At 64.9% G+C, this 112862-nt stretch carries 106 protein-coding genes and 1 pseudogene (2 of these 107 cut by a window edge); 34 read left to right on the top strand and 73 right to left on the bottom strand.

What is annotated here, in order from left to right:
• Nucleotides 1-833: the beginning of a phosphoethanolamine transferase CptA gene (locus PST29_RS15940; RefSeq protein WP_060843655.1), read on the bottom strand. Its footprint begins 910 nt before the window's first position; the window shows 833 of its 1743 coding nt (coding positions 1-833); it begins with the start codon at nucleotides 831-833; its stop codon lies beyond the left edge, outside the window.
• Nucleotides 834-1062: 229 nt separating this feature from the next.
• Nucleotides 1063-1245 carry a DUF6026 family protein gene (locus tag PST29_RS31045; protein ID WP_082729251.1) on the bottom strand — a complete coding sequence of 61 codons (183 nt, stop codon included), beginning with the start codon at nucleotides 1243-1245 and terminating at the stop codon, nucleotides 1063-1065.
• 409 nt (nucleotides 1246-1654) lie between these two features.
• On the opposite strand from PST29_RS31045, the gene gnd reads away from it, so the two are divergent.
• Genes gnd through PST29_RS15925 form a run of 3 tightly spaced genes read left to right on the top strand, consistent with a single transcriptional unit; the run spans nucleotide 1655 to nucleotide 4967 of the window.
• Nucleotides 1655-2635 carry a phosphogluconate dehydrogenase (NAD(+)-dependent, decarboxylating) gene (gnd, locus tag PST29_RS15935; RefSeq protein ID WP_060839398.1) on the top strand — a complete coding sequence of 327 codons (981 nt, stop codon included), beginning with the start codon at nucleotides 1655-1657 and terminating at the stop codon, nucleotides 2633-2635.
• A complete protein-coding gene (zwf, locus tag PST29_RS15930; RefSeq protein WP_060843654.1) occupies nucleotides 2632-4149 on the top strand; it encodes a glucose-6-phosphate dehydrogenase in 1518 nt (505 codons plus the stop codon). The genes gnd and zwf overlap by 4 nt, the downstream gene beginning before the upstream one ends.
• Complete coding sequence (locus PST29_RS15925) at nucleotides 4146-4967, top strand: Cof-type HAD-IIB family hydrolase (RefSeq protein ID WP_060843653.1); 822 nt, start codon at nucleotides 4146-4148, stop codon at nucleotides 4965-4967. Before zwf ends, PST29_RS15925 begins: the two co-directional genes overlap by 4 nt.
• Nucleotides 4968-5059: 92 nt before the next feature.
• Here the strand turns inward: PST29_RS15925 and nhaB are convergent, their stop codons facing one another.
• The 15 genes from nhaB to paaF all read right to left on the bottom strand — a co-directional run bounded on the left by nhaB (nucleotide 5060) and on the right by paaF (nucleotide 21049).
• Nucleotides 5060-6562 (bottom strand): sodium/proton antiporter NhaB, encoded by a 1503-nt coding sequence (gene nhaB, locus PST29_RS15920; protein WP_060843652.1) that lies wholly within the window; start codon nucleotides 6560-6562, stop codon nucleotides 5060-5062.
• A gap of 320 nt (nucleotides 6563-6882) precedes the next feature.
• The gene (paaZ, locus tag PST29_RS15915) at nucleotides 6883-8937 is read right to left on the bottom strand and encodes a phenylacetic acid degradation bifunctional protein PaaZ (protein ID WP_060843651.1); all 2055 of its coding nucleotides are present in this window, start codon (nucleotides 8935-8937) and stop codon (nucleotides 6883-6885) included.
• A 63-nt stretch (nucleotides 8938-9000) separates the two neighbouring features.
• Nucleotides 9001-10647, bottom strand: coding sequence for a cation acetate symporter (locus tag PST29_RS15910; protein WP_060843650.1), 1647 nt, complete (start codon nucleotides 10645-10647; stop codon nucleotides 9001-9003).
• Nucleotides 10644-10952: a DUF485 domain-containing protein gene (locus PST29_RS15905; protein ID WP_060839392.1), complete on the bottom strand. Its 309-nt coding sequence runs from the start codon at nucleotides 10950-10952 to the stop codon at nucleotides 10644-10646. Before PST29_RS15905 ends, PST29_RS15910 begins: the two co-directional genes overlap by 4 nt.
• A gap of 50 nt (nucleotides 10953-11002) precedes the next feature.
• Nucleotides 11003-12079, bottom strand: coding sequence for a 1,2-phenylacetyl-CoA epoxidase subunit PaaE (gene paaE / locus PST29_RS15900; RefSeq protein WP_060843649.1), 1077 nt, complete (start codon nucleotides 12077-12079; stop codon nucleotides 11003-11005).
• A gap of 28 nt (nucleotides 12080-12107) precedes the next feature.
• Nucleotides 12108-12638 (bottom strand): 1,2-phenylacetyl-CoA epoxidase subunit PaaD, encoded by a 531-nt coding sequence (gene paaD, locus PST29_RS15895; RefSeq protein WP_060843648.1) that lies wholly within the window; start codon nucleotides 12636-12638, stop codon nucleotides 12108-12110.
• The gene (paaC, locus tag PST29_RS15890; protein ID WP_060843647.1) at nucleotides 12625-13386 is read right to left on the bottom strand and encodes a 1,2-phenylacetyl-CoA epoxidase subunit PaaC; all 762 of its coding nucleotides are present in this window, start codon (nucleotides 13384-13386) and stop codon (nucleotides 12625-12627) included. The genes paaD and paaC overlap by 14 nt, the downstream gene beginning before the upstream one ends.
• Nucleotides 13387-13394: 8 nt before the next feature.
• Nucleotides 13395-13676, bottom strand: coding sequence for a 1,2-phenylacetyl-CoA epoxidase subunit PaaB (gene paaB / locus PST29_RS15885; RefSeq protein WP_060843646.1), 282 nt, complete (start codon nucleotides 13674-13676; stop codon nucleotides 13395-13397).
• A 29-nt stretch (nucleotides 13677-13705) separates the two neighbouring features.
• Nucleotides 13706-14695 carry a 1,2-phenylacetyl-CoA epoxidase subunit PaaA gene (gene paaA, locus PST29_RS15880; RefSeq protein WP_060839387.1) on the bottom strand — a complete coding sequence of 330 codons (990 nt, stop codon included), beginning with the start codon at nucleotides 14693-14695 and terminating at the stop codon, nucleotides 13706-13708.
• A 178-nt stretch (nucleotides 14696-14873) separates the two neighbouring features.
• The gene (paaK, locus tag PST29_RS15875; protein WP_060843645.1) at nucleotides 14874-16193 is read right to left on the bottom strand and encodes a phenylacetate--CoA ligase PaaK; all 1320 of its coding nucleotides are present in this window, start codon (nucleotides 16191-16193) and stop codon (nucleotides 14874-14876) included.
• Between the two features lie 81 nt (nucleotides 16194-16274).
• Nucleotides 16275-17480, bottom strand: coding sequence for a 3-oxoadipyl-CoA thiolase (gene pcaF / locus PST29_RS15870; RefSeq protein WP_060843644.1), 1206 nt, complete (start codon nucleotides 17478-17480; stop codon nucleotides 16275-16277).
• A complete protein-coding gene (paaI, locus tag PST29_RS15865) occupies nucleotides 17473-17922 on the bottom strand; it encodes a hydroxyphenylacetyl-CoA thioesterase PaaI (protein WP_060843643.1) in 450 nt (149 codons plus the stop codon). Before paaI ends, pcaF begins: the two co-directional genes overlap by 8 nt.
• On the bottom strand, nucleotides 17915-19435 hold the full coding sequence (gene paaH / locus PST29_RS15860; RefSeq protein WP_060843642.1) for a 3-hydroxyacyl-CoA dehydrogenase PaaH: 1521 nt from the start codon (nucleotides 19433-19435) through the stop codon (nucleotides 17915-17917). The genes paaI and paaH overlap by 8 nt, the downstream gene beginning before the upstream one ends.
• Nucleotides 19436-19437: 2 nt before the next feature.
• Nucleotides 19438-20229, bottom strand: coding sequence for a 2-(1,2-epoxy-1,2-dihydrophenyl)acetyl-CoA isomerase PaaG (gene paaG / locus PST29_RS15855; protein WP_060843641.1), 792 nt, complete (start codon nucleotides 20227-20229; stop codon nucleotides 19438-19440).
• A 46-nt stretch (nucleotides 20230-20275) separates the two neighbouring features.
• Entirely contained in the window at nucleotides 20276-21049 is a 774-nt protein-coding gene (paaF, locus tag PST29_RS15850) for a 2,3-dehydroadipyl-CoA hydratase PaaF (RefSeq protein WP_060843640.1), read from the bottom strand.
• A 375-nt stretch (nucleotides 21050-21424) separates the two neighbouring features.
• Between paaF and paaY the strand changes: the two genes are divergently transcribed.
• The gene (gene paaY, locus PST29_RS15845) at nucleotides 21425-22018 is read left to right on the top strand and encodes a phenylacetic acid degradation protein PaaY (protein ID WP_060839380.1); all 594 of its coding nucleotides are present in this window, start codon (nucleotides 21425-21427) and stop codon (nucleotides 22016-22018) included.
• Nucleotides 22019-22101: 83 nt separating this feature from the next.
• Nucleotides 22102-23025, top strand: a complete 924-nt coding sequence (paaX, locus tag PST29_RS15840; protein ID WP_060839379.1) for a phenylacetic acid degradation operon negative regulatory protein PaaX — start codon at nucleotides 22102-22104, stop codon at nucleotides 23023-23025.
• Between the two features lie 253 nt (nucleotides 23026-23278).
• On the opposite strand, the gene PST29_RS15835 is transcribed toward paaX, so the two are convergent.
• Entirely contained in the window at nucleotides 23279-23545 is a 267-nt protein-coding gene (locus tag PST29_RS15835; RefSeq protein ID WP_042941674.1) for a hypothetical protein, read from the bottom strand.
• Nucleotides 23546-23899: 354 nt separating this feature from the next.
• Between PST29_RS15835 and PST29_RS15830 the strand changes: the two genes are divergently transcribed.
• Nucleotides 23900-25225, top strand: a complete 1326-nt coding sequence (locus PST29_RS15830; protein WP_060843639.1) for a sigma-54 dependent transcriptional regulator — start codon at nucleotides 23900-23902, stop codon at nucleotides 25223-25225.
• A gap of 67 nt (nucleotides 25226-25292) precedes the next feature.
• On the opposite strand, the gene PST29_RS15825 is transcribed toward PST29_RS15830, so the two are convergent.
• From PST29_RS15825 to PST29_RS15785, 9 genes are all read right to left on the bottom strand, one after another.
• On the bottom strand, nucleotides 25293-26594 hold the full coding sequence (locus PST29_RS15825) for a hypothetical protein (RefSeq protein WP_060843638.1): 1302 nt from the start codon (nucleotides 26592-26594) through the stop codon (nucleotides 25293-25295).
• A 47-nt stretch (nucleotides 26595-26641) separates the two neighbouring features.
• Nucleotides 26642-27382: a hypothetical protein gene (locus PST29_RS15820; protein ID WP_060839376.1), complete on the bottom strand. Its 741-nt coding sequence runs from the start codon at nucleotides 27380-27382 to the stop codon at nucleotides 26642-26644.
• 51 nt (nucleotides 27383-27433) lie between these two features.
• Entirely contained in the window at nucleotides 27434-28114 is a 681-nt protein-coding gene (locus PST29_RS15815) for a C39 family peptidase (protein WP_060839375.1), read from the bottom strand.
• 63 nt (nucleotides 28115-28177) lie between these two features.
• Nucleotides 28178-29167 (bottom strand): hypothetical protein, encoded by a 990-nt coding sequence (locus PST29_RS15810; RefSeq protein ID WP_060839374.1) that lies wholly within the window; start codon nucleotides 29165-29167, stop codon nucleotides 28178-28180.
• A 63-nt stretch (nucleotides 29168-29230) separates the two neighbouring features.
• A complete protein-coding gene (locus PST29_RS15805) occupies nucleotides 29231-29809 on the bottom strand; it encodes a hypothetical protein (RefSeq protein WP_060843637.1) in 579 nt (192 codons plus the stop codon).
• Between the two features lies 1 nt (nucleotide 29810).
• Nucleotides 29811-30254, bottom strand: coding sequence for a hypothetical protein (locus PST29_RS15800; protein WP_060843636.1), 444 nt, complete (start codon nucleotides 30252-30254; stop codon nucleotides 29811-29813).
• A gap of 328 nt (nucleotides 30255-30582) precedes the next feature.
• The gene (locus PST29_RS15795) at nucleotides 30583-31107 is read right to left on the bottom strand and encodes an AAA family ATPase (protein WP_060839371.1); all 525 of its coding nucleotides are present in this window, start codon (nucleotides 31105-31107) and stop codon (nucleotides 30583-30585) included.
• Nucleotides 31104-31667, bottom strand: coding sequence for a nicotinamide riboside transporter PnuC (gene pnuC / locus PST29_RS15790; RefSeq protein ID WP_060839370.1), 564 nt, complete (start codon nucleotides 31665-31667; stop codon nucleotides 31104-31106). Before pnuC ends, PST29_RS15795 begins: the two co-directional genes overlap by 4 nt.
• 87 nt (nucleotides 31668-31754) lie before the next feature.
• A complete protein-coding gene (locus tag PST29_RS15785; RefSeq protein ID WP_060841948.1) occupies nucleotides 31755-33389 on the bottom strand; it encodes a methyl-accepting chemotaxis protein in 1635 nt (544 codons plus the stop codon).
• A 293-nt stretch (nucleotides 33390-33682) separates the two neighbouring features.
• On the opposite strand from PST29_RS15785, the gene PST29_RS15780 reads away from it, so the two are divergent.
• Both PST29_RS15780 and PST29_RS15775 read left to right on the top strand, forming a co-directional pair.
• The gene (locus PST29_RS15780; protein WP_060843635.1) at nucleotides 33683-34513 is read left to right on the top strand and encodes an undecaprenyl-diphosphate phosphatase; all 831 of its coding nucleotides are present in this window, start codon (nucleotides 33683-33685) and stop codon (nucleotides 34511-34513) included.
• A complete protein-coding gene (locus PST29_RS15775; protein WP_060843634.1) occupies nucleotides 34510-34932 on the top strand; it encodes a DUF1294 domain-containing protein in 423 nt (140 codons plus the stop codon). The genes PST29_RS15780 and PST29_RS15775 overlap by 4 nt, the downstream gene beginning before the upstream one ends.
• Here PST29_RS15775 and PST29_RS15770 read toward each other — a convergent pair.
• Both PST29_RS15770 and PST29_RS15765 read right to left on the bottom strand, forming a co-directional pair.
• On the bottom strand, nucleotides 34929-35288 hold the full coding sequence (locus PST29_RS15770) for an MmcQ/YjbR family DNA-binding protein (RefSeq protein WP_016968591.1): 360 nt from the start codon (nucleotides 35286-35288) through the stop codon (nucleotides 34929-34931). The two genes, PST29_RS15775 and PST29_RS15770, sit on opposite strands and share 4 nt — an antisense overlap.
• Nucleotides 35285-36193, bottom strand: a complete 909-nt coding sequence (locus PST29_RS15765) for a LysR substrate-binding domain-containing protein (RefSeq protein WP_060839367.1) — start codon at nucleotides 36191-36193, stop codon at nucleotides 35285-35287. Before PST29_RS15765 ends, PST29_RS15770 begins: the two co-directional genes overlap by 4 nt.
• 131 nt (nucleotides 36194-36324) lie before the next feature.
• Between PST29_RS15765 and PST29_RS15760 the strand changes: the two genes are divergently transcribed.
• Nucleotides 36325-36936: an FMN-dependent NADH-azoreductase gene (locus PST29_RS15760; RefSeq protein WP_060843633.1), complete on the top strand. Its 612-nt coding sequence runs from the start codon at nucleotides 36325-36327 to the stop codon at nucleotides 36934-36936.
• A 264-nt stretch (nucleotides 36937-37200) separates the two neighbouring features.
• On the top strand, nucleotides 37201-38238 hold the full coding sequence (locus PST29_RS15755) for an alpha/beta hydrolase family protein (RefSeq protein WP_060843632.1): 1038 nt from the start codon (nucleotides 37201-37203) through the stop codon (nucleotides 38236-38238).
• A 1-nt stretch (nucleotide 38239) separates the two neighbouring features.
• On the opposite strand, the gene PST29_RS15750 is transcribed toward PST29_RS15755, so the two are convergent.
• The 3 genes from PST29_RS15750 to PST29_RS15740 form a co-directional block, all read right to left on the bottom strand.
• The gene (locus PST29_RS15750) at nucleotides 38240-39427 is read right to left on the bottom strand and encodes an MFS transporter (protein ID WP_060843631.1); all 1188 of its coding nucleotides are present in this window, start codon (nucleotides 39425-39427) and stop codon (nucleotides 38240-38242) included.
• Between the two features lie 258 nt (nucleotides 39428-39685).
• A complete protein-coding gene (locus PST29_RS15745) occupies nucleotides 39686-41272 on the bottom strand; it encodes an ABC-F family ATPase (RefSeq protein WP_016965368.1) in 1587 nt (528 codons plus the stop codon).
• Nucleotides 41273-41521: 249 nt separating this feature from the next.
• A complete protein-coding gene (locus tag PST29_RS15740) occupies nucleotides 41522-42256 on the bottom strand; it encodes an alpha/beta fold hydrolase (protein WP_060843630.1) in 735 nt (244 codons plus the stop codon).
• Nucleotides 42257-42616: 360 nt separating this feature from the next.
• Between PST29_RS15740 and lpxO the strand changes: the two genes are divergently transcribed.
• The 3 genes from lpxO (at nucleotide 42617) to PST29_RS15725 (ending at nucleotide 45354) form a co-directional block, all read left to right on the top strand.
• Nucleotides 42617-43516 (top strand): lipid A hydroxylase LpxO, encoded by a 900-nt coding sequence (gene lpxO, locus PST29_RS15735; RefSeq protein ID WP_060839362.1) that lies wholly within the window; start codon nucleotides 42617-42619, stop codon nucleotides 43514-43516.
• Between the two features lie 231 nt (nucleotides 43517-43747).
• Nucleotides 43748-44128, top strand: coding sequence for a hypothetical protein (locus PST29_RS15730; protein WP_060839361.1), 381 nt, complete (start codon nucleotides 43748-43750; stop codon nucleotides 44126-44128).
• A gap of 74 nt (nucleotides 44129-44202) precedes the next feature.
• Entirely contained in the window at nucleotides 44203-45354 is a 1152-nt protein-coding gene (locus PST29_RS15725; RefSeq protein ID WP_060843629.1) for a PQQ-dependent sugar dehydrogenase, read from the top strand.
• 69 nt (nucleotides 45355-45423) lie between these two features.
• Here PST29_RS15725 and rimI read toward each other — a convergent pair whose 3' ends face one another.
• Complete coding sequence (gene rimI, locus PST29_RS15720; protein WP_060843628.1) at nucleotides 45424-46557, bottom strand: ribosomal protein S18-alanine N-acetyltransferase; 1134 nt, start codon at nucleotides 46555-46557, stop codon at nucleotides 45424-45426.
• Nucleotides 46558-46650: 93 nt separating this feature from the next.
• Between rimI and PST29_RS15715 the strand changes: the two genes are divergently transcribed.
• Together PST29_RS15715 and PST29_RS15710 are read left to right on the top strand one after the other, a co-directional pair.
• Nucleotides 46651-48237: a RimK family protein gene (locus PST29_RS15715; RefSeq protein ID WP_060843627.1), complete on the top strand. Its 1587-nt coding sequence runs from the start codon at nucleotides 46651-46653 to the stop codon at nucleotides 48235-48237.
• 7 nt (nucleotides 48238-48244) lie between these two features.
• The gene (locus PST29_RS15710; RefSeq protein ID WP_060839357.1) at nucleotides 48245-49186 is read left to right on the top strand and encodes a magnesium transporter CorA family protein; all 942 of its coding nucleotides are present in this window, start codon (nucleotides 48245-48247) and stop codon (nucleotides 49184-49186) included.
• 3 nt (nucleotides 49187-49189) lie between these two features.
• On the opposite strand, the gene map is transcribed toward PST29_RS15710, so the two are convergent.
• Together map and PST29_RS15700 are read right to left on the bottom strand one after the other, a co-directional pair.
• Nucleotides 49190-49954, bottom strand: coding sequence for a type I methionyl aminopeptidase (gene map / locus PST29_RS15705; protein WP_060843626.1), 765 nt, complete (start codon nucleotides 49952-49954; stop codon nucleotides 49190-49192).
• A complete protein-coding gene (locus PST29_RS15700; protein WP_047304509.1) occupies nucleotides 49951-50151 on the bottom strand; it encodes a ParD-like family protein in 201 nt (66 codons plus the stop codon). The genes map and PST29_RS15700 overlap by 4 nt, the downstream gene beginning before the upstream one ends.
• Nucleotides 50152-50502: 351 nt before the next feature.
• On the opposite strand from PST29_RS15700, the gene ilvA reads away from it, so the two are divergent.
• Nucleotides 50503-51543 (top strand): threonine ammonia-lyase, biosynthetic, encoded by a 1041-nt coding sequence (ilvA, locus tag PST29_RS15695; RefSeq protein ID WP_082729250.1) that lies wholly within the window; start codon nucleotides 50503-50505, stop codon nucleotides 51541-51543.
• Between the two features lie 89 nt (nucleotides 51544-51632).
• Here the strand turns inward: ilvA and PST29_RS15690 are convergent, their stop codons facing one another.
• Entirely contained in the window at nucleotides 51633-51938 is a 306-nt protein-coding gene (locus PST29_RS15690; protein WP_060839355.1) for an NIPSNAP family protein, read from the bottom strand.
• Between the two features lie 326 nt (nucleotides 51939-52264).
• Here PST29_RS15690 and PST29_RS15685 point away from each other — a divergent pair, with 326 nt between their 5' ends.
• Nucleotides 52265-52531 carry a DUF1652 domain-containing protein gene (locus PST29_RS15685; RefSeq protein WP_060839354.1) on the top strand — a complete coding sequence of 89 codons (267 nt, stop codon included), beginning with the start codon at nucleotides 52265-52267 and terminating at the stop codon, nucleotides 52529-52531.
• A gap of 54 nt (nucleotides 52532-52585) precedes the next feature.
• Here the strand turns inward: PST29_RS15685 and PST29_RS15680 are convergent, their stop codons facing one another.
• The 17 genes from PST29_RS15680 to PST29_RS15600 all read right to left on the bottom strand — a co-directional run bounded on the left by PST29_RS15680 (nucleotide 52586) and on the right by PST29_RS15600 (nucleotide 70978).
• Entirely contained in the window at nucleotides 52586-52849 is a 264-nt protein-coding gene (locus tag PST29_RS15680) for a DUF2790 domain-containing protein (protein ID WP_047304506.1), read from the bottom strand.
• Nucleotides 52850-53064: 215 nt separating this feature from the next.
• On the bottom strand, nucleotides 53065-53844 hold the full coding sequence (locus PST29_RS15675; RefSeq protein ID WP_060843625.1) for a ChbG/HpnK family deacetylase: 780 nt from the start codon (nucleotides 53842-53844) through the stop codon (nucleotides 53065-53067).
• The gene (locus tag PST29_RS15670; RefSeq protein WP_060843624.1) at nucleotides 53841-54965 is read right to left on the bottom strand and encodes a GNAT family N-acetyltransferase; all 1125 of its coding nucleotides are present in this window, start codon (nucleotides 54963-54965) and stop codon (nucleotides 53841-53843) included. Before PST29_RS15670 ends, PST29_RS15675 begins: the two co-directional genes overlap by 4 nt.
• Complete coding sequence (locus tag PST29_RS15665; protein ID WP_060843623.1) at nucleotides 54962-55663, bottom strand: GNAT family N-acetyltransferase; 702 nt, start codon at nucleotides 55661-55663, stop codon at nucleotides 54962-54964. Before PST29_RS15665 ends, PST29_RS15670 begins: the two co-directional genes overlap by 4 nt.
• A complete protein-coding gene (locus PST29_RS15660) occupies nucleotides 55660-57585 on the bottom strand; it encodes a hypothetical protein (RefSeq protein ID WP_060843622.1) in 1926 nt (641 codons plus the stop codon). Before PST29_RS15660 ends, PST29_RS15665 begins: the two co-directional genes overlap by 4 nt.
• Nucleotides 57582-58892, bottom strand: a complete 1311-nt coding sequence (locus tag PST29_RS15655; RefSeq protein ID WP_060843621.1) for a lipopolysaccharide biosynthesis protein — start codon at nucleotides 58890-58892, stop codon at nucleotides 57582-57584. Before PST29_RS15655 ends, PST29_RS15660 begins: the two co-directional genes overlap by 4 nt.
• Nucleotides 58889-59887 carry a polysaccharide deacetylase family protein gene (locus PST29_RS15650; RefSeq protein ID WP_060843620.1) on the bottom strand — a complete coding sequence of 333 codons (999 nt, stop codon included), beginning with the start codon at nucleotides 59885-59887 and terminating at the stop codon, nucleotides 58889-58891. The genes PST29_RS15655 and PST29_RS15650 overlap by 4 nt, the downstream gene beginning before the upstream one ends.
• A 1-nt stretch (nucleotide 59888) precedes the next feature.
• Nucleotides 59889-61025: a glycosyltransferase family 2 protein gene (locus tag PST29_RS15645; RefSeq protein WP_060843619.1), complete on the bottom strand. Its 1137-nt coding sequence runs from the start codon at nucleotides 61023-61025 to the stop codon at nucleotides 59889-59891.
• Complete coding sequence (locus PST29_RS15640; RefSeq protein WP_060843618.1) at nucleotides 61018-61983, bottom strand: glycosyltransferase; 966 nt, start codon at nucleotides 61981-61983, stop codon at nucleotides 61018-61020. The genes PST29_RS15645 and PST29_RS15640 overlap by 8 nt, the downstream gene beginning before the upstream one ends.
• A gap of 58 nt (nucleotides 61984-62041) precedes the next feature.
• Nucleotides 62042-63400, bottom strand: a complete 1359-nt coding sequence (locus PST29_RS15635; protein ID WP_060839346.1) for an O-antigen ligase family protein — start codon at nucleotides 63398-63400, stop codon at nucleotides 62042-62044.
• Complete coding sequence (locus PST29_RS15630) at nucleotides 63397-64512, bottom strand: glycosyltransferase family 4 protein (RefSeq protein ID WP_060843617.1); 1116 nt, start codon at nucleotides 64510-64512, stop codon at nucleotides 63397-63399. The genes PST29_RS15635 and PST29_RS15630 overlap by 4 nt, the downstream gene beginning before the upstream one ends.
• Complete coding sequence (locus tag PST29_RS15625; RefSeq protein WP_060843616.1) at nucleotides 64509-66101, bottom strand: GumC family protein; 1593 nt, start codon at nucleotides 66099-66101, stop codon at nucleotides 64509-64511. The genes PST29_RS15630 and PST29_RS15625 overlap by 4 nt, the downstream gene beginning before the upstream one ends.
• A gap of 11 nt (nucleotides 66102-66112) precedes the next feature.
• Nucleotides 66113-67132, bottom strand: coding sequence for a polysaccharide biosynthesis/export family protein (locus PST29_RS15620; protein WP_060839343.1), 1020 nt, complete (start codon nucleotides 67130-67132; stop codon nucleotides 66113-66115).
• A gap of 22 nt (nucleotides 67133-67154) precedes the next feature.
• Nucleotides 67155-67799, bottom strand: coding sequence for a CpsD/CapB family tyrosine-protein kinase (locus PST29_RS15615; RefSeq protein ID WP_060843615.1), 645 nt, complete (start codon nucleotides 67797-67799; stop codon nucleotides 67155-67157).
• A gap of 1 nt (nucleotide 67800) precedes the next feature.
• Nucleotides 67801-68553 (bottom strand): sugar transferase, encoded by a 753-nt coding sequence (locus tag PST29_RS15610; protein WP_060839341.1) that lies wholly within the window; start codon nucleotides 68551-68553, stop codon nucleotides 67801-67803.
• 56 nt (nucleotides 68554-68609) lie between these two features.
• Complete coding sequence (locus PST29_RS15605; protein WP_060839340.1) at nucleotides 68610-69629, bottom strand: NAD-dependent epimerase; 1020 nt, start codon at nucleotides 69627-69629, stop codon at nucleotides 68610-68612.
• Entirely contained in the window at nucleotides 69626-70978 is a 1353-nt protein-coding gene (locus tag PST29_RS15600) for a UDP-glucose dehydrogenase family protein (protein WP_060841947.1), read from the bottom strand. The genes PST29_RS15605 and PST29_RS15600 overlap by 4 nt, the downstream gene beginning before the upstream one ends.
• A gap of 647 nt (nucleotides 70979-71625) precedes the next feature.
• Here PST29_RS15600 and PST29_RS15595 point away from each other — a divergent pair.
• Complete coding sequence (locus tag PST29_RS15595; protein ID WP_060843614.1) at nucleotides 71626-72927, top strand: OprD family porin; 1302 nt, start codon at nucleotides 71626-71628, stop codon at nucleotides 72925-72927.
• A gap of 117 nt (nucleotides 72928-73044) precedes the next feature.
• On the opposite strand, the gene PST29_RS15590 is transcribed toward PST29_RS15595, so the two are convergent.
• The 7 genes from PST29_RS15590 to PST29_RS15560 form a co-directional block, all read right to left on the bottom strand.
• Nucleotides 73045-73989 (bottom strand): carbohydrate kinase family protein, encoded by a 945-nt coding sequence (locus tag PST29_RS15590; RefSeq protein WP_060839338.1) that lies wholly within the window; start codon nucleotides 73987-73989, stop codon nucleotides 73045-73047.
• Nucleotides 73990-74002: 13 nt separating this feature from the next.
• The gene (gene xylB, locus PST29_RS15585; protein WP_060843613.1) at nucleotides 74003-75499 is read right to left on the bottom strand and encodes a xylulokinase; all 1497 of its coding nucleotides are present in this window, start codon (nucleotides 75497-75499) and stop codon (nucleotides 74003-74005) included.
• Between the two features lie 151 nt (nucleotides 75500-75650).
• Nucleotides 75651-77126 (bottom strand): mannitol dehydrogenase family protein, encoded by a 1476-nt coding sequence (locus PST29_RS15580; protein WP_060845133.1) that lies wholly within the window; start codon nucleotides 77124-77126, stop codon nucleotides 75651-75653.
• 25 nt (nucleotides 77127-77151) lie between these two features.
• Entirely contained in the window at nucleotides 77152-78255 is a 1104-nt protein-coding gene (locus PST29_RS15575; protein WP_060839335.1) for an ABC transporter ATP-binding protein, read from the bottom strand.
• Between the two features lie 24 nt (nucleotides 78256-78279).
• Complete coding sequence (locus PST29_RS15570) at nucleotides 78280-79110, bottom strand: carbohydrate ABC transporter permease (protein ID WP_060843612.1); 831 nt, start codon at nucleotides 79108-79110, stop codon at nucleotides 78280-78282.
• A gap of 10 nt (nucleotides 79111-79120) precedes the next feature.
• Nucleotides 79121-80047, bottom strand: coding sequence for a carbohydrate ABC transporter permease (locus PST29_RS15565; protein WP_060843611.1), 927 nt, complete (start codon nucleotides 80045-80047; stop codon nucleotides 79121-79123).
• Nucleotides 80048-80204: 157 nt separating this feature from the next.
• Nucleotides 80205-81515 (bottom strand): ABC transporter substrate-binding protein, encoded by a 1311-nt coding sequence (locus PST29_RS15560; RefSeq protein ID WP_060843610.1) that lies wholly within the window; start codon nucleotides 81513-81515, stop codon nucleotides 80205-80207.
• Between the two features lie 348 nt (nucleotides 81516-81863).
• On the opposite strand from PST29_RS15560, the gene PST29_RS15555 reads away from it, so the two are divergent.
• From PST29_RS15555 to PST29_RS15525, 7 genes and pseudogenes are all read left to right on the top strand, one after another.
• A complete protein-coding gene (locus PST29_RS15555; protein WP_060839331.1) occupies nucleotides 81864-82886 on the top strand; it encodes an AraC family transcriptional regulator in 1023 nt (340 codons plus the stop codon).
• Between the two features lie 351 nt (nucleotides 82887-83237).
• Nucleotides 83238-84902 carry an AMP-binding protein gene (locus PST29_RS15550; RefSeq protein ID WP_060843609.1) on the top strand — a complete coding sequence of 555 codons (1665 nt, stop codon included), beginning with the start codon at nucleotides 83238-83240 and terminating at the stop codon, nucleotides 84900-84902.
• 14 nt (nucleotides 84903-84916) lie between these two features.
• Nucleotides 84917-85678, top strand: coding sequence for an SDR family NAD(P)-dependent oxidoreductase (locus PST29_RS15545; protein ID WP_060843608.1), 762 nt, complete (start codon nucleotides 84917-84919; stop codon nucleotides 85676-85678).
• 12 nt (nucleotides 85679-85690) lie between these two features.
• Nucleotides 85691-86881 (top strand): acetyl-CoA C-acyltransferase, encoded by a 1191-nt coding sequence (locus tag PST29_RS15540; protein ID WP_060843607.1) that lies wholly within the window; start codon nucleotides 85691-85693, stop codon nucleotides 86879-86881.
• 12 nt (nucleotides 86882-86893) lie between these two features.
• Nucleotides 86894-88021 carry an acyl-CoA dehydrogenase gene (locus PST29_RS15535; RefSeq protein ID WP_060839327.1) on the top strand — a complete coding sequence of 376 codons (1128 nt, stop codon included), beginning with the start codon at nucleotides 86894-86896 and terminating at the stop codon, nucleotides 88019-88021.
• A 21-nt stretch (nucleotides 88022-88042) separates the two neighbouring features.
• On the top strand, nucleotides 88043-88816 hold the full coding sequence (locus tag PST29_RS15530; RefSeq protein WP_060839326.1) for an enoyl-CoA hydratase: 774 nt from the start codon (nucleotides 88043-88045) through the stop codon (nucleotides 88814-88816).
• 262 nt (nucleotides 88817-89078) lie between these two features.
• Nucleotides 89079-90512 (top strand): annotated as a pseudogene (locus tag PST29_RS15525) (type VI lipase adapter Tla3 domain-containing protein); the annotation flags it as partial.
• A gap of 98 nt (nucleotides 90513-90610) precedes the next feature.
• Here PST29_RS15525 and PST29_RS15520 read toward each other — a convergent pair.
• Entirely contained in the window at nucleotides 90611-91762 is a 1152-nt protein-coding gene (locus tag PST29_RS15520; RefSeq protein WP_060839324.1) for an acyl-CoA dehydrogenase family protein, read from the bottom strand.
• 4 nt (nucleotides 91763-91766) lie between these two features.
• The gene (locus tag PST29_RS15515; protein WP_060843606.1) at nucleotides 91767-92873 is read right to left on the bottom strand and encodes an enoyl-CoA hydratase/isomerase family protein; all 1107 of its coding nucleotides are present in this window, start codon (nucleotides 92871-92873) and stop codon (nucleotides 91767-91769) included.
• A gap of 460 nt (nucleotides 92874-93333) precedes the next feature.
• On the opposite strand from PST29_RS15515, the gene PST29_RS15510 reads away from it, so the two are divergent.
• The 8 genes from PST29_RS15510 (at nucleotide 93334) to PST29_RS15475 (ending at nucleotide 100131) form a co-directional block, all read left to right on the top strand.
• On the top strand, nucleotides 93334-94113 hold the full coding sequence (locus PST29_RS15510; protein WP_060843605.1) for a transporter substrate-binding domain-containing protein: 780 nt from the start codon (nucleotides 93334-93336) through the stop codon (nucleotides 94111-94113).
• A 72-nt stretch (nucleotides 94114-94185) separates the two neighbouring features.
• A complete protein-coding gene (locus PST29_RS15505; RefSeq protein WP_060843604.1) occupies nucleotides 94186-94911 on the top strand; it encodes an ABC transporter permease in 726 nt (241 codons plus the stop codon).
• Nucleotides 94908-95618, top strand: coding sequence for an ABC transporter permease (locus PST29_RS15500; protein WP_060839320.1), 711 nt, complete (start codon nucleotides 94908-94910; stop codon nucleotides 95616-95618). Before PST29_RS15505 ends, PST29_RS15500 begins: the two co-directional genes overlap by 4 nt.
• Nucleotides 95619-95683: 65 nt before the next feature.
• The gene (locus PST29_RS15495; protein WP_060843603.1) at nucleotides 95684-96445 is read left to right on the top strand and encodes an ABC transporter ATP-binding protein; all 762 of its coding nucleotides are present in this window, start codon (nucleotides 95684-95686) and stop codon (nucleotides 96443-96445) included.
• A 12-nt stretch (nucleotides 96446-96457) separates the two neighbouring features.
• Complete coding sequence (locus PST29_RS15490; protein WP_011061344.1) at nucleotides 96458-96937, top strand: Lrp/AsnC family transcriptional regulator; 480 nt, start codon at nucleotides 96458-96460, stop codon at nucleotides 96935-96937.
• 301 nt (nucleotides 96938-97238) lie between these two features.
• Complete coding sequence (gene ctlX / locus PST29_RS15485; RefSeq protein ID WP_060839318.1) at nucleotides 97239-98177, top strand: citrulline utilization hydrolase CtlX; 939 nt, start codon at nucleotides 97239-97241, stop codon at nucleotides 98175-98177.
• Nucleotides 98174-99208, top strand: coding sequence for an arginine N-succinyltransferase (gene astA / locus PST29_RS15480; RefSeq protein WP_060843602.1), 1035 nt, complete (start codon nucleotides 98174-98176; stop codon nucleotides 99206-99208). Before ctlX ends, astA begins: the two co-directional genes overlap by 4 nt.
• Nucleotides 99209-99267: 59 nt before the next feature.
• A complete protein-coding gene (locus PST29_RS15475) occupies nucleotides 99268-100131 on the top strand; it encodes a LysR family transcriptional regulator (protein WP_060839316.1) in 864 nt (287 codons plus the stop codon).
• Between the two features lie 45 nt (nucleotides 100132-100176).
• Here the strand turns inward: PST29_RS15475 and PST29_RS15470 are convergent, their stop codons facing one another.
• The 11 genes from PST29_RS15470 to arnB form a co-directional block, all read right to left on the bottom strand.
• Nucleotides 100177-100881 (bottom strand): HPP family protein, encoded by a 705-nt coding sequence (locus PST29_RS15470; protein WP_060843601.1) that lies wholly within the window; start codon nucleotides 100879-100881, stop codon nucleotides 100177-100179.
• Nucleotides 100882-101113: 232 nt separating this feature from the next.
• A complete protein-coding gene (locus PST29_RS15465; RefSeq protein WP_060843600.1) occupies nucleotides 101114-101629 on the bottom strand; it encodes a GNAT family N-acetyltransferase in 516 nt (171 codons plus the stop codon).
• 41 nt (nucleotides 101630-101670) lie between these two features.
• Nucleotides 101671-103296: an ArnT family glycosyltransferase gene (locus PST29_RS15460; RefSeq protein ID WP_060843599.1), complete on the bottom strand. Its 1626-nt coding sequence runs from the start codon at nucleotides 103294-103296 to the stop codon at nucleotides 101671-101673.
• Complete coding sequence (locus PST29_RS15455; protein ID WP_060839312.1) at nucleotides 103297-104661, bottom strand: UDP-glucose dehydrogenase family protein; 1365 nt, start codon at nucleotides 104659-104661, stop codon at nucleotides 103297-103299.
• A complete protein-coding gene (arnF, locus tag PST29_RS15450; RefSeq protein WP_060839311.1) occupies nucleotides 104658-105071 on the bottom strand; it encodes a 4-amino-4-deoxy-L-arabinose-phosphoundecaprenol flippase subunit ArnF in 414 nt (137 codons plus the stop codon). The genes PST29_RS15455 and arnF overlap by 4 nt, the downstream gene beginning before the upstream one ends.
• Entirely contained in the window at nucleotides 105068-105412 is a 345-nt protein-coding gene (arnE, locus tag PST29_RS15445; RefSeq protein WP_060839310.1) for a 4-amino-4-deoxy-L-arabinose-phosphoundecaprenol flippase subunit ArnE, read from the bottom strand. Before arnE ends, arnF begins: the two co-directional genes overlap by 4 nt.
• The gene (gene arnT / locus PST29_RS15440; protein ID WP_060843598.1) at nucleotides 105409-107058 is read right to left on the bottom strand and encodes a lipid IV(A) 4-amino-4-deoxy-L-arabinosyltransferase; all 1650 of its coding nucleotides are present in this window, start codon (nucleotides 107056-107058) and stop codon (nucleotides 105409-105411) included. The genes arnE and arnT overlap by 4 nt, the downstream gene beginning before the upstream one ends.
• Nucleotides 107055-107939 carry a 4-deoxy-4-formamido-L-arabinose-phosphoundecaprenol deformylase gene (gene arnD / locus PST29_RS15435; RefSeq protein WP_060839308.1) on the bottom strand — a complete coding sequence of 295 codons (885 nt, stop codon included), beginning with the start codon at nucleotides 107937-107939 and terminating at the stop codon, nucleotides 107055-107057. Before arnD ends, arnT begins: the two co-directional genes overlap by 4 nt.
• Nucleotides 107939-109945, bottom strand: a complete 2007-nt coding sequence (gene arnA, locus PST29_RS15430; protein WP_060843597.1) for a bifunctional UDP-4-amino-4-deoxy-L-arabinose formyltransferase/UDP-glucuronic acid oxidase ArnA — start codon at nucleotides 109943-109945, stop codon at nucleotides 107939-107941. Before arnA ends, arnD begins: the two co-directional genes overlap by 1 nt.
• Nucleotides 109942-110961 carry an undecaprenyl-phosphate 4-deoxy-4-formamido-L-arabinose transferase gene (gene arnC / locus PST29_RS15425; RefSeq protein WP_060839306.1) on the bottom strand — a complete coding sequence of 340 codons (1020 nt, stop codon included), beginning with the start codon at nucleotides 110959-110961 and terminating at the stop codon, nucleotides 109942-109944. The genes arnA and arnC overlap by 4 nt, the downstream gene beginning before the upstream one ends.
• 5 nt (nucleotides 110962-110966) lie before the next feature.
• On the bottom strand, nucleotides 110967-112106 hold the full coding sequence (arnB, locus tag PST29_RS15420) for a UDP-4-amino-4-deoxy-L-arabinose aminotransferase (RefSeq protein ID WP_060843596.1): 1140 nt from the start codon (nucleotides 112104-112106) through the stop codon (nucleotides 110967-110969).
• 459 nt (nucleotides 112107-112565) lie between these two features.
• Between arnB and PST29_RS15415 the strand changes: the two genes are divergently transcribed.
• Nucleotides 112566-112862, top strand: partial view of a site-specific integrase gene (locus tag PST29_RS15415; RefSeq protein WP_060839304.1) — the 5' portion only. The gene runs 630 nt beyond the window's last position; only the first 297 of its 927 coding nucleotides appear in the window; it begins with the start codon at nucleotides 112566-112568; the stop codon falls past the right edge of the window.

The following is a 112862-nucleotide window of genomic DNA, read 5'->3' as shown; positions in this document are numbered from 1 at the left end:
TTGTTGAACACCGCCAGCTGGTCCTTGAGCTTGTCCAGCTCCGGAGTGGTCTGGCGCGGGTAGCCGTACAGGCTCATGCGCTGGCGGTTGGTGGATTCACCGATCACCAGCACCAGGGTGGCCGGCTGGTTGGCCATGCTGTCCTTGAGGTTGGTCAGGGGCGGGATCTTGCTGACGCTGTCGAGCATGCCTTGCATGCCGTCCAGTTGCTGACGGTAGCGGCGATAGGCGACCACCATCTGCCATGGCACTGCCGGCTCGATGCGGGTTTCGAACTTTTCCAGGCCGTCGGCCAGGGTGTCCGCGCGCGAGATCTGCTTGACCAGGGGGTAGCCGACAATCGCCACCAGGATCGCCGCGGCGGCGACCAGTGCCTGGCCCCGGGGCAGGTAGACCGGGCGCAGGCGGGTCCAGAGGAAGATGGCAAAGGCCGTGTGGGCCAGGAAGGCCGCAACCATCCACCAGGCAAAGTACTGGGTCAGGTATTCACCGGCTTCCGAGGGGTTGGACTCGAACATGATGAAAATGACGCTTTGCGAGAACTCCTGCTGGTAGATGAAGAAGTAGCCCAGGCTGGCCATGGAACAGGCCCAGAGCACCACGCCGATCACCGCGGCCATGATTTTGGTGCGTGCCGGGAACAGCAGCATCGGCGCCAGCCAGATGGCACTCATGAAGAACGCCTGGCGGAAACCGGCGAAGCCGGAGGTGTCGGTCAGCTGGATCAGCAGTTGAGTGATGCCGGAGAAATACCAGAAGAACAGGAACAGCCAGAGCAGGCCCATCCAGTCGAAACCTGCCGCAGACGTCGTACTGCGTTTGAACAAAGCCATTCAGTGCTCCCCACAATTCCAAGATCATTGGGCGCAGGTGTCGCGCCGCAAATGAAGCCCGCCGTCGGTAACAAGACGGCCATAATGGCCTGGAGTATCGAATGGCAAGTGTGAAAAGTTCGTGAGGCCGACGTGGGATTTTTGTCCGGGAAGCCGTGGCAGTCACGGCTGTTCGGCGGATGCGCCGTTGGACAGATAACGCAGGCCGGGCCTGCGTCGAGGGGCGAATTCAGCTCGCGGAGGGAAGGTGCAGCTCGGCGACAGGGCCTTGAGCCTGGGCCTGCAACATCCGGCGCAGTTGTGCGACCTCTTGTTGCAACTGGTCGCGTTGCTCCTTGAGCTGACGCAATTCGTCGCGACGAATGGTCACATAAAGGGTTTGTGCAGGTCGTGCCGGTTGTACTGTGCCCATTGCTTCACCTCGCAAATGGTGTGCCTCAACTATGCTGTGCTCTGCCCATGCCGGGCATGGAGCGCTGTCGCAGGCGGCGATTTTATTTCTTTTTCGGATAATGGGAACTTTTTTATTTTTCGGGGTCGCTGTGTCTTGCCGTGGTTTTGTGTCGTTATTCCCCCGGGCTCTGCGAAACTTCGCCCCGGGTGCCTGGACTAATCTTCACTCGTTGCCCGCCCGCCGGGGCGGGAACCGGGCCCGGGCACGTCGCGTTGAGCGCAGGTGGCCGCAAAAACTGCGCTTTTGTCTGAAGATTGCGCTGTCTTGGAGCGTCTTGCCTTGTATAGTTGCGCCCCTTGAAGTGGGTACCGGCCCATTGGGCTATACATTTTTTGATCTGAATTTTTTGCAGTAGGAGCATCAGCACATGCAACTGGGGATTATTGGACTGGGCCGCATGGGCGGTAACATTGCACGGCGCCTGATGCTCAATGGGCACGAAACCGTAGTCTTTGACCGCAACACCGAGTTCGTCAGCACCCTGGCCGCCGAAGGCGCCAAGGGCGTCGCCGATCTGCCGGCCCTGGTGGCCGGCCTGGAAAAACCCCGCGCCGTCTGGGTCATGCTGCCCGCCGGCGAACCCACCGAAGACACCATCGATACCCTCAGCCAGTTGCTGGAACCGGGTGACGTCATCATTGACGGCGGCAACACCTACTATAAGGACGACATCCGTCGCGCCCGCGATCTGGCGCAAAAGGGCCTGAAGTACATCGACGTCGGCACCTCCGGCGGCGTCTGGGGCCTGGAGCGCGGCTACTGCATGATGATCGGCGGCGACGCCGATGAGGTGCTGCGCCTGGATCCGCTGTTCGCGGCCCTGGCCCCGGGCCTGGGTTCGATCCCACGGACCAAGGATCGGGTCGCCGCTGACGACCGTGCCGAGCGCGGCTACATCCACGCCGGTCCCGCCGGTGCCGGACACTTCGTCAAGATGATCCACAACGGCATCGAGTACGGGATGATGCAGGCCTTCGCCGAGGGCTTCGACATTCTCAAGACCAAGTCGTCGGACATCCTGCCGCAGGATCAGCGTTTTGACCTGAACGTGGCGGACATCGCCGAAGTCTGGCGTCGTGGCAGCGTGGTGTCGTCCTGGCTCCTGGACCTGACCGCCGATGCCCTGGCCGGCGATCCGAAACTCGAAGGCTTTTCCGGCTCCGTGGCCGACAGCGGCGAAGGGCGCTGGACCATCGAAGCGGCCATGGAGCAGGCGGTGCCGGTGCCGGTGCTGTCCAACTCGCTGTTCTCCCGTTACCGCTCCCGCGGCCAGGGCACCTACGGCGACAAACTGCTCTCGGCCATGCGCTTCGGCTTTGGCGGCCATGTGGAGAGCGGGAAGAAATGACCGCCACGCGAAAGAAGTCCAAGGCGTTGCCGGCGCCGCCGACCACGCTGTTCCTGTTCGGTGCCCGGGGCGATCTGGTCAAGCGCCTGTTGACCCCGGCGCTGTACAACCTGAGCCGCGACGGCTTGCTGGATGAGGGACTGCGGATTGTCGGCGTCGACCACAATGCGGTGAGCGACGCCGAGTTCGCCACGCTGCTGGAAGACTTCCTTCGCGATGAAGTGCTGAACAAACAAGGCCAGGGGGCGTCGGTGGACGCCGCCGTTTGGGCCCGCCTGACCCGAGGCATCCGCTACGTCCAGGGCGATTTCCTCGACGATTCCACCTATGTCGAGCTGGCAGCACGGATTGCCGCCAGTGGCACCGGCAATGCGGTGTTCTACCTGGCCACCGCGCCGCGCTTCTTTGGTGAAGTGGTGCAGCGGCTGGGGGCGGCGGGGCTGCTGGAGGAGCGGGAGGATGGCTTTCGCCGGGTGGTGATCGAGAAGCCCTTCGGCTCCGACCTGCAGACCGCCGAAGCCCTCAACGCCTGCCTGCTCAAGGTCATGAGCGAAAAGCAGATCTATCGCATCGACCATTACCTGGGCAAGGAAACCGTGCAGAATATTCTGGTCAGCCGGTTCTCCAACAGCCTGTTCGAAGCGTTCTGGAACAATCATTACATCGACCACGTGCAGATCACCGCGGCGGAAACCGTCGGGGTCGAAACCCGTGGCAGCTTTTATGAACACACCGGCGCTCTGCGGGACATGGTGCCCAATCACCTGTTCCAGCTGTTGGCGATGGTGGCGATGGAGCCCCCGGCGGCCTTTGGCGCCGACGCGGTGCGCGGCGAGAAGGCCAAGGTCGTGGGGGCGATCCGCCCCTGGTCCCTGGAAGAGGCCCGGGCCAATTCGGTGCGCGGTCAGTACAGTGCCGCCGTGGCGGACGGCAAGCCGGTGCCGGGTTATCGCGACGAGGCCAATGTGGCGCCGGACAGCAATACCGAAACCTATGTCGCGCTGAAGGTGATGATCGACAACTGGCGCTGGGTCGGGGTGCCGTTCTACCTGCGTACCGGCAAGCGCATGAGCGTGCGCGACACCGAGATCGTCATCTGCTTCAAGCCGGCGCCTTATGCGCAATTCCGTGACACCGAGGTCGAGCGCCTGTCGCCGACCTACCTGCTGATCCAGATCCAGCCCAATGAGGGTGTATGGTTCGATCTGCTGGCCAAGCGGCCCGGGCCGAGCCTGGACATGGCCAATATCGAGTTGGGCTTTGCCTACCGCGATTTCTTCGAAATGCAACCGTCCACCGGCTACGAGACGCTGATCTATGACTGCCTGATCGGCGACCAGACCCTGTTTCAGCGCGCCGACAACATCGAGAACGGCTGGCGTGCGGTACAGCCCTTTCTCGATGCCTGGAAGCAGGACTCCAGTGTGCAGCCTTATCCCGCCGGCACCGATGGCCCGGCGGCCGGCGACGAGCTGCTGGCGCGGGACGGCCGGGTCTGGCGCCCCCTCGGATGAGTGTCTCCAAGGCGCCGCCGATCCAGTTCCTGCTCAGTGACATGGACGGCACCCTGTTGCGTCCCGACCACAGCATCAGCCCCCGCACCCTCGATGCCGTTCGCGCCTTGCGCGAGGCCGGGGTGGCGTTCAGCCTGGCCACCGGCCGACCGCCGCGGGCCATGCAGCAGCAGATCGAGGCCCTGGGCGTGGACCTGCCGACAGCGGGGTTCAATGGCGGCAGCATCGTCAGGCCCGATGGCCGCTTTCTGGTTCGCCATCATGTGCCGGTGCCAGCGGCGGTGAGCGCCTTGCTGCTGTTCGAAGCGTTCCCGCAGATCGAGACTTGGGTGTTCGCCGACAACCAATGGCTGCTGCGCCACCTCGATGGCGCCCTCATGCCCCTGGAGCGCCAGGCGCTGGGCTTTGGGCCGAAAGTGGTGGACAGTTTCGAGGAGTACCTGCCGCGCATCGACAAGATCGTGGCCGCCAGCAGCGACCATCGGTTGCTGGTGGAGCTGGAGGCTCGCTTGCATGCAAGCACCGCCGGGCAGGCCCAGGCGTCCCGTTCCCAACCCAGGTTCCTTGATGTCACCGCCCTGCAGGCGGACAAGGGGCAGGCCCTGGCCACCCTGGCCGAGTACCTGGGCGTGCCGTTGCAGCGCACCGCGGCGCTGGGGGATGGCGGCAACGACCCGGCGATGTTCCAGCGTGCCGGCCTGTCGATTGCCATGGGCCAGGCGCAGGAGCAGGTCAAGCGCCAGGCGGATGTGATCACCGGCAGCAACCTGGAAGACGGCGCCGCCGAGGCCATCGAGCGCTACATCCTCCTGCGCTGAGGAGCATGGACGGGCGTTGCGCCGGGCCACGGGCTTGCTGCTATCGATTCAAGCGCGCCGCAACGTCCAGCCCCGAGGCGGCGCGGCAGTGCCTACAGCCAGTAGCTCACCGCGTACCAGCCCAGCAGGCCCATGACCACGGTGTAGGGCAGGGCCATCCACACCATGCGGCCGTAGGACAGGCGAACCAGCGGCGCAATCGCCGACGTCAGCAGGAACAGGAACGCCGCCTGGCCGTTGGGCGTGGCCACGCTGGGCAGGTTGGTGCCGGTGTTGATGGCGATCGCCAGGGTCTCGAAGTGTTCGCGGCTCATCTGTCCGGCGACGAAGGCCCGTTTCACTTCGGTGATGTAGATGGTGGCGACGAACACGTTGTCACTGATCGCCGACAGCAGGCCATTGGCGATGAACAGCATGCCCGGTTGCTGCTCCTGCGGCAGCGCCAGCACCCACTGGATCAGCGGCACGAACAGTTGCTGCTGGTGAATCACTGCGACCACGGCAAAGAACACCACCAGCAGGGCGGTGAAGGGCATGGCGTCCTTGAAGGCGTTGCCCAGCCGGTGCTCATCGGTAATCCCGGTGAAGGCGGTGATCAGCACGATCACCAACAGCCCGATCAGCCCGACTTCGGCCACATGCAGGGCCAGGCCGACAATCAGGATCAAGGCCGCCAGCCCCTGCACCAGCAGGGCCGCCCGTTGCCGCGCGCTGCGCTGGGCATCGTCTTCGGCGGCGTAGTTGGCCAGCACCCGGCGCACGTTGTCCGGCAGCAGGGTGCCGTAACCGAACCAGCGCAGTTTTTCCAGCAGCACGCAGGTCGCCAGCCCCGCCGCCAGCACCGGCAGGGACACCGGCGCCACCTTGCTGAAGAACTCGGCGAAGTGCCAGCCCATCTCGTGGCCGATCAACAGGTTCTGCGGTTCACCCACCAGGGTGCACACGCCGCCCAGGGCCGTGCCCACGGCGCCGTGCATCAACAGGCTGCGCAGAAAGGCACGGAACTGCTGCAGGTCGTCGTGATGCAGGGTCGGCAGGTGCTGGTCGTCGCCAAAGGCGCTGTCCTGGCGCGGGTCATTGCCGGAGGCCACCCGGTGGTACACCGAGTAGAAGCCCACGGCGGCGCTGATGATCACTGCGGTGACGGTCAGGGCGTCGAGAAAGGCCGAGAGAAAGGCCGACAGAAAGCAGAACAGCAAGCCCAGCAGCGCCTTGGAACGCACCCCCAGCAGTAGCCGGGAGAACAGGAACAGCAGCAGTTCCTTCATGAAATAGATGCCGGCCACCATGAACATCAGCAGCAGGATCACCGGGAAGTTGTGCACCAGTTCGTCATACAGGGCCTGGGGCGTGGCCATGCCCAGCAGCAGCGCCTCCACCAGCAGCAGGCCGCCGGGCATCAAGGGGTAGCACTTGAGGGCCATGGCCAGGGTGAAGATGAACTCGATCACCAGGCACCATCCGGCCGCCGCCGGGCTGACCCAGTAGTACAGCAGGGGATTGAGCAGCAGGAAGGCGAGGATGCTGGCCTTGTACCAACGTGGGGACTGGCCGAGAAAATTGTGCGCAAACGCCTGGGCCATTGAGCCGGACATGGGCTGCTCCTTGTGTTGAGAAGCGCGCAACTTGCCGCATGGCGAATTGAGAATCAAGAATTGATGAAATCTTTTGCGACAATCGCCTCCACCCAAGCGATCCGGCCCCCACCCTCGTAGGCGCCGGCTTGCCGGCGAGCAGGCCCTTGGGTCCTGCACAGTGCCGCTGGGCGCCTTCGCCGGCAAGCCAGCGCCTACGCTCGGCACACCATCGGGGGTGCTCTTGCAGGCGCCGGCTTGCCGACGAATGGGCCTGTGAGTCTTGCGCAGCGTTCAAGGACGCCTTCGCTGGCCCGCCAGCGCCTGCCTGGGGGTGGGGTTTAGTCGGGGCGCTTGGCGACCAGGGTCAGGATGTCGTAGCTGGCCACCAGCTCACCCAGCTGGTTGGTCACTTCCACGTCCCAGGCCACCACCCCTTGCGGCGTGCCCTGGGGGCTCTGCTTGCCCTGATCGATCTTGCGCTTGCAGGTCAGGCGCGCCTGCAGGGTGTCGCCAATGCCCACCGGGCTGATGAAGCGCAGTGTGTCCAGGCCATAGTTGGCCAGGACCGGGCCCGGCCCCGGGGAGACGAACAGACCGGCCGCCGCCGAGAGCACGAAATAGCCGTGGGCAATGCGCTTGCCGAACTGCGACTGCTTGGCGGCAATCTCGTCGAAGTGCATATAGAAGTGGTCCCCCGACAGGCAGCCGAAATTCACCAGGTCGGCCTCGGTCACGGTGCGCCGGTGGGTCAGCAGGGATTCACCGACCTGCAGGTCCTGGAAGTGTCGGCGGAACGGGTGGACCTCGGTTTCGATGACCTTGGCGCCGCGCACGTATTCACCGGTCACTGCCGCCAGCATGCTCGGGGACCCCTGCACCGCGGCCCGCTGCAGGTAGTGCTTGACCGCCCGCAGGCCGCCCAGCTCTTCACCGCCACCGGCGCGACCCGGGCCGCCGTGCTTGAGTTGCGGCAGTGGCGAGCCGTGGCCGGTGGATTCGCCGGCGCACTCGCGGTCCAGGACCAGCAGCCGGCCGTGCCAGGCCGCGGCCCGGGGGATGACCTGGGCGGCGATGCCCGGGTCCTTGGTCACCAGGCTGGCCACCAGGCTGCCCTTGCCACGGGCGGCCAGTTCCAGGGCCTGGTCCAGGTCGTCGTAGGCCATCAGGCTGCTGACCGGACCAAAGGCCTCGATATCGTGGGCGCCGCCCTGGGCCAGGGGGTCGCGGGCCAGCAGCAGGGTCGGGGCAAAGAATGCGCCCTGGCTGACGTTTTCGCCCCGGGGCTCGAAGCCGTCCCGGGCGCCGAACAACAGGTCGCTGCTGTGCAGCAGGCTTTCCAGGCGCTCGGCCACGTCCCGCTGTTGCGCGTGGGAGGCCAGGGCGCCCATGCGCACGCCTTCCAGCGACGGATCGCCGACCACCACCTTCGCCAGGCGTTCGCGCAAGCCCGTGGCCACGGCGTCCAACTGCCTGGCCGGAACGATGGCGCGCCGGATAGCGGTGCATTTCTGCCCGGCCTTGACCGTCATTTCCCGCACCACTTCCTTGATGAACAGCTCGAACTCCGGGTCGTCCGGGGTCACGTCCGGCGCCAGGATCGCGCAGTTCAGCGAATCGGCCTCGGCGTTGAAGGGCACCGAGTGGCGGATCAGGTTGGGGTTGGCCCGCAGCGTGGCGGCGGTGACCGCCGAACCGGTGAAGGTCACCAGGTCCTGGCCTTGCAGGCGATCGAGCAGATCGCCGGTGCCGCCGATCACCAGTTGCAGGCTGCCTTCGGGCAACAGGCCGGACTCATGCATCAGGCGCACCGCCGCCTCGGTCAGGTAGCTGGTGGCACTGGCCGGTTTGACGATGCAGGGCATGCCGGCGAGAAAGCAGGGGGCGAACTTTTCCAGCATGCCCCAGATGGGAAAGTTGAAGGCGTTGATGTGCACCGCCACGCCGCCACGGGGCACCAGGATATGGGTGCCGGCAAAACTGCCGAGCTTGCTCAGGGTCTGTGCCGGGCCTTCGTGCAGCAGGTTGCCCGAGGGCAGCTCGCGGGCGCCGAGCCCGGCATAGCTGAACAGGGTGCTGTTGCCGCCCTCGATGTCGATCCAGCTGTCGGCCCGGGTCGCGCCACTGTGGTGGGACAGGGCGTACAGCTGTTCCTTGCGCTCGCCAAGGTACAGCGCCAGGGCCTTGAGGCGCCGGGCGCGCTCCTGGAAATCCAGGGCCAGCAGGGCTCGGGCGCCGTTCACGCGGCCATGTTGCAGCGCTTCGGCGAAGTCCAGGGGCTCTTCATGGGTGCGCGCCACTTCATGGCCGTCGATGGCGCTGCGCAAGGCCTGGGCCGGGTGCTGGCCGATCCAGCGGCCGCCGATAAAGCTTTGCAGGGTAGGAGACTGTGGCATGGGAGAAAGGCTCCGAAGGGTCAAGTGAGGGCCGGCGCACCGTACCGGGCGCCGGGAGACAACTCAGTGATGGCTGGCGCCGCCAGCGCCGATGCCGGTCATGGACCGGATGAACTGCGCCAGGTAGCGGCCGCGCTCCAGCTCGGCCCGGGGCGAGCGGTCGCTGACGGACAAGGCCCAGGCCGTAAGGAACGCCAGGCTCATGGAGAACAGCGCCGGGTTGGCGTAGGGAAACAGCGCCTGGGGGTGGTGCAGCACATTGACCCAGACCGCCGGGCTGAGGATCAGCAGGACGATTGCCGAGATCAGCCCGGCCAGGCTGCCGCCCACCGCGCCCCGGGTGGTCAGGCCTTTCCAGAACATGGAAAGAAACAGCACGGGGAAATTCACCGACGCGGCAATCGCCAGCACCAGCCCCGAGAGAAAGGCGATGTTCTGCGATTCGAACAGCAGGCCCAGCAGCACCGCCAGGACGCCGATGCACAGGGTGGCGATCTTCGAGACGCGCATTTCCTGCTGGGTGCTGGCCTGGCCTTGGCGCATCACGCAGGCATACAGGTCGTGGGACACCGCCGAGGCGCCGGACAGCGCCAGCCCGGCCACCACCGCAAGGATGGTGGCGAAGGCCACGGCCGAGATGAAACCCAGGAACAGGTTGCCGCCCACCGCCTGGGCCAGGTGCACCGCGATCATGTTGGCGCCGCCGATGATCGCGCCGCTGGCGTCGCGATACTCGGGCTCGGTGCCGACCATGACGATCGCGCCGAAGCCGACCACGATCAGCAACAGATAGAAATAGCCGATGAAGCCTGTGGCATAGAGCACGCTCTTGCGCGCTTCCCGGGCGTCGCTGACGGTGAAGAAACGCATGAGGATATGGGGCAGCCCGGCGGTGCCGAACATCATCCCCAGCCCCAGGGAAATGGCGTCGATGGGGTTCGACAGCAGCCCGCCGGGGGCCATGATCGCGCTGCCCTTGGCGTGCACCTCGCTGGCGCGGGCGAACAGCGCCTCGCTGCTGAAACCGAAGTGCTTGAGCACCATGAAGGCCATGAAGCTGGTGCCCGAGAGCAGCATCACCGCCTTGATGATCTGCACCCAGGTGGTGGCCAGCATGCCGCCGAAGGTCACGTAGCAGACCATCAGCAGGCCCACCAGCATCACCGCGTGGAGGTAGCTGAGGCCGAACAGCAGTTCGATCAGCTTGCCGGCGCCGACCATCTGCGCCACCAGGTACATCAGGGCCACGGTCAGGGTGCCGAACGCCGAGGTCAGGCGCACCGGCGTCTGGGCCAGGCGATAGGACACCACGTCGGCGAAGGTGTAGGTGCCCAGGTTGCGCAGGCGTTCGGCGATCAGGAACAGGATGATCGGCCAGCCGGCCAGCACCCCGAGGGCGTACAGCAGGCCGTCGTAGCCGTTGAGAAACATCATGGCCGAGATGCCCAGGAAGGACGCAGCGGAGATCATGTCTCCGGCAATCGCCAGGCCGTTCTGCAGGCCGCTCATGCCGCCGCCGGCGGTGTAGAAGTCCTTGGCCGAGCGGGTGCGCAGGGCGGCCCAGCGGGTGATGCCCAGGGTCAGCAGGACGAACACCAGGAACATGCCGATGGCGTTCTCGTTCAGCGGGCGGGCGCTGTCGTCGGCGGCCAGGGCCAGGTCCCAGGCCAGCAGGCAGGGCAGCAGGAAGGCTCCTGCAAGGCGCTTCATGACCGGCACTCGCGCTTGAGTTTGTCGTTCAGCGGGTCCAGCAGCCGGTTGCTGCGATACACATAAAGACCGGTGAGGGCAAAGGCCAGGAGAATCATCGCCACGCCCACCGGCATGCCGACGCTGGTGGCCCCGCCGGACAGCGAGCGGCCCAGCAGGCCGGGATTGAAGGCCACCAGCAAAACGAAGCCGTAGTAGGCCAGGAGCATGACCAGGGTCAGGGACCAGTAGAGTCGCTGCTTGCGCCGGACCAGCTGGATAAAGTCCGGGTGGCGGGTGATGCGGTCTATTTCTTGCGGGCTCATGGGCGGTTCTCTCTTATTGTTGTTCTGGGGCACGCGTACCGACGCTGGGTTCAGGGCTGGTCGAAGTCCAGGACCACCTTGTCGCTGAGGGGATAGGACTGGCAGGACAGCACATAACCGGCCGCCACTTCGTAGTCTTCCAGGGCGTGGTTGCTGTCCATTTCCACCTCGCCTTCGATGACCTTGCACTTGCAGGTGGAGCAGACCCCGGCCTTGCACGAATAGGGCAGTTCGGCGCCCTGGGCGTTGCCGGCATCCAGCAGGCTCTGGCTGTTGCGCGGCAGATCAAAGGCCAGGGCCCGACCGTCGCTGATCACCGTGATCCGGCTGACCTGCGGGTCCTGGGCGCGGGCGGCTTCCCGGGCCTGGCGCTTCTGGCCGTCGCCGGCGGCATGGAACAGCTCGAAGTGGATGCGCTCGGCCTTCATGCCGGCGGCCTTGAGGCTGTCGCGCACGGTTTCGGTCATGGCCTGGGGGCCGCAGATGAAGGCCGCGTCCAGTTGCCTGACATCGAGCCAGCGGGAAAACAGTTGCCGGCATTTTTCCTGGTTGATGCGGCCGTTGTAGAGGTCGATGTCCTGCTGTTCGCGACTGAACACGAACACCAGGTTCAGGCGCTGCAGATAACGGTTCTTCAGGTCTTCCAGCTGTTCGCGAAACAGCGCCGAGGCGCTGGAGCGGTTGCCGTAGAGCAGGGTGATGCGACTCAGCGGCTCGCCTTCCAGGGTGCTCTTGATGATCGACAGGATCGGCGTGATGCCGCTGCCCGCGGCCACCGCCAGGTAGTGGCCGCGACGGGTCGGCTCCAGCTCGACATGGAAGCGGCCGGCCGGAGGCATGACCTCCAGCGACTGCCCGGGCTTGAGCCGTTCGTTGGCGAAGGCCGAAAAGCGCCCGCCGCTGACGCGTTTCACCGCGATGCGCAGCTCGTCGTCATTCACCCCGCTGCAGATGGAGTAGGAGCGCCGGACTTCCTCGCCCTCCAGTTCGGTGCGCAGCACCAGATGCTGGCCCTGGGTGAAGTGGAACTGCGCTTGCAGGTGCCGGGGAATCTCGAAGGCGATGGACACCGCGTCGCGGGTTTCGCTGCGTACATCCTTGATGGTCAAGCGGTGGAACTGGCTCATGGTGATTCTCCTCTGAGGCGCGGGCGGCTCAGATGCACTTGAAATAGTCGAAGGGTTCCAGGCAGTCGCGGCAGCGGTACAGGGCCTTGCAGGCGGTGGAGCCGAACTCGCTGAGGCGCTCGCTGTGGGCACTGCCGCATTGCGGGCAGAGCACCTGGGGCGCGTCCCCCAGCAGGCTGCGCTTGCTGCTGCCCGAGGGCGGCGCGATGCCGTAGGCCCGCAGGCGCTGGCGACCGCGCTCGGTGATCCAGTCGGTGGTCCAGGCCGGGGTCAGTTGGCGCACCAGGCGCGGAGCCTTGAAGCCGGCCTGTTCCAGGGCCTGGCGAATGTCGTTCTCGATCACCTCGGTGGCCGGGCAGCCGGAGTAGGTGGGGGTCAGCGCCACCTGCAGATGGCCGGCCTGCCAGTCCAGGTCGCGGACGATGCCCAGGTCGAGCACGCTGACCACCGGCACTTCCGGGTCCATGACCTGATCCAGGGTGCTCCAGGCCAAGTCCAGGTCGCCCTGTTGCAGGCTCCGCGCGCCCTGGTCGCTGCCGATCAGTTCACCAGACCGCATCGGGGTAGGCCCTCGGCAGGAATTGCATCTCGGCCAGCAGTGGGCCCAGGTGCTCGGTGTGCAGGCCCCGGCGTGCATCCAGGTAGAAATGGCTCGGCGCCTCGGGCACGGGCAGGGTGGCCCGGGCGAAGTGGGTTTCGACGGTGGCGCGCCAGGCCTCGGCCACCTGGCCCGGATCGGCCCACAGGCCGGCCCGGTGCAGCTCGATTTCCGTGGCGTGGTGCTCGACCAGCTCGCCAGTGAAGCGCCACAGCCGGGGGATCGCCTGCAGCATGCGCTGGTGGCTTTCCTCGGTGCCGTCTCCCAGGCGCTCGACCCATTCGCTGGAGCGCCGCAGGTGATAGGTGACTTCCTTGAGGGCCTTGGCGGCGATGCCGGCCATCCGCTCATCCGCCGACTGGCTCAGGCCCTTGAGGGTTTCCAGGTGCCAGGCGTCGTAGAAGAACTGCTTGAGCAGGGTCACCGCGAAATCGCCATTGGGCTGTTCCACCAGCAACAGGTTGCGGTAGGCCCGCTCGTCACGACGGAAGGCCAGGTGATCGGCGTCGCGGCCATCGGCCAGCCGTTCGGCGGCGTAGTCCAGCCAGTTGCGGGCCTGGCCCACCAGGTCGAGGCCGACGTTCATCAGCGCCAGTTCTTCTTCCAGGGCCGGGGCCCGGCCGCACCATTCGCACAGGCGCTGGCCCTGGATCAGGGCGCTGTCGCCCAGGCGCAGCAGGTGGTTGATCAGATCGTTTGCAGGGTTCATGGCCGGCCTCACATGTGTCCGACTTCAGGGGGCAGCTGGTAGAAGCTGGCGTGGCGGTAGACCTTGTCGTCGGCCGGATCGAACAGCGGGTCCTTGTCATCCGGGGAGGAGGCGACGATCTGCGCCGAGGGCACTACCCACAGGCTCACGCCTTCGCTGCGCCGGGTGTACAGGTCCCGGGCGTTGGTCATGGCCATGGCGGCGTCGGCGGCGTGCACGCTGCCCACATGCTTGTGATTGAGGCCGTGCTTGCTGCGCACGAAGACTTCGTAAAGGGTCCATTCAGACATGGGATTGACTCCGGATCAGGCAGGCGCGCTCAGGCGGCGTTCTTGTTGGCTTGTTTCTGGGCGTGGGCCACGGCGGCGGCCCGCACCCAGGCGCCGTCGTCGATGGCCCGGCGGCGGGTTTCCAGGCGCTCCTGGTTGCATGGGCCATTGCCCTTGAGCACCTCGTAGAATTCCTGCCACTGGATCTCGCCGAAGTCGTAGTGGCCGCGTTCGGCGTTCCACTTCAGGTCCGGGTCGGGGCAGGTGCAGCCCAACAGCTCCAGCTGCGGGATGGTCTGGTCGATGAAGCGCTGACGCAGTTCGTCGTTGCTCTGGCGCTTGATTTTCCAGGCCATGGACTGGGCGCTGTTGGGGGAGTGTTCGTCGCTGGGGCCGAACATCATCAGTGCCGGCCACCACAGGCGGTTGATGGCGTCCTGGACCATGTCCCTCTGCGCCTGGTTGCCCTCGCGCATCATGGTCAGGAGGATTTCGTAGCCCTGGCGCTGGTGGAAGCTCTCTTCCTTGCAGATGCGCACCATGGCCCGGGCGTAGGGGCCGTAGGAGGTGCGCTGCAGCACCACCTGGTTGACGATGGCGGCACCGTCCACCAGCCAGCCCACCGCGCCCATGTCGGCCCAGTTCAGGGTCGGGTAGTTGAAGATGCTCGAGTACTTGGCGCGGCCGCTGTGGAGCTTGGCGATTTCCTCGTCGCGGTCGGCGCCCAGGGTTTCCATGGCGCTGTACAGGTACAGGCCGTGACCGGCTTCGTCCTGGATCTTGGCCATCAGTTGCAGCTTGCGCTTGAGGGTCGGGGCGCGGGTGACCCAGTTGCCTTCCGGCAGCATGCCGACGATTTCCGAGTGGGCGTGCTGGGAGATCTGCCGGATCAGCGTCTGGCGGTAGGCATCGGGCATCCAGTTCTTGGCCTCGATCTTGATCTCGCCGTCGATTTTTTCCTGGAAGGTGCGTTCCTGCTCGGACATTTCTGCCAGCGGCGTGATGCGCTTGACCCCCGTGTCTACCAGCTGTGCGTACATGCAGTGTCTCCCGGGTTGAAGGTGTGGATGAGGCTGTGATGTTTATATGTGATACACAAATAAATATCAAACATAAAATAGCGTGTCATGTTTTGTTTCTGTATCGCTTTGTCGGCAAGCTGTTTGTCCAGGCCAAAAAAAGCCCCGTCATCGCGGGGCTGTTGGTTTTTGTTGAGGACTACTTGCGCTTGTCGAGCACTCGACAAGCCTTGCCTTCGGAGCGTTTCAGGCTGAATGGCGGCTGCAAAACGATACGCGAGCTGATGCCAATATGGTTCTTTATGTGGCGACTCAACTCGCTGCAGATGGCCCGTTGTTGCGGGTCCCCCAGGTGCTGGTGCTCGCTCTTGAGCTCGACATGGATGTCGACACTGTCGAGATTGCCGTGGCGGTACAGGTGGATCTCGTAGCAGGGCGCCAGGTGCTCGGCCTTGAGCACCAGTTCCTCGACCTGGGTGGGGAACACGTTGACCCCGCGAATGATCAGCATGTCGTCGCTGCGTCCGGTGATCTTGTCGATGCGCCGCATGGGGCGTGCCGTTCCCGGTAGCAGGCGGGTCAGGTCGCGGGTGCGGTAGCGGATCATCGGCAGCGCCTCTTTGGTCAGGGAGGTGAGCACCAGTTCGCCCATTTCCCCGTCGGGCAGGACCTGGCCGGTCTGCGGATCGATGATCTCGGGATAGAAGTGGTCTTCCCACAGGGTCGGTCCGTCGCGGGTTTCGGCGCACTCCATGGCCACCCCGGGGCCAATGATCTCCGACAGTCCGTAGATGTCCAGGGCGCTGATGCCCAGGCGCCGCTCGATGGCGCCGCGCAGTTCATCGGTCCAGGGTTCGGCGCCGAAGATGCCCAGGCGCAGTGCCAGTTGCTGCGGGTCCAGGCCCTGGCGTTCGATCTCGTCGGCGATGTTGAGCATGTAGGAGGGCGTGACCATGATGATGTCCGGCTGGAAATCCTTGATCAGTTGCACCTGCTTTTCGGTCTGGCCGCCGGACATGGGGATCACCGTGCAGCCCAGGCGCTCGGCGCCGTAGTGCGCTCCCAGGCCGCCGGTGAACAGGCCGTAGCCGTAGGAGATGTGCACCTTGTCTCCCGGTCGGCCGCCGGCGGCGCGGATCGAGCGCGCCACCACCTGGGCCCAGGTGTCGATGTCGTTGCGGGTGTAGCCGACCACCGTGGGCTTGCCGGTGGTGCCGCTGGAAGCGTGCAGGCGCGCCACCTCCTGCATCGGCACCGCGAACATGCCGTAGGGATAGTGGTCCCGCAGGTCGGACTTGGTGGTGAAGGGCAGTTGCGCCAGGTCTTCCAGGTGGTGGATGTCCTGGGGGTGCACGCCCAGGGCGTCGAAGCGCTGGCGATACAGGGGCACCCGCTCGTAGGCGTGGTTGAGGCTCCAGCGCAGGCGCTCCAGTTGATGCTGGCGCAACTGGTCGATGCTGGCGGTTTCCATCGGGTCCAGCGGGGTATCGGGCACGGTTCGGGCAATCGGCATGTTCATGGTTTCACTCGAATTGTTGTTGTCTTGTCTCTCGCCGGCAGGCGGGGTCTGAGTGCATGCAGGGATGGAATCCTGAGGTTGTTACAGCCTCTCGATGATCAGGGCAATGCCTTGGCCGACCCCGATGCACATGGTGCACAGGGCATAACGTCCCTGACGCTGCTCCAGTTCGTGCAGGGCGGTGGTCACCAGTCGCGCGCCGCTCATGCCCAGGGGATGCCCCAGGGCAATGGCGCCGCCGTTGGGGTTGACCCGCGGGTCGTCGTCCGCCAGCCCCAGTTCGCGCAGCACCGCCAGGGCCTGGGCGGCAAAGGCCTCGTTGAGCTCGATCACGTCCAGGTCCGCCAGGCTGAGCTGGGCCAGGTCCAGCACCTTGTGGCAGGCCGGCACCGGGCCGATACCCATGATCCTGGGCTCGACCCCGGCGGTGGCCATGGCCACCACCCGGCCCCGGGGCCGCAGGTCATGACGCTGGGCCAAGGCCGGGCTGGCCAGCAGCAGGGCGCAGGCGCCGTCGTTGAGTCCCGAGGCGTTGCCAGCGGTGACGCTGCCATCAGGGCGGAAGGGCGTCGGCAGTTTCTGCAGCTGTTCCAGGGTGGTTGCGGCCCGGGGGTGTTCATCGATGCTCACCTCCAGCGGCGGGCCTTTGCGCTGGGCAATGCTTACCGGGACGATCTCCCGGGCCAGGCGGCCGCTGGCCTGGGCCGCGCTGGCGCGCAGCTGGCTGCGCAGGGCGAAGGCGTCCTGATCGGCGCGGGAGATGCTGAACTGTTCGGCGACGTTCTCCGCAGTCTCGGCCATCGAATCGATGCCGTACTGCTGCTGCATCAAGGGGTTGACGAAACGCCAGCCCAGGGTGGTGTCGTACAGCTCGGCCTGGCGCGAGAAGGCGCTTTCGGCCTTGGCCAGCACCATGGGTGCCCGGGACATGGACTCCACGCCGCCGGCCAGGACCAGCCCGGCCTCGCCACTGCGAATCGCTCGGGCGGCGCTGCCCACGGCATCCAGCCCGGAGCCGCACAGGCGGTTGAGGGTGACCGCCGATACGCGGGTCGGCAGCCCGGCCAGCAGTGCCGACATGCGGGCCACGTTGCGATTGTCCTCGCCGGCCTGGTTGGCGCAGCCGTAGATCAGGTCGTCCACCTCGCTCCAGTCGACCTGCGGATGGCGGCGCAGCAGTTCGCGCAGGGGGATCGCCCCCAGGTCGTCGGCGCGCACGCTGCTCAGCGCCCCGGCATAGCGCCCGATCGGGGTTCGGACGGCATCGATGATCAGTGCGTCATTCATGGTCTGTCTCCTGTGTCAGCACTGGGCCGCGCACTTTGTAGGATTTGCCTTGAAACAGGGCAATCAGCTGTCCCTGCTGGTTTTCGATGCGAACCGCATAGTGCCCTGTGCGCCCCCTGCGGTTCTGTTCATGGCAGTCGGCGGTCAGGGTGTCTCCCTGATGCGCCGGTGCGATGTATTCGATGCTGCAGCCCATGGCCACCGTGGCTTGGTCGTAGCTGTTGCAGGCGATGGCGAACGCCGAGTCGGCGAGGGCGAAGAGCACGCCGCCGTGGCAGGTGCCGTGGCCCTGGAGCATGTCCTGGGTGACAGTCATGCCCAGGCGCGCCGCGCCAGGGGCCACCGAGAGCAGGCGCATGCCCAGCGCCTGGCTGGCCCGGTCGCGCTGGAAAAGGCCCTGGGCGCAGCGTCGGGCCAGCTCCATGGCGGCTTGCTCAGTCATGGAAGGTCCTCCCTTCGGCCACGTGGCGCCGCAGCAGCAGGGAGGGCCGGTAGCGTTCCTCGCCATAGGCGCCCTGGAGGTGTTCCAGCACCTTGAGCAGGGGGTGCAGGCCCAGTTGGTCGGCCCAGGCCAGGGGCCCCAGGGGGTAGTTGACCCCGCTGCGCATGGCCAGATCGATATCCGCCGCCGAGGCCACGCCCTGCAGTACGGCATCGGCGGCTTCGTTGACGAGCATCGCCACGGTGCGCAAGACCGCCAGCGCCGGGGTGTCGCTGAGTCGGCTGACCTGCAGCCCGGCCCGTTGCAGCAAGGCGACGGCTTGGTCCAGGGCCTGGGGCGCGATCGCCTGGGGGCAACTGATGGCCAGGCGGCTGGCTTGGCGATAGTCCAGGGCCAGGTCCAACAGCACCAGGTTGTTGCCCAGGCCTTCGTCCCGGGCCCGCTGGCCGGCCGGGCGGCCGTCGCTCGGGGCCAGGATCGCCTCGCCGACCCGCAGCAGGCCCCGACCGTCGCGGCGGATCACCTGGACGCCCCGGCTCTCCAGGCGCTGGACCAGGGGGGCAGCCCAGCCCAGGTCGCCTTCCACGACGCAGTGGTCGACGGTCGTGTCGCTGCTCAGGCCGACGGCGGGCGGGCGTGTCGCGTCTGCGGCGTAGCGATAGAAGCCCTGGCCGCTCTTGCGCCCCAGGTAGCCGGCATCCACCAGTTCCTTCTGGATCAGTGATGGCTGGTAGCGCGGATCACCGTAATAGGCCGCGTGCACCGAGCAGGTCACCGCGTAGTTGATGTCCTGACCGATCAGGTCGGTGAGTTCGAAGGCGCCCATGGCGAAGCCGCCGGCCTCGCGCAGCAGGGCGTCGAGGGTGGCGCAGTCGCCGGCCCCTTCCTGCAGCAGGCGCAGGCTTTCGCCATAGAAGGGCCGGGCCACGCGATTGACGATAAAACCCGGGGTCGAGCGGCTGTGCACCGGATGCTTGCCCCAGCGGCTCATGGTTCGGTACAGGTCGTCCGCCAGCGCCGGATCGCTGGCCAGCCCGCGCACCACCTCCACCAGGGCCATCACTGGCGCGGGGTTGAAGAAGTGCAGGCCCAGCAGGCGCTGTGGGTGGCGCAGGCCGGCGGCAATGGCGGTGATCGACAGGGAAGAGGTGTTGCTGGCGAGGATGCAGTCGGCGCGACACAGGGCTTCCAGCTCGGCGAACAGTTGCTGCTTGGCCGGCAACTGTTCGGCGATGGCTTCGATGATCAGGTCGCTGTCCGCCAGTTGCTCCAGGCTCTGCGCCGCCTGCAGGCGGCAGCGGACGGCCTCCTGGGCACTCTGCGCAAGCTTGCCCTGGAGCACTCGCTGGCCGAGGCGCTGGTCGATCGCGGCAATGGCCTGGGCCGCGGCGCCCGGCCGCTTGTCCAGCAGCAGCACCGGGTGCCCGGCCTGGGCTGCGACCTGGGCGATACCGGCGCCCATGGCCCCGGCGCCGACCACGGCGATACGTGCGTTATGGCTGAGTGGGTTCATGTTCAGCACCCCTTGAAGACGGGGCTGCGCTTTTCCAGGAAGGCGCTGACGCCCTCGCGGTAGTCTGCGCTGCGGCCCGCCAGGCGCTGCAGGTCGCGCTCCAGATCCAGCTGCTGGTCGAAGCTGTTGTGCAGGCTGGCATTCAGGCTGCGCTTGATCAGGGCCAGGCCATAGGTGGGTTGGCTGGCCAGGTGGCGGGCCAGGCGCAGGGCTTCGTCCCGCAGCGCGTCGTCGTCCACGCATTGATGGATCAGCCCCCATTGTTCGGCCTGCTCGGCGCTCAGGCGGTTGCCGAGCATGGCCAGGGACTTGGCCCGGGCCATGCCCACCAGCCGGGGCAGCAGCCAGGTGCCGCCGGAATCGGGAATCAGCCCGAGCTTGCAGAACGCCTGGATAAAGCTCGCGGAGCGCGCCGCCAGCACCAGATCGCAAGCCAGGGGCAGGTTGGCTCCGGCGCCGGCGGCCACGCCGTTGACCGCGCAGATCACCGGCAATGGCAGGTCGCGCAGCTCGCGCACCAGCGGGTTGTAGAAGGCTTCGATGGATTGCCCCAGATCTGGCGGCGCCTCGCCGGGGGCGACGTTACGCTCGCCCAGGTCCTGCCCGGCGCAGAAGCCGCGGCCTTCGCCGGTCAGCAGCAACACCCGCACCTCGGGGTTGTTGCGCACCTGCTTGAGGGCGCTGCGCAACTCGCCGTGCATCTGCGGGGTGAAGCTGTTGAGCTGTTCGGGGCGGTTGAGGCTGATGAGGGCGACGCCCTGGTCGATGGAGAACAGGAGGGTGGCGAAGTTCATGGTCGGGACACTCTGTGCAGGTCGAAAGGGACGGTGCGGGTTGTTCTCAGTGGCCCGAGAACTGCGCCGGGCGTTTTTCCTGGAATGCGGCGATGCCTTCCTCGCGGTCGCGGGTGCCGGCCAGCACGGTAAAGGCATGGCGCTCCAGGCGCAGGCCGCTGGCCAGGTCGGTGTCCATGGCCTTGAGCAATGCCTCCTTGGCCAGGCGCAGCGCCAGTGGCGCCTTGCCGGCGATCAGGCGGGCCAGTTGCAGGGCGCGCTCGACCACCAGCTCCGGCTGGGTGACTTCGCTCACCAGGCCGGCGCGCAGGGCATGCCGGGCATCTATGGCTTCGCCGGTGAGCACTATCTGCATGGCCAGGGACTTGCCGACGGTGCGCGGCAGGCGCTGGGTGCCGCCGGCGCCGGGCATGATCCCGAGGTTGATTTCCGGTTGGCCGAAGCGTGCGTCCTCGCCAGCGATGATGATGTCGGCGTGCATGGCCAGCTCGCAGCCGCCACCGAGGGCGAAGCCGTTGACCGCGGCAATCAGCGGCTTGCTGAAGCGGCGGATCTGTTCCCAGCTGGACTGGCGCGGATCGTTGAGGATGCCGGTCAGGTCGCGTTCGGCCATTTCCTTGAGGTCGGCGCCGGCGGCGAACGCCTTGCGGTTGCCGGTCAGGACCACGACTTGGGTATGCGGGTCGGCCTCGGCTGCAGCCAGGGCCTGCGCCAGCTCGGCCAACAGGGCCGTGGTCAGGGCGTTGAGGGCTTGCGGACGTTGCAGGGTGATCAGGCGAACGCCACCGCTCGGGGTGTCGACTGCAAGGTGTTGAGGCATGGTGAACCTCCTCGGGAGGTTGCGGCCGGTTGCCGGCTCGATTATTGGATCGGCTGGGGAGCCGGTTTTGGCCGAGTATATCGCCAAAGCGATACATAAAATCAATAGCGATATTGATTAATGTGTCTTATTGTTTGCCGCGTAAGAGGTCTGGCTGGAGAGTTTGATCTGGCTTGATCAAGCTGTTTAAGGGCTTTTTCAGGGCGTGCAGGAGGGGCGGTGTGCTGCTCGACCAGGGTTTCTTGTGTGCCGAGAATAATCTGATACAAAATGCCGGCTTTGTTGGTTTTGTAATAGGCTTAAGTCGCGTCGCGCTGTTGCGGTGCTGCATTCGCCGGCAACGGTGGTCTATTGGTGTTTGGACAGGGGTAGAGCATGACGTGTTACAGCCTCGATGGATTGACTCCCGTGGTCGATCCCAGTGCTTATGTACATCCTTCGGCGGTGCTGATCGGTGATGTGATCGTCGGCCCGCACTGCTACGTCGGGCCGCTGGCCAGCCTGCGAGGGGACTTCGGGCGGATCATCCTCGAAGAGGGCGCCAATCTGCAGGACACCTGCGTCATGCACGGCTTTCCCGACAGCGATACGGTGGTCGAGCGCAACGGTCACATCGGCCATGGCGCGGTGTTGCATGGCTGCCGGATCGGCGCCGATGCGCTGGTGGGCATGAACGCGGTGGTGATGGACAACGCGGTCATCGCGGCGCGCTCCTTCGTTTCGGCGGCGGCGTTCGTCAAGGCCGGCTTCGCGTGTGAGCCGCAGTCGCTGGTGATGGGCGCGCCGGCTCGGGTCACGCGTACCTTGAGTGATCAGGAAGTGGCCTGGAAACAGGCCGGCACCCGCGAATATCAGCACCTGACCCGACGATGCCTGGAACGGATGCAGGTCTGTGAGCCACTGGTGCAGGTGGAGGCCGACCGGCCAAGGTTTGCCGGCAGCCAGGTGCGCCCCAAGCACAGTCTTTGAGGCCAAGCGCGGCAATCAACGGCTCGGGCCGCTGCTTGCCCTTGAAACCCGCTATATTTCTTCCTTTTTTTTCCGGTACGTCCATGTCGTCCCTCGCGCCACTGAATCATCTGATCAAACGCTTTCAGGAACAGACCCCGATCCGCGCCAGCTCGCTGATCATCACCTTGTACGGCGATGCCATCGAGCCCCATGGCGGCACGGTTTGGCTGGGTAGCCTGATTCAATTGCTGGAACCCATGGGGATCAACGAGCGGCTGATCCGCACTTCGATCTTCCGTTTGAGCAAGGAGGGCTGGCTGAGCGCTGAAAAGGTCGGGCGTCGCAGCTACTACAGCCTGACCCTCAGTGGCCGCCGGCGTTTCGACAAGGCCTTCAAGCGGGTGTACAGCGCCGCTGTGCCGGCCTGGGACGGCTCCTGGTGCCTGGTGATGCTCTCGCAGTTGCAACCGGAGCTGCGCAAGCAGGTGCGTGAGGAGCTGGAATGGCAAGGTTTTGCCGCGATGTCGCCGCTGTTGCTGGCCTGTCCGCGCAGTGATCGCGCCGACGTCAATGCCACCTTGCAGGAACTGGGCGCCCAGGAAGACACCATTGTCTTTTGCACCACGGCCGAGGATGTCCTGGGTTCCAGGGCCCTGCGCCTGCAAGTGCGCGAGAGCTGGAACATCGATGAGCTGGCGGCGCATTACAGCGAGTTCATCCAGTTGTTCCGCCCGCTGTGGCAGGCCTTGCGCGAGCAGGAGCAACTGCAGCCGGCCGACTGTTTCCTGGCCCGTCTGCTGCTGATCCATGAGTACCGCAAACTGTTGCTGCGTGATCCGCAGTTGCCGGACGAGCTGCTTCCCGGGGACTGGGAGGGCCGGGCGGCACGCCAGCTGTGCCGCAATATCTATCGCCTGATCCAGGCCAAGGCCGAGCAATGGCTGGCCAGCGCCCTGGAAAACGCCGACGGTCCGCTGCCGGATGTCGGCGAGAGTTACTACCGACGCTTTGGCGGACTGCTCTAGGCGCAAGCTTTGGTGACCGGGCCGGGCAGTTTCAGCGATCCATTGATGGGGCTGGGGTGCGGTCACCTGGCAAAGGCCCACTAAGTGCGCTGGCTAGTTGCCAGAAACATGCTTCGCGGTGACTCGTTCATAACAACAGAAACAACCAGCGGCAGGGCGCGAAAGTTGTTGGAAGAGGGGAGATAGATAGCGTGCTTAGTTGTTTGTCTTGAATAACGGATCACCCCGTGGGGTGATCCGTTAACAGCATCCCTTACTTGGGCATGGCCCAGGACTGCAGGATATAACCTTCCTGGCTCAGTTCAGCCCGGGCCTGCTTGAGCAGGTCTTCGAGCTGGGCCGGATCGGAGTAGGCGCTGGTGGGAATACGGGTCTGGCCGATACGGGTGCTGGTACGGTCGATGACGGTCAGGCTCAGTTCGCCGTTCCCGTCCTGTGGGGCCCAGGCCACGCATTGAAAAGGCTTGAATGCGCGGTCGGCGATCAAAAGTGCTTCGTTTCTACGGAGCGGGGCGTTCATGGGGTCTTCTCTCTGTGTGCCCAATCAGATGATGTGCCGTCGGTTGGGCTTACCGTTCGGCTGGTTATGTGTACTGATGCACTGAGGTGGGGATCGGGTCACACCGAAAAACAAGTTTTTACAACTTTCGTGCTGCACGCTTGTGGGCGGGCCATTAGTTGCGGCGCTTTTTAAAAACTACTGCGACAATCAGTCGCTCGCAGAGCCCGTTCGCCGACCGCTTAGTTCTTTTGGTAATCGACGCTATAAGCAATCGATACATTCGGCCGTCAAGTTCTTGCTAATGTTACAGCCAGGTTTGCCAAACCACTGTTTCTAATAACTTTTTCGAACTTTTGGCGTCAAGGAATACTCATGCTCGAAGCTCCTGTGCAGCGGCGCCTGCTGGTGGTCAATCCCTGTGACGACTGTCACCGCCTGTTACCCGGATTGCGCACCATAGGTTGGGATGTCGACAGCTGTGACCTGGAAGCGGCCCGCGAGCGTTCCTGCGATGTCGGCCTGCTGCGCCTGCAGCCCTTTCACCTGGAGCGCCCGGAGGCGGTCAAGGAGCTGATCAGCCACAGCGGCACTGAGTGGATTGCGGTGTTGAGTCCGGAAGTGCTGCGCCTGCAGAAGGTCGGTGACTTCGTCTGCGAATGGTTTTTCGATTTCCATACGCTGCCGTTCGACGTATCCCGGGTTCAGGTCACCCTTGGCCGGGCCTTTGGCATGGCTCGCCTGCGCGGCCAGGGCTCGATTCATGTGGACCAGCCCGAGCACGAGTTGCTCGGCGACAGCCGGCCGATCCGCGACTTGCGCAAGTTGCTGAGCAAACTGGCGCCCACCGAGTCGCCAGTACTGATCCGCGGTGAGAGCGGCACCGGCAAGGAACTGGTGGCGCGCACCCTGCATCGCCAGTCCCAGCGTCATGACAAGCCCTTTGTGGCGATCAACTGCGGGGCGATTCCCGAGCACCTGATCCAGTCCGAGCTCTTCGGCCATGAAAAGGGCGCCTTTACCGGGGCCCATCAGCGCAAGGTCGGGCGGATCGAGGCCGCCCATGGCGGCACCTTGTTTCTCGATGAGATCGGCGACTTGCCGTTGGAGCTGCAAGCCAATCTGTTGCGCTTTCTGCAGGAAAAACACATCGAGCGGGTTGGCGGCAGCCAGCCGATTCCAGTGGATGTGCGCGTCCTGGCGGCGACCCACGTCGATCTGGAGGCGGCGATCGCCGCTGGCCGTTTCCGTGAGGACCTGTACTACCGGCTGAATGTGTTGCAGGTGATCACCGCACCTTTGCGCGAGCGTCACGGCGACCTGGGCATGCTCGCCAGTCACTTTGCCCATTTCTACAGCCAGGAAACCGGGCGCCGGCCCCGCAGTTTCAGCGAGGATGCCCTGGTGGCCATGGGCAAGCACGATTGGCCGGGCAATGTCCGTGAACTGGCCAACCGGGTGCGCCGGGGCCTGGTGCTGGCCGAGGGGCGGCAGATTCAGGCCAGCGATCTGGGGCTGCAGAGCCTCCAGGCCCAGGATCTGCCCATGGGCACCCTGGAGGACTACAAGCACCGCGCCGAGCGCGAGGCCCTGTGCGATGTGCTCAACCGGCACAGCGACAACCTCAGCGTTGCGGCGCGGGTGCTGGGCATCTCGCGCCCGACCTTCTACCGTTTGCTGCACAAGCATCAGATCCGCTAGGGCGGGGAAAAACGCCAAGGCCCGCGGCGATTGGGGAATCGCCGCGGGCCTTGTTGTTTTGGGTGGATCAGAAGTAGTACGGGAATTTCAGGCTGAAGGTGAAGTCGGGCGCATCCTGGGTCATGCCCAGGGACAGGTTGGGCACGATGGTCAGGTGCTCGGTGGCGGCAATGGTCATGCCGACGTTGAAGTAGGCGGCGTTGGCGTCGCTGGACTCCACCGTTTGCCAGTCCTGGCCGGTGTACTTGATCTTGCTCTTCTTCTGGATCTGATCCGATACCGAGAACGCCATGCTCATTTTTTCGTTGAGGGCGAAGGCTACACCGGCGCCAATCTGGAAGCTGTCGCCCAATTGCACCTTGCCGGGGATCTTCTGCCCGGCATTGGAGCTGATGTCGCCGAACGATTCTTCCAGGTTGTGGGTGTAGGACAGGCTGCCGAACAGCACCGCCGGGTCGAACGTCTTGACCAGCGAGATCCCCGGAGTCACCGACCACACACCATTACCGGTCGGCAGGCTTTCAGGCACGACCAGGTTGTTGTTGCTCGGGTCCGGATTGATGAACTTGATACCGAAAGGGTCCTTGCCGGTGGGCGCCTTGACCCGCAGGCTGACCACGGCGTCAGGCAGGGAGTCGGACTCGTCGAGGAACTTGTAGGCCACCCCGACGTTGACGTCACCCAGAGTCGGGTCGCGAGTGACGGTACTTTCCGAGATGGATTGGCTGCTGCCGCCGTTGGCGCCACCCGACTGGTAAGTCGACTCGCGATAGATAACCGGCGCGTTTATATCGAATTGCCAGCGGTTGTCCAGGTTGTAGCGGGCGGTCAGGTCCAGGGTCCAGGTGTCGGACTTGATCCGATCCAGGTTGACGGTGCCCAGCAGGATCGAGTCCAGGGCCAGAAAGCCGTTGAGGGTCAGTTGACGGGTGTCGTAGCGGGCGTAGCTGATGCCCGTTTCAACGCTGAACTTGCCGCCGCCGAAGAAGCCGCTGGCCTCGTCGTAGAGGTTGGTCACGCTCTGCGCCGGCGTCGAGTCATCCTTGAGTGATTGGCCATAGCTCGCGCCACCCGCAGCGCCCCCTGACGCTGCTGCGGCCCCTCTGCCGGCAACCTGCTGGTTGCCCTTGAGGTCGGCGGGTGATTTTGCCAGGCGCTTGGGAGGAGGCGCCGCAGGCTGGTCTTCGACCTGGCGTACCCGTTGTTCCAGCACTGCCAGCGCCTTCTGCTGCACTTCGTAACGTTGCTTCAGCTCCAGAAGTTCTTGTTTCAGGGTCTCTACGTCCGCATCAGGCGCCGCCTGCAAGGCCGCCGCCGGAAATAGAGTGCTCAAACATACAACCGCGCGCAGTGAAACCGATCGATACATGAAATAAACCGTCCCTTGTGAACCCCAATGGTCGAAAAAAGCGTAGTTCAGAATTTCAAATTGCGTAGTCCATTGAGGGTGGTCAGGTTGCAGTCCAGTGCCCCTTTGCTGGGACCGTTGTTTTGCAGGACTACGTTGAGCTGGGTCAGGTTGCTGACCAGGTTGCTGTTGCCCAGCAGCCGGGTGTTCTGCAGGACGTTGCCCTGGCCCACCTGCTGCAAGGTGCCGCCCTGGTTGGCACTGGCCAGAATGGCCATCTGGATCCCGCCATTGAGCGCCGACACCGAGACACTGCCGGCGGCATTGCTGCCCGTGATGGTCTGGCCACTGAGCAGGGCCTGGCCGGGGTTGCTGCTCAGGCCGGGCGCCTGATTGGCTTCGCTGACATTGATGCTGACGTTGTTGTAGGCGCTGTTGCCGTCGCCGGCGGCGCGCACCACCTGGGTCACGCCCTGGCCGGTGCCCAGGCCGGCGCCACCGATCACGTTGCCGGTGCCTTGAGAAGGCGTGCTGCCGTTGCCGGCCTGGTTGATGGTGGTGACGTAGAATTGCGGGGTGACGGTGGACTGTTGAATCTGCAGGGTGCTGGTGGCGCCGATCAGGTCGCCACTGGCGTTGCGCCAGGTACTGCTCATGACGATGCCGAAACTGATGATCCGTCCCGGCATCACGTAGCGGCCCCGCAATTGCGAGAGTTCCTGGTCCTGGACTTCGATGGGTTTGAAACCAGCATGGGCTGGAAGCGCTGCTGCCAGACAGGCCGCTGCCAGCCAGTATGTAGTCTTCATCTGCTGCTCCCGGAGCGTCCTGCCCCCCTTTTTTATCGTGGCGCGATCCCCTTAGAAGAAGTCGCTCTGGATGAAACCGAAATCCATCAGTTCCGCGTCTTTGACTGGGTAGAAGGTGTCGAGCTTGTTTTTCGCGGTCAGCGGGGCGGGCGGGTCGAGCAGGGCGTTGGCCTTGTCATAGCCCGGGCCGATGATGGCAAAGACGATGCCGTTCCAGCCCTTGACGAAGTCTTCATGGGTGTAGCGTTTGTGACCCAGCACCGGATCACCGATGTAGACCCAGTCTTTCTGGGCCCGCTGCATCACCACGAAGTGTTTGTAGCCGCGAATTTCCATCAGTACGACCACCGGGATGGTCACCGCCTCGAGCTTTTCCGGAGGAATCCGGTAACCCCTGGCGCGCATGCCGATGCTTTCTGCATAGCGTTTCATGTCAAGCATCGAGAAGCCCTGAGTCTGGACCAGCTTCTGGTCCGAATTCATCAGCATGCCCTTGATCACTTGTTCCTCGTTGACGTCCAGCCAGTAGGCCTGACGCAGGATGGTTGCCAGCGCTGCGGCGCCGCAACTGAAGTCGGTCTTCTGTTCGACGATGTCGCTGAATTTGCGCTCACGCACGCTTTGCACTTGCTTGAAGATCAGGCCGCCGCCCGCGAGTCCGGCCACGGCCATCTGTGCCGAGTACACGGGGCCGCATAGGCTCAACAGTAGAATGATGATCGCAGTACGCATGATCGTTACGCCTGGTGAGACTGTGGAAAAGCCCCGTTTCCGGGGCTTTCGTTACGATCGCTACTACATGCAGGCTTTGCAGCCGGCGGCGATGGACAGCGAGTTGCTTTGTTGGTTGCCCACACCGGCCGAGACGTTGGCGCCGCCGTTGCCGGAGAAGCCGTTCATCGAGTTGGTCATGCTGGCGTTGTTGACCACTGGGTTTTTCCAGCCGTCTTTGGTCAGCACTTGCTGGGTCCAGTAGCCGGCCAGTTCGATGGTGCCTTGTTCCTTGAAGGTGAGTTTCTGATCGTCGTTGCCGTGGCCTTTGTTGTCGCCATAGCCATGACCACTGTGATCGTCGCCGCCTTCGATCTTGCCGCTGCCGGTGCCTTTGTAGCTGCCGGAGGCCACGAAGCCGCCAGTGAGGGTGTCTTTTTTGTAGGCCTGGACACCTTTGTTATCCACCACCAGATTGGTGGAGGTTTGGTTGGCCGAGGCGGCGGCGGTGGCTACGCGACCACCGGACACGGCAATGGCCAGGTTGTTTTTCTGTTGGTTGAAGTCGCCGGCGGTGACGTTGACGCCGATGTTGCCGGAGCCGTTGTTGCCGGAGTTGTTCATCGTCGCGTTGTTTTGGGTCGACGAGTTTTTCACGTAGTTGTTGTTGTTGACCTGGGTGGCGCTGGAAGCGGCCACGGCGCTGCCGAAGATGAAGCTTTCGTCAGCGGTTGCCAGGGCAGCGGCGTTGTCTTGTTGGTTGCCGTCGCCGGCGGCGACGTTGGCGCCCATGTTGCCGTTGGAGCTGTTCAGGGAGTTGTCCATCTTGGCGTTGTTGTTGGTGCCCTGATTTTTCACCACGTTGGTGTTGCTGTTCTGCACGTCGATCACTGCAGCACCGGCCCCAGCGGTGATTTGCAGCAGAGTGTTGAGATCCGGACCTTGGTTGTGATCGCCATGGCCATTGCCATGACCGCCGTTGTGACCATGTTCGTTACCACCTGCCTGAGCGGCCATTGCCATGACTGCGGCCAGTGCGAAAACCAGTGGTTTGAGAGCCATTGTAGGTTTCATGGTGTTTCTCCGGTGCTTATTAGTTGGTTAAGTGTTGGTACTTTCTAATTGCACTACGACGGGTCAATCGGCGACCCGGATGCTCAGGGTGTTAGCCATGCGGTTCCCCACCCCGGCACTCTGGTTCACCTGAATCACCCCACGGCTGCCGGTGAAGGCCTGGTCGCTGGTAACGACCTGGCGGCTGCCTTGCTGAGGGTCAGATGCGCCCGAGCTTGGTAACAGCGCGACGTTCTGCTGCGAGAGCGCGCTGTCGTCGATGCTTTGCGGATTGGCGCTGATGCTGATCCGCAAGGCATTGACCATCTGGTTATTGGCCCCGGACGACTGGTTGACACCCAGTGCGCCGTTGCCGTTGCTGAAAGAGTGGCCGCCGATGGTGCTGCTGGCATTGACCGAGCGGTCGGCTGGCGTGGTGATCTTCTGGGTCACGCTGGTGCTGGCCTTGGCATTGGTGCCGATGGCGATGGCCCGCACGTTGGTCTGCTGTTGCTGGTCGCCGGCGGCCTGGTTGATGTTCAGGTTGCCGGTGTAGCCCGAGCCGGAATTGTTCAGGGTCGCGGTGTCCTGGACCTGGGTGGTGCTGTCGGCCATGGCTGAAGTACAGGCCAGCAGGGCGATAAACAGCAGTGAGCGCTTCATCTCAGCGGCCTCCGATGTTGCTCAACGGCGCCATGCCGGAGCTGATGGAGCGGTTGATCGACCCGGAGATCGACGACCCGGAGCCGCCACCGTGGCCAGCGCTCATGCCGGGCAGGCCGTTGGGATTGGTCACCACGTTGAGGCCGGCGACCCCGCTGCCGTTGGGCATCACGGCGCCGCGAACCAGCGAACCGCTGTTGATGCCGGCGAACTCGCTGTCGCTCATTTCGTTGTTGAGTGCGCCGGTGACCGGCCCCGAAGGATTGGCGTTGACCGTGGTCGGGTTGGGATCCAGATTCAGGGGACGACCGGCAGGGGTCGGATGCACCTGGCGTTCCAGAACGATCTGGCCATTGCCTGCTGCCAGGACCGGAAGGCTATGCACCGCGCTGACGGCACAGCCGATCAGCAGTAGGCGGGTGAAACGTTGCTTCAGAGTCCCCACGGCGGCATTCCTTCTTCTCAGTGCTGGCCCTAGTCAGCGTTGACAGGGAGAGAGCAGAAGCCGTGCCGCTTTTGATTTGTCTTGCAGATTCAAGGGCTTGCGAATGCAGTGCGGAAATGGGCCGCCTGACTGTTTCATGCTTGAGACAGTTCGCCATACCGGCCACTAGCCATGGCCTTGCAAATGCTCTGCAACAGGGGTTGCTGCAGGGGTGTATCAGTGACTTAACAGTTTCCCCCGCGCGTGACGCAGGCCCCGGAAATGGCGGCCTGATCGGCTGGGGAGTGTTTCAGAAATGGACACTCTCGTGCCGGGCCACCCTGCAGGATCAGTCCTGCAGCAGTTGCCGGACCTGGGCAAAGGCCTGTTGCCGGCGCGCCTGCCAATCCCCGCGAATGACCCGATAGGCTTGCCCATGGCGCTCCAGCCACTGCCGGGTGGCGGCAAAGAAGGCCAGGCGCTGTTCCAGTTGCGGCTGGCAGCGCTGACCGTCATCGCTCCAGTCCACATCCTCCGGCGATAGCAGCAGGTGCAGGTCGTAGTGGCGGGCCAGCAGTTGCGGCTCCAGCCAGGCCGGGCAATCGCCGAACAGGGCCTGGCTCCACAGCAGGTTGCTCAGCAGGTGGGTATCGAGGATCAGCAGGGCCGGCTGCTGCGAGCGCGCCTGATCCTCCCAGGCCAATTGGCCACGGGCGATCGCGGGGATGTCCGCCAGGCAGGTGTCGCGGCGTTCCTGCTCGATGAAGTGGCGCACGTACTCGCCCACCTGGATGCCGCCGAAGTGCGCTTGCAGCTCGGCCGCCAGCCAGCTCTTGCCGCTGGACTCGGGGCCGGTGAGGACCAGCACCTTCACGATTGCAGGGCCGGGTCGGCGCGCCAGGTGCGCCAGCCCTGGACCGCCAGCAGGGTGAACAGGGCGTAGAGCGCGGCGGTCAGGTACAGCGCCTTGTAGACGAACAGGCCGACGAAGATCACGTCCACGGCGATCCACAAAGGCCAGCATTGCACGCGTTTCTGCGCCATCCACCACTGCGCCACCAGACTGAAGGCGGTCAGGGCGGCATCTAGCCAGGGCTGGGCAGCGTCGGTCCAGTGGGCCATGGCCGCGCCCAGCAACAGACTGCCCAGTGCCCCCAGGGCCAGGCCCTGGAGCAGGCCGACGGTCTGCAACTGGCTGACCGGGCGCCCCTGATGCTGATCGCCACCCCGGGTCCATTGCCACCAGCCATAGAGCTGCAGCACGGCGTAGACCACCTGCAGGAGCATGTCGGAATAGAGTTTGACCTCGTAGAAGATCCAGCTGTAGAGCAGCACCATGACCAGGCCGATGGGCCAGCACCAGGGGTTCTGCCTGACCGTCAGCCAGACGGCGATCACGCCTAGCGCAGCGGCAAACAGTTCAAGCCCGGACATGGCGGTTCCTTGGGGAAGTGGAGGAGGGGGCGGATTGTACCCAGAGTCGGCCCCGGACGTTAGCCCGGAGCCGCGCGCCCGTGGCGCCTAGACGCGGAACTGGCGCAGCAGGCCGTTGAGCTGTTCCGAGAGTTCCTTGAGGTGCCGGCTGGCGGCGCTGGAGTGCTGGGCGGCCAGTGCGGTGCCCTGGGACAGGCCCGCGGCCTGACCGACGTTGTGGTTGATGTCCTCCACCACGTGGGCCTGTTGCAGCGTGGCGCTGGCGATCGAGGCGTTCAGGCCGTTGAGGGTGCGCAAGGCCTGGCCGATGGCGTTGAGGCTGGTGCCGGCCAGCCCGGCCTGTTCGATGGTCGACTGCGAGGCCCGGCTGCTGTCGCCGATGACCTTGACTGCGGCTTCGGAGTGACTCTGCAGGCGTTCGATCATGCCCTGGATTTCCGCGGTGGACTGCTGGGTACGCTGAGCCAGCAGGCGCACTTCATCGGCCACCACGGCAAACCCCCGGCCCTGTTCCCCGGCCCGGGCGGCCTCGATGGCGGCGTTCAGGGCCAGCAGGTTAGTCTGCTCGGCAATGGCACGGATCACCTCCAGCACGCTGCCGATCTGGGTGCTTTCCGTCGCCAGGGTGCGGATCACTTCCACGGCCTGGTCGATGGTCGCGGACAACTGGTCGATCTGCTGCAGACTGCCGTCGATGTTGAGCTGGCCCTGTTGGGCCTGGGCTTCGGCTTCGCGCACTTCGCTGGCCGCGTGTTCGGCATTCCTGGCCACATCCTGCACGCCGCTGGTGACCTGACTGATGGCCGCAGCCACCTGTTCCATCTGCTGGGACTGTTGCTGACTGCGTTCCTGGGCTTCGCTGGCGTTGCTGCCCAGCTCGCTGGATGACTGCTCCAGTGCGGCAGCGCTGGACTGCAACTGGGTGACCACCCCGCGCAACTTGGCGGTGAAGCCATTGAAATGCCGGGCCAGCTCGGTGACTTCGTCCTGGCCATGGGTATCCAGGCGCCGGGTCAGGTCGCTTTCACCGCTGGCGATGTTGGCCATGGCGTGCACCGTCTCGCGCAGCGGGTTGACGATGCTGCGCACGATCAGCACCACCAGCACGGTCATCAGCAGGGCGATCACCAGGCCGATGGAGGAGGCCTGCAGGACCTGGGCATAGAACTCCTGTTGCAGGTCATCGATGTAGACCCCGGAACCGATGATCCAGCCCCAGGGCTGGAACAGCTGTATATAGGAGGTCTTCTGTACCGGCTGCTCGGCCCCGGGCTTGGGCCAGCGGTAATCCACCATGCCGGCGCCCTTGGACTTGGCCAGGGCGACCATTTCATTGAACACCTCGAAGCCGTCCGGATCCTTGACCGCCGCCAGGTTCTGTCCGTCGAGCTTGGGGTTGGCCGGGTGCATGATCATCACCGGCCTCAGATCGTTGATCCAGAAGTAGTCATTCTGGTTGTAGCGCAACCCGCGGATGGCTTGCAGCGCCTGTTGCTGCGCCTGTTCGCGGCTCAGGCTGCCGGCGGCTTCCAGGCCCTGGTAGTAAGTGAGCACACCGGCGGCGGTCTGCACCACATGCTGGGTTTTCTGCGCCTTGGCCTGGTACAGGTCACCGTGAATCTGTCCGAGCATCATCACGCCCAGAGTCACCAGGGTCAGCACTGCCACGATCAGGATCAGCCACAAACGCTGACTGATGGACATCTTGCGCAAGCTATTCATCATCCGGTCACTCCTGGTTTTTGTACTTGTCATAAAAGGCCGTGTGCATCCAAGCACGCCTGCCTTCGAGCGCCTACCCTACGGAAGTCCAATAACATCGCGGTGTATTTTGCGCCTGTCTGTTAGGATTTCGGCGCCTTCGCGCAAAACCTGAACCTTTCTGCCCTTTTCACAGAATTTTCATGGGCTTGTGTTGAACTTACGGCCGGAAAATTTCACCTGCGCCCAGCGCAGTGACTGAGTCGACTACTTAAAAAAGAGGCATGCCACGAGCATCGCCTTATGGGGGATTAATGGATCTTTGGAGCGCCGCACAGGCATTGATACTTGGGATTGTCGAAGGCCTGACCGAGTTTTTGCCCATCAGCAGTACCGGACACCAGATTATCGTCGCTGACCTGCTCGACTTCGGTGGCGAGCGGGCGATGGCCTTCAACATCATCATTCAGCTGGGTGCGATCCTGGCCGTGGTCTGGGAGTTTCGGCGCAAGATCCTGGAGGTGGTGATCGGTCTGCCGAACCAGCCCAAGGCCCAGCGCTTCACGGTCAACCTGCTGATCGCCTTTCTACCGGCGGTGGTGCTGGGGGTGATCTTCGCCGACCTGATCCACGCTTATCTGTTCAACCCCATCACCGTGGCCACGGCCCTGGTGATCGGCGGGGTGATCATGCTCTGGGCCGAGCGGCGCCAGCACCGGGTGCACGCCGAAAGTGTGGACGAGATCACCTGGAAGGACGCACTGAAAGTCGGTTGTGCCCAGTGCCTGGCGATGATCCCCGGGACTTCGCGCTCCGGCTCGACCATCATCGGCGGGCTGCTGTTCGGCCTGTCGCGCAAGACCGCCACCGAGTTTTCGTTCTTCCTGGCCATGCCCACCATGGTCGGGGCCGCGGTGTATTCCGGCTACAAGTACCGGCACCTGTTCCAGCCTGACGATTTTCCGGTGTTCGCCATCGGCTTCGTCACGGCCTTCATCTTCGCCATGATCGCGGTCAAGGGGCTGCTGAAGTTCATTGCCAGCCACAGCTATGCGGCGTTTGCCTGGTACCGCATCGCCTTCGGCCTGCTGATCCTGGCGACCTGGCAGTTCGGTTGGGTCGACTGGACGGCGGTCAAGTCGTGAAGAGCGCCGGCCGCGCACCGCAGCCGGGCAGCGCTGCGCGAATCCGCCACCTGAGGTTCAAGCTGCTGGTGCTGGTCCTGCTGTGCGCCTTGCCGTTGTTCGGTTCGCTGTCCCTGTGGTGGCGCGGCATCTCGATCGTGCCCCTGGTGGCCTACGGCGCGGTCAGCCTGCTGACGTTCCTGTGTTACTGGCACGACAAGCGTCAGGCCCGGGCCGAGGGCCGGCGGATTCCGGAGAATGTGCTGCACGCCCTGGAACTGGCCGGCGGCTGGCCCGGGGCCCTGCTGGCCCAGCAACTGTTGCGGCACAAGACCCGCAAACTGTCCTATCAGACCTTGTTCTGGCTGATCGTGGCCTTGCATCAGGTCTACTGGATTGACCGGCTGTTCCTGGAAAACAGCCTGCTGAGCCTGTTCTAGAGCAGCAGCCCGACCTGCGCCCGCTTGGGCAACTTGCCCACCACCAGTTGATGGGAGCGTTGCAGCAGTGCCCGGAGTTCCTCGGCACCCAGCGGGTAGGGCGTTTGCATGATGATCCAGTGCGCCCGCGCCAGATAAGGCGCCGGGGCAATGCCCGGACGGTCGACATGGCCGAGAAACAGCTCCTGGTCGACCTTGAAGGCCAGGGAGCTGCCCCGCAGGTTCTGCAGGGCGAACATCTTGCTGCCGGCGATCGAGAACACGCGCACACCGCCCCATTTGTAGTCCTCGCGCGCCCCGGGCAGGTCCAGGCAGAACTGCGCCACTTGTTGTTCAGTGAGGATTGCGTCTTTCACAGCAGTCTTTCTCCACAGCCTTCGAAGGATTCGCTCAGGTGCTCGATCCAGGCCCGCACCGCCGGCAACACACCGCGGCGGTGAGGATACACCGCTTGCAGCCAGCCGCCGGGCAATGACCATTGCGGCAGCATCTGCACCAGTTGGCCGCTGGCCAGTTCAGCCTCGCAATACAGCATCGGCAGGACGGTGCAGCCCAGGCCGGCGAGGGCACAGGCGCGCCGCACGATGAAGTCGTCGATGCCCAGGCGCGCTTCCAGGGCCAGGTCGCAGGCCTGGCCTTGCTGGTCCAGCAGGCGCAGGTGCACCAGCCGATCGGCCTCCAGGGCGCCGAGGATGGGCAGCTGCCGCAGGTCTTCCGGATGCAGCACCGGGTGCTCCTTCACAAAGTCGGGACTGGCGACGATTGCGGTTTGCGCCGGGCGCAGGCGGCGGGTCACCAGCAGCGGATCTTCATCGCCGTGTTCACGCACCCGCAGGGCCACGTCGATGCCTTCGGTCACCAGGTCGACGCGGCGGTTGAGCAAGAGCATCTCCAGTTGCACCTGGGGGTATTTCTGCAGGTAGCTGCTGACCAGCGGTGTCAGCAACTCATGGGCCAACCCCACCGGGCTCGACACCCGCAGGCGTCCCCGGGGTTCGCTGGCCATGCTGGCCACGGCTTCATCGGCCATTTCCGCTTCCAGCAACATCGCCTGGCAATGGCGCAAGTAACGCTCGCCCACGGCAGTGAGCTTGAGCTGGCGGGTGGTGCGTTGCAGCAAGCGGGCCTTGAGCCGCTCTTCCAGTTCGGCGATGCGCCGCGACAGCCGCGACTTGGGAATGCCCAGCAAACGCCCGGCGGCGGCGAAGCCACCGGCTTCCACCACCTTGGCGAAGTAATACAGATCGTTGAGGTCTTGCATGAGAGGAGGGCTCGATTGTCCTGCTGATGGGACGAACTATCGCATTTATGCCGTCTAATCAGCTATTGAATTCATCTGTAGGATTGCGCACATCCGATCGCCCAGTGGCGGTCCTCACTTGGAGATCCCAGATGAAACTCTTGCATATCGATTCCAGCATCCTTGGTGACAACTCGGCCTCCCGTCAGCTGAGCCACAGCGTGGTCCAGGCCTGGAAAGCCGCCCAGCCTGAGGTGACCGTGACCTACCGCGACCTGGCCGGGGATGCCATCAGCCACTTCTCCGCAGCCACCCTGGTGGCCGCCGGCACCGTCGCTGAACTGCGTGACGCCGCACAGCAGCATGAGGCCGAGCTCAGCGCCCAGGCCCTGGCCGAATTCCAGGCCGCCGATGCGGTGGTGATTGCCGCGCCGATGTACAACTTCACCATTCCGACCCAGCTCAAGGCCTGGATCGACCGCATTGCCGTGGCCGGCCAGACTTTCCGCTACACCGAAGCCGGCCCGCAAGGCCTGTGCGCAGGCAAGAAAGTGATAGTGGTTTCCACCTCCGGCGGCTTGCATGTGGGCCAGGCCACTGGGGCTGCCCACGAGGATTACCTCAAGGTGCTGTTCGGTTTCCTCGGTATCACCGACATCGAGTTCGTTCGTGCCCACGGCCTGGCCTACGGTGAAGAAGTGCGCAGCAAAGCCCTGAGCGATGCCCAGGCGCAAATCAGCGAGCAACTCTTCGCCGCGGCGTAAGGCTTGTGTAAAGACGCTTTCCTGTACGGCAGGCAGCACTAGACTCTGTATTCTGATCACTGCTCGAAGTGATCAGGATGCGGAGTTTTTTTATTGGCGGTTTTCAGTATTTCTGGCCCATGTTATGCACGTTTACCGATGAGCGCAGTGGTGCTTGCGCGCTGTGCATCCCAGGGGCTGGGCCGATCTCGCTACAAGGCCTTGGCGGCAAGGGATGGCAGGGGCAGGGGGCTTTCTCGATCCAGCGGCAAAGGTGGGCGTGTCATGAAACGTCTTGGTGCAGTGTTACTGATCTGCCTGCTCAGCAGCCTGATGACGGTGCAAGCCGCCCCCGGGCCACATCCACACTGGAGCGTGGGTTTCCATGAGATGAGCTTTCTCGATCCCCTGGACCTGCAGCCGATGCGCGCCATCGCCTTTTATCCGTCCACCGGCATCGAGCATGCCAGTGTGCTCGAGGGCTACACAATCGACGCCTCGCGGGATGCCAAGATCGCCATTGGCCGCTTTCCGATGCTGATGCTGTCCCACGGCAATACCGGTACGCCCCTGGCCCTGCACGACCTGGCCACCTCCCTGGCGCGCAAGGGGTTCGTGGTGGTGGCGGTGATTCATCCCGGTGACAACTCCAAGGACCACAGCCGCCTGGGCACCTTGAGCAATCTCTATGGACGGCCGATCCAGATTTCCGAAGCCATTACCGCGACCCTGGGCGATCCGATGCTGTCGCCCTTCGTCAATGCCGACCAGGTCGGGGTGATTGGCTATTCCGCCGGCGGCGAGACGGCCCTGATTCTCTCCGGTGCCACGCCCGACCTGGATCGCCTGCGGCGCTATTGCCAGGAGCGCCCCGATGACCGGGATGCCTGCAACACCCGGGGCGAGCTGATCGTCGACCGTGACGACCTGCAGCCCGTGGCCGATCCGCGGGTGCATGCGCTGATGCTGATGGCGCCCCTGAGCCTGAAGTTTGGCCGCCATACCCTGGCCGGGGTGCATGTGCCCGTGCTGCTCTACAGCGGCGATGGCGACCAGCTGGTGGCCCTGGACAAGAACGCCGCGGCCCTGGCACGCAAGCTGCCGGTGGCTCCGGACTTCAAGCTGCTGGCCGGCGCCGGGCACTTCGTGTTCATGGCGCCGTGCACCGCCGAGCAGTTGGCGGCCATGCCGGCCCTGTGCACCGACGCCGACGGTGTTGATCGCGAAGACATTCACCGCAACCTGATTGCCGAAGCCGGTCGCTTTTTCGCCCATACCCTGGGTCGCCCAAGCCGGGCCGGGATGCAGACCGCCGACCAGTAACTCAGGCACCGGCCCGGCGCTTGAGCAGCAGCGTCAGTCCCAGGCCGGTGATCGAGAGCAGGGCGGCGCAGAAGAAAATCCACGAATACCCCAGGTTCAGGGCCACCGCGCCCATCAAGGGGCCGGCGATGGCCAGGGCCAGATCGAAAAACACCGCATAGGCACTCAAACCGGCACCACGGCTGCTGTTGGGCACCTGCTTGATGGCTTCCACCCCCAGCGCCGGGTACACCAGCGACAAGCCGAAGCCGGTGAGCCCGGCGCCGATCAGCGCCCAGGCCGTGGACGGCGCCAGCCAGAGCAGGGTCAGCCCCAGGGTCTCGACGCACATGCAGGCAATGGCCGAGCGAAAGCCGCCAAAGCGGCTGATGCTGGAGATGAACAGCAAACGCGAGCAGATGAAGCACACCCCGAACACCGTCAGGCAATAGGCGGCGCCGGTCCAGCCGCGGCTCAGGTAGAACAAGGTAATGAAGGTGGTCAGGGTGCCATAGCCGATGGAGGCCAGGCTGAGGCTGGCGCCGAAGGGGGCAATGCGCCCGAAGACCGCCCAGAACGGCAGGCGCTCGCCGCGAATCACCGGCACCGAGGGTTTGTTGCGAATCAGCAGCAGGGCCAGCACTGCCAGAACCGACAGGGCGATGCCCAGGCTGGTGAAACCGTATTGCTCAACTATCACCACCCCCAGCGGCGCGCCGATGGCAATGGCGCCGTAGGAGGCAATGCCGTTCCAGGAAATCGAGCGTGCCGTGTGTTCCGCACCCACCTGGCCCATGCACCAGCTGATGGTGCCGACCCCGATCAAGCCTTGGGCCACGCCCAGCAGCAGGCGTGCGCCCAACAGCACGGCAAGGCTCAGCAGTGGCCAGTGTTCCAGCCACACTGAAATCAGGGTCAAAAGCCCGCTGAGGAGAATCCCCAGCAAGCCGTAGATGATCGAGCGCTTGGTGCCCACGGTGTCCGACATGCGCCCGGCCATGGGCCGGCTGAGCAGGGTGGCCAGGTATTGCGCGCCGATGGTCAGCCCGGCAATCACCGCGCTGAAGCCCAGCTGTTCGTGGACGTAGCCCGGCAGCACGGCGATTGGCAGGCCGATGCAGAGGAAGGCAATAAAGGTATAGAAGACGATGGAGACGATCTGCAGGGTGATCGCCATGGAGCTTTGAGCGGAGGTCTGTGGCTCGGGCATGAAGGCTCGTTCGCGGGCGGCGGTTAGAGAGCCGCATCATCGCGTGCCGCGATGATAAAAGGAAGCAGGCTAACTATCTTGCCCCTCCGCCCCGTAGGAGCTGGCTTGCCAGCGAAGGCGTTCTCAGGGGCAATGCCGACTCAAGGGCCTTTTCGCCGGCAAGCCGGCTCCTACGAGAGGGGGTGGTGCATACGAAAAAGCCCCGTCACAACGGACGGGGCTTTTCTTGACGCTTGTGGCTTGAAACTGGCTGCTGCTTTAGAACATCACGCCCTGGCTGCGCAGGTAGTCGTCGTAGGTGCCGCTGAAGTCGGTCACGCCGCTTGGGCTCAGCTCGATGATGCGAGTGGCCAGGGACGAGACGAACTCACGGTCGTGGCTGACGAAGATCAGGGTGCCCGGGTAGTTTTCCAGGGCCAGGTTCAACGCCTCGATGGATTCCATGTCCAGGTGGTTGGTCGGTTCGTCCATCACCAGCACGTTGGGCTTTTGCAGGATCAGCTTGCCGAACAGCATGCGACCTTGCTCACCACCGGAAATCACCTTCACCGACTTGAGGATCTCGTCGTTGGAGAACAGCATCCGGCCGAGGGTGCCGCGGATCATCTGCTCGCCCTGGGTCCATTGGCCCATCCAGTCGAACAGGCTGACGTCGTCTTCGAAGTCATGGGCGTGGTCCTGGGCGTAGTAGCCGATTTCCGCGCTTTCGGTCCATTTCACCGAACCGGCGTCCGGGGTCAGCTCGCCCACCAGGGTGCGCAGCAGGGTGGTCTTGCCGATACCGTTGGGGCCGATGATCGCCACGCGCTCGCCGGCTTCGACGGTGAAGCTGAAGTTCTGGAACAGGGTCTTGCCATCGAAGCCCTTGGACATGCGCTCCAGGGTCACCGCCTGGCGGTGCAGCTTCTTGGTCTGTTCGAAGCGGATGAACGGGCTGACCCGGCTCGACGGCTTGACTTCGGCCAGCTGGATCTTGTCGATCTGCTTGGCCCGGGACGTGGCCTGCTTGGCTTTCGAGGCGTTGGCCGAGAAGCGGCTGACGAAGGTCTGCAGTTCGGCGATCTGGGCTTTCTTCTTGGCGTTGTCCGACAGCAACTGCTCGCGGGACTGGGTCGCGGCGATCATGTACTCGTCGTAGTTGCCCGGGAACAGGCGCAGCTCGCCGTAGTCCAGGTCGGCCATGTGGGTGCAGACACTGTTAAGGAAGTGCCGGTCGTGGGAAATGATGATCATGGTGCTGTTACGCGCCGTGAGAATGTTTTCCAGCCAGCGGATGGTGTTGATGTCCAGGTGGTTGGTCGGTTCGTCCAGCAGCAGCACTTCCGGATCGGAGAACAGCGCCTGGGCCAGCAGCACCCGCAGTTTCCAGCCTGGAGCGACTTCGGTCATCGGGCCGAAATGCTGTTCCAGGGGAATGCCCAGGCCCAGCAGCAGTTCACCGGCGCGGGACTCGGCGGTGTAGCCGTCCATCTCGGCGAATTCGGTTTCCAGCTCGGCCACGGCCATGCCGTCTTCTTCGGTCATTTCCGGCAGCGAGTAGATGCGATCGCGCTCGGCCTTTACCTTCCACAGCTCTTCGTGACCCATGATCACGGTGTCGATCACGGTGAATTCTTCGTAGGCGAACTGGTCCTGGCGCAGTTTACCCAGGCGCACGTTGGGCTCCAGCATGACCTGGCCGCCGGACGGCTCGAGGTCGCCACCGAGGATTTTCATGAAGGTCGACTTGCCGCAACCGTTGGCGCCGATCAGACCGTAACGGTTGCCACCGTTGAACTTGACCGAAACGTTCTCGAACAGTGGCTTGGCGCCGAACTGCATGGTGATGTTAGCTGTGGAGATCAATTACTTACCTACCAATGATTTAGCGCCGACCTTGAATCCACAAAGCGCGATCTGGAGCCTTCCAGGTCGGGCCGGTCTGAGTGTGGAGCTGAGCCAGCGGGCGTACGTCGAGCGCAACATTCCGGCGCCAGGGCCGGGTTGCTGAGCAAAAAGTGCGGGGTGCGTGTTGGAATTTGTGCGCATTGTCGCATATGTAAACGAGCAGTTGTATGACGCTCGGGTAGGGAATTTAGCCAGGTGGTGCGAAGTTCAGTGGTCACCGGCTGCGGTGCGGGCAGGAATCAGCGCTTGGATAAAGGCTTGCAACTGCGCGGCGGCCTCTCGCGGCGAGGCCTGGAGCAGGCAGTGTGGGCCGTCGATCTCCACCAGGTGCGCATCCGGGCGCAACTGCCTGACCAGGGCCGCCGCCCAGGCGGGCACCAGCCGATCGCGGGAGGCCCGCAGGTACAACACAGGCACCGAGGTTTCGCTCAGGGCCCGGCTCGCGTCCACCGCGATCACCTCTTGCAGCCGGGCCTGCAATACGGGTGGCGCCACCTGGGCAATGGCGGCCCCCAGCGCCTGGCGCAGCGATGGCGTGGAAAAACCGCCGAGCAACAGGGCGTCCATCGGCCAGAAGGGCAAGCGCCCCATGGGCAACAGCCCGAACAGCGGCGCCAGGGGCGCCAGTGCCGGCCGTGGGTTGCGCACAAAACTGCAGCACAGCACCAGCCCCTGCAATCGCGCCGGACGCCGGGCGGCAATGCTCACCGCCACCGGGCCGGAAAACGACTCGCCCAGCAATACGAACGGGCGGTCCGTCGGCAGCTGTTGCCATACCCGTTGCACCAGGGCGGCGTAGTCCAGCACCTGATCGGCGGGGTAATCCAGCACCTGCACGGGCAGGCTCGGGTCCAGGGCCAGGCGCAGCGGTTCGAACAGGGTGCCGGTGCCATCCATCCCCGGCAGCAGGATCAGGGTTGGCAAAACAGTGGGGGCGATCAATGGCGCTGTCCTTGCGGGGCGGAAGGGAAGTGGGCGGCGCGCAGCATAGCGCAGCCACCTGTTCGACACAGCCCTCAGGGGCAGGCCAGAGGGCTGCAGAGGGTTTTGTTGCGCTGCATCAAAACCTCACCCGATACCGGCAATTTTCTACAGAAGTAGCGCAGCTTTTCACAAATTTGAGTTAACCCTTGGTTACAAACTGTGGCTAAAATGCCAGCCGACGGCCAGATGCCGAGGGTCGGATCGGCGATGGAAACCTTCGCCGATCACGCTTTTTTCAACTCAGACGCTGCCATTTGCCTTTGGCCCTCCGGGCTTTCAGGGGCGCAGCATGTTCTCTTCTGACGTGTGACGATTTCCGTGAAACTCATCATTGCCGCTGTATACGTTTTATCCATTGCGTACGTACACCTGCGGGGGCGCGTGCGCCATAAACTGGGACGCCAACTCAGCGATCACTCGACCTTCCTGGCCCCCATCAACTGCTTCCTTTATCTGTTCTCCAAGTTTCCCAACCGGCCCTACCTGGACCCGGCCGACTTCCCCGAGATGAACAAGTTGCAGGAACACTGGGAAGAGATCCGCGCCGAAGGTCAGCAACTGTTGCAGGCCGGGGAGATCAAGCGCTCGGACCAGTACAACGACGTGGGTTTCAACTCGTTCTTCAAGACCGGCTGGAAGCGCTTCTACCTGAAGTGGTACGGCGACAGCCACCCTTCGGCGATGAAACTGTGCCCGCGCACCACTGAACTGGTGCAGAGCATCGGTTCGATCAAGGCGGCCATGTTCGCCGAGTTGCCACCGGGTTCGCGCCTGGTGCGCCACCGCGACCCCTACGCCGGGTCCTACCGCTATCACCTGGGGCTGTCCACGCCGAACAACGAGGGCTGCTTCATCGAAGTCGACGGCGAGCGCTATCACTGGCGCGACGGCGAAGCGGTGATGTTCGACGAGACTTACATCCACTACGCGGAAAACACCACCGAGCAGAACCGCATCATTCTGTTCTGCGACGTCGAGCGGCCGATGAAGTATCGCTGGGCCGCGGCGTTCAACCGCTGGTTCAGCCGCACCGTGATGTCCGCCGCCGGCTCGCCCAACGACGCCGGGGACAAGACCGGTGGCCTCAACCGCGCCTTCAACAAGCTGTACAAGATCCGCCTGCGGGGCAAGGAGTTGAAGAAGCGCAACCGCACCCGCTACTACCTGGAAAAGTGGGCGATCTTCGCTGCATTGCTGCTGCTGTTCATCTACATCTGATCGGCCCGGCTGGCGCTCGGCCGGCAGCGGTTTCCGGTCGCAGGCCGGTGCGGGAGCTGGCTTGCCAGCCAACGCCCCCTCAAGCCTGCGGCCGGGCTCGGCGGCCTCTTCGCCGGCAAGCCCGCGGACATCGGGTGTTACGTTCTGCAGGATTATTTAATTAACAAAGCCGAACCCTGGGCGTAGCGTGGAATCGTATTCGATACCTTGTCGCTCCTCAGGAGGCTTGTCATGAACAGTCTGGCTCGCGGCTTTGCCGCATTGATCACGCTGGCTTGGGCCAGCGGTACTGCCTGGGCCGCCAGCCCTGAAACGCCTCCTTTCAACGCCCTGCCAGGTTCCGTGCAGCTGGCGCAAAACCTGCCCAACAGCGGCAACAACGACCCCTACAGCAACCCCATTCGCCGGGCCAATCCCAACAGCATGCAGGGCACCCGCAGTGCCACTCCGCCGGTGCGCGGCCCCGGCACCGCGCCCATTGGCCGGCCGCCGACCCTGGAGAACGGCGGTATTGGCAACGGCTATCCCCGTGGCGGGGTGCAGCGGCCAAACCCCGACCCGCGGGTGCAAAGTCCTCGAAATATCGATAACGACAACAGCAACCGGCGCTGAGCTGTCTTGCTGGATGGGCGGCCGCTGCGGTGCGGCTCGCCAGGGATTCTCTTGAGCCATAGAAGGAAGCGAGCATGTTGCGTAAAACCCTATTCGCCACCTTGTGCGCCAGCGTTCTGCTGGGCGGTGCCTGGCCCGCTGTGGCGGCCAGTGCCCAGTCCTTCGCCAGTGAGCAGGGCCGTCTCAGCCTGACCCCGGTGGTGCAAGGTCTGCAGCATCCCTGGGCCCTGGCATTCCTGCCGGATCGCCAGGGCCTGCTGGTCACCGAACGTCCCGGCAACCTGCGGGTGGTGAGCCCGGACGGCAAGCTTTCGGCGCCGTTGAGCGGGGTGCCCAAGGTCTGGGCCAATGGCCAGGGCGGCTTGCTCGACGTGGCACTGTCGCCGGACTTCAAGCAGGACCGCCTGGTGTACCTGTCCTACGCCGAGGGCGGTGGCGAGGGCGGGACTGCCGGCACCGCCGTGGGGCGCGGGCGCTTGAGCGACGACCTGAGTGGGCTCAAGGATTTCCAGGTGATCTTCCGCCAGGAGCCCAAGCTGTCCACCGGCAATCACTTCGGTTCACGGCTGGTGTTCGACCGTGACGGCTACCTGTTCATCACCCTGGGGGAGAACAACAACCGGGCCACCGCGCAGGACCTGGACAAGCTTCAGGGCAAGATCGTGCGCCTGTATGCCGATGGCCGGGTGCCGGACGACAACCCCTTTGTCGGCCAGGCCGGGGTGCGGCCGGAGATCTGGAGTTTCGGCCACCGCAACCCCCAGGGCGCGGTGCTCAATCCCTGGAGCGGCACCCTGTGGGAGAACGAGCACGGGCCCAAGGGCGGCGACGAGATCAACCTGATCGAGCGCGGCAAGAATTACGGCTGGCCCCTGGCGACCCACAGGGTCAACTATTCCGGCCAGCCGATCCCAGAGGCCTCGGGCCAGACGGTCCCGGGCACCGTGGCCCCGCATCATGTCTGGGAAAAGTCTCCCGGCATCAGCGGCATGGCCTTCTACGACGCCGATCGCTTCAAGCCCTGGCAGCACAACCTGTTCATCGGCGCCCTGGCCGGCCGCGAACTGATCCGCCTGCAATTCGATGGCGACCGAGTCGTTCATGAAGAGCGTCTGCTGGGGGACCTCAAGGCGCGCATTCGCGACGTGCGCCAGGGGCCGGACGGTTATCTGTACATCCTCACCGACGAGGATCAGGGCGGCCTTTACAAGGTTGGCCTGGAATAATCCGCCCCAACACCTCCAAGCGCAGGAGCTGGCTGGCCAGCGAAAGCGTCGGCGAGCACAGCACCAGGCTCAAGGACCGCTTCGCCGGCCAGCCGGCTCCTGCGCCTGGGGGCGCGAGGAGAGGATCACCGCGGCCCGCAGCTTGCTGCTGCCGAAGCTGCACATCTTGTCGAACTCGCCGTGGCTCACCGGCAGGTGCTGGCAGTCCATGGGCTGGCGGTGCTGGCTGTGGTCCACATCCGGATCGTGCAGGTAGACGAAGTCGTCGTCGCAGTCGGTGACTATCACCCAGTGGGGGGCCTTGGAACGGGTCAGGCGGTAGCTGCTAATCAGCACCAGGGGCTGGCCGCCTTCACTGAGGCGCTTGGGCAGGTCCAGCGGTCCTCCCAGTACCTGCTGCACTTCGCTGGCGTCCAGTTCCCTGCAGAACTCGTCGTGGACCAGGCGCATGACGTCCTTTTTATGCTCGTCACGCACGCCATTGAGAAACAACGGCCCGGCGCTGTTGACCTGCAGGCGCACCGCAAAGCCCCGGCGCCAGGCAGCCAGCGCCAGGCCCTGGGGGCTGCAGCCGCCGTGGCCCGAGGTCATGAACACTGTGGTGGCTTCACGCCAGATCTGCAGTTCCTCGCGCCGCTCCAGCGGGCGCGAGGGTTGCAGCGCGGCCATGGCCATCAACAGGCAGGCCGGGCCGCAGGTGAAGTCGGTGGTCTGCTGGTAGTAAGGCACGCGGATGCTGCGGGTTTCGCGGTGCTGGAGGATGCGCTTTTCCAGGCGCAGGGCATCGGCGTGGTCTTCGTAGTAGTCGTGGATCCGGGCAAAGCGCCGGTAGCCATGGCGTTCGTACAAGGCCAGCGCCGCCGGATTGTCGGTGCGGACCTCCAGGCGCAGATAGGCGCAGTCATGGGCCAGGGCGCAGGCCTCGATCCGTTGCAGCAGGCGTTTGCCCAGGCCCAGCCCCCGGGCGTCCTCGGCAATGGCGATGGAGTACAGGCGCGCCAGGGAGGTGCCGCGATGAAACAGCACCAGGGCATAGCCCAGCACGCGCGCCTGATGTTCGGCCACCAGCAGTTGCCCGTGGGCGCGGTTGATCATCCACTGGAAGCTGCGCGGGGTCAGCCGGTCGCTGGTGAAACATTGCTGTTCCAGGGCCACCAGCGCCGGCAGATCGTCGGGGGTTGCAGTGCGAAAGACAAGATCCATATAACCGCCGTAAAAGTTGCGTAACGAAACGAGACTTCAAAAAAAGTTCGTGCTTAATAGAAAGGGTCAGGTTCTAAAGCGAGAGCGAACTTTATGTCAGCGGTACAAGGTCATTGGCGAGAAGTATCCGAGCAAAGTTTGCCGGCGACAATCACTTCGACAAGTTATTTTTCCCCACTGGGCAGAACTTCAAGTCAAGTCATCATCATTGTCGAACGCAAGGAAGACTGGGCCTCCTACTTTCCCAGCGAAGACATTCTCACGGCCCAGGAATACCTCGAACAAAGCCGCGAAAGTGTGCCGGGAAAACGGGTCCAGGTGATCAACCTGTGCCGCAGCTACAAGTACCTGGGGCACGGCTACTACTGCTCGTTGCTGGCCGAAGCCCGCGGCCACCGGGTCATTCCCTCGGTGCGCACGATCAGCGAACTGACCCGCAAGGCCCTTTACGGACTGGCTCTGGACGACCTGGACAAGACCCTGGAAAAGGCCCTGAGCAATCACCTTTACAGTGATACCGAAGGCTTCACCTTGACCCTTTACTTCGGCAGGACACATATCGAGCCATTGCAGGAGTTGGCCCGCCAGTTGTTTGAACTGTTTCCCTGTCCGATCCTGTTAGTTGATTTCAAGAGAACTGACAGTTGGCATATCGAAGGCGTGAAGTCCGGTGCCTTGCACAAGTTGCGCGACGATCAGGAAGACCAGTTTGCCAACTCGCTGGACAGTTTCAGCCGCAAAGTCTGGCGGGTGCCGCGATCCCGGCAACTGGCCCGTTATGACTTGGCGATACTCCACGATCCCCATGAAGCGCTGCCGCCTTCCAATGCCCGGGCGCTGGAGAGTTTTATCCGGGTCGGCAAGGGCCTGGGCATCGATGTGGAGCTGATCGAGAAGAAGGACTACTCGCGGCTGGCCGAATACGACGCGTTGCTGATCCGCGAAACCACCAGCGTAGACAACCACACCTACCGCTTTGCCAAGAAGGCCGAGAGCGAAGGGCTGGTGGTGATGGACGATCCGACCTCGATCCTGCGTTGCACCAACAAGGTCTATCTCACAGACCTGCTCAAGGGCCATCAACTGGGCATGCCCGCCACCGAGATTCTCTACAAGGAGCGACCGGAGGATTTCGAGCGAGTGGGCGAACGCCTGGGCTTTCCCCTGGTGCTGAAGATTCCCGACGGCTGCTTCTCCCGGGGGGTGATCAAGGTCGAGAGCCAGCAGGCGCTGCTGGCGGCCACCGCCGAACTGTTCGAGCACTCGGTGCTGCTGCTGGCCCAGGAATTCTTCTACACCGAGTACGACTGGCGCATCGGCGTGCTCAACCGCAAGCCGATCTTTGCCTGCCAGTACTTCATGTCCAAGGGCCACTGGCAGATCTACAACCACAAGGCCAAGGGCCAGGACATCAACGGCGAGTGCCGCACCCTGGCGGTCCACGAAGCACCGCGGGCGGTGGTGGAGCTGGCAGTGAAGACCGCCAACCTGATCGGCGACGGGCTGTACGGGGTCGACCTCAAGCAGTCCGGGGACAAGGTGGTGGTGATCGAGGTCAACGACAACCCCAACCTCGATGCCGGCATCGAGGACGCCTACCTGCAGGACGACCTGTACTCCCTGGTGCTGGAGGAATTCGTCCGCCGCCTGGAACTCAAGCGTCGCGGCCAGGCCTGGTGAGGCGGCGATGCTCCACAGCTATCGGCTGGACCTGGGCAGATTGCAGGCGGCACCGGCAGGGGAGGCCCAGGTCATGCTGTTCAGCAACCCGGACCTGGCGGAGCGCGAGCTGTTGCACAGCGCCTTCAAGCTCGACGAGCACGCCCTGGCCTCGGCGCTGGACCCGGACGAAGTGTCGCGCATCGAATTCCATCCCGATTACCTGTTCCTGATCTGGAAGCGGCCGGAAAACTATTCCGGTGGCGGCAGCCTGTCCTTCGAAGTGTCGTCCTGCGGCCTGCTGTTCTGCCCCGACCGGCTGCTGGTGATCGCCCCCGACGACACGCCACTGCTGGGCCTGGGGGCGCGGCATCATCTGCACAGCCCGCTGGACGTGCTGCTGGACCTGTTGCTCAACAACATCCATCACTACCTGGGGCACCTCAAGGTGATCAAGCTGGTGGCCCGGGAGCTGCAGCACAAGTTCAACAGCTCGATGGAAAACCGCCACCTGATGCAGATGTTCAACCTGAGCGAGAGCCTGATCTATTACCTCAATGCCCTGCACAGCAACGGCGCGCTGCTGACCCGCCTGCGCAACCATGCCGAAAAGGAGCGTTTCGGCCCGCAGGCGGTTGGCCTGATCGACGACCTGATCATCGAGAACAACCAGTGTTACAAGCAGGCGGAAATCTACTCCACGGTGTTTGCCGGGCTGATGGACGCCCGGGGCAACCTGATGAACAACAGCACCAACAAGCTGCTGCGCAAGCTGACGCTGATCAATGTGGTGTTCCTGCCGCTGAACCTGATTGCCAGCATTGGCGGCATGTCCGAGTTCAGCATGATGACCGCCGGCACGCCGTGGTGGATCGCCTATTCGCTGTTGCTGCTGGCCATGCTGCTGGCGGCGGCCGGCATGTCCCTGGGGCTGCGTCGGCTCACCGGCCACAGTGACCGGGCCGGATGAGGCTTACTGCGGCTGCAGGGTCAGCACCTCAAAGCCGTCGCGGGTCACCGCCACCGTGTGCTCCCACTGGGCCGAGAGGCCGTTGTCGCGGGTCACCACGGTCCAGCCGTCCTTGAGCCCGCGGACCCGGGCGCTGCCCTGGTTGAGCATGGGTTCGATGGTGAAGACCATGCCTTCACGCAGTTCCAGGCCGGTGCCGGGGCGACCGAAGTGCAGGATCTGCGGCTCCTCGTGCATCTGCCGGCCGATGCCGTGGCCGCAGTATTCGCGCACCACGCTGTAGCCCTTGGCCTCGGCGTGGGCCTGGATGGCATGGCCGATATCGCCGAGGCGAGCGCCGGGGCGCACCACCTTGATCGCCGCCCACATGGCCTCGAAGGTGGTGTTCACCAGGCGCCGGGCCTTGGGGCCGACCTCGCCGATCAGGTACATCTTGCTGGAGTCGGCGATGTAGCCGTTCTTTTCCAGGGTGATGTCGATGTTGACGATGTCGCCGTCCTTGAGCACGGCCCTGGCGTCGGGCATGCCGTGGCACACCACCTCGTTGATCGAGGTGTTGATGCAATAGGGGTAGTTGTACTGGCCCTTGCTGGCCGGGCGCGCCTTGAGCTGGTGGCGGATGAAGTGCTCCACCGCGCTGTCCAGCTCCAGGGTGGACAGGCCGGCGCCGACAAAGCCGTCGAGGAAACTGAACACCTCGGCCAGCAGCCGCCCGGATTCGCGCATCAGCGCCAGTTGTTCCGGAGTCTTGATCAATGCCGGGGTCATGCCTGCCCCCTGAGCAGATCGGTCTTGTTGAGCAGCAACTTGTTGATCAGGTCGTTGTAGGCCAGGTGCGGGTTGAGCTCGGCCAGCAGGCCGATCTTGATCCAGAACTCGGCCTGGGCGTTGATCGAGCGATCCATGGCGGCGCTGGCCACGCGGATCTGCTGGTGCAGTTCATCGGAGATCTTGACGATGCCCATGTTTGGGGGCTCCCTTGAGCAAATATATGAATCGTATATGTTTCGTATAGTCAGCTGCAAGCTGCAAGCTGCAAGCTGCAAGCTGCAAGCTGCAAGCTGCAAGCGGTAAGCGGTAAGCAGGAGGGAGCAGGAGCTGTGGTGTTGGGTGTCAGTCTCGGAGAAAAGCATTGACCGCCAGGGGCCGGCGCGGTTAGTTTCCGGTCCATGACTTTTTCTGCCTATCGTTCCCAGCCAAGCATTATTACCGCCATTCCTGATTGGCGGGCTTGCTGACGACTGCACCCAACCCGCCCTGGAGGCGGGTTTTTTCTCTCTGTCTCCCGGGCTCCGAACACAGCCAGGAGCACCCTCATGAATCACCCCAGCCGTCTTGCCAGTACCCCTTTGCCCAGCGCCGACATGGCCTTGCTGGAGCGCTACGTGAAGATGATCCTCGCCGCACCGGTGTACGACCTGGCGATCTGCACGCCGCTGCAGGCCGCCCCCGCGCTGTCGCTGCGGCTGGGCAATCAGATCCTGCTCAAGCGCGAGGACCTGCAGCCGACCTTTTCCTTCAAGATCCGTGGTGCCTACAACCGCCTGGCGCAACTCACCCCGGAGCAGAAGCGGCGGGGGGTGATCACCGCGTCCGCCGGCAATCATGCCCAGGGCGTGGCCCTGGCCGCTCGGGAGCTGGGGATCAAGGCGACCATCGTGATGCCCGCCAGCACCCCGGAACTCAAGGTGCTGGGAGTGCGCAGCCGCGACGCCGAGGCGATTCTGCAGGGCGAGAGTTTTCCCTTTGCCCTGGCCCACGCCCTGAGCCTGGCCCAGCACACCGGGAGCACCTTCGTCTCGCCCTTTGATGACCCCCATGTGATTGCCGGGCAGGGCACCGTGGCCATGGAGATCCTGCGCCAGCACCCGGGGCCGCTGGATGCGATCTTCGTCCCGGTGGGCGGAGGCGGGTTGATCGCCGGGATCGCCGCCTACGTCAAGTACCTGCAGCCACAGATCCGCATCGTGGGCGTTGAGTCAGAACATTCCAACTGCCTGCAGCAGGCATTGGCGGCGGGGGAGCGGGTGGTCTTGCCCGCGGTGGGCACCTTTGCCGACGGCGTCGCGGTGGCGCAGATCGGCGAGCACGGTTTTCAGATCTGCCGGCATCACGTGGACCAGGTGATCAGCGTCAGCAACGACCAGCTGTGCGCCGCCATCAAGGACATCTACGACGACACCCGCTCGATCACCGAGCCGTCCGGCGCGCTGGCGGTGGCCGGGATCAAGCAGTACGTGGCCCAGGGCGGCATCAGCGGCCAGACCCTGGTGGCCATCGACTCCGGCGCCAACATCAATTTCGACAGCCTGCGCCACGTCGCCGAACGCGCCGCCTTGAGCAGCATTCCGGCCTAGCCGCTGGCTTGCCAGCGCAGACGCCCGTCAGAGCGGCCCCCGTCGTTGCGGCCTGTGCGCCGGCAAGCGGAAGGCCGCCCGGCCGTTTCCTATGAGAGCAGTGGACGCAGGAAGCTGCGCTCGTAACTGAGGATGAATTTCTTCTCCATCACCGACGCCACCAGGGCCACGCTGTCCGGATCGCTGAGGGCGTTCTGGCGATAGGCTTCGTAATCGGCCAGGGACGGGAAGCTGAACAGGCAATAGGCAATGTTGCTGGCCCCTTCCGAGGGCAGGAAATAGCCATGGTGGGTGCCGCCCAAACGCCTGACCACGGCGATCCAGGCTTTGGAATAGGCTTCGAACTCGGCCAGTTGGTAGGGATCGATCACGTATTTGACATGGCAGGTAATCAAGGCGGGAACTCCGGGCGAGGGCAAGGATCAGCGTTGTATCAGGTGTGACTCTTGGAGCGGGCGACGCTGTTGAGCAATACCCAGGCATTCTGCGGGGCGACAAACCCGCCGCGCAACCGCCTGCCATGGCCGGCTTAAAGTCGAAACCCCCGGTACTGAGAGCGAAATCGAATTTAGCAAGGTCGCCAAAGCGGCCTACTCTGTAACCTGGCTTCGTCTGTTAGGACAAAACGGACCTGAGCCAGGATCGCTAACGAACACGGATGTCGCGACCAGCAGGGACTCGCCCATTGACTGGTCGTGTTGAATAGATGGAGAGCGTCAGCATGTTTTTATCTGCCCTGGAACTGCGCAACATCATTGAGAGCAGCTTTCTGCCCAAACGCTGCCAATGCACCCTGAGCCCGGACCTGTCGATGACGGTCAAGGTCTATGGCGACCATGAAACCGACCGGGTCGAGCTGGTGGTCAGCGGCATCGACGCTGCGCAGCTCAATGGCTGCCGGGAAATCAACGAACTGATCGCCGAATTGCGCTACGACCTGGCCAATGCCCCGGGCGGGCTGCCTGGTCTCAAGCGCAGGGCCCATTGAGCGCGGTCCCCTGACAACGCTCACCTTGGCGGGTCCCTTGGGCGGCACGCCGCATCAGTTTTCGTACATGCAGGCGTGGGCGTGCTTCTGGTAGGAGATTTCCGCCAGTTCTCCCGCCTTGTTGATGTAGCGCATATTGGCGGTCACCACCTCGCAGCGACTGGTCGGCGGCTCGGTCATCGAGATGACCTTGGCGACGTCCAGGCGCATGCCGTACTGATAGGGCACGACTTCAACGTTGACATCCGAGGCCTGGGCCAGGCCGGTGAATCCGCACAGGGCCAAGGCGGCCAGGGCAAAGCGCTTGCGTGTGTTCATAGTGGTTCTCCATTACAGACAGTGACGGTTCAGCCCGAGGGCTGAACCCGCTGCACGAAGCCCTAAAAGCGTTCCGGGCCAGTGCGCTCCGAAACAGAGTGCTTATTTAGGATTAATCTATCATTAAGAGTCTTTTGATAGATTTTGAAATATTTCGTTCCCGTCCTATATACCGCCCGGCGATCGACGGCTTTCGCGCCACGCCCGGCCCGGCTTCACAGTTCGCTGTAGGCGATCCGTTGATGCCGGGGCAGGGCGCGGTTCAGCAACTGCTCCAGGGATTGCCCGGCTGGCAGGTAGTCGTCGCCGAAATCACCGTCGGCCAAGCGGGTCGGGTGAGCCACCACCTCCACCACGCCGGCCGGGCAAAAGCCCTCCAGCAAGTCCCTGGGCGTGCACACCCAACGCACCGTGCCTCCCGCCAGCCAGGCGATGCGCCGGTTCAAGGCGCTTTTGAACATCCGCTTGAGCGGACCGATATTGCCACCGACATTGCGCGCCAGGCGCACAGGAACCCCCTGCCGGGCGGCGAAGCGGGCGACGATTGGCGCCACTGGCCACAGGTTGTGTACATGCTGGTGCGAGTCGATATGGCTGGGCCGCAGGCCCTGGTCGAGGCAGCGTTGCCACTGCGCCTGCAGTTCCTGCCATACCGCATCGGTCGCGGCCTTCGACAGGCGCAGGGCCGAGCGCGGCAGGCTCAGCTCGAATTGCCCCCGTGCATTGCACAACAGCGGCTGGCGGGCAATGTCCTGGCTCAGGGGCGCGCCATAGGTCAGGTTGAAGTGCAGGCCGATGCGTCCCAGCAACCCGTGTTCATGGCTCAGGCGACAGGCGTCCTCGAAGGCCGGCATGTTGGCCATCAGGGTCGCCGAGCTGATCACCCCGCGCTTGAAGGCTTCCAGGGTCAGTTGGTTGTAGTCCGGATCGAGGCCGAAATCGTCGGCGTTGACGATGACCCGGTTTGCCCGGGTCGCACTGAGGGTCTGTTTCATCGACGGGTTCCTTGTGCGGTATCGGCCTGGCGGCGTTCGCGCCAGGCCTTGAGGCGCGGTTTGAGCAGCAGCCAGAGGCGTTCGGCGAGCCCCAGCAACAAGCCCCGGGGGCGCCAGGAATAGAAGCTCCAGCGCTGCTGCAACACCAGGCCGCTCATGCGTTCGTGCAGTTGATGGCTGGAGCGACTGAGGCTGACCCGGGAGGCGTCCACCCACTGCCAGCCGGCATCCAGCCCCCAGCGAATCCACTCGTCCAGCAGCAGCCGGCCACTGCCCAGATTGGCGTACTCGGCGAGGAAGGCGATGTTGTAGTCATACAGGCGCCCGCGCTCCAGCAGGCCCAGGCGATAGCTGATGCAGCGCCCCTGGTGCTCCAGCATCACCACCCGCACGCAGCCTTCGGCGGCCAGTCCGCGCAACGCGGTGCCCATCCATTGCTGGCGCTCAGGCCCGGAGAAGATCCCCAGGCCGTCGGCGCCTTTCCAGCTGGCTTGCTCCACTTCGCGCAGGCGCTCCAGCAGTGGATCGATGTCGTCGGCCCCGGGGTCCAGGCGAACCACCCGGGCGTCGATTTCCGCGCAGCGCTTGCGGCCCCGGCGCAGTTCGTAGCGCAGGGGGCCGCTGGGTTCTTCGCCGTCGGCGGCAACGATCAGGTGCTCCGGCACGCGACAGCTCAGTGACGACTGGCTGTAGCCGCTGGCCCGGCACCAGGGCGCCAGCAGGCGGTCGGCGTCCACCAGCTCATGCAGTTGCAGCAGGTCGTGGGGCAGTTGCCGGCGGATCTGCCTGAGCGCCTCGGCCATGGCCGGACGGCCGGCCTCGGCCACCAGCAGTGCCAGGCGGTCGCTCAGGGGATGACCCAGGTGGCGCACCACCTGCAGCCTCAGTCCGGCCCGGGATTCGCGGCCACGGATCAGCGGCAGGCACAGCAGCAACTGCTCGCCCTGCCAGCCCAGGAGAATCTGCAACTGCTGCTGTCGCAACGCCTGTTCCGCGCCCCGCAGCCAACTCAGGCGATTGAACGGCGTTGCCCCCTCGACCTGCTGGCGCAGTTGTTCATAGGCCCCGGCGGGGAAGTCTTGCGCGCCCAGGCTGGCGCACCATTGCCAACGCAGATTCACGAACGCTCCTTGTCATGGTCAGTGATGGCCGGGGCCTGGGCCAGGCGACCGCGGCGCAAGTGCTGCAGGCGGGGCTGGTGATAGGGCCGGCGGCGATGCCAGTGCAGGCAGCGCAACAGGCAATGCACATGCAGGGATTCGCCGACTTCCTGGAAGCCCAGGCGCATGTGCATCTTCAGCGCCGGCTCGTTGCGCACGTTGACCAGGGCCCGGGTGGCCTTGAAGCCCCGTTCGCGGTACTCGTCCCAGAGCATCTTCTGCGCCAGGATCACCACCCCGGAGCCGCGAAAGGGCGGCGCGCACTCACCGGCGAACTGGTACAGGCAGCCGGGGGGCATGCGCATCCAGCAGCGGTACAGCTGGTCGTCGTAGTAATCGCGCTCGCTGACCCAGACCATCATCATCACGTTGCCGTCTTCATCCAGGTGCGCGCTGCCGCGACTGCCCTTGTCCAGCAGGCCGCGAATCGCCGGCAACTGGGCCTTGAAGTACTTGTCGAAGGCCGGCAGCAGCTCCCGGGTGATGGGCACCTGGGGCCAGCGCTGAGGGCTGATGGGGCAGGGCACCGGCAGGGCCAGGGTCCGTTCCAGGGTCAGCAGCTCCCAGTGGTAATAGAAGAAGCGTTCACGCAATACCCGCAGGCTGCCCCGCAGGCCCTTGCGGCGGATTTTGGCCAGCAGGCCGGTCAAGCGACTCATAGGGTGTTCCAGGTCAAGGCAAACAGGGTTTCACCGGGCAGCTGGAAGCTGGCCCGGCCATCGCTGCAGTGCAGCTCGGTGTGACGGCTGCGGCCATCGGCGCCCAGCAGTTCGAGGGTGGGGCTCGCTTGGCAGATGGTGGCGTCGCCCAGTTCGACGTTTTGCGTGCGCGGCGTCTTGGCCACCCCCAGCAGGCTGTGGCGCTGACCGTCGCGCAGGGCCAGGGCATCCACCTCAAAGGAGGGGTTGTCCAGGGCCTGGACCTGGCCCAGCCAATGCTGCCGGATGAACTGCTGGGCCACGGCCACCGGCTTCAGGCTGAAGCGCTGGGCATCCTGCTGGGACAGCATGCCCTTGGGGTAGTCGGGTTCGTCGGCGGCCTGGAACCAGTTGAGCATGTCCAGCAGGCCGTCCTGGGAGGCGTTGATCACCACCGAGGTCCACCACAGGGCGGCGTAGTGGGTGTCCTGCTGATAGGGGCTCAGGTCCGGGCCACTGGAGATGTTGGTCTGGCTCAGCAACAGCGCCTTGCGTGGCCGGCCCTGCTCATCGAGCCCCACCAGATCGGCGGCGGCGCGCACGCTGGTGCGATAGCGACGGGTGGCCAGCAGGTCGCGGACCATCCATTCGTGCCAGGCCAGGGCATCGATGTCGGCACCGTGTTCGGCCAGCAATTGCCGGGCCCAGTCGATGCCCCGGCGTTGCCCGGCGCCAATGCGAAAGGGACCGTCCAGCAGTCGTGAACTCACCGGCATGGCAATGCGCACTCCGGCGGCGCGGGCGTCGGAGTTGGCCTTGGTGTGTTCCAGCATCTGCGCAAAATAGGCGGCAAACGCTGCGTAGCTGGGGAAGTTGAGGTTGGGTTCGTCGGCAAAGGCCAGGTAATGCAGGCCCTGGTTGCCCAGGCGCACGCTGTCCGCCAGCCAGGCGTCGAGCCCGGCCAGGGTGGCGCTGTCGGCGTCCAGCACGGCCCGGCGGCCGGTGCCGGCCAGCAAGGTGATGTCGCGCTCGATCTTGAAGTCTTCGCGGTACAGCCGGCGAAAGGTGATTTCCCGCTGGGGTTCTTGCTGGATCACATCGACGAAGCTGTAGAAGTTGGCAGCCCGCGGCCCCAGGGCGCGCAGCAGCTCGAAGGTCGACGATGGCGGTTCGGCATAGGGCAGGGCGATCCCCAGGTGCGGGCTGGGACCACGCATCTGCGGCTTGAGGTCCAGTTCGACCCGCCCCGGGGTCCATTGCAGTGGGTGCAACTGGCGCAGGTCCTGGGCGAACAGGTTGGCCGTGCCGTCGAGCCAGAAAGCGGCCTTGCCGGAACCGCCCAGGGACAGGCGCCAGACCTCATCCTGCTGGGCCGATGGCAGGGCCATCTGGTCGAATTGGCCGTACTGCGAGTGTTCCTCCAGCTTCAGGTGCAGCACCTGGTTGTCACTCAGGCGCGTGGCCTGCAGCACGCTGACGCCGCCGTAATACTTGCCGGCCAGCACCGCCTGTGCCCCGGCGGGCAGGCGAAAGTAAAGTTCCACGCCGCTTGGCACGTCGGCGCTGAAGTGCACCTTGGCCGGTTCGAACTGCGCCAGGGTTGCACTGTCGTGGCTGACCTTGAAGTTGCGAAAACTGTAGCCCGGCACTTGCAGGCGATAGTCGCCCGGCGCCGCCGGCAGCTGGATTTCCCGTTGGCCGTAGGGCTGGTCGGCGCGGATGTCCAGTTGTTGCAGCAGTTGGCCATCCGGGCGCAACAGGTACAGCTGCTCCTGGTTGGCGTCGCTTTGCCAGGCCGGGCTCCAGCGCAGGTTCAGGGTGTCGTCGGCGTTGGCTTGCAGGTAGAGGCTGCCATCGCGGATATCGCCCCATTGCAGGGGGGCCGCGTGCAGCGAGCCGGCCGCCGAGATCAGCAGCACGGCGAGCAGGGAGCAGGGTTTCATTGGGCCTTTTCCTTAGGGCGCAGTAACTGGCGCACGTAAACAATGTCTCCAGGTAACAGGATCAGGGTGCGGTACCAGGCCACACCACTGAGGCGGCAATACAGGCCGAGCATGGCCAGGCTGACCGCGAGATAGGCGATGGACGAGGCCAGCCCGGCGCCGACGATGCCCAATGGCGGGATCAGCAGCGCGTTGAGGGCCAGGTTCAGCAGGGCCCCACCGGCCAGCAGCAGCGACAGCGTGCCGGGGCGCTGTTTGCCCAACAGGTCCAGGCGCAGGATGCTCGCGTAGCACAGGCCGAACAGCCCCGGCAGCAGGGCCAGCAGGGCGTCATAGGCCGGGGCATAGGCGGCGCCGAACAGGGTGACGATCAGCCACTGGCCGATCAGCGCCATGCCCAGGCAGGCGCCGAGCATCACCGTGGCGGTCAGGCGCAAGGCCAGGGCCGTCAGTTCTTCGATGCCCGCACCTTGCTGCAGCAGGCGTTTCATCAGCGGCGTGGTCACCGCCTCGGGAATGATCAGCAGCAGCTCGGCAGCCGCGCTGGCCATGGCGTACCAGCCCAGCGCAGCGGGGTCCAGCAGGGCGCCGATGAACAGGTAGTCCGAGCGCAGCATCAACTGTTGCGACAACACCCCCGGGTGACTCTGGGCGCTGTAGCGCAGCAGCTTGCCTTGTTCACCGGCCTGCCAGCGCAGGCGCAGGTCATGCCAGCGGCGCAGCCAGCACCAGCCGACCACCACCACCAGCAGGGTGCCGCCCAGCCAGCTGACCAGGGCCGCCGACAGGGGCTGGTCGCGCCAGATCCACCACAGGCCGACAAACAACAGCAACGGCACCAGGGATTCCAGCAGGCGCAGGGCATTGAAGGCCTCGACCCGACCGTCGGCGTTGTGCAGGGTCAAGAGACCGCTCTTGAGCACGGTGATCGGCACCGCCAGCAACAACAGCCACGCCAGATCGCCCAGTTGCAGGCTCAGTTCCCAGCCGCTGCCCCAGGTGTTCAGCAGCGCCAGCCCGGCCAGGGTCAGCAGGCTGGCCAACAGGCAGCCGTAGACCAGCACCTGGGTCAGCAGCAGGCCCATGGGGCGCTGGCGCGCCGCTTCATAGCCGACGGCGGTGTTCAGGCCGCCGCTGGTCAGGGCCGCGATCAGGTCCGGCAGGGTGCTGAGCAGGGCGAACAGGCCACGATCGGCGGGGCCCAGCAGGCGCGCCAGCAACACGTTGCGCAGCAGGCGCAGGCCGATCATCGCCAGCCGCGTGCCCATGCTCAGGGCCAGGTGCCAGAGGTAGCCGCCGCGCTTCATGCCCGGGCCCCCTGCAGCAGGCGCCAGGCCAGCAACCCCGGGCGCGCGGCGCTGGCCTGGCTGACGTCGATGCGTGGCAGGGCCAGCCACGGATTGCCCTCGGCCTCGATCAGCCCCGGGCGGGTGCCCAGGGCGTAGCGGTAGCCCAGCTCGGCCACCGCGGCGCGCACCTCGGGGTTGTGATCGCCGTTGGGGTAGCAGTACACCCCCAGCGGCGCCTGGCAATGATCCTGCAGGGCGGCGTGGGAGCGTTGCAGGTCGGCGCGCAGTGCCGGGCCGTCAAGCTGGGTGAGAATCCCGTGGCTGGCGCCGTGGGGACCGAAGCGCACCAGCGCCGAACGTTCCAGGTGCTTGACCTGGGCCCAGTCCAGGCTGTGGGGCGCATGGTCGTCCGGGCAGCTGTCGGCCAGGGCCTGCAGACTGTGCGGGGCCAGCCCCTTGAGGCGTTGCAGGTACTCGCCCAGGAGCCGGCTGCGGGCGTGGCCGGTGCCCGGTTGCAACAGTTCGGCGGGCGGCGTCAGGGCCAGCGCCCGCAATTGGGCCAGCAGCGGCCGGGCCGCGGTGCTGTCGGCCTGCTGCCACAGGGTTTCGCCGATGGACTCCCACCAGAAGCCCTGGCGGCTGCCGATGAAGTCGGTGGACAGGAAGATGCTCGCCGGCATCTCGTAGCGCTCCAGCAGCGGGTAGGCGACCTCGGCGTTGTCGCGCCAGCCGTCGTCGAAGGTCAGGGCCAGCCGGGGCCGCGCGCCCCCGGGAAACTCCAGCAGGTGCTCCAGGGGCACGCAGTCGAAGTGCCGCCGCAGCCAGCGCAGCAACTGCTCGAAGTGTTGCTGGCCAACGCACAGCGGGGCGCGATGGGGCAGGCTGGCGGCGCTGTCGTCGGCCAGCACCCGGTGCAGCATCAGCACCACCCCGGCGTCGCTCAGGCGCACCCGGGCCAAGCTGTGCAGGAAGGCGCTGCCGAGCAGGCGCTTGAGGGATTGTTTGAGGTTCATGTCAGCGATTCTGTTGTGGGTTCCACAGGGCATAGCGCCGCCCGCGGAGAAACTGCCAGAGGCCCACGCTCATGCCGGCCAGGGTCACCAGCACGAAGCCGGCGAGACGAAACACCTTGGGCAAGCGCCCGCGACGGTCCAGCAGCCCCAGCAGCCCGGCGCCGTAGCCGAGCAACTGGGCCAGCAGGCACAGGCTGTAGAAGGGGCCGGCGTTCCACAGCCACAGGTTGCTCAGCAGCAAGGGCAGCAACAGCACCGGGGCCAGGCGGCGGATCAGCTTGTGGCTGATCAGGGCGATGGCGTAGGCGCCGTGGCGCAGCGGGTTCATCAGCTCACGGCGCTGGGCCAGGCTCTGCAGGCCGCCGACCGTGACCCGCAGGCGCCGCCGATACTGCTTGCCGGCGTCGTCCACGCCCTGGTCCAGGACCTGGGCCTGCTCCACATAGACGATGCGCTTGCCCGCCACCGGGGCGCAGGTGCTGATGAAGAAGTCATCGTTGACCTCGGCGGGAATGCGCTGGAACAGCTCGCGGCGCAGGGCCAGCAGCGCGCCGTCGGCGGAAACCATGCAGCCGGTGCGGTTCTCGGCCTGACGCAACCAGGCCTCGTAGTGCCGGTACAGGCTGTCGCCCAGGCTCAGGTTGTGCCCCGGGTTGGGGATGATCATGTGCCCGCCGCAGGCGCCGACCTGGGGATCGGCCAGGGGCGCCAGGAGCTTGCCCAGGGTGTCGTCGGACCATTGGTTGTCGGCGTCGGTGAACACCAGGATGTCGTTGCGCGCCAGTTCCACCGCGGTGTTCAGGGCCCCGGCCTTGCCCACCCGCGGCAGGTCCAGGACCACGATCCGCGAATCGCGCACGCTCAACGCGGTGGCCACGGTGTCGTCGCTGGAGCCGTCGCTGGCGAGGATGATCTGCAGGTCGCTGGCCGGGTAGTCCTGCTGCAGCAGGGTGCGCAGCTTGTGTTCGATGTGCGGGCCTTCGTTGTGGGCGGCGATGATCACGCTGACCGACAGCGGCAGCGCCTCCTGCTGCGGCCGCGGTCGCACGAACAGGCTGAGCAGGCCCAGCAGCATCGGGTAACCGATCCAGGCATAGAAGGGCAGGAGCAGGCACAGCCAGAAAAGAGTCTTAGCCACGGTCAGGTCTCACGGCAGCACGGTTGAAAAGACCCTGCACCAGGGCCACGGCACCCAGGTGCAGGCGCACCCCGTGCAGCAGCCAGAGTTGCAGGACGAACAGCGGATCGCGGTGGCGCCAGCCCTGGCGCAAGGCCAGCAGCAGCGGCGCCAGGGCGCCCAGCAGCAGGCACAGGGCGGCCGCAACCGGCCTACCTGCGACCAGGGCCAGCAGCGCCGCCCCGCTCAGCAGGGCGCAGGCCAGGCACAGCAAGGGAAAGCGCAGCAGGCGCGGATTGAACCCGGCGGCCTTGAGCAATTGCCCGTGACTGCCCTGGCGCCAGCGTTCCTTGCCGGCCCATTCGCCCCAGCTGCCTTCAAAGCCCCAGTGCAGTACCTGGGGCTCGGGCAGGCTGATCTGCCGGGCACCGGCGGCGTGCAGGCGCAGGCCGAGGTCCTTGTCTTCGCCGGTGCGCAGGCGCTCGTCGAAACCGCCGACCCGTTCGAACCAGATCCTGCGCAGGCACAGGTTGGCGCTGGGCAACCATTGCCGTTGCCGGGCCTGGCGGCCGGCGGTCAGGCTGCGCCGTTGCCAGGCCCGGGCGAACCAGGGCGCGCAGCGCGGCGCGGCGCAATCCAGGGCCAGGACTTCGGCGCGGTTATCGGCCAGGACCTGGCGCCAGAGCTGCAGCCAGTTGGCGGGCACTTCGATATCGGCGTCGATGAACGCCAGGCAATCGCCGGTGGCCATGGCGGCGCCGCGATTGCGCAAGGCACCGATACCGATGCCCGGGCACAACAGCACCCGCGCGCCCAGTTCCCTGGCCCGTTGCGGCCCCTGATCGGTGGAACCGTTGTCCACCACGATCAGTTCGTAATCGACGGCAGCAACCCTGGCCGCCAGGATCACGCTGTCCAGGGTCCGGGTGATGTGACGCGCCTCGTTGTACATGGGCACGATCACGCTGATCCTTTGCATCTTTGCCTCCCTTGGCCAGATGGTGTTGTTGGGGCCCGACCGGGCGCGTGCAGCGCTCTCAGGCCGGGTCGTGGGCCTCTTCGGCCTGCAGCCGCAGCACGCTGGACAGGGCCAGGAAGATCCACAGGTACTTGTGGTTGGGGGCGCTGAGAAACAGCAGGAACACCGCCATGGCCAACAGGCTCAGGCCCAGGTGGGTGGCAATGTCGGCCTGCTCGCGTCGACCCCGGGCGAGAAAGCCCTGGCGCGCCCGCTCGAAGTTGCGCAGGCCCATGAGCATCAGCGCCACGAAGCTCAGGCCGCCGGGAATCCCCAGTTCGCTGAACAGCTCCAGGTAGGTGTTGTGGGCGCGGCGGAACAGGTCCGGCTCGTTCATGTTTTCCGAGAAGCTGCTGGCGAAGCCGGTCTGTGCGTAATGGATCGGGAAGGTGCCCAGGCCCGAGCCCAGCAACGGGTTCTCGCGGATCATCTGGCCGCCCACCACCAGGTAAGAGGTGCGTCGGCCCAGGGAGGTGTCCGCCGAGTGCGAACCGGACTTGAGCATGCTCAGGGACTGGATCCGCTCCACGTACTGCGCCGGCAGCACGGCGATCCCCAGGGGCACCAGGATCGCCACGGCGAACATGGCAAACCCCAGGTGCTTGGGCCGCAGGCCCTTGAGCCGGTCGCGGTAGTGCCAGACGCCGATGGCAATGGTGAACAGCACCACCAACAGCCCCGAGCGCGAGTCGGTCTTGGTCATCCCGGCCATCAGGGTCAGGCTGATGCCGACCCAGAACAGCCGCACCGGCCAGTAGGGCGAACGCAGCGCCAGGAGGATCGCCGGCGGCACCGCCATGGCAATCAGCAGGGCGAAGTAGTTGGCGTCCTGCAACAGGCCGATGGCCCGGCCGCCGACCTGGTACTTGGCCGACACCAGGGCGATCACGCAGGTGGTCGCCACGCTCAGCGCCAGCAGGCGGCAGAGCATCAGCAGGTGGGTTTCCCGGGCGATCAGCAGGGTGACGAAGAACAGCACCAGGCCCACCGCCAGCTCCCGCAGGCTGTCCAGGGACACCAGCAGGTTTTCGCTGTACATGAGGCTCAGCAGCAGGCACAGCAGGAAGGGGCCCAGGGCCCGCCACAGGTTGCTGCGCAGGCGGGTGTCGGGAATCTGCCGCAGCAACAGCTTGCACAGCATGATCAGGATCAGCGAGGCCCCCAGCAGCTTGGCCGCGGAGAACGGGCTGTCCTTGAACAAACCTTCGAACGGCACCAGGGCACAGATCCCCAGCAGGCCCCAGCCCGGACGGCGATAGAGCACGGCCACGCCCACCAGCCCGAGTACTGTCAGCGGTGCCAGAAACGGCCAGGGACTGGCCAGCAGCAACAGGCTGGCCAGGCCCAGCACAATGCCCAGAACAGGAGCGGCGATCATACCGTGGCGCTCTCCCTGGCCAGGCGGTACAGCTCATCCCAGCGGCGCGCCAGGGTCGGCAGGTGGTAGTGCTTGCGCTGGGTGACGCGAGCGGCTTCGGCCAACTCCCCGGCCAGGGCCGGGTCATCCAGCAGGCGGCCGATGCAGCGGGCCAGGTCGGCGCTGTCCAGGGGCTTGGCCAGCAGGCCGTTCTGCCGGTGCTGCAGCACATCGGGAATCCCGCCCACGGCGAAGGCCACCACCGGGGTGCCGGCCTGCATGGCTTCGAGCAGGATCATCGGCGTGCCCTCGGTGCGCGAGCTGAGCACCAGCACGTTGAGGCGCTTGAGCCAGGGCTGCATGTCGTTCTGGTAGCCCGGCAGCAGGATGCGCAGGGTCAGCCCGGCCTCGTCGATACGCTGGCGCAGCGCCTGGTTCTGTTCACCGTCGCCCAGCAGCACGGCCCTGAGCGCAGGGCGCTGCCGGCACAGGCCGATCAGCGCGTCGAGAAACAGGTCCGGGCCTTTTTCCGCACTCAGGCGACCGACGAACCCCACCAGCGGCGCCGCCTCGTCGCGGCGGATCAGGGCTTCCTGCAACGGCGGACCTTCCTTGCTCGCCGGCGCCGGACGCTGCGGCTCCGGCAGGCCGTTGGCGATCACCTGCAGTTTGCTCGCCGGCACCCCGGCCTGCAGGTGCAACTGGGCAATGCTCTGGGCCACGCAGGCCACCCGGCGCACCCGTGGGCTGCGGCACAGGCGCAGGCTGATCCAGGTGTAGAGCTTCTGTTTCAGGCTGCGCGGGGTGAAGCCGTGCTGGGTCAGCACCAGGGGCAGGCCCAGGCGCCGGGCGCAGATCCAGGCGAACACCTGGGCCTTGAAGTTGTGGGCGTTGAGCAGCCCCGGCTGCTGGCGCAGATGGCTCAGCAGTTGCTTGAGGCAGCGACAGTTGTGGCAAGTCACGCCGTCCTGGGCAAAACGCTGCAGCAGCGCCTCGGGAGCGTTGATGAACACCACCCGATGCCGTCCCGGGGTGACCCGGCAATGATCCAGCAGCATGCGTTCGGCGCCGTAGAAGCCGCCGCTGTGGATCAGGTGCACAACCGGTTGCGCCGCCATGCTCAGGTCGCTCATTGCTTGGCCCAATGCCAGGCCCAGCGCCAGGTCCAGCGCGGGAAGGGGTTGACCGGCTGTTCCTGGGGCGTATTGAGCACCATCAGCACCGGCAGGCCGAGGTGGTCGCTGACCTGGGCCGGGTGCTTGAAGCGGTGATCGAAGAACTCGTAGACATACCCCAGGGCAATCGCCAGCAGCAGGCCGGTGAGCAGGCCCAGGGGAATGATCAGCATCGGCTTGGGAAACGCCGCTTCGCTGGGTTCGTAAGGCTGGCTGAGCACCCGGGCGTTGGACAGTTCGCCGCTGATCAGGCGTTCGCCACGGCTTTCTTCATAGCGCTGGGTGTAGGTGAAGAAGGCCTTGTGCAAGGCATCGATTTCGGTGTCCAGCTGGCGCAGCTTGCTCAGCACCTCTTGCAGGTCGCGGACCCGCGCCTTGTAGTCGTTGATCCGCGCGGTTTTCTGCGCGATCACCGACTGGGTGATCTGCAGGTCGCTGCTGCGCTCGCGCACCCGGTTTTCCACCACCTTGAGGAACTGCGCCCGGGCCCGCACGATCTGCTCGCGCTGCTGCTGCATCGGTACGCTGTCGGCGCGGTAGGTGTCGGCGGTGGTGCCGTACTGGCTCACCAGATTGGTCAGTTGTTCGCCCAGTTGCTTGATCTCGCGGTCTTCGTAGGCCACGTTGTCCACGGTGTTGGCGAAGGCGAAGGGGAAGGTGTAGTCGGTGAGGCCGGCCTTGCGTGCCGCCGCCAGGTTCTTCTGCAGGTAGTCCAGGCGGCGCTGGTTCTCCAGGGCCTGGTCGCGGTAGCCGTTGAGCGATTGCTCCTCGGTGTTGATGGCGTTCAGGCGGAAGGTGATCTCCTCCTTGGGATCGGAGGCGTGCGCGGCTTCCAGCAGCGCCTGGCGCTTGCCTTCCAGGTCATCCAGGCGCGACTGGTACTGGGCCTTCTTCTGTTCATAGAAGGCTTCGGGCAGTTCGTTGGATTGCAGGTCCTGGCGGTTTTTCAGGTAGTTGGCCAGCAGGCGCTCGACAAAGCGCGTGCCTTCGGCGGCATTGGGGCTGGCATAGACGATGGAGATCACGTTGGAGCCGGGCAGGGTGCCGATCTTCAGGTCCTTGACCGCCTGATCGGTGAAGGCATCCAGGCTGGTGTCGCGCACCGGGTCCACGGCCAGGCCTAAGAAGCCGCGCAGCGGGTTGATCACATGGTTGCGCAGCGGGTCGATCAGGCCATTGCGGATCGGCTTGACGATCAGCCGGGTCAACAGGCCCTCGTTGCCGCCGAACTGACCTTCGCCGCGCAGCTGCTCGATGGTGGTGCGGATCAGGGTCGGCGAACGCAGGATATTGCTCTCGGTCTCCATGTCCGCCAGGGACGGCGGGATGAACTTGTCGCTGTCCGGGGTGAGCACGGTGTTGGCGTCGGTCTGCGACAGTTTCTTGGACTGCACTATGACCTCGGCGGTGATCTCGAAGCTCTGCTTGAGCACCAGCGGCAGCAACAGCGCAATCACCGCGAAACCCAGGAACACCCGCTTGATCAGGCGTCGATTGACAAAGAACACGAGGAGGAACTCGTGCAGGTAGTTTTCGATCTTGGTCATCAAGAGGGAACTCAGTTGTTGTTCGTTTCTTTGTTGTCGACGCGGTAGCCGAAGCTGAACCCGACACCCTGGAACATGATCACGTCCGCCAGCTGCTTGCTCAGGGCCCCGGCCTTGGCCAGGCGGGTCTTGGGCACGTAGAGCATGTCGTCCGGCTGCAGGTAGGCGAACTGCAGGGCCTTGCCGTCCAGCGCCGCATCAGCGTCATACACCCGGGCTTCGACCTGATTGCCCTTGCGCCGCATGATCACCACCGAATCCAGGCGCGCGGTGGGGCCGGCGCCCTTGGCCAGGGTCAGGGCTTCGAGCACCGAGATCGGCCGGCGCACCGGATAGGCCCCGGGCTGGCCGACTTCGCCCATGACGAACACTTCGTTGGCCGCGGTGGTCTTGAGCAGCACGTCGACGCTGACCTGGCCCACTTCCTTGGCGTAGCGCTGGTTGATCAGGGTCTGCAGCTCGCTGAGGCTCTTGCCCTGCAACGACAGGCTGCCCAGCAGCGGGAAGCTGGCGCGGCCGTCGGAGCCGACCACGATCTCCCGGCTCAGGCCGGTGGCCGGGTTGGTCAGGCTGGTGCGCAGGTTGTCCAGCTGGGCCATGGCGTGGGAGATCGAGAAGGTGATCTGCGGCTTCTTCAGCACCTTGGCGTACTGCGTTTCCAGGGCCTGGCGCGCCTGTTCGGCGGACAGCCCGGCGACCTGGATATTGCCCACGTAGGGCATGTCGATGCTGCCGTCGGGCAGCACCAGCTTGCTGCCGCCCAGCTCCGGCGCGGTGAGGAAGCTCACGTCCACCTGGTCGCCGGGCTGCACGAGGTAGCGCTGCTGGCTGGTGGTGCCGATGTGGAAGATCACGTCCAGCACGTCCTGCGGGCGCAGCACCTGTTCGATGGGCATGACCTCGGTGAGCTGGGCCTGGTCGGCCGGGGCGCTGAGGATCTGCACCGGCATCTGCTGCGGCTCGCGGTTGACGCAGCCGCCCAGGGCCGCCAGCAGCGACAGGCCCAGCAGGGAGAGTCTTGGCTTGTTCATGGTTACACGGTCCTTGTGCCGGTCAGAGACGGTCATAAACCCACTTGGGCATGTAGTACTTGCGAGCGTTGAACACGCTGCCGATCAGCTTCGCCTCGGCCTGGATCAGGCGCTGCGCCGCGGCCTGGGCCACTTCCCAGCGGGTTTCCTCGCTGCGCACCACCAGCACCACGCCGTCCACCTGGGTGCTCAGGGTGAGGATGTCGCCGCTGCTGTACACCGGGTCGCCGTCGATGATCACGAAGCGATAGTCCGCGGCCAGGGCCTGCAACAGTTCCTGCAGCAGTTCCGGGGTCAGGCGCTCGGCGTATTGCTGGCGGCGGCCCAGGGGCAGGAAATCGAAGCCCAGTTCATCGCTGCTTTCGATGCACTGCGCCAGGAGCGGCGGGGTTTCGGCCAGGGCCAGGTCGAGAAAGCCGGGGCGTTCGCCCAGGTCCAGGCGCCGGGTCAGGCTGTTGTCCGAAAGGCTGGTGTCCACCAGCAGGACCCGGCCGCGGCTGGTGCGCGCCAGTTCGCTGGCCATGCTCAGGCTGCTGGTGGTGATGCCGCTGTTGCGGTTGGCCGCCGTCAGCAGGATCACCCGCAGCTCCTGGTCGAGCACGGTGACCGCCAGGTTGCTTTCGCTGGGACGCTGGATCTTCAGACTGGCTAGGGTTGCTGCCGCCATTTCAACTTGCTCCGTGGCCATTGAGGACCTTGAAAGGGGTTTTGATCAGGATCTTCAGGTCGAGCCAGGGGCTCTGCTGAAAGATGTACGTCATGTCCAGGGTGACCCGGCCGTCGAAGTCCACATCGCTGCGGCCCGAGACCTGCCACAGGCCGGTGATCCCGGGGTAGATGCTCAGGCGCCCGAGGTGGTGTTCCTTGTAGGTCTGGGCGTGGAACGAGGTGGGGCGCGGGCCGACGATGCGCATCTGGCCCAGTACCACGTTGATCAGGTTCGGCAACTCGTCGAGGCTGGTACGCCGCAGGAAGCCGCCGATCCCGGTGATCCGCGGGTCGCGGTCGATCTTGAAGTCCACCGAGTCCGGGCCGTGCTTGTTCAGGTGGCGCACCGAGTCCTTCAGGGCTTCGGCGTTGACCACCATGGTGCGGAACTTGTACATGCCGAAGCGCCGGCCGCGAAAACCGGTGCGCAGCTGCACGAAGAACACCGGTCCCGGGCTGGTGAGCTTGATCGCCAGCGCCACCACCAGCAGCAGCGGCGACAGCAGCACCAGCAGCAGGGCGGCCAGCAGTGCCGAGGTCAGGCGCTTGCTGCGCGACAGGGTCCAGGGCCGGCCACCTTCGCGGCCACTGATCCAGCCGTGATGCTGCAGATCGATGGCGGCCTGGACCTTGCGCCGAAACGGGTCGTTGCGCCGGTCGATGCGCGCCGGTGCCGGCACCTCGGTTGCGGGCGATGAGAAGGGTCTTTCCATATCCACCGGGAGTACTTCCATTGCAAGGGGTTGGTAAAGGGCGCTGCGGCACCGACTCAGGACCGGGTGCCGGTGTAGTAGCTGCGGTACCACTGGACGAAATGGCCCAGGCCTTCATCCAGGGGCACCTGGGGTCCGAAACCGGTGAGGTTTTCCAGGGCGCTGACATCGGCACAGGTGTTGAGCACGTCACCGGGCTGCAGGGGCAGGTACTCCACCTGGGCCTGGCGGCCGAGGAGCCGCTCCAGGGTGCTGACGTAGTCCTTGAGCTCCACCGGGCGCTGGCCACCGATGTTGAACAGGCGCCACGGCGCCATGCTGGTGGAGGGGTCCGGCTGTTCGCGATCCCACAGCGGGTCCCGCGCCGGTGGCTTGTCCAGCAGGCGCACCAGGGATTCGACGATGTCGTCGATGTAGGTGAAGTCGCGCTGGTGCATGCCGTAGTTGAACAGCTTCAGCGGACGCCCCTGGCTGATGGCGTCGGCAAACAGGATCGGCGACATGTCCGGCCGGCCCCAGGGCCCGTACACGGTAAAGAAGCGCAGGCCGGTGGCCGGCACGCCGAACAGGTGGCTGTAGCTGTGGGCCATCAGCTCGTTGGCTTTCTTGCTCGCCGCATACAGCGACAGCGGATGGTCGACGTTGTCGCTGACCTTGTACGGGGTCTGCTGGTTGGCCCCGTACACCGAACTGGAAGAGGCATAGATCAGGTGCTGCACCGGGAAGCGCCGGCACATTTCCAGCAGGTTGAGAAAACCGCTGAGGTTGCTGTCCAGGTAGGCCTTGGGGTTTTCCAGGGAGTAGCGCACCCCGGCCTGGGCGGCGAGGTTGATCACCACCTGGGGCCGGATCTCGGCAAACAGCCGCTCCAGCCCGGCGCTGTCGGCCAGGTCCAGGCGTTGCAGCGGGAAGTGCCCCACTTGCCGTTCCACCCAGCGCACCCGGTCGCGCTTGAGCTGGGGGTCGTAGTAGTCGTTGAAATTATCCAGCCCGGTGACCTGGTGCCCATCCTTGAGCAGACGCAGTGCGGTATGGGCGCCGATAAAACCGGCGGCTCCGGTGATCAGGATATTCATGCGCCAAGGGCCTCCGGGATGCGGTAGGGCAGGCCAATGCTCAGATAGTGCAGACCGGCGTCCGCTGCCTGTTGCGGGTTGTAGAGATTGCGCCCGTCGACGATCAGGCGGTCCTTGAGGGTGTCGCGCAGCAACTTGAAGTCCACCACGCGAAAGGCTTTCCATTCGGTGCAGATCACCAGCGCATCGGCGCCTTGCAGGGCGTCATCGCGGGTGGCGCACAGCTGCAGGTCATCACGGTAGCCGTACAGGCGCCGGCATTCGGTCATGGCTTCCGGGTCGTAGGCCTGGACCCTGGCCCCGGCATCCCACAGTGCCTGCATCAGGTAGCGGCTGGTGGCTTCGCGCATGTCGTCGGTGTTGGGCTTGAAGGCCAGGCCCCAGAGAGCAATGACCTTGCCCTGCAGGTCGTCGCCCAAGTGCGCCTTGAGCTTGCGAAACAGCACATGGCGTTGCTGCTCGTTGACGTCGCGCACGGTCTTGAGCATGTGCGGTTCCAGCCCGTGGCTTTCGGCGGTGTGGATCAGCGCCCGCAGGTCCTTGGGGAAGCACGAGCCGCCGAAGCCGGCGCCCGGGTAGATGAAGTGGTAGCCGATGCGCGGATCGGCGCCGATGCCCTTGCGCACCGCGTTGATGTCCACCCCCAGGCGTTCCGCCAAGTTGGCCATCTCGTTCATGAAGCTGATGCGGGTGGCGAGCATCGCGTTGGCCGCGTACTTGACCAGCTCGGCGCTGCGGTTGTCCATGAACATCAGTCGGTCATGGTTGTGGTTGAACGGCGCGTACAGTTCGCTCAACTGTTGGCGGGGCAGGTCATGGGCACAGCCGACGATGATCCGGTCCGGGCGCATGCAGTCGGCCACGGCCGAGCCTTCCTTGAGGAACTCCGGATTGGAGACAACGTGCACCCGTAGCTGGGATTGGCCCAGGTCCGCCAGTTGCTCGGCGACGGTTTCGACCACCAGATCGGCAGTGCCCACCGGCACCGTGGATTTGATCACCAGGGTCTTGTCGCTGAGCATCAGGCTGGCAATCTTGCGGGCCACCGCCAGGACATGGTCGAGGTCCGCCGAGCCGTCTTCGTTGGAGGGCGTGCCGACCGCGATGAAGATCACCTGGGCATGGCCCACGGCGTCGCTGGCCTGGGTGGTGAAGTGCAGTCGGCCGGCCTTTTGATTCTCTTCGATCAGGGTCGCCAGACCCGGCTCGTGAATCGGCGGAATAGAACGTTGCAGCTGGGCGATTTTCTGGCTGTCGATATCGACACACACCACGTTATGCCCGACATCGGCGAGGGCAACTGCTTGCACCAGGCCGACATAACCAGTACCGAAAACGCTGACTTCCAAGGGAACGACCTCGTCCATGATGAGTGTTGGGTGAGGCTGTGGCTCACCTTCCGCAAAAGGCGTATGGCACATTGCCGCCATCGCGCTCTTTTTTTGACACTATCACAGTGGGAAGACGTTTAATTGACGTTTTGCGGTGTTGCATAAATGACACTGCCGTTTTTCATATTCTCAGCGATTGATATAAATACATATAAATCAATGAGTTAAACTGTCTTATGAGGGTTGTAAGGTAAAGCGTCAAATAGTTGTTTCGGTATTTTCAAAAGACAAAAAATCCGACAGACGGTATGTCTAAGCGATAAAAAAATGATGCTTTTTTGCCAGCATTGACTACTGGCTATTCAGGCCGAGGGCATTTCTGATCGTTCGGACAGTTTTTGCCCGGCTGCCGATCTGATGAAAAATTGAAAAAAATGACAGGTTTATTCCTGTTTTTGCCGGTATTGGGTCGCTCGCCGTCACGCGCTGTTTTTCGACCGGGGAGTCAGACTAAAGTCGGGTTGGGGCGGTTTTGGCCATCTGCCATCATGGGCGCCCCTCATTGATTCAATCAATTCAACCTGCATTCTTTGATTTGCAGGATGAATGAGTCCTGGGTCTCTCCCTACCGACCTCGCGTCACTGATTTGTGCTGGAGCCTGTTCATGCGTCCCCCTTTTTCCCTGATCCATCCGTGCCCGCTGCTGGGCCTCGGAGCCGCCGTCCTGTGGGCTGGATTTGCCCCGTCGGTTCACGCCGACGGCTTTCTTGAGGACAGCAGCGCCAAGCTGGAATCACGCACGATCTACTTCAACCGGGATTTTCGTGACGGCCATACCAGCACCGAGCAGGGGGCTTCCAAGCGTGAGGAGTCGGCCCAGGGCTTCATCCTCAACCTGCAGTCGGGCTACACCGAAGGCACCGTGGGGTTCGGCCTGGATGCCCTGGGCATGCTGGGGATCAAGCTCGACTCCAGCCCCGACCGCAGCAACAGCGGCCTGCTGCCTTCCAGCGGACACGACCCGCGGGGCTCGGCGGACCAGTACGCCAAACTGGGCCTGACCGCCAAGGTCCGGGTCTCGCAGACCGTGTTCAAGTACGGCGCGCAACTGCCGGACCTGCCGCTGCTCAAGTACAACGACGGGCGCCTGCTGCCGACGATGTTCAATGGCGCGGTGCTGACCTCCAGGGAGGTCAAGGACCTGACCCTGACCGCCGCACGGCTCAACCGCTACACCGCCCGGGATTCCACCGACGCCCAGGACATCCGCGTGCACTGCAAGAACAAGCGCTATGCCTGCAACACCACGGCGGATCACTTCGACACCTACGGCCTGGACTACAAGTTCAACGAGCGACTGACCGGCCAGTATCACTACGCCGAGCTGGAAGACATCTACCGCCAGCATTTTGTCGGCCTGCTGGCCAACCAGCCCCTGGGCCCTGGCGTGCTCAAGGGCGACCTGCGCCTGCTCAAGAGTGCCGACACCGGCGCCGAGCGCGCCGGTGGCATCGATAACCGCGCCCTGAGCACCTTGCTCGGCTACAGCCTCAGCGGTCACACCCTGAGCGCCGGCTGGCAGCGCATGTACGGCGACAATTCGATGCCCTACCTGGATGGCAGCAACCCGTACCTGGTGAACTACGTGCAGGTCAACGACTTCGCGGCGATCCAGGAGCGTTCCTGGCAGCTGCGCTACGACTACGACTTCAAGGCCGTTGGCCTCAATGGCCTGAGTTTCCTGACCCGCTACGTCAGCGGTGACCACATCAAGGTTCCGGGCAGCCTGCGCGAAGGCCGCGAGTGGGAGCGCGACAGCGAACTCAAGTACGTGGTGCAGAGCGGCACCTTCAAGGACGTCAGCCTGCGCCTGCGCAACGCCACCTACCGCAGCAACTACCAGAAGATCGCCCGCGACATGGACGAAACCCGGCTGATCGTCAGCTACAACTTCTCCCTGCTCTGACCAGGGCCGAGGAAAAGCACCACGGCGGCACTGAATGTTGCAGGAGCTGGCTTGCCAGCGAAGGTGTCGCCCGAATCGGCGCAAGGCTGACGGGCCCCTTCGCCGGCAAGCCGGCGCCTACAGCGGTTGCAGTTGATGGCGGTAGGGCAGGTCCGGGCCGGTGCGGGTGCAGGTCAGGGCGGCGGCGTTGACGGCAAAGCGCAGCAGGGCGTCGGTCTGTTCGCGGGTCAGTTGCTCAAGGCCCTGGGGCGAGTCCAGCCCCTGCTCGGTCAGCCAGGCAATCAGCGCCGCCTGGAAGGTGTCGCCGGCGCCCACGGTGTCGGCCACTTGAACCTTGGGCGTTGCCACCGACCAGCTGCCATGCCGGGCGCTGAACACCGTCGCGCCCTGGCTGCCGCGGGTCAGGAACACCAGTCGGGCATTGCCCTGCAGCCATCCCTGGATCAGCGTCTGCGGCGCTTGCCCGGGGTAGAGCAGGGTCAGGTCTTCGTCACTGACCTTGATCAGGTCGGCGTACCCGGCCAGTTCGGCGATGCGCTGGCGCCACAGTTGGATATCCGGCTGCGGGTTGAGCCGCACATTGGGGTCGAGGCTGATCAGCCGCCGCCCGCGCTCGCGGCGCACCAGGGCCAGCAGGGTGTCGGCAATCGGCTGCACCACCAGGGCAAACGAGCCGACATGCAGCCCGCGCACCCCGGCGTCCAGCTCCGGCAGGTGTTCTTCGAGCAATTGGCGATCGGCGCAGCCTTCGCCCCGGAAGCTGTAGTGCGGCGAGCCATCGGCGCCCACGGCGACCATGGCCAGGGTGGTCGGGGCGGCGAATTCCCGCAGGTAGTCGGTGTTCACACCTTCCTCTTGCAGCACCCGCCGCAGGCGCTGGCCCAGGTAGTCCCGGGACAGTCCGGCCAGCAGCGCGGCGTCGATGCCCAGGCGGCGCAGGCCCACCGCCACGTTGAACGGCGAACCACCGGCAATCGCCTGGAACGCCACTTTATTGGCCGGAGCACCGGCCTCATCCGCGCTGAAAAAGTCGAACAGCGCCTCGCCACACACCAAATACATAGTCATTCGCTCTTCAAAGGGTTGTCAGTCGTTGTCGGTAACCTTGGTACAACGGTTCGTAGGCCGCTACGTGTTCGGCCCGAGGCTGGGTGGCGCTGCCCGGGTCCAGGTGCACGCAGCGTTCACAGAGTGCTTGCAGATCCAGTGTCGGCTGCTGCTCCCGGCCGTGACACCAGGCGGCCTGGATCGCCGCGCCCAGGGCCGCGGCTTCGTGCTCCAGGGGGCAGATCACCGGGGTGTGCATGATATCGGCGACCATCTGCCGCCACAGCGGACTTTTTGCCCCGCCACCGATCAGGCGGATGCTCTGGCTGTGCAAGCCCGCCGCACGCAACAGATCCAGGCCGTAGCGCAAGCCGAAGGTGGTGCCTTCGACCACGGCGCGGCACAGGTTGGCCTGGGTCAGGTTGTCCAGGGTCATGCCATGCAGGCTGCCTTGGGCATGGGGCAGGGCGGGCACCCGTTCACCGTTGAAAAACGGCAACAGGCACAAGCCACCGGCGCCGATCGGCGCTTGCGCCAGGCGCTGGTTGAAGCCGGCCAGATCCAGGCCCAGCAGCTCGCGCACCAGGGTGGTGGCGTTGGTCAGGTTCATGGTGCAGATCAGCGGCAGCCAGCCACCGCTGGAGGAGCAAAAGGTGGCCACCGCCGGCTCGGGGCTGACCCATGGCTGTTCGGCAAAGGCATACACGGTGCCGGAGGACCCCAGGCTCATGGTGATGATGCCGGGCTGGATGTTGCCGGTGCCGATCGCCCCGAGCATGTTGTCGCCACCGCCGCTGGCCACCAATGCCTCCGCGCTGATGCCCAGTTGCCGGGCGATGGCGGGCTGGATGCGGCCCACCGCCTGATGCGCTTCGAGCAGGTGCGGCAAGGCCCGTTCCAGGCGTCCGCTGGGGTCGATATGGGCCAGCAGGGCGCGGTCCCAATCACGTTTGCGCACATCGAAGTAGCCGCTGCCCGAGGCGTCGCCGTACTCGCTGCAACAGCGTCCGGTCAGGCAGAAATTCAGGTAGTCGTGGGGCAGCAGGATGTGCGCGATACGCTGGAACACCTGAGGCTGCTGCTCCCGGGTCCAGAGCAGTTTCGACACCGTATAGCCCGGCGCGATGGCCAGCCCCAGACGCTCCAGGGAACCCTGGGTGCCCCCCAGCCAGTCCAGCAGGCGCTGGTTCTCGGCGCTGCTTTCGGTGTCGCACCAGAGCTTGGCCGGGCGCAGCACCTGGCCCTGGTCATCGAGCAGCACCAGCCCGTGCTGCTGGCCGGAAATCCCGACACCGAGCACCTGCCCGCCATCCACCCCGGCTGCCTGCAATGCCTGCCGGGTTGCGCCGATGCAGGCCTGCAGCCACTGCGCCGGGTCCTGCTCGCGGCGGCCATTGGCGCCGCTGATCAGGCGGTGGGGCGCGGCGCCGTGGCCCAGGACGGTGCCGCTGAGGCTGTCGAGAATCAGCGCCCTGGTGCCCTGGGTGCCGCAGTCGATGCCAAGAAAAAGCCTGGATTGAGTCATGAGGGTTCCCGGTTCCGGTGGTTGTTGGCGCTCTGGAGACTCTCCGCCTGGCCGCCCCGGCCGCTTATGGCCGGTGGCCGCTGCCGGGCCTTGGGCGAGGCGGCGAAAAGGCACGCAGGCCCTTGCCTGGCAAGCTGCCGTCCAGGGCACTTCATCGCGCCAGCAAGCGTTCCAGGGTCTGGCTCACGCCGTGTTCGCGCAAGCTGTTGAAGCAGCGTTCGAAGGCGGCGATGAACTCGGCGGAGCGCGCAATCGCCACACCGAAGATCTCCTCCACCCCCAGCAGGCGCTGGGTCAACAGACTGTCGTCGGCCACCAGGGCCTGACAGAACTCGGCCCTGGGGTCGGGGATCGAGTAGTACCTGCCGTTTTCGTCCACCCCCCGCAGGTACAGGGCCCAGGCCGCCACTACCAGGGCCGCGCGTTCGGTGTCGCGGCCATCGGCGATCAGGCGGTTGACCGTGGGCACGGTGAACTTGGGCAGCTTCGATGAACCGTCGCTGCACACCCGCTCCAGCTGATCGGCAATCGCCCGATTGGAGAAGCGCTGGATCAGGGTGTCCTTGTACGCCGCTAGGTCGATGCCCGGCACCGGCGCCAGTTGCGGGGTCACGTCCAGGTCCATGTAGTCCCGCAGGTAGGCGACGAACAACGGGTCGTCCAGGGTTTCGTGGACGAAGCGGTAGCCCTTGAGAAAACCCAGGTAGGTCAGGGCCAGGTGGCTGCCATTGAGCAGCTTGATCTTCATCTCTTCATAGGGCGTGACGTCGTCGGTGAACTGCACGCCGACCTGCTCCCAGGCCGGGCGGCCGTTGCAGAAGCGGTCTTCCAGCACCCACTGGACAAAGGGTTCGCAGACCACCGGCCAGGCGTCGTCGATGTCGTGTTCATCGTGCAGTTGCAGGCGGTGAGCGTTGCTGGTCATGGGGGTGATGCGGTCGACCATGGCGTTGGGGAAGCTGACGTGACGGGCGATCCAGTCGTGCAGGTCGGCGTCGTGGCGGGCGGCGAAGGCCAGCAGCGCCTTGCGGGTCACCGCGCCGTTGTGCGGCAGGTTATCGCAGGACATCAGGGTGAAGGCCGGGATGCCCGCGGCCCGGCGTCGAGCCAGGGCGGCGCAGAGAAAACCGAACACCGTGCGCGGCTGCCGCGGGTGGGCCAGATCGTGCTGGATCTGCGGCAGATGGAGCATGAACTCGCCAGTGCTGTCGTCGATGCAGTAGCCGCCCTCGGTGATGGTCAGGGAGACGATGCGGATCTCCGGGCTGGCCAGCTTGTCGATCAGCGCCTGGGCGCCGTCTTCGGCCAGCAGCATCTGGCTGATGGCGCCGATTACCCGCACTTCGTGGCCGTCGCCGTCACCCAGTTCAAAGAGGCTGTAGAGGTAGTCCTGGCCAGCCAGATCGTCCCGGGCGCGGCGATCCTCGGGGCGCAGGCCGATGCCACAGATGCTCCAGTCCAGGCCCAGGCCCCGGTTCATCAGGGCGTCGGTGTAATAGGCCTGGTGGGCCCGGTGAAAGCCGCCGACGCCGATGTGGGCAATGCCCTGGCGGGTGTCGGCGGGCCCGTAGGCGGGCAGCCGCACCTGGGGCGGCAATTGGCTGAGGTTCAAGCGATTGAGTTTCATGCGGGGGCTCTCGGTCATCGGGGGATCAGGCGGCGGCGCGCAGCAAGCGGGGAACGGCCTGGCCTTGGTCATCGAACAGATGGCAGTGCTCGGGGTCCAGTTGCAGGTGCAGTTGCTCGCCGTAACGGCTGGCCAGGTCACCGCGGATGCGCAGGGTCAGGGCTTCGCCGCCGCTGCTGCGGACATGGCAGAAGGTGTCGCTGCCCAGGCGCTCGGCAACGTCGGCGGTCACCGGCAGGCTGGCGCGGCCGGGCTCGCCCAGCTCCAGGTGTTCGGGGCGGATGCCCAGGGTCACCGCGCTGCCGACCTTGAGTTGCGCGCTGTGGCGGCCCAGGTGCAGGCGCGCCCCGGCCTGCAGGTGCACCTCGCACCCCTGGCTGTCGACCTGGCTGACGTGGCCCTTGAGAAAGCCCATTTTCGGCGTGCCGAGAAAGCCGGCGACAAACAGGTTGGCCGGGTTGTGATACAGCTCCAGGGGCGCGCCCACCTGTTCCACCCGGCCGCCGTTGAGCACCACCACCTTGTCCGCCAGGGTCATGGCTTCGACCTGATCGTGGGTGACGTAGATCATGGTGGCCTGCAGCTCCTGGTGCAGGCGCGCCAGCTCCAGGCGCATCTGCACCCGCAGCGCGGCATCCAGGTTGGACAGCGGTTCGTCGAACAGGAAGATCTTCGGGTTGCGCACAATCGCCCGGCCGATGGCCACGCGCTGGCGCTGGCCGCCGGACAGTTGCTTGGGCTTGCGTTCGAGCATCGGCCCCAGTTCGAGGATGCGCGCCGCCTCATCGACCTTCTTCTGCACCAGGGCCTTGTCGACCCCGGCCAGGTCCAGGGCGAAGGACATGTTCTTGCGCACGCTCATGTGCGGGTACAGGGCGTAGGTCTGGAACACCATGGCCAGGTCGCGCCTGGCCGGGCTGACTTCGGTGATGTCGCGCCCGTCCAGCTCGATGCGACCGCCGCTGACTTCCTCCAGCCCGGCGATCAGCCGCAGCAGGGTGGATTTGCCGCAGCCCGAAGGGCCGACGAAGACCACGAATTCCTTGTCGTTCACCTCAAGGTCGATGCCCTTGATGATCTCGAAGCCTTCGAAGCCTTTTTGCAGGTTGCTGATTTTCAGGTGAGCCATGGGGTGTCTCCAACAATTCGAGGGTTACTTCACTGCGCCAAAGGACAGGCCGCGCACCAGCTGTTTCTGGCTGATCCAGCCGAAGATCAGGATCGGCGCGCAGGCCAGGGTCGAAACCGCCGAGAGCTTGGCCCAGAACAACCCTTCGGGACTGGAGTAGGAGGCGATCAGCGCGGTCAGCGGGGCGGCATTGGCAGAGGTCAGGTTCAGCGACCAGAAGGCTTCGTTCCAGCACAGGATCAGCGACAGCAGCACGGTGGAAGCCAGCCCGCCCTTGGCGATGGGCAGCAGCACCCGGAGCATCTCCTGGGCCAGTGTGGCGCCGTCCAGGCGGGCGGCTTCAAGGATGTCCCGGGGGATGTCCTTGAAGTAGGTGTAAACCATCCACACCACGATCGGCAGGTTGATCAGGGTGTAGATCACGATCAGCGCAATGCGCGTGTCCAGCAGGCCGAAACTCTTGGCCAGCAGGTAGATCGGCATCAGCACGCCCACCGGCGGCAGCATCTTGGTCGAGAGCATCCACAGCAGGGTGCGCTTGGTGTGGCGGGTCTCGTAGAAGGCCATGGAGTAGGCCGCCGGCACCGCGATCAGCAGGCACAGGGCGGTGGCGCTGAAGGAGATCAGCACCGAGTTCCAGGCGTAGGCGAAGTAGTTGCTGCGCTCGTTGATGTGCAGGTAGTTCTCAAGCGTCGGCGTGAAGATGAACTGCGGCGGCGTGGCAAAGGCATCGATTTCGCTCTTGAAGCTGGTCAGCACCATCCAGAAGATCGGAAAGAAGATCAGGATCGCGATGGCCCAGGCCAGGGTGCCCAGCAGCAGGCTGCGCAGGCGTCGGGATTGTTGCAGGGTCATGGCGGGCTCCTCAGCTCTGGTCGGTCAGGTTCTTGCCGAGCATCCGCACCAGGATGATCGCGGCGATATTGGCGATGACCACGGCGATCAGGCCGCCGGCCGACGCCATGCCCACGTCGAACTGCACCAGCGCCTGGTTGTAGATCAGGTAGGCCAGGTTGGTCGAGGCGTAGCCCGGGCCGCCGTTGGTGGTGGTGAAAATTTCGGCGAACACCGAGAGCAGGAAGATGGTCTCGATCATCACCACCACCGCGATCGGCCGCGCCAGGTGCGGCAGGGTCAGGTGCCAGAAGATCGCGATGGGGCCGGCGCCATCCAGGCGTGCGGCTTCTTTCTGTTCCTGGTCCAGGGACTGCATGGCGGTCATCAGGATCAGGATGGCGAACGGCAGCCACTGCCAGGAGACGATGAGGATGATCGACAGCAGCGGGTAATGGGCCAGCCAGTCCACCGGCTGGGCGCCGAACAGCTTCCACACGGCGGCGAGGATGCCCGATACCGGGTGAAAGATCAGGTTCTTCCAGATCAGCGCGCCCACCGTGGGCATGATGAAGAACGGCGAGATCAGCAGCACCCGGACCAGGCCCCGGCCGAAGAACTCGCTGGCTTCCAGCAGGGCACTGATCAACACCCCGAACACCACGCTGATCAGCAGCACGCTGCCCACCAGCAACAGGGTGTTGGTGGCCCCGGGTACAAAGCCCGAGTCGCTGAGGAAGTAGCTGAAGTTCTCCAGGCCCACGAACGGGTTTTCACCGGGGTACAGCAGGTTGTAGCGGATCAGCGAGAAGTACAGGGTCATGCCCAGGGGCACGATCATCCACAGCAGCAACAACGCCACCGAGGGGCTGACCAGGAACCAGCCGGGGCTGGCCAGGCGACGCTTGCGGCGAGCCGCCTGCGCTGGCAGATGGAGCTTGGCAGTCGAGGTATTCATGAGGATCACAACCAGTTGGGTATGAGGGGGCGCGACACTGCGCTGGCATGGCCGGGTTGCGCGTAGGAGCTGGCTTGCCAGCGAAGGCGTCCTTGAACACTGCGCAAGACTCAAGGGCCTCTTCGCCGGCCAGCCGGCTCCTACCAGGCGTGCCGGGTTATTTCGGGTAGCCGGCGCGCTTCATTTCCCGCTCGGTGCTCTGCTGCGCGGCGGCCAGGGCCTGGTCCACCGTGCTCTGGCCGATCAGCGCCGCGGAGAACAGCTTGCCGACCTGGGTACCGATGGCCTGGAACTCGGGAATGGTCACCAGCTGGATGCCGATGTAGGGCACCGGCTTGAGGGTCGGTTTGCTGGGGTCCACCGCCTTCAGCGATTCCAGGGTGATCCGGGCGAACGGCGCGGCGTTCATGTAGGCCGCGCTGTAGGTCGAAGCCCGGGTCCCCGGCGGCACGTTGGCGATGCCGTCCTTCTCCGCCACCAGGGCTGCATATTCCTTGGAGGTGGCCCAGGTGGTGAAGGTCCTGGCGGCGTCCTTGGCCTTGGAACTGGCGGGGATCGCCAAGGACCAGGAATACAGCCAGGCGCTGCCCTTGTCGGTGACCTGATGCGGGGCAAAGGTGAAGCCCACCTGCTCGGCGACCTTGCTCTGGCTCTGGTCGGTGACAAAGGAGCCGGCGACGCTGGCGTCGACCCAGATCGCGCACTTGCCGCTGTTGAACAGCGCCAGGTTTTCATTGAAACCGTTGCTCGAAGCCCCCGGCGGGCCGGATTTCTTCATGTTGTCGACGTAGAAGGTCAGGGCGTTCTTCCACTCCGGCCCGGTGAATTCAGGCTGCCATTGCTCATTGAACCAGCGCGCGCCGTAGCTGTTGGCCAGGGTGGTGATCAGGGCCATGTTCTCGCCCCAGCCGGCCTTGCCCCGCAGGCACAGGCCGTATTGCTCCTGGCCGGGTTTGTTGAGCCTGGCGGCGAACTCGCCGATCTGCTCCCAGGTCGGCCGTTCCGGCATGCTCAGGCCGGCCTGCTGGAACAGGTCGGTGCGGTAGTAGGTCATGGAGCTTTCGGCGTAGAACGGCAGGGCATAGAGCGTGCCCTTGACCGACAGCCCCTCGCGCACCGAGGGGAAGACGTCATCCAGGTCATAGCTGGCGGGCAGGTCCTGCATCGGTTGCAGCCAGCCCTTGGCGCCCCAGAGCGCGGCCTCGTACATGCCGATGGTGAGTACGTCGAACTGCCCGCCCTGGGTGGCGATATCGGTGGTCAGGCGCTGGCGCAGGACGTTTTCTTCCAGCACCACCCAGTTGAGCTGGATGTCCGGGTGCTCGGCCTCGAAGGTTTTCGACAGCCGTTGCATGCGGATCATGTCGCTGTTGTTGACGGTGGCGATGGTCAGGGTCTGGGCGCCGAGGGTGACGCTGCTGAGGGTCATGCAGGTGGTGACGAGCAGGGCTTTGGTGCAAGGGTTCATCGGTCACTCCTGTTCTGCGCCGGTGCGGGCTGCAGAAGGACGGTTATTGTTGTTATGTCTTCTGCCGGACGAGGCAGAATGTGGGCTGATTACAGCCCGCCAACGCGGTGCTGACAAATCATCCCTGACACTTGAATCGATACTTTTTTGCACTACCGGGATAGTGGGTCGTTGGCCGTGGTCGCGGGTTGCGCGGCTTGCCCGGGTGGCGGGGCGATGCAGGGGCGGACGAATCCGTATCGGTTTTCGCTGGTGCGAGGCTGTCAACTACGGCCAAAGCCCACTGGCTTTTTCCCGGTCACTGCCTAAGATGGCGATCCCGGAATCCTTAGGAAAACGTTGGTCACGATGGCGGAAAAAGACACCATCTCCATGCAACTGGTGCGCGAGGCGCTGCTGCAAAGCTGTGCGCCGGGGGCGGCCACCGCGGAAGTGCTGAACAAGGTCGGGATTGATCCGGCGCTCCTGCAGCAGGGCTGCGCGCGCGTCCCGGCCAGCGCCTATGCCCGGCTTTGGCGGTTGTTGGCCCGGCGTCTGGATGACGAGTTTTTCGGCATGGATCCGCGCCGGCTGAAGTCCGGCAGCCTGGCCTTTCTCTGCCGCTCGGCCATGGCCCAGCCGACCCTGGCGGCGGGGCTGGATTCGGTGCTGGGCTTTCTGTCGCTGATGTTCGAACGCCTGCCGGCGCAACTGGTGCGCCAGCAGAGCCTGGCGGAAATCGTCCTGCAGGACGACGAGCATGCGCCGGGCCGGGCCTTCACCTATTTCACCTACTGGATGATCGTCCATGGCGTGGCCTGCTGGCTGGCGGGGCGGCGGATTCCGATCCTGGCGATCGAGCTGCGCTGCCCGCAGCCGGACTTCTGCGACGACTACCGGGTGATGTTCTCCGACAACCTGCGCTTTGCCCGGTCGCGCACGCGGATGATCATCGCCGCCGATTGCCTGGACCTGCCGATCAAGCGCAGCGAGGAAGAGCTCAAGCGCTTTCTGGCCCAGGCCCCGGCCAACATCCTGGTGAAGTACCGCGACCCCGAGAGCCTGGCCAGCCGCATCAAGCAACAGTTGCGGCAATTGCCCGGCGAGCAGTGGCCGGAAAGCGAAAGCCTGGCCCAGAGCCTGTGCATGTCCGCCTCGACCCTGCGCCGCCGCCTGGCCGAGGAGGGCCAGAGCTACCAGGCGCTCAAGGACAGCGTGCGCAAGGAGCTGGCGATTGTCTGGCTGGCGGAGCCGCAACTGAGTTTCGCCGAGATAGCCGGGCGCCTGGGGTTTGCCGACACCAGTTCGTTCTACAAGGCGTTTCGCAAATGGTCCGGCTCCAACCCCGGGCATTACCGCAGCCTGATCCTCAACGACCCGGACCTCTCGTAGGAAGCGGCTTGCCGACAAAGGGGCCGCAAGCCCTGCGCCGCCCCGGCCGACGCCTTCGCTGGCAAGCCAGCTCCTACAGCAGTCAGATACACCGTGCAGTTCCCTGTAGGAGCCGGCTTGCCGGCGAAGAGGCCCGCAAGCCGTGCACCACTGCGGTTGCGCCTGCGCCGGCAAGCCGGTTCCTGCAACGAGCGCGGGGCCTGCCGGTCGCCACGGCCGGGGTGGGTTCTTGGCCAAACCGGTCACGCAACTTGATAGCTTTGACCATTGTCGCGCGAGGGCTCTGGCGCCAGTATTTCCCTGCTTTTCATGAGGTTCCCATCCTAATAAGAACAGTGAGGGATTCAGGCAATGCGCAACTACCAGTCCGCCATCAAGGATTTCAATTATCAGCACTGTGTCGACGCCGCCCTGGCGGGTTCGCTGTCGGCGCTCAATGCCTGCGTCGAATGTTGTGACCGGCATGCGTTGCCCGGGCGCATCGCGCTGTTCTGGGAGGGCCGCGACGGTAGCAGCGCCACCTATACCTTCACTGAACTGCAGGACAAGGCCGCACGCCTGGCCAATTTCTTCCTGGCCCAGGGGGTCGGCAAGGGCGACAAGGTCGCCGGGCTGCTGCCGCGCAATGTCGAGTTGCTGATCACGGTGCTGGCCACCTGGCGCATCGGCGCGGTGTACCAGCCGCTGTTCACCGCCTTTGGCCCCAAGGCCATCGAACACCGCCTCAACAGTTCAAAGGCCAAGCTGGTGATCTGCGACGCGGTGAACCGACCGAAGCTGGCGGAAGTCGCCGAGTGCCCGACCGTCGTCACGGTCGCGGCGGCCAAAGGGCAGGGCATCGTGCGCGGCGATTTCAGTTTCTGGGCCGAGCTGGAACAGTACCCGGCCCAGTGCGAGCCGGTGCTGCTGACCGGCGAAGACCCGTTCCTGTTGATGTTCACCTCGGGCACCACCGGCCCGTCGAAAGCCCTGGAAGTGCCGCTCAAGGCCATTGTCGCGTTCCAGAACTACTCCCGCGACGCGGTGGACCTGCGCCCCGAGGATGCGTTCTGGAACGTCGCCGACCCGGGCTGGGCCTACGGCATCTATTTCGGCGTTACCGGGCCGCTGGGCCTGGGTCACCCGATCACCTTCTACGATGGCCCCTTCACCCTGGAAAGCACCTGCCGGGTGATCAACAAGTACGGCATCACCAACCTCACCGGCTCGCCTACGGCCTACCGCCTGCTGATCGCCGGCGGCGACCAGTTCGCCCGTTCGATCAAGGGGCGCCTGCGCATCGTCAGCAGCGCCGGTGAGCCGCTGAACCCGGAGGTCATCCGCTGGTTCGCCGAACAGCTGGACGTGGTGATCCACGACCATTACGGCCAGACCGAGCTGGGCATGGTGCTGTGCAACCACCACGGCCTGGACCACCCGGTGCATGTCGGCGCCGCCGGTTTCGCCTCGCCCGGCCACCGCATCGTGGTGCTGGACGAAGAGTACCGCGAGCTGGGTGTCGGCCAGCCGGGCATCCTGGCCATCGACCGTAGCCAGTCGCCGATGTGCTGGTTCGCCGGTTACGCCGGGGTGCCGACCAAGGCGTTCGTCGGTGACTACTACCTCAGCGGCGACACCGTCGAGCTGAACCAGGACGGCAGCATCAGCTTCGTCGGCCGCAGCGACGATGTAATCACCACATCCGGCTACCGGGTCGGTCCCTTCGACGTGGAAAGTGCCCTGATCGAACACCCGGCGGTGGTGGAGGCGGCGGTGGTGGGCAAGCCCGATCCGGAGCGCACCGAGCTGGTCAAGGCCTTCGTGGTGCTCAGCGAGCAGTACCGCGCCACGCCGGAGCTGGCCGAGGAGCTGCGCCAGCATGTGCGCAAGCGCCTGGCGGCCCATTCCTACCCCCGTGAAATCGAATTTGTCAGTGATTTGCCCAAGACCCCCAGCGGCAAATTGCAGCGCTTTATCTTGCGCAACCAGGAAATCGCCAAGGCTCAAGAGGCCGCGGCGTCAACAGCTACCGCGTAAACAGGATTGAAACGATGCAGATCGCAAACAAGGTTTTTCTCGTCAGTGGTGGTGCTTCCGGCCTCGGTGCGGCCAGCGCTGAAATGCTGGTGGCCGCCGGCGCCAAGGTGATGCTGGTGGACCTCAATGCCGAGGCCGTGGCGGCCCGGGCCCAGCAACTGGGCTGCCACAGCGTGGTGGCGGACATCAGCCAGGAGGCCGCGGCCGAAGCGGCGGTGCAGGCCACGGTCAAGGCCTTTGGCGGGCTCAACGGCCTGGTCAACTGTGCCGGCATCGTGCGCGGCGAGAAGGTCCTGGGCAAGAACGGCCCCCATGCCCTGGCCAGCTTCAGCCAGGTGATCAACGTCAACCTTATCGGCAGCTTCAACCTGCTGCGCCTGGCCGCGGCGGCCATTGCCGAAAGCGCGGCCGATGCCGATGGCGAGCGCGGGGTGATCATCAACACCGCCTCCATCGCCGCCTTCGACGGGCAGATCGGTCAGGCCGCCTATGCGGCGTCCAAGGGCGCCATCGCCAGCCTGACCCTGCCGGTGGCCCGCGAGCTGGCGCGTTTCGGCATTCGGGTGATGACCATTGCCCCAGGGATTTTCGAAACCCCGATGATGGCCGGCATGAGCGACGAAGTGCGCGCCGGTCTGGCCGCCGGGGTGCCGTTCCCACCGCGCCTGGGCAAGCCCGCCGAGTACGCCGCGCTGGTGCGGCATATCATTGAAAACAGCATGCTCAACGGCGAGGTGATCCGTCTCGACGGCGCCTTGCGCATGGCCGCCAAGTAAGGAGGAATTCTCATGTCCATTGCCCACGATCCAATCGTCATTGTCAGCGCCGTCCGCACCCCGATGGGCGGTTTCCAGGGTGAACTCAAGGGCCTCAGCGCCCCGCAACTGGGGGCCGAGGCCATCCGCGCCGCGGTAGAGCGCGCAGGAATCGCCCCGCAAGCGGTGGAGGAAGTGCTGTTCGGTTGCGTGCTGTCCGCCGGCCTTGGCCAGGCCCCGGCGCGCCAGGCGGCCCTGGGCGCCGGCCTGGACAAGGGCACCCGCTGCACCACCCTGAACAAGATGTGCGGCTCCGGCATGGAGGCCACCATCCTGGCCCACGACATGCTGCTGGCCGGCAGCGCCGAGGTGGTGATCGCCGGCGGCATGGAAAGCATGTCCAATGCCCCGTACCTGCTGGACCGCGCCCGCAGCGGCTACCGCATGGGCCATGGCAAGGTGCTCGATCACATGTTCCTCGACGGCCTGGAAGATGCCTACGACAAGGGCCGCCTGATGGGCACCTTTGCCGAGGACTGCGCCGAGGCCAACGGCTTCACCCGCCAGGCCCAGGACGACTTCGCCGTGGCTTCCCTGACCCGCGCCCAGCAGGCGATCAAGGACGGCCTGTTCAAGGACGAGATCGTTCCCCTACACGTGATGATCGGCAAGGAGTCGAAGCTGATCAGCGATGACGAGCAGCCGCCCAAGGCCAAGCTGGACAAGATCGCCACCTTGAAGCCGGCGTTCCGCGACGGTGGTACCGTGACCGCCGCCAACGCCAGCTCGATCTCCGACGGCGCCGCGGCCCTGGTGCTGATGCGCCGTTCCGAAGCCGACAAGCGCGGCCTCAAGCCGCTGGCGGTGATCCACGGGCACGCGGCCTTCGCCGACACCCCGAGCCTGTTCCCGGTGGCCCCGGTGGGCGCCATCGAGCGGCTGCTGAAAAAGACCGGCTGGGCACTGGGCGATGTCGATCTGTTCGAAATCAACGAAGCTTTCGCCGTGGTCAGCCTGGTGACCATGAGCAAGCTGGACATTCCCCACGCCAAGGTCAACGTGCACGGTGGCGCCTGCGCCCTGGGCCATCCGATCGGTGCCTCCGGCGCGCGGATCCTGGTGACCCTGCTCTCTGCCCTGCGCCAGAAGGGCCTCAAGCGTGGCGTGGCCGCGATCTGCATCGGCGGTGGCGAAGCCACGGCCATGGCCGTTGAATGCCTGTAACGAGGAATCCCGATGTTGCCCAATGACGAACAACTGCAGATCAGCGACGCCGCCCGGCAATTTGCCCAGGAGCGTCTGAAGCCCTTTGCCGCCGACTGGGACCGCGAGCACCGCTTTCCCAGGGAGGCCATCGCCGAGATGGCCGAGCTGGGCTTCTTCGGCATGCTGGTGCCCGAGCAGTGGGGCGGCTGCGACACCGGCTACCTGGCCTATGCCATGGCCCTGGAGGAGATCGCCGCCGGTGATGGTGCCTGTTCCACCATCATGAGCGTGCACAACTCGGTGGGCTGCGTGCCGATCCTCAAGTTCGGCAACGACGAGCAGAAAGAGCGTTTCCTCAAGCCCCTGGCCAGCGGCGCCATGCTTGGCGCCTTCGCCCTCACCGAGCCCCAGGCCGGCTCCGACGCCAGCAGCCTGAAAACCCGGGCCCGCCGCGACGGCGACCACTATGTGCTCAACGGCTGCAAGCAGTTCATCACCTCGGGGCAGAACGCCGGGGTGGTGATCGTGTTCGCGGTCACCGACCCGGCGGCCGGCAAGCGCGGCATCAGCGCCTTTATCGTGCCCACCGATGCGCCGGGCTATAAGGTTGCGCGCATCGAGGACAAGCTTGGCCAGCACGCCAGCGACACCTGCCAGATCCTTTTCGAGGATGTGAAGGTGCCGCTGGCCAACCGCCTGGGGGAGGAGGGCGAGGGCTACAAGATCGCCCTGGCCAACCTCGAAGGCGGCCGCGTGGGCATTGCCGCACAATCGGTGGGCATGGCCCGGGCCGCGTTCGAAGCGGCGCGAGACTACGCCCGCGAGCGCGAAACCTTCGGCAAGCCGATCATCGAGCACCAGGCCGTGGCGTTTCGCCTGGCGGACATGGCCACCCAGATCGCCGTGGCGCGGCAAATGGTGCATTACGCCGCGGCCCTGCGCGACAGCGGCAAGCCGGCCCTGGTGGAAGCCTCGATGGCCAAGCTGTTTGCCTCGGAAATGGCCGAGAAGGTCTGCTCGGCGGCATTGCAAACCCTGGGCGGCTATGGCTATTTGAGCGACTTCCCGCTGGAGCGTATCTACCGCGACGTGCGCATCTGCCAGATCTACGAAGGCACCAGCGACATCCAGCGCATGGTCATTTCGCGCAATCTCTGACTTTTTAGCAGGAGCTGATACATGAGCTACGAAACCATCTTGTTGGACATCAAGGACCGGGTCGGTCTGATCACCCTCAACCGTCCCCAGGCGCTGAACGCCCTCAACGCGCAGATCGTCGGCGAGGTGAACCAGGCCCTGGACCGCCTGGAAGCCGACCCGCAGATCGGCTGCATCGTCATCACCGGCTCGAAGAAAGCCTTCGCCGCCGGTGCCGACATCAAGGAAATGGCCGAGCTGACCTACCCGCAGATCTACCTCGACGACCTGTTCAGCGACAGCGACCGCGTGGCCAACCGGCGCAAGCCGATCATCGCCGCGGTCAACGGCTTCGCCCTGGGTGGCGGCTGCGAACTGGCCTTGATGTGCGACTTCATCCTGGCCGGTGACAACGCCAAGTTCGGCCAGCCGGAAATCAACCTCGGCGTGCTGCCGGGCATGGGCGGCACCCAGCGCCTGACCCGCGCCGTGGGCAAGGCCAAGGCCATGGAAATGTGCCTGAGCGGACGCTTTATCGACGCCGTGGAAGCCGAACGCTGCGGCTTGGTCGCGCGCATCGTGCCGGCGGACGAGCTGGTGGAAGAAGCCCTGAGGGTCGCCGCCGTGATCGCCGCAAAATCGATCCCGGTGAGCATGATGATCAAGGAAAGCGTGAACCGCGCCTTCGAAGTCAGCCTGTCCGAAGGCGTGCGCTTCGAACGCCGGGTGTTCCACGCCGCCTTCGCCACCCAGGACCAGAAAGAGGGCATGGCCGCCTTCATCGCCAAGCGTGATCCGCAGTTCAAGGATCAGTAACCGCACAGCCCCCTGTAGGAGCTGGCTTGCCAGCGAAGACGTCCCCGAGAGCAGTGCATGACTCAAGGGCCTCTTCGCCGGCAAGCCGGCTCCTACAGAGGTTTCGCGCAAAACTATCGCAGCCCAGGCTGCTTTTTTTTGCCTCGGCTGCCCCTATGACCTTGGAGAGCACTGTAATCTGGGCCGCTTTTATCAATGATCCCCAACGGCAGCTGAGCAACATGACGCCGATGATCCGGGCCAAAAGGAGAGGGCTGTTCCCATGCACCGCACACTGCTGTTTATCGGCTGCCTGTTGCAGGCCGGCCAGTGGGTTCAGGCCGCGGAGCTGCCGCTGATGGCAGGCCGTTGCTTTGCCGGCCCGGCCACGCCCGTGACGGCCTATCCCCCCGCCAGGAAGGCTCCCGCCATGCCAGTTGAACCTCGTTACCGTGCACCCGTCGCTTCACCCCGATTGCAAACCCTGGATGTGCTCAGCATCGGCATGAGCCTGGACGTCTTTCGCCAGGGGCAGGTTTGGCAGGCGTTGCAACAACAGGGCGTCAGACAACCCGAGGCACGGCAGGTGGGCAGCATCCTGCCCATGGATCCGCAGCTCTATCCCCAGACGGCCGATGACAAGGACATGGCTTATGAAAAGCGCGAAGCGGACGCGCTGGAGCTGGGATTGAGGGACTTCCCCGAGAAGTGGCCGATTCCCACCCTCACGGTGGTTCGAGGCTGGAATCCACAAACCCCGAACCTTCGCTTTACCCCTGAAAGAACGCAAATCAGCCTGTCTGCCATGGTCAATGACATGCGGACACCGGCAGGACTGCATTGGCATCGTATTCGCAACCTTCAGGACGGCGTTGTCTGCAGTGATACTCCCGAAGGCCTGATCGAAAACCTGTTCCAGCTGTTCGAACGCAACCCTGACCTTCCGGCGGTGCTGGTTTACGCCAATGAAGGCTTCAATATGTCGTTCGCACTTTCCGCCAGAAAGGCGCCCTTGATCGGTGGGGCAGGGCCACGCAAACCCGGCGAACTCACCGACTCGATGGTCGCCATGGTCGTAGGCCGCCCCGAGCGGGTCGAGTGGCTGCGTTATTACGCACCTTTCACCAAGGTCAACAAGAACAGGATTGATCCCGAATTCACCGGTTGGGGCTGGCGTAAACCTGGCGTCGAGTTCCAGCCTTCGGCGTTCATCCCGCAACCCTGGACTGAACGCGCCTTTGAACAATGGGACGCCTTGCCGGTGCTGGCCCAGCTCCACCGCCCGGTCAGCGTTTCCCTGCAGCGCCCGGACAACGGCAAACGGTTGGAACGCGATGCCTTGACCGCCCAACTGGCCAGCGCCTGGAAAAAGGCCACTGACACCGTTGCACCTGCTCCGGCTCGGGTGTTCTACGACGGCGGCCTGAGCAGCACACCACTGGGCGAACTGTTGCCGGCCCTCACTGCTGCCCGCAGCTCGCTGGACCTGCGCGACTCCCGGGAGGGTTACGACCTCAGCCAACGCCTGGGCGATACCGGTGCGGCTTCACCGTTCGTGGCCATTGCGCTGGCCGCCATGGCCAGCTACCAGAATGCCGACACCAGCGTGGTCATTCCCCTGCGTCGCCAGGACCAGGCGACGATCATCAGCGTAACGGCGCCAACCCCAGGTAAAAAGCCCCTTGGCAGTCAGCACTTCGAGGTGAGATTACAGCCTTAGGCGGCAGGGCCTCTTCGCCGGCAAGCCGGCTACTACGGGAAACAGCCAAAAAAATCGCAGCCTGGGCTGCGATTTTTTGTTTTCGGCGTCAATGCCTACAGCTGGTAATGCTTCAGCTCGCGGGCAATCAACAGGCGCTGGATCTCGCTGGAGCCTTCGTAGATCTGGGTGATCCGCGCATCGCGGTAGTAGCGCTCCACCGGGTAGTCCTCCAGGTACCCGTAGCCGCCATGGATCTGCATGGCCGAGGAGCAGACCTTCTCGGCCATCTCCGAAGCGAACAGCTTGGCCTGGGAGGCCTCCGACAGGCACGGCTGGCCGGCGCTGCGCAGGCGCGCGGCGTGCAGGATCAGCAGGCGCGCGGCATTGAGCCGGGTGTGCATGTCGGCCAGCAGGTTGGCGATGCTCTGGTGTTCGATGATCGGCTTGTCGAACTGCACCCGTTCCCGGGCGTAGGCCAGGGCCGCTTCAAACGCGGCGCGGGCGATGCCCAGGGCCTGGGCGGCGATGCCGATGCGGCCGCCCTCAAGGTTGGACAGGGCAATGGCCAGGCCCTTGCCCCGTTCGCCCAGCAGGTTGGCTTCGGGGATGGTGCACTGGTTGAGGGTGACCGCGCAGGTGTCGGAGGCGCGAATGCCCATCTTGTGCTCGGTGCGGTCGACGATGAACCCCGGGGTGTCGGTGGGTACCAGGAACGCCGACAGGCCTTTCTTGCCCAGTTCCGGGTCGGTCACCGCAAAGACGATGGCCAGTTGGGCGCGCTTGCCGTTGCTGACGAACTGCTTGGCGCCGTTGATCACCCACTGGCCGTCGCGCAGCTCGGCGCGGGTGCGCAGGTTGTGGGCTTCGGAACCGGCCTGGGGTTCGGTCAGGCAGAAGCAGCCGATGGCTTCGCCGGCGGCCAGGCGCGGTAGCCATTGCTGTTTCTGCTCCTGGCTGCCGTAGTTGAGGATCGGCCCGCAGCCCACCGAGTTGTGGATGCTCATCAAGGCGCCGGTGGCGCCGTCGCCGGCGGAGATTTCCTCCACCGCCAGGGCGTAGGCCACGTAGTCCAGGTAGCTGCCGCCCCATTCCTCGGGGACCACCATGCCCAACAGGCCCAGCTCGCCCATCTTGCGCACCAGGGCGTCGTCGATCCAGCCGGCCTTTTCCCAGGCCTGGGCATGGGGCGCGATCTCGCCACGGGCAAAGTCCCGGGCCATGTCGCGGATCATCACTTGTTCTTCGCTCAGTTCAATGTCGTGCATGGGCTCAGCTCCCGCTGTCGTCGAAACCGCTGAAGAAGCTCGCCACCCGCTGCGCCTCGAGGGCGGCCAGGGTCGGTGGATTCCAGCGGGGGGTCTTGTCTTTGTCGATGATCAGGGCGCGCACGCCCTCCATCAGGTCGCCGCGCTCGAACCACTGGCGGTCCAGGTGCAGCTCCAGGGCGAAGCATTGCTCCAGGCTCAGGTGCCGGCCGCGGCGCAGCATCTCCAGGGTCACGGCCATGGCCAGGGGCGAGCGGCTGTCCAGCAGGTCGGCGGTGGTCGTGGCCCACTCGTGGCTGTCGGCAACCGTGACGCGGCGCAGTTGCTCGACGATGCTCGCCACGTCCGGCAGGGCGAAGAAGTGATCGATGGCCGGGCGCAGGGCTTGCAGCGGCGCGTCGGGCAGGCTCTGTACCGCCAGCTTGGCCAGCAGGCCCTGCAGGTCCTTGAGCGGCGAGTCGCTCCAGTGCAGGCGATCCAGGCGCTGGTGCAGCAGGTCCAGCTTGCCGCTGTCCAGGTGCCAGTCGGCCAGGCCGCAGTACAGCGCATCGGCGGCGCGGATCTGCACGCCGCTGACGCCCAGGTAGATGCCCAGCTCACCGGGTATCCGCGAGAGGAAGTAACTGCCGCCGACATCCGGGAAGTAACCGATGGCCACTTCCGGCATCGCCAGGCGACTGCGCTCGGTGACCACCCGCAGGTCGGCACCTTGCACCAGGCCCATGCCGCCACCGAGAACGAAGCCGTCCATCAGGGCCAGCACCGGCTTGCGGTAATGGTGGATGGTCAGGTCCAGGGCGTATTCCTCGACGAAGAAATCCTCGTGCAGGGTATCGCCGCCCTGATAGCTGTCGTACAGCGAACGGATGTCGCCGCCGGCGCAGAAGGCCTTTTCCCCGGCGCCGCGCAGGACCACCGCGTGGATCAGCGGATCCTGGGCCCAGGCGTTGAGCTGGCGTTGCAAGGTGCGCACCATCGACAGGGTGATGGCGTTGAGTCCGGCGGGGCGGTTGAGGGTCAGGTGACCGATGTGGTTGCGCACCTCCACCAGCACCTCGTCCGAGGTGGCGTCGAGGTCCCGTGTCGTCTGGGATGAAACCTGAGCAGTCATCACTAACTCCCTGCTTTTATTGTTTTTTGTATGAGGCTCGCGCGCGAGCATCGGCGGATCGTAACAGTGCAAATTTGCCGATTACAACCCCGAAAGCTGCAGGTCGACTGTGCATTTTTGCATGACGATAAATACCTGCCGGGCCTTGCAAGACAGCTCTGGGTCAAGGTCTAGAGCCTTGGCGACAGAATCGGCTGTGAAATAGCCGTTATCAGCCGATCCAGGCTGTTTCAGGCGCCCCTTACGACACCAGGGAGGCTTTGGCTGTTGGCATTCTGGCGCTCCGTTGCAGCGTAGACCGCGGCAACCGGAGGTAGCTCGGGCATTGACCGCCGGGCCTGCCCACTCACAACAAGAACTCGACTGCGGTAACCCCGCACCCACTCTCTGCCCCTGTCACAAGTGGGGTCCGACGCCAGCGCCGGACCGCTATAAATCCAAATAATCCGGGACTCTGAAGATGACTAAAAAATGGCTGGCCGTGCCGCTTCTGGCAATCGCGTGCGTTTCCATGGGCGCCAACGCCAAGGAATGGAAGGAACTGCGCTTTGGTGTCAATCCAAGCTATCCGCCCTTTGAATCCAGCACCGCCGACGGCGGCGTACAAGGCTTCGGCGTCGACCTGGGCAACGCCATCTGCGCCGAACTCAAGCTCAAGTGCGTGTGGATCAGCAACGACTTCGACGGCCTGATCCCGGCGCTCAAGGCCGGCAAGTTCGACGCCATCGAATCGTCGATGACCGTCACCGATGCGCGGCGCAAGCAGATCGACTTCAGCGACCGGCTGTATGCCGGGCCGACCGCCATCGTCACCCGCAAGGGCTCGGGTCTTGAGCCCACCGGCGAATCCCTCAAGGGCAAGACCCTGGGCTACATGCAGGGCACCATCCAGGAAACCTACGCCAAGGCCAAGCTGGGCCCGGCGGGGGTCAAGCTGCGGGCCTACCAGAACCAGGACCAGGTCTACGCCGACCTGGTCTACGGCCGCCTGGATGCCTCGATCCAGGACAAGCTGCAGGCGCAGATGAGCTTCCTGGCCTCGCCCCAGGGCGCCGATTTCGAGAACAGCGCCGGGATCAGCGACCCGCTAGTACCGGCGGAGATCGCCATCGGCCTGCGCAAGGACCAGGACGAACTCAAGGCCATGCTCAATGGCGCCATCAAGGCCCTGCATGAGAAGGGCATCTACGCCCAGATCCAGCGCAAGTACTTCGGCGACCTCGACCTCTACAACAACTGATCGCCCCTGGCCGGCCCCGGGACAGACGCGATCCGTCCCGGGGCCGGCCGCGGCGTCTGCAAGGTGATTGGCGTGAATACCTCGACGACTCTCTTCGGCCTCGACCTGACGGTCCTGCAAGGCTATGGCCCGCTGTTGCTGCACGGCACCTGGGTGACCCTGAAACTCTCGGCCCTGGCGCTGCTGGTGAGCATTGCCCTGGGCCTTTTGGGCGCGGCTGCCAAGCTCTCGCCCCTGCGCCTGCTGAACCTGCCGGCGACCTGCTACACCACCCTGATTCGCGGGGTGCCGGACCTGGTGCTGATGCTGCTGATCTTCTACAGCCTGCAAGGCTGGCTCACGGCCCTGACCGAGCTGCTGGACTGGCCCTACATGGAAATCGACCCCTTCGTGGCCGGGATCATCACCCTGGGCTTCATCTATGGCGCCTATTTCACCGAAACCTTTCGCGGGGCGATGCTTAGCGTGCCCCGGGGCCAGCAGGAAGCGGCGGCGGCCTTCGGCCTCGGTCGCTGGCAGCGCTTTCGTTTCGTGGTGTTCCCGCAAATGATGCGCTACGCCTTGCCCAGCCTGGGCAACAACTGGCTGGTGCTGCTCAAGGCCACGGCCCTGGTGTCGATCATCGGTCTTTCGGATCTGGTCAAGGTGGCCCAGGAGGCCGGCAAGAGCACCTTCAACATGCTGGACTTCCTGCTCCTGGCGGCGGCCCTGTACCTGCTGATCACCAGCGCCTCGAACCAGCTGCTGCGCCTGCTGGAACGGCGCTACAACCAAGGCGTGCGAGGGCTGTCGCGATGATCGAGCTGATCCAGGAATACTGGCGTCCCTTTCTGTTCAGTGACGGCGAGAGCCTGACCGGCCTGGCCATGACCCTGTGGCTGCTGGTGGCCAGCCTGGCCATGGGTTTTGTCCTGTCGCTGCCCCTGGCGATCATGCGCGCCTCCCACTGGGCCCTGTTGCGCTGGCCGGTGCAGCTGTTCACCTACGTGTTTCGCGGCACGCCTTTGTATATCCAGCTGCTGATCTGCTACAGCGGGCTGTACGGGATCGCCGCGATTCGCCAGCAACCATTGCTGGAAGCCTTCTTCCGCGATGCCATGAACTGCACCTTGCTGGCCTTCACCCTCAACACCTGTGCCTACACCGTGGAGATCTTCGCCGGCGCCATCCGCAGCATTCCCTATGGCGAGATCGAGGCGGCCCACGCCTATGGCCTCAGTGGCTGGCGCCTGTACCGGCGGCTGATCCTGCCCTCGGCGCTGCGCCGGGCACTGCCGTACTACAGCAACGAAGTGATCCTGATGCTGCACGCGACCTCGGTGGCCTTCACCGCCACCATCCCGGACATCCTCAAGGTGGCCCGGGACGCCAATGCGGCGACCTTCCTGACCTTCCAGGCGTTCGGCCTCGCCGGTCTTCTGTACCTGGGGCTGTCCTTCGGCCTGGTGGCGGCCTTCCGCCTGGCGGAGCGGCGCTGGCTGAGCTTTCTCGGCCCGGCCCATTGAGTGCCTGCCTTCCCATTTATCTGTCCAGAGCGTCGTCGTCCGCCACGGCGCTCCAGGAGTGTTTGATGTACAAGTTGAGCGTTGAAAATCTCTACAAGCGTTTTGGTGACAACGAAGTGCTCAAGGGCGTCTCGTTGAATGCCCGGGCCGGTGACGTGGTGAGCATGATCGGTGCCAGCGGCTCGGGTAAGAGCACCTTGCTGCGCTGTATCAATTTCCTCGAACGGGCCGACGCTGGAACCTTCGTCCTGGATGGCGAGGCCATCCTCACCCGGGATGCCCCCGGCGGCATGCAGGTGGCCAGCCCGGCCCAGTTGCAGCGCCTGCGCACGCGCCTGGCCATGGTGTTCCAGCACTTCAACCTGTGGAGCCACCTGAGCGTGCTGGACAACATCATGCTCGCGCCCTGTCAGGTGCTGGGCAGCAGCCGCAAGGCGGCCGAGGCCAGTGCCCGGGCCTACCTGGACAAGGTCGGCCTGCCACAACGCGTGGCCGAGCAGTACCCGGCGTTTCTTTCCGGTGGCCAGCAGCAGCGGGTGGCGATTGCCCGGGCCCTGGCGGTGGAACCGCAGATCCTGCTGTTCGACGAACCGACCTCGGCCCTGGATCCGGAGCTGGTGGGGGAGGTGCTCAAGGTGATCCAGGCGCTGGCGGAAGAGGGGCGGACCATGCTCATGGTCACCCACGAAATGGGCTTTGCCCGGCAGGTGTCGAGTCAGGTGATGTTCTTGCATCAAGGGCGGGTCGAGGAGCAGGGTGGCGCGAGCATCCTCGACCAGACGCAAAGTGAACGTTTGCAGCAGTTTCTATCCGGCCGTTTGAAGTGAGGGAAGGCATCCATGGCGGACATCCGCGACTTGTCGATCGTGCTTGATCGAATCGACCAGGCGATCATCGAGGTTTTGCGCCACGAAGGGCGCATCACCTACCAGAAACTCTCCGAGCGCGTGCACCTGACCCCCAGGCCGTGCCTGGAGCGGGTACGCAAGCTGGAGCAGCTCGGGGTCATCCGTGGCTACGGGGCGATCCTCGATGAAAAAAAACTCACCCCGGGCCTGTCGCTGCTGGTGCTGGTGGCGCTGTCCAACCAGAGCGGGCGCGCGGCGCAGAAAGCCTTCGAAGCCAAGGTCCGTGCCTGTCCCCAGGTCCTGGAGTGCCGCCTGATCAGCGGCGCCTTCGACTACAGCCTGCGCATGCGCTGCCGCGACATGGAGCACTACCGGGTGCTGACCGAAGTCTGGTTCGACGACCCGGACCTGCACATCGACAAACTGGTCAGCCACCCCGAGCTGGCCATGGTCAAGACCGGCATGGAATAACCCCGTCATCGCCCTGCGTAGGAGCCGGCTTGCCGGCGAATAGGCCTGCAAGCCTGGCCGCGTCGACAAGATCGCCTTCGCTGGCGAGCCAGCTCCTACGCGTCTGTCGTGACATCCACGAACCTTGTCGGCGAACAGGTCCGCAAGACGGAGCAGGTCGATGTGTTCCGGGGCGCGAAATCGGCTGGAGCCGCCCGTGCTTTCAGCCATTTCCTGCTGTGCAAACCCGCCGATCAGCCGGGTTTTGTCCCTGCAAAAAATCACAATGAGGTCCTCTGAAAACTCATTGATTGCGTGCCCCATGCAGACCACTCACAGCGTTTTGATGATTCGCCCGACGCGCTTCTCCTTCAATCAGGACACCGCCGGCAACAACCGTTTTCAACGTCCGGCCGGGGTCGCCGAGGACGTCCAGGCCAAGGCCCTGGAGGAATTCGACGGTTATGTCGCGGCCTTGCGCGAGCAGGGGGTCAGGGTACTGGTGCATGAGGACGGCGCCGCGCCTCACACCCCGGATTCGATCTTTCCCAACAACTGCTGGAGCAGCCACCCCGACGGCACGCTGGTGCTGTACCCGATGCAGGGCCGCAACCGCCGCCTGGAACGCTTCAAGGGCGTGCTGGCCCACCTGCACGAGCAGTATGAGGTGGCCCGCACCCTCGACCTGACGCCTCTGGAGCGGCAGGAGCTGTTCCTCGAAGGCACCGGCAGCATGGTCCTGGATCGCCAGCAGCGGATCTGCTACGCCGGCTATTCGAGCCGTACCCATCACCAGGCCCTGGTGCAATGGGGGGAACAACTGGGCTACGAGCTCTGTGCCTTCCACGCCCGGGACCGCCACGGCGTGCCGATCTACCACACCAACGTGATGATGAGCGTCGGCAGCCGGCTGGCGCTGGCCTGCCTGCTGGCCCTGGACGACGGCGGCGAGCGCGCCGCCTTGCGCCAGCGCCTGGAAGGCAGTGGCAAGCAGCTGCTGCCCTTGACCTGGGCCCAGCTGGAGTCCTTCGCTGGCAATATGCTCGAAGTGCACAACAGTGCCGGCGAGCCGCTGCTGGTGATGTCCCGCAGTGCCTGGCGCTCCCTGGACGCCGAGCAACGCCGGTTGATCGAGCGCCATGTGCAGCCCCTGCCGGTGAACATCGACACCATCGAACGCATCGGCGGCGGCAGCGCCCGCTGCATGCTGGCGGAAATCTACCTGCCTGAACGTCAACCTCAACTGGAGCACTCGCGATGATCGTCCGTCCCGCCACCCCAGCCGACCTGCCGGCCCTGCTGGCCCTGGCCCACAGCGCCGGTGCCGGCCTGACCACCTTGCCGGCCGACGCCGGGCGCTTGCGCTCGCGCCTGCAATGGGCCGAGCGGACCTTCGCCGGGCAGGCCTCCCGGGCCGACGCCGACTACCTGTTCGTGCTGCAGAGCGGGCAGGGCGAAGTGGTCGGCATCTGCGCCCTGGCCGGGGCCGTGGGCCTGCGCGAGCCCTGGTACAACTATCGCCTGGGGCTGTTGGTCGCCGCCTCGAAGAACCTCGGCATCAACCAGCAGTTGCCGACCCTGTTCCTGGGCAACGACATGACCGGCCAGTCGGAGCTGTGCTCACTGTTCCTGCATGCCGATCATCGCCAGGGCTTCAACGGCCGCCTGCTGTCCAAGGCGCGCTTGTTGTTCCTGGCCGAGTTTCGCCAGCACTTTGGCGACAAGGTGATCGCCGAGATGCGCGGCTATTCCGACGAGCAGGGCGTGTCGCCGTTCTGGGAGGGGCTGGGCCGGCACTTCTTCAAGATGAATTTCGCCGAGGCCGACCACCTCACCGGCCTGGGCAACAAGACCTTCATCGCCGAGTTGATGCCCAAGTTCCCGCTGCCCACCTGCCTGTTGCCGGAAGCGGCGCGGGCGGCGATCGGCCGCGTGCACCCCAATACCGAGCCGGCCCTGGGCATGCTCAAGGCCGAAGGCTTTGCCTTCAAGGACTACATCGACATCTTCGATGGCGGGCCCTTGATCGAATGCGCCACCGACGAGATCCGCGCGGTACGCGACAGCCAGGTGCTGCAGCTGTGCATCGGCACGCCGGGGGAACAGGCCGAGCCCTACCTGATTCACAACCGCCAGTTCGCCGACTGCCGGATCAGCGCCGCGCCGGCGCGGGTGGCGGCCGGCGCCCTGATTGTCAGCGCCGAGAGCGCCAAGGCCCTGGGGCTGAGTGCCGGGGCTTCGGTGCGGGCGGTGAGCCTGGCGGTGCCGGCTCGGCAAATGTCCGCGGCCTAGCAGCGCGGTATGGCGAGCGCCGCTACAATGGCGCTCGAATTTTTTGCCGGCGAGGCACCATGGACATCGATCTGGCGCGCACCTTCCTGGAAATCGTCCGCAGCGGCAGCCTGATCGCCGCTGCCGAGCGCCTGCACCTGACCCAGACCGCCATCAGCGCCCGGGTGCAGAACCTGGAAGGCCAGCTCAACTGCAAACTGCTGGTGCGCAACCGCGCCGGGGCCCGGCCCACCGCCGACGGCGAGGCCTTCATCGCCTACGCCAACCAGCTGGTGCAGACCTGGGAGGCGGCCCAGCGCGACCTGCCGCTACTCGACGGTTACCACAACGTGTTGCACATCGGCGGTGAGCCGAGCCTGTGCAACCCGCTGATGCTCAGCTGGGTGCGACGCCTGCGCCAGGCGCTGCCCAACCACGCAGTGCGCACCCAGATCGCCGAAGGCGCCAGCTTGCAGAGACAACTGGAGCTGGGGGTGCTGGATGCGGCGCTGGTGTTCCAGCCGCTGTATTCCCCGGGCTTGCAGGTGGAGCAATTGCTCGAGGAAAAGCTGATCCAGGTGCGCCTGGCGGGGCGGCCGGAGCCCTATGTCTACATCGATTGGGGCGAGGACTTCCGTCGCCAGCATGACGCCGCCTTGCCGGAGCAGGCCAGGGCCGCGGTGGGCTTCAACCTGGGGCCACTGGCCCTGCAGTTCATCCTCGACGCTGGCGGCAGCGGATATTTTCGTACCCGGGTGGTGCAGAGCTACCTGGACAGCGGCGTGCTGGAACGGGTGGAAAAGGCCCCGGAATTCAACTTTCCCACCTACCTGCTGTATGCCCGGGAGCGTGACTCGGCGCAGCTGCAGCAGGCTTTTGCGGTGTTGCGCGAGGTGATCGAACAAGACCACGACTGGTCCCAGCGCTGGTCGCCGATGATCTGAGCCCCGTCCGCCACTGGCAGGCACCTGCGCACAGGAATCGGGGGCTTAGCGGCGCGCCGAAAGAACTTGGCCGATGCTGCGGCGGCGGGCGTGGACTTGGCTGGCATGGATCAGCTGTTCGAGGTCTTCGGGGGTGACATCGAAAAACTCCTCCATCTCGGTCAGGGCCTGCTTCAGGTCTTCGGCGGTGATCGCCAGGCTGTCGCTCGGGGTCGCCGACGGCAGGATGACCGGGGCATCGCTCGGGGCCTTGGGGTAGCGAATCCGCGTCAGGTTGTTGTAGACCAGGGCACTGGCCAGGAGACTGGCCGCCGCCAGCATCACCGGGCCCAGCTCGCGCCAGTCCAGCGCCACGCTGGCCGGATCGGCCAGGACCAGGGTCAGGGCCAGGGCGCCGGCCGGCGGATGCAGGCAACGCAACCAGCACATCAGCACCAGGGCCATGCCCGCTGCCAGGCAGGCGCTGCCCAGGCTGCGCCCCAGCACATGGGCGACCAGCAAGGCCACGACCCCGGCGCACAGGTAACCGCCCAGGATCGACCAGGGCTGGGCCAGGGCTCCGGACGACACGGCAAACAGCAGCACCGCCGAGGCTCCCAGCGGACCGATCAGGTGCAGCGCCACCGGCATGCCGAATACCTGGGCGCAGAGCCAGACACTGAACAGGGTGCCCAGGGCCATGCCGATGGCGGCGCGGCTCCATTCCAGGGGGCGGGTATTGATGGCGGCGGGTTTCCAGCGGGCAAGCATCGGCAATGGGGTCCATGACTAAACGGCGGGCAAAAAGAAGGGCTTGTCTGGATCACCAGAAAGCCCTTGAACGTTCCAACATTTGGGGGAGGAACGGGCACAGTGTGCCGAGCCTTCATGCAACTGACAAATTCATAATAATGCTGGTTTAGTGCATTTATTTTGCTGTTTGACGCCGATAAGCAGCCGGCTGCCACGAGCGGCTTTTGCGGCCGGATAGGCCGCCAGGCTTCTACAGGGTCAGGCGCATGGCGCAGCGGCGTTCCGCAGGCAGGCCGTGCTGCGCTTCATCGGCCAGGACCTGGCGCAGGCGCGGGCTCAGTTGGGCCGGCTGCAGGGTGACAAAGCCCTGGCGCTGATAGAAAGGCTCGTTCCAGGCCAGTTCGCGGAAGGTGCTCAGGGTCAGGGCCGTGAGCTGCCGTTCCAGGGCGAACTCCCGGGCCGCCTGCAACAGGCGCTTGCCAATGCCCTGGCCCTGGTGGCCAGTGGCAACGGAGATTTCCCACACATGCAGCTCGTGGTCGCAGATCTGGGCGTTGAGAAAGGCGCAGCGGGTGCCGTCGGCGGTCACCGCGACCCACACCGGGTGCTGGCGGATGTTGTCTCGCTGGCTCTGGGCATCGGCGACCTCGGCGTCGGCCAGCCAGGCCAGTTGCGGATCACGGCGAAAGAGTTCGGCAGCCGAGGTTTCAATGGCGGGCAGGAAGGCGGCGTCGGCCACCCGCGCCCGGCGGATCTGAATGGTCATGGGCGCGAGTGTAGGGAGCCGCTGGGGGCCGCGCAACGCTTTCAGGGTTGCGTGGCGCCGCGCTTGGGCAGGTGCAGCAGGACGAAGTCGTTCTTGTCGAAACGCCCGCTCAGGGCCGGCGTCAGTCCGGCCAGGGGCGTGCCCTGCAGGCTGGCCAGGTCGCTCTGGTCCAGGATCACCCAGGCCGGGCCGGGGACCTGGGCCAGGGCGTCGGGGGTCTCGGTGAACTGCGGCTGCAGGTCCCGGTCCAGGTTGACCATGAACTTGATCGCCTTGGCGTCCTTGCCCATGCGGTGCAGGACCACCGGTGCCGGGTCGGCCTCGATCAGTTGCATGGCGCCGTGGCTGAAGGCGCGAGTGTCATAGAGACGGTGCTCCACCGGCTCGAAGACCCCGACGTAGCAGGCCCAGACCGCCAGCACCGCGCTGTAGGCCAGGCCCACGGCGCGCCACTGGCGCCGGCACAGCAGCCCCAGGGACAGCGCCTGCAACAGGCCGAGGATCAGCAGCATCGGCGTCAGCGAGTCGAGCTGCTCGGGGAATTTGCGCCGCAGCACCAGCAGGCCGACGATCAGCAGCCCGGGCAGCAGCAGCCAGATGCCCTGGATCGCTGCGCGCAGCCAGGCCATCAGCCGGCCGTGGCTGGCCTGGAACGGATAAGCCGCAATGATCGCCGCCATGGGCAGCATCGGCAGCAGGTAGCGGGCCTTTTTCGCCTGGGGAATCGACAGGCCGATCATCACGATCAGTCCGGCAGCGGTGCACAGGCGCAGCAGTTTCAGGGCCGGTCCCTGCTCCGCGGGGCGACTGAACAGCACCGCGATCCACGCCAGGATCGCCAAGGGGTAGGCCAGGGCGTAGTTGCCCAGCGAGCTGGTGAAGTAATAGAAAACGTCGCTGGAGCCTTCGCTGCCGTCCATGCGTCCCATGAATTGCATGCGGATCACATCGTCGACAAAAGCCTGGCCACCGCTGAGCTTGGCCAGCCACAGCAGCAGGCCGACGCAGGCCACCAGCAGCAACAGCGCGCTGAAACCGACGCCGAACAGCCGCCGCCACTGGCCATTGAGCAGGTAGTAGCTGCACAGCATGCCGGTGGGGATCACCAGGCCGATGGGCCCGCGAATGGCAAAGCCCAGCACCAGCAGCAGGAAGATCCAGCCCAGGTGCCGGCGGGCGCCGAAGTGGTCATGGGCATAGCCCAGGTAGAACACCGCCAGGGACACCGCGGCGAGCATCTGGTCCAGGGACACGGCGCGGGTTTCGCTGATAAAGGTGTTGCTGAGCAACAGCAGGGCGACGCTGAGCAGGGCCCAGGTCCGGGAATAGGGCGCCAACAGGCGATAGATCAGACTGACGATCACGGCCGAGGCGATGGCCGTCGGCAGCCAGGCACTCAGGCTGCTGACCTGCCCCGCAGGCAGCGAGAACAGCCAGACCAGCAGGGTCGAGGCACTGGAGTAGTCCGCATAGGGCTGGCCATAGGTGGTGGGGAAGAACCCCGGCCCATGGCGCAGCATTTCCTTGGCGAACAGCACGAAGCGCGAATCGAAGCCGATGGCCGAATCATGACCGGCGCCGGCGCAGAACAGCAGCAAGGCCAGCAGCCCCAGCCCCAACGATTGCCAGAGAAGTGTGTTCGAAGGGGAGCTGGAGTGCGGGTTCATTCAAGCCTCGGTGGACCACTGCTGATGAGGAATCGGCAGGTTGCGCGATTCACCGCGGCCGATCGGGAAGTAGGTGAAGCCATTGCGCGCCAGGCGTTCGGCGTCGTACAGGTTGCGGCCGTCGAAGATCACCGGCGCCTTGAGGCGCTGTTGGATCAGGTCGAAATCCGGAGCCTTGAACTGCTGCCACTCGGTGCAGATGATCAGGGCGTCGGCGCCGGTGAGTACCGATTCCGGCGTGCCCATGAGCATCAGGCGCGATTCGTCCGGGTACAGACGCTGGGTTTCCTGCATCGCTTCCGGGTCGTAGGCTCGGACTTGCGCGCCGGCGGCGAACAGCGCGTCCAGCAGCACCCGGCTCGGGGCGTCGCGCATGTCGTCGGTGTTGGGTTTGAACGCCAGGCCCCAGAGGGCGAAGGTCTTGCCTTTCAGGTCGCCTTTGTAGAACGCCTTGATGCGCTCGAACAGCTTGTGCTTCTGGCGTTCGTTGATGGCTTCCACCGCTTGCAGCAGGTCGCTGGAGCAATGGGCTTCCTGGGCACTGTGGATCAGGGCGCGCATGTCCTTGGGGAAGCACGAGCCGCCGTAGCCGCAGCCCGGGTAGATGAAGTGGTAGCCGATGCGGGTATCGGCACCGATCCCCAGGCGGACCGATTCGATGTCGGCGCCCAGGTGCTCGGCCAGCTCGGCGATCTGGTTGATGAAGCTGATCTTGGTCGCCAGCATGCAGTTGGCGGCGTACTTGGTCAGCTCGGCGCTGCGCAGGTCCATGAACATGATGCGGTCATGGTTGCGGTTGAACGGTGCGTACAGGTCGCGCATCACGTCGCGCACTTCCTCGCGCTCGCAGCCGATGATGATCCGGTCCGGACGGCGGCAGTCGGTCACCGCCGAGCCTTCCTTGAGGAATTCCGGGTTGGAGACGATATCGAACTGCAGCGGGCGGCCATTGAGGACCTTTTCGATGTGCGCCTTCAAGGTGTCGCCCGTGCCCACCGGTACGGTGGATTTTTCCACCAGGATCACCGGTTGCTCACGGTGGCGTGCTACCGCATCGCCCACCGACAGCACATAGCGCAGGTCCGCCGAGCCGTCTTCGCTGGACGGCGTGCCCACGGCGATGAACAGCACCTGGCCGTGTTGCACCGCGAGTTTCTCGTCGCTGGTGAAGTGCAGGCGCTTGGCTTCGAGGTTTTCCTTGACCAGGCTGGCCAGCCCGGGCTCGAAGATGCTCACGTGTCCCTGTTGTAGCTGCTTGACCTTTTGCTCGTCGATGTCCATGCAGATGACATCATGGCCGACTTCAGCCAACACGGCGGCTTGTACAAGACCGACGTAACCACTTCCAAATACACTGATTTTCATGGGGTATTCCTGGGACTTGTCGCGGGTGCAGATCGAGAGTTGATGGTGATGACCCCGAGGATGACCAAGGCCACCCCGAGGCTTTTGGATAGCGTGAACGGTTCGTTGAACAGCGGCAGGCTGGCGGCCAGCAGGTAGACCAGCGCGTAGCTGATGCTGAGCAGCGAATAGGCCCGGCCCAGCGGCAGGTCGCGCAGCGCCAAAAGCCAGCAGAGCATCGACAGCGCGTAGGCGCCGATGGCCGCGATCACGACTGCCAGGGCGGCCAGATCGACGTTGCCGGCGCTCAAAGCCGACAGCCACTGATCCGGGGCGGGCAGGCGGGTCATGCTCCAGCGCATGCCCAGCTGGGCGCCGCTGACCAGGGCCACGCTGCCCAGGGCGAAGGCAAATCCCTTGGCGCGGCTCATGCGTGGCGACTCAACAGCAGCACGCCGCCAATCACCAGGGCCACGCCGAGCCAGTGGCGACGGTCGATGGGCTCATGAAAGACGAAACGGGCGATCAGGGTAATGAACACGAAATTCAGGCTGAGCATCGGGTAGGCCACGCCGACTTCCATGCGCTGCAGCACCAGCAGCCACACCAGCAGGCCCAGGCCGAGGCTGAACAGGGCCAGCCACAGCCAGCCCGAGCGCAGTTTGTGCAGGGCGCCGGAGGGCTGGTCGCGCCAGCTTTCCACGGCGAACTTCTGTGCCACCTGGCCCAGGCAGGTCAGCCCGCAGGCCAGGAGTAGCAGCAACAGGCTCATGGCTGGCTCTGGGGAATGATGAAGATCACGATATTGCCTTGCTCGTAGCGCTTGGCGTCCTTGGGCAGCAGTTCGACTTCATGCGCCTCGTCGCTGCTCTTGACCCGCATCACCACGCCGATCGAGCCCTGCTTGCGGGCTTGCTCGATCCACGGCTGGACCTGGTTCAGGTCGACCTTGCGCGCGGCGCTGTCTTCGTAGCCCAGGCCGTACTTCACTTCGCCTTCGGTGTTGTACAGGGTCACGTCAGGGCGACCCAGGCGCCAGGCCAGCGCCGAGGCCGCGCCCAGGTCGTTGCTCAGCAGGGCCTTGGCCTGACCCAGTTCGGCCACGTGATCGATGATGAACTGGTCGGGAATCTTGTTGTAGACCACCGAATTGGGCAGCGCCGCCGGGGCCAGCGCCACCAGCAGGAAGCTGCCCAGGGCCGGTGCGGCCCACAGGCTCAGTGGACGCATGGCCTGCAGCAGGTTGCTGAGGATCCAGCCCAGCAGCAGGACATAGACCAGCACCAGGTGTTGCGGCTCGTCCACATACACCGGTTTCTTCATCTGGAAATACACCAGGGCCAGCAGCCCCAGCAGACCGGCCACCAGGTTGAGCACGCCGTTGAATGCCAGCAGCCGGGTCTTGCCGGCGGCCAGGCGGTCCACCAGGGTGTGGCCCATCAGCAAGGCCAGGGGCAGCAGGCACGGCAGGATGTAGGCCGGCAGCTTGCCCTTGCTCAGGCTGAAGAACGCCAGGGGCAGCACCAGCCACAGCAGCAGGAAGCCGCTGCTGTTCAGGCGCCGTTGTTCCCAGGCCTGCTTCAGGCTGGCCGGCAGCAGCAACACCCAAGGCACGCTGAAGCCCACCAGCAACGGCAGGTAATACCACCAGGGTGAAGCGTGCTGGGCGTCTTCGCCGGCAAAGCGCCGGATGTGCTCGTGCCAGAAGAAGAAGCGCCAGTAGTCCGGTTCCTGGGCATGCACCCTCAGGGCCCAGGGCAGGCTGATGAGAATCGCCACCAGCACGCCGAGGCCGCCATAGATCAGCAGCGAGCGCAGGCGCTTCTGCCACAGCGCGTAGGGCAGGGCCACCAGCACCGGCAGCAGCCAGGCGAGAAAGCCCTTGGTCATGAAGCCCATGCCGCAGGCCAGGCCCAGTACCACCCAGGCGCTGATCTGGCCGCGCACGCTGCGGCAGTCGAAGGTGAACCACAGCGCCACCAGGCTCAGGTTGACCCAGAAGGTGAACTGCGGATCGAGGTTGGCGTAGCCGGCCTGCAGCGCGACCACGGTAAAGCTCATGTAGAGCAGGGCGCTGGCCAGGCTCTTGCGCGGATCGTTCCACAGGCGCCGGGCCAGCAGATAGGCCAGGACCACGCTGAGGCCGGTGCTCAGGGCCGAGGCCACGCGCACGCCGAACAGGTTGTCGCCAAACAGCGCCTGGCCGATGGCGATCATCCAGTAGCCGGCCACCGGTTTTTCGAAATAGCGAATGCCCATGAAATGCGGCGACGCCCATTTGCCGGTCAGGAGCATTTCCTGGCTGATCTGCGCGTAGCGGGTTTCATCGGGAATCCACAGGCCGTGGGTGGCCATGGGCAACAGGTAGAACAGACCGAAAGCGATCAACAGCAGCGGCAGGGCCCAACGTCTGATCATGCGCTTTGTACTCCCAGCCAGCCTTCGCGGCCTTCCAGCGTGCCGCGCACGACCTTGCCCGCGGGCAGGCTGGAAAGGTCCGCCGGGAGCATGTCGCCCAAGGGCTGGAAGTGGATGTCGCGCTGCTTGGCACTGGCCAGCAGTTGGCGGAAATCGTTGGCCATGAGAATCCCTTCTACTTCGGCATGCACGGTGTAGACGTTGAGCTTGTCCGGGCTGAACCGGTCGAGGATGTAGCGGTTGAAATCCTTGGCAGCCACCACCGGCCCGACCACTTCGTCGAAGGTCGGCAGGTCCACCGGAATCTGTGGGGCGCCCAGGCTGCCGTCCGCCAGGCGTGGCTGGAACAGGCTCTGGCCGCGGCAATCGCTGTTGTAGCGAAAGCCGAATTGTTGCTTGGCTTCGATGACGCGTTCATCGGCGCGCCAACCGGCGGACGCCGAGCAGCTCACCGCTTGCCCGAGAATATCGTTGAGGCTGTCGACGCCACGGCGGATCTGTTCGATCAGCTGCGCGTCGCTCCAGCGCCCGGTGTTGGCCTGCCAGCCGTGGTGATCCCAGGCGTGCAGGCCGACTTCGTGGCCGGCGGCCAGGGTCTGGCGCATCAAGTGCCCCAGGTCCCGGCCAATGGGTTTACCCGGCCAGGCAGTGCCGGCCAGGAGAATGTCCCAGCCGTACAGGCCCGCGGCATTGGACCGCAGCATTTTCCAGAGGAACTGCGGACGGATCAGGCGCCACAGGTGGCGCCCCATGTTGTCCGGCCCGACGCTGAAGAAGAAGGTGGCCTTGACCCCGGCTTCGTCCAGCGATTCGAGCAGCCGTGGCACCCCCTCCCGGGTGCCGCGGTAGGTATCGACATCAATGCGCAGACCTGCCTGCATCAGCGAGCTTCTTCTTTCGAACGGTCGGCGATTTCCAGCATGGCTTCACGCAGGAAGAAGTCCAGAGTGTTGCCGATGGTTTCGCTCATCTCCACGGTCGGCTCCCAGTTCAGCAGGCGCTTGGCGTTTTCGATGCTGGGCTTGCGGTGCTCCACGTCCTGGTAGCCAGCGCCGTAGAAGGCCTTGCTTTCGACGTCGCGGAAACCGGCGAACGGCGGGAAGTTGCCACGCAGCGGGTGGGCTTCGAACTGACGCAGCAGTTCTTCGCCCAGCTGGCGGATGCTGGCTTCGTTGTCCGGGTTGCCGATGTTGATGATCTGGCCGTTGCAGCAGTCGTTTTCGTTGTCGACGATGCGTGCCAGGGCTTCGATGCCGTCGGCGATGTCAGTGAAGCAGCGCTTCTGCTCGCCACCGTCGAACAGACGGATCGGCGTGCCTTCCACCAGGTTGAGGATCAGCTGGGTGATGGCGCGGGAGCTGCCGATACGGGCCGAGTCCAGGCGGTCCAGGCGCGGGCCCATCCAGTTGAACGGACGGAACAGGGTGAAGTTCAGGCCCTTGGCGCCGTAGGCCCAGATCACCCGGTCCAGCAGCTGCTTGGACACCGAGTAGATCCAGCGTTGCTTGTTGATCGGGCCGACGATCAGGTTGGAGCTGTCTTCGTCGAAGTTCTTGTCCTGGCACATGCCATAGACTTCCGAGGTCGACGGGAAGATCACGCGCTTGTTGTACTTGACGCAGTAGCGAACCAGTTTCAGGTTCTCTTCGAAGTCCAGTTCGAACACGCGCAGCGGGTTGCGGGTGTATTCGATCGGCGTGGCGATGGCCACCAGCGGCAGGACCACGTCGCACTTCTTGATGTGATATTCGATCCACTCGGAGTGGATGCTGATATCGCCTTCGACGAAGTGGAAGTTCGGATGGCTGCGCAGGCGCTCGATGGCGTCGGAGCCGATGTCCAGGCCGTAGACGTCGTACTTGTCGTCACGCAGCAGGCGCTCGGACAGGTGGTTGCCGATAAAGCCGTTGACGCCCAGGATCAGCACGCGGGTGCGGCGTGGCTTGCGGCCGGATTCGGCACCGCGCAGCAGGGAACCGTCCACCAGGCCCAGCTCATTGGCCAGTTGCGGGCCACCCAGGTACAGGCCGTTGGCGTTGCGCTGGCCGGAGGTGATCACCAGCGAGTCTTCGCCACAGGCGATGCGCAGCGGGTCGACGCTGATGACCCGGCCCGGGGCCTGGCCCTCATTGCCCTTGACCACTTCGGCGCTCCAGACGATCAGCTTGTGCTCGCCAACGGCGCAGAAGGCGCCCGGGTACGGTTGGGTCACCGCGCGTACCAGGTTGAACAGCTCTTCGGCAGGGCGCTTCCACTCGATCTTGCCGTCTGCGGCCGTGCGACGACCGTAGTAGCTGGCCTTGGACTCGTCCTGGGCGGTCTCGGTGATCTTGCCCTGGGCCAGTGCCGGCAGGGTGTCGCGCAGCAGGCTGGCGGCGGCGTCACGCAGTTTGTGGTGCAGGGTCAGGGCGGTGTCGTTGCGCTCGATGGCCACGCGTTCCTGGGCAATGATGGCGCCGGCGTCGGCGCGCTTGACCATGCGGTGCAGGGTCACGCCGGTTTCGGTTTCGCCCTTGACCAGCACCCAGTTGGCCGGTGCGCGACCCCGGTAGCGCGGCAGCAGGGAACCGTGCAGGTTGAACGCGCCCTTGCTGGCGGTGGCCAAAAGCGGCTCGCTCAGCAGGTTGCGGTAATAGAAGGAGAACAGGTAGTCGGGGTTGAGCTTGGCGATGCGCTCGATCCACAGCGGGTGGTTGGCATCTTCCGGGGCGTGCACGGCAATGCCTTTGCGGGCGCAGAGCTGGGCCACCGAGCCGTAGAAGGTGTTTTCCTTGGGATCGTCGGCGTGGGTGAACACGGCAGCGATCTCGTAACCTGCGTTGAGCAGGGCTTCGATGCCAGCACAGCCAATATCGTGGTAGGCGAAGACAACAGCTTTATTGCTCATGGCGAAACCTGATCTGTATGAGTGGAAGTTAAACCGTCGACAGTCACAGCGGGGGCCGGGGCCGCGGGCTGGCTGCGCAAGACTTTTTCGATGAAGAAGCGCGGGCGGGCCCGCACGTCGCTGTACATGCGTCCCAGGTATTCACCCAGAAGACCCATGCCGATGAACTGGCCACCGGTGAACACGAACAGCACCGCGAACAGCACGAAGGTGCCATCGCCGGCCCAGGTGGCGCCGAAGATCAGGCGCAGGACAATCAGCATCAGGGCGAACAGGGCGCCGACCCCGGCCATGCCGAAGCCGATGATGCTCAGCAGCCGCAGCGGCGTGGTGGTCATGCAGGTGATCAAGTCGAACATCAGGTTGATCAGGCGCATCGGGCTGTACTTGGAGTCGCCGTGCTCGCGCTCGGCGTGCTCCACCAGCACCTCGGTGGTGTGCCGGGCAAAGCTGTTGGCCAGGATCGGGATGAAGGTGCTGCGCTCGGTGCAGGCCAGCATCGCGTCGATGATGGTCCGGCGATAGGCCCGCAGCATGCAGCCGTAGTCGCTCATGGCCACGCCGGTGGAGCGTTGCACGGCGAGGTTGATCAGTTTCGACGGCCAGCGGCGGAACGCCGAATCCTGGCGGTTGTTGCGCACGGTGCCGACCACGTCGTAGCCGAGCTCGGCCTGGGCCACCAGGCGCGGAATCTCTTCCGGCGGGTTCTGCAGGTCGGCGTCGAGGGTGATGACCACGTCGCCGCGGCATTGCTCGAAACCGGCCATGATCGCCGCGTGCTGGCCGTAGTTGCGGTTGAGAATCACCGCCACCACCGGGCTGCCTTCGCGTTCGGCGGCCTCTTGCAGGATATTCGCCGACTGGTCGCGACTGCCGTCGTCCACCAGGACGATTTCAAACTCGTGCTTGAGTTGGCGGCAGGCCGCTTCGGTGCGGCGCAGCAGCTCGGGCAGGCTCTGTTCTTCGTTGTAGACCGGAATCACGATCGACACGAACTGGATTGGGTAAGGTTTCAAAGGCTTCAGTCCAGGAGGTTTTCAATGGCACCGGCAACCCGTTCGACATCGTCGAGGGTCATGTCCGGAAACAGTGGAATCGAGCATAGCCGCGCCGAATTCCATTCGGTATGGGGCAGGTGCACTTCAGGGAAGCGCTGTCGGTAATAGGTATGCAGGTGCGTCGCGATGAAATGGATGCCGGTGCCGATGTTCTGCTCCTGCAGGCCCTTCATGAAGGCGTCGCGGTCCAGGCCGCAGCGCTCGGCGTCGATGCGCAGGATGAACAGGTGCCAGGCATGCTGTTGCGGGTACTGGGGCAGGTGCAGAGGTTGCACCGGCAGGCCTGCGAGGCGCTCCAGGTAAGCCTTGGCCAGCACTTCGCGCTTGGCGTTGATCTCGTCCAGGCGCTGCAGCTGCACCAGGGCAATGGCGGCGTTCATGTCCGCCAGGTTGTACTTGAAGCCGGGCTCGATGACCTGGGCCTGGGGCTTGCGCCCGTGGGTCAGGCGGTCGTAGGCGTCCACCCCCAGGCCGTGGAACTTGAGCATGCGCACCCGGTTGGCCAGGGCTTCGTCATCGCTGACGAACATCGCGCCCTCGGCGCAGGTCATGTTCTTGATCGCGTGGAAGGAGAAGATCGCCGTGCCCCGGGCGCCGATGGCGCGTCCGCGGTAGGTGGTGCCGGCGGCGTGGGCGGCGTCTTCGATCACCGGGATGCCGTGCCTGTCCGCCAGGGCATACAGCGGATCCAGGTCGAAGGCGGCGCCGGCGTAATGCACCGGAATGATCGCCTTGGTCCGTGGGGTGATGGCCGCTTCAATGCTGGCCGCATCGCTCATCAGGGTGTCGGGATCGACATCGACGAACACCGGGGTTGCCCCCAGCAGGCAGATCATGTTGGCGGTGGAAACCCAGGTCTGGGACGGGGTGATCACTTCGTCGCCAGGACCGATGCCCAGGGCCAGCAGGGTGATGTGCATGGCGCCGGTGGCCGAGGACAGGGCCACGGCATGTCGGGCGCCGACGCGTTCGGCGAACTGTTGTTCCAGTTCCTGGTTTTTCGGGCCGGTGGTGATCCAGCCGGAGCGCAGAACCTGCTCCACTGCAGCTATCTCTTCGTCGCCAATACTCGGACGCGAGAAGGGAAGGAAAGCCTGGTTCATGGTTACCTCGGGTTTAGCTGATGCCGGAAATACGGGGTCTTGCGAGTGAACGGACGGTTCATGGAAAGCGGGGAGGTCATGCAGTCATTGAGGCACATCCAGTCATTGAGCCAGCGGGGCATTCCATGCAGCACATGAGTAAAGACTATGTTTGTGAAAAGTAAATGTGGATCAAGGTGTTATCTTTGCAACCTGAGAAAAAGCTGCACTCGGAGGGCGAGCCGTCGGGGGCTGAGATTAAGCGGAAAAATGTGAAACGAATATGAAAAATAAGGTAAAAGTCCGTTTTTCTGCGAGCCAGACAGCCAGCGTTCAGTTTATGTGCAAGGGCGGCAATCAACTGACTGCGGGCCATAGTTTTAGCCGGTTTTCGGCGGCTGTTGAAGAGGGTAACCGCAGACTTTTTTCTCCTGGTTCAGGGTGCTACCCGGTGCAACCCGCTCCCTGGGGACGACCCTGATGTCGTCCGTACCTGGCGCTTGCAGCGCCAACCCCCTCAGCCTGTACCTGACCCGCCTGGCCCCCTCCAGCCAGGCCACCCTGCGCTACGTGCTGCAGGACGCCGCCGACCGCCTGGGCTATGAAGACCTCAACCTGGAGGACATCCCCTGGCACCAGCTGCAGCCCGAGCAGGTCACGGCCCTGGTGGCGACCTTGCGCCGCGACGGTTACGCCCCCAGCACGTCCTCGCTCTACGTCAACGCCCTGCGCGGGGTGTTGAACGAAGCCTGGCGCGCCAGCCTGATCAGCCACGAC

It is taken from the genome of Pseudomonas sp. St29 (assembly GCF_001547915.1).
GTDB lineage: Bacteria > Pseudomonadota > Gammaproteobacteria > Pseudomonadales > Pseudomonadaceae > Aquipseudomonas.
Note: the sequence above shows the minus strand (reverse complement) of the source record. Positions and strands in the feature narration are given on the sequence as shown.

Bases quoted from the DNA above. Each gene is read 5' to 3' on its own strand.
- PST29_RS31045 (WP_082729251.1), bottom strand. From the start codon at position 1,245: ATGGGCACAGTACAACCGGCACGACCTGCACAAACCCTTTATGTGACC.
- gnd (WP_060839398.1), top strand. From the start codon at position 1,655: ATGCAACTGGGGATTATTGGACTGGGCCGCATGGGCGGTAACATTGCA.
- zwf (WP_060843654.1), top strand. From the start codon at position 2,632: ATGACCGCCACGCGAAAGAAGTCCAAGGCGTTGCCGGCGCCGCCGACC.
- PST29_RS15925 (WP_060843653.1), top strand. From the start codon at position 4,146: ATGAGTGTCTCCAAGGCGCCGCCGATCCAGTTCCTGCTCAGTGACATG.
- nhaB (WP_060843652.1), bottom strand. From the start codon at position 6,562: ATGTCCGGCTCAATGGCCCAGGCGTTTGCGCACAATTTTCTCGGCCAG.
- paaZ (WP_060843651.1), bottom strand. From the start codon at position 8,937: ATGCCACAGTCTCCTACCCTGCAAAGCTTTATCGGCGGCCGCTGGATC.
- PST29_RS15910 (WP_060843650.1), bottom strand. From the start codon at position 10,647: ATGAAGCGCCTTGCAGGAGCCTTCCTGCTGCCCTGCCTGCTGGCCTGG.
- PST29_RS15905 (WP_060839392.1), bottom strand. From the start codon at position 10,952: ATGAGCCCGCAAGAAATAGACCGCATCACCCGCCACCCGGACTTTATC.
- paaE (WP_060843649.1), bottom strand. From the start codon at position 12,079: ATGAGCCAGTTCCACCGCTTGACCATCAAGGATGTACGCAGCGAAACC.
- paaD (WP_060843648.1), bottom strand. From the start codon at position 12,638: ATGCGGTCTGGTGAACTGATCGGCAGCGACCAGGGCGCGCGGAGCCTG.
- paaC (WP_060843647.1), bottom strand. From the start codon at position 13,386: ATGAACCCTGCAAACGATCTGATCAACCACCTGCTGCGCCTGGGCGAC.
- paaB (WP_060843646.1), bottom strand. From the start codon at position 13,676: ATGTCTGAATGGACCCTTTACGAAGTCTTCGTGCGCAGCAAGCACGGC.
- paaA (WP_060839387.1), bottom strand. From the start codon at position 14,695: ATGTACGCACAGCTGGTAGACACGGGGGTCAAGCGCATCACGCCGCTG.
- paaK (WP_060843645.1), bottom strand. From the start codon at position 16,193: ATGAACATGCCGATTGCCCGAACCGTGCCCGATACCCCGCTGGACCCG.
- pcaF (WP_060843644.1), bottom strand. From the start codon at position 17,480: ATGAATGACGCACTGATCATCGATGCCGTCCGAACCCCGATCGGGCGC.
- paaI (WP_060843643.1), bottom strand. From the start codon at position 17,922: ATGACTGAGCAAGCCGCCATGGAGCTGGCCCGACGCTGCGCCCAGGGC.
- paaH (WP_060843642.1), bottom strand. From the start codon at position 19,435: ATGAACCCACTCAGCCATAACGCACGTATCGCCGTGGTCGGCGCCGGG.
- paaG (WP_060843641.1), bottom strand. From the start codon at position 20,229: ATGAACTTCGCCACCCTCCTGTTCTCCATCGACCAGGGCGTCGCCCTC.
- paaF (WP_060843640.1), bottom strand. From the start codon at position 21,049: ATGCCTCAACACCTTGCAGTCGACACCCCGAGCGGTGGCGTTCGCCTG.
- paaY (WP_060839380.1), top strand. From the start codon at position 21,425: ATGACGTGTTACAGCCTCGATGGATTGACTCCCGTGGTCGATCCCAGT.
- paaX (WP_060839379.1), top strand. From the start codon at position 22,102: ATGTCGTCCCTCGCGCCACTGAATCATCTGATCAAACGCTTTCAGGAA.
- PST29_RS15835 (WP_042941674.1), bottom strand. From the start codon at position 23,545: ATGAACGCCCCGCTCCGTAGAAACGAAGCACTTTTGATCGCCGACCGC.
- PST29_RS15830 (WP_060843639.1), top strand. From the start codon at position 23,900: ATGCTCGAAGCTCCTGTGCAGCGGCGCCTGCTGGTGGTCAATCCCTGT.
- PST29_RS15825 (WP_060843638.1), bottom strand. From the start codon at position 26,594: ATGTATCGATCGGTTTCACTGCGCGCGGTTGTATGTTTGAGCACTCTA.
- PST29_RS15820 (WP_060839376.1), bottom strand. From the start codon at position 27,382: ATGAAGACTACATACTGGCTGGCAGCGGCCTGTCTGGCAGCAGCGCTT.
- PST29_RS15815 (WP_060839375.1), bottom strand. From the start codon at position 28,114: ATGCGTACTGCGATCATCATTCTACTGTTGAGCCTATGCGGCCCCGTG.
- PST29_RS15810 (WP_060839374.1), bottom strand. From the start codon at position 29,167: ATGAAACCTACAATGGCTCTCAAACCACTGGTTTTCGCACTGGCCGCA.
- PST29_RS15805 (WP_060843637.1), bottom strand. From the start codon at position 29,809: ATGAAGCGCTCACTGCTGTTTATCGCCCTGCTGGCCTGTACTTCAGCC.
- pnuC (WP_060839370.1), bottom strand. From the start codon at position 31,667: ATGTCCGGGCTTGAACTGTTTGCCGCTGCGCTAGGCGTGATCGCCGTC.
- PST29_RS15785 (WP_060841948.1), bottom strand. From the start codon at position 33,389: ATGAATAGCTTGCGCAAGATGTCCATCAGTCAGCGTTTGTGGCTGATC.
- PST29_RS15780 (WP_060843635.1), top strand. From the start codon at position 33,683: ATGGATCTTTGGAGCGCCGCACAGGCATTGATACTTGGGATTGTCGAA.
- PST29_RS15765 (WP_060839367.1), bottom strand. From the start codon at position 36,193: ATGCAAGACCTCAACGATCTGTATTACTTCGCCAAGGTGGTGGAAGCC.
- PST29_RS15760 (WP_060843633.1), top strand. From the start codon at position 36,325: ATGAAACTCTTGCATATCGATTCCAGCATCCTTGGTGACAACTCGGCC.
- PST29_RS15755 (WP_060843632.1), top strand. From the start codon at position 37,201: ATGAAACGTCTTGGTGCAGTGTTACTGATCTGCCTGCTCAGCAGCCTG.
- PST29_RS15750 (WP_060843631.1), bottom strand. From the start codon at position 39,427: ATGCCCGAGCCACAGACCTCCGCTCAAAGCTCCATGGCGATCACCCTG.
- PST29_RS15730 (WP_060839361.1), top strand. From the start codon at position 43,748: ATGAACAGTCTGGCTCGCGGCTTTGCCGCATTGATCACGCTGGCTTGG.
- PST29_RS15725 (WP_060843629.1), top strand. From the start codon at position 44,203: ATGTTGCGTAAAACCCTATTCGCCACCTTGTGCGCCAGCGTTCTGCTG.
- rimI (WP_060843628.1), bottom strand. From the start codon at position 46,557: ATGGATCTTGTCTTTCGCACTGCAACCCCCGACGATCTGCCGGCGCTG.
- PST29_RS15715 (WP_060843627.1), top strand. From the start codon at position 46,651: ATGTCAGCGGTACAAGGTCATTGGCGAGAAGTATCCGAGCAAAGTTTG.
- PST29_RS15710 (WP_060839357.1), top strand. From the start codon at position 48,245: ATGCTCCACAGCTATCGGCTGGACCTGGGCAGATTGCAGGCGGCACCG.
- map (WP_060843626.1), bottom strand. From the start codon at position 49,954: ATGACCCCGGCATTGATCAAGACTCCGGAACAACTGGCGCTGATGCGC.
- PST29_RS15700 (WP_047304509.1), bottom strand. From the start codon at position 50,151: ATGGGCATCGTCAAGATCTCCGATGAACTGCACCAGCAGATCCGCGTG.
- ilvA (WP_082729250.1), top strand. From the start codon at position 50,503: ATGAATCACCCCAGCCGTCTTGCCAGTACCCCTTTGCCCAGCGCCGAC.
- PST29_RS15685 (WP_060839354.1), top strand. From the start codon at position 52,265: ATGTTTTTATCTGCCCTGGAACTGCGCAACATCATTGAGAGCAGCTTT.
- PST29_RS15680 (WP_047304506.1), bottom strand. From the start codon at position 52,849: ATGAACACACGCAAGCGCTTTGCCCTGGCCGCCTTGGCCCTGTGCGGA.
- PST29_RS15675 (WP_060843625.1), bottom strand. From the start codon at position 53,844: ATGAAACAGACCCTCAGTGCGACCCGGGCAAACCGGGTCATCGTCAAC.
- PST29_RS15665 (WP_060843623.1), bottom strand. From the start codon at position 55,663: ATGAGTCGCTTGACCGGCCTGCTGGCCAAAATCCGCCGCAAGGGCCTG.
- PST29_RS15660 (WP_060843622.1), bottom strand. From the start codon at position 57,585: ATGAAACCCTGCTCCCTGCTCGCCGTGCTGCTGATCTCGGCGGCCGGC.
- PST29_RS15655 (WP_060843621.1), bottom strand. From the start codon at position 58,892: ATGAAGCGCGGCGGCTACCTCTGGCACCTGGCCCTGAGCATGGGCACG.
- PST29_RS15650 (WP_060843620.1), bottom strand. From the start codon at position 59,887: ATGAACCTCAAACAATCCCTCAAGCGCCTGCTCGGCAGCGCCTTCCTG.
- PST29_RS15640 (WP_060843618.1), bottom strand. From the start codon at position 61,983: ATGCAAAGGATCAGCGTGATCGTGCCCATGTACAACGAGGCGCGTCAC.
- PST29_RS15635 (WP_060839346.1), bottom strand. From the start codon at position 63,400: ATGATCGCCGCTCCTGTTCTGGGCATTGTGCTGGGCCTGGCCAGCCTG.
- PST29_RS15630 (WP_060843617.1), bottom strand. From the start codon at position 64,512: ATGAGCGACCTGAGCATGGCGGCGCAACCGGTTGTGCACCTGATCCAC.
- PST29_RS15625 (WP_060843616.1), bottom strand. From the start codon at position 66,101: ATGACCAAGATCGAAAACTACCTGCACGAGTTCCTCCTCGTGTTCTTT.
- PST29_RS15620 (WP_060839343.1), bottom strand. From the start codon at position 67,132: ATGAACAAGCCAAGACTCTCCCTGCTGGGCCTGTCGCTGCTGGCGGCC.
- PST29_RS15615 (WP_060843615.1), bottom strand. From the start codon at position 67,799: ATGGCGGCAGCAACCCTAGCCAGTCTGAAGATCCAGCGTCCCAGCGAA.
- PST29_RS15610 (WP_060839341.1), bottom strand. From the start codon at position 68,553: ATGGAAAGACCCTTCTCATCGCCCGCAACCGAGGTGCCGGCACCGGCG.
- PST29_RS15605 (WP_060839340.1), bottom strand. From the start codon at position 69,629: ATGAATATCCTGATCACCGGAGCCGCCGGTTTTATCGGCGCCCATACC.
- PST29_RS15595 (WP_060843614.1), top strand. From the start codon at position 71,626: ATGCGTCCCCCTTTTTCCCTGATCCATCCGTGCCCGCTGCTGGGCCTC.
- PST29_RS15590 (WP_060839338.1), bottom strand. From the start codon at position 73,989: ATGTATTTGGTGTGTGGCGAGGCGCTGTTCGACTTTTTCAGCGCGGAT.
- xylB (WP_060843613.1), bottom strand. From the start codon at position 75,499: ATGACTCAATCCAGGCTTTTTCTTGGCATCGACTGCGGCACCCAGGGC.
- PST29_RS15580 (WP_060845133.1), bottom strand. From the start codon at position 77,126: ATGAAACTCAATCGCTTGAACCTCAGCCAATTGCCGCCCCAGGTGCGG.
- PST29_RS15575 (WP_060839335.1), bottom strand. From the start codon at position 78,255: ATGGCTCACCTGAAAATCAGCAACCTGCAAAAAGGCTTCGAAGGCTTC.
- PST29_RS15570 (WP_060843612.1), bottom strand. From the start codon at position 79,110: ATGACCCTGCAACAATCCCGACGCCTGCGCAGCCTGCTGCTGGGCACC.
- PST29_RS15565 (WP_060843611.1), bottom strand. From the start codon at position 80,047: ATGAATACCTCGACTGCCAAGCTCCATCTGCCAGCGCAGGCGGCTCGC.
- PST29_RS15560 (WP_060843610.1), bottom strand. From the start codon at position 81,515: ATGAACCCTTGCACCAAAGCCCTGCTCGTCACCACCTGCATGACCCTC.
- PST29_RS15555 (WP_060839331.1), top strand. From the start codon at position 81,864: ATGGCGGAAAAAGACACCATCTCCATGCAACTGGTGCGCGAGGCGCTG.
- PST29_RS15550 (WP_060843609.1), top strand. From the start codon at position 83,238: ATGCGCAACTACCAGTCCGCCATCAAGGATTTCAATTATCAGCACTGT.
- PST29_RS15545 (WP_060843608.1), top strand. From the start codon at position 84,917: ATGCAGATCGCAAACAAGGTTTTTCTCGTCAGTGGTGGTGCTTCCGGC.
- PST29_RS15540 (WP_060843607.1), top strand. From the start codon at position 85,691: ATGTCCATTGCCCACGATCCAATCGTCATTGTCAGCGCCGTCCGCACC.
- PST29_RS15535 (WP_060839327.1), top strand. From the start codon at position 86,894: ATGTTGCCCAATGACGAACAACTGCAGATCAGCGACGCCGCCCGGCAA.
- PST29_RS15530 (WP_060839326.1), top strand. From the start codon at position 88,043: ATGAGCTACGAAACCATCTTGTTGGACATCAAGGACCGGGTCGGTCTG.
- PST29_RS15520 (WP_060839324.1), bottom strand. From the start codon at position 91,762: ATGCACGACATTGAACTGAGCGAAGAACAAGTGATGATCCGCGACATG.
- PST29_RS15515 (WP_060843606.1), bottom strand. From the start codon at position 92,873: ATGACTGCTCAGGTTTCATCCCAGACGACACGGGACCTCGACGCCACC.
- PST29_RS15510 (WP_060843605.1), top strand. From the start codon at position 93,334: ATGACTAAAAAATGGCTGGCCGTGCCGCTTCTGGCAATCGCGTGCGTT.
- PST29_RS15500 (WP_060839320.1), top strand. From the start codon at position 94,908: ATGATCGAGCTGATCCAGGAATACTGGCGTCCCTTTCTGTTCAGTGAC.
- PST29_RS15495 (WP_060843603.1), top strand. From the start codon at position 95,684: ATGTACAAGTTGAGCGTTGAAAATCTCTACAAGCGTTTTGGTGACAAC.
- PST29_RS15490 (WP_011061344.1), top strand. From the start codon at position 96,458: ATGGCGGACATCCGCGACTTGTCGATCGTGCTTGATCGAATCGACCAG.
- ctlX (WP_060839318.1), top strand. From the start codon at position 97,239: ATGCAGACCACTCACAGCGTTTTGATGATTCGCCCGACGCGCTTCTCC.
- astA (WP_060843602.1), top strand. From the start codon at position 98,174: ATGATCGTCCGTCCCGCCACCCCAGCCGACCTGCCGGCCCTGCTGGCC.
- PST29_RS15475 (WP_060839316.1), top strand. From the start codon at position 99,268: ATGGACATCGATCTGGCGCGCACCTTCCTGGAAATCGTCCGCAGCGGC.
- PST29_RS15470 (WP_060843601.1), bottom strand. From the start codon at position 100,881: ATGCTTGCCCGCTGGAAACCCGCCGCCATCAATACCCGCCCCCTGGAA.
- PST29_RS15465 (WP_060843600.1), bottom strand. From the start codon at position 101,629: ATGACCATTCAGATCCGCCGGGCGCGGGTGGCCGACGCCGCCTTCCTG.
- PST29_RS15460 (WP_060843599.1), bottom strand. From the start codon at position 103,296: ATGAACCCGCACTCCAGCTCCCCTTCGAACACACTTCTCTGGCAATCG.
- PST29_RS15455 (WP_060839312.1), bottom strand. From the start codon at position 104,661: ATGAAAATCAGTGTATTTGGAAGTGGTTACGTCGGTCTTGTACAAGCC.
- arnF (WP_060839311.1), bottom strand. From the start codon at position 105,071: ATGAGCCGCGCCAAGGGATTTGCCTTCGCCCTGGGCAGCGTGGCCCTG.
- arnE (WP_060839310.1), bottom strand. From the start codon at position 105,412: ATGAGCCTGTTGCTGCTACTCCTGGCCTGCGGGCTGACCTGCCTGGGC.
- arnT (WP_060843598.1), bottom strand. From the start codon at position 107,058: ATGATCAGACGTTGGGCCCTGCCGCTGCTGTTGATCGCTTTCGGTCTG.
- arnD (WP_060839308.1), bottom strand. From the start codon at position 107,939: ATGCAGGCAGGTCTGCGCATTGATGTCGATACCTACCGCGGCACCCGG.
- arnA (WP_060843597.1), bottom strand. From the start codon at position 109,945: ATGAGCAATAAAGCTGTTGTCTTCGCCTACCACGATATTGGCTGTGCT.
- arnB (WP_060843596.1), bottom strand. From the start codon at position 112,106: ATGAACCAGGCTTTCCTTCCCTTCTCGCGTCCGAGTATTGGCGACGAA.